This window comes from Cypionkella psychrotolerans (assembly GCF_001294535.1).
GTDB classification, from domain to species: Bacteria; Pseudomonadota; Alphaproteobacteria; order Rhodobacterales; family Rhodobacteraceae; genus Cypionkella; species Cypionkella psychrotolerans.
This window is the reverse complement of record NZ_LGIC01000007.1, coordinates 1-109,232: the sequence shown is the minus strand read 5'-3', so window position 1 is coordinate 109,232 and position 109,232 is coordinate 1. Positions and strand designations below refer to the sequence as shown.

General features: G+C 60.3%; 116 protein-coding genes, 2 tRNA genes and 4 pseudogenes (1 of these 122 running past the window's edge). 58 read left to right on the top strand and 64 right to left on the bottom strand.

Going from position 1 to position 109,232, the window contains the following annotated elements; all coding sequences use genetic code 11:
• A protein-coding gene (locus AKV04_RS02125) for a DUF4142 domain-containing protein (RefSeq protein ID WP_054004832.1) crosses the window boundary here: on the bottom strand, positions 1-70 show its beginning. It extends 458 nt beyond the left edge of the window; 70 of the gene's 528 nt are visible here — the first part of the coding sequence; it begins with the start codon at positions 68-70; the stop codon falls past the left edge of the window.
• Positions 71-239: 169 nt separating this feature from the next.
• On the opposite strand from AKV04_RS02125, the gene AKV04_RS02120 reads away from it, so the two are divergent.
• Entirely contained in the window at positions 240-1,172 is a 933-nt protein-coding gene (locus tag AKV04_RS02120; protein ID WP_054004831.1) for an AraC family transcriptional regulator, read from the top strand.
• A gap of 86 nt (positions 1,173-1,258) precedes the next feature.
• On the opposite strand, the gene AKV04_RS02115 is transcribed toward AKV04_RS02120, so the two are convergent.
• The 3 genes from AKV04_RS02115 to AKV04_RS02105 all read right to left on the bottom strand — a co-directional run bounded on the left by AKV04_RS02115 (position 1,259) and on the right by AKV04_RS02105 (position 6,020).
• On the bottom strand, positions 1,259-2,221 hold the full coding sequence (locus AKV04_RS02115; RefSeq protein ID WP_054004830.1) for an XdhC family protein: 963 nt from the start codon (positions 2,219-2,221) through the stop codon (positions 1,259-1,261).
• A gap of 107 nt (positions 2,222-2,328) precedes the next feature.
• A complete protein-coding gene (locus tag AKV04_RS02110; RefSeq protein WP_156317309.1) occupies positions 2,329-4,884 on the bottom strand; it encodes an OmpA family protein in 2,556 nt (851 codons plus the stop codon).
• A 266-nt stretch (positions 4,885-5,150) separates the two neighbouring features.
• A complete protein-coding gene (locus tag AKV04_RS02105) occupies positions 5,151-6,020 on the bottom strand; it encodes an MBL fold metallo-hydrolase (protein WP_054004828.1) in 870 nt (289 codons plus the stop codon).
• Positions 6,021-6,182: 162 nt separating this feature from the next.
• Here AKV04_RS02105 and AKV04_RS02100 point away from each other — a divergent pair, with 162 nt between their 5' ends.
• The gene (locus AKV04_RS02100) at positions 6,183-7,232 is read left to right on the top strand and encodes a glycosyltransferase family 2 protein (RefSeq protein ID WP_054004827.1); all 1,050 of its coding nucleotides are present in this window, start codon (positions 6,183-6,185) and stop codon (positions 7,230-7,232) included.
• A gap of 119 nt (positions 7,233-7,351) precedes the next feature.
• Positions 7,352-8,296 (top strand): hypothetical protein, encoded by a 945-nt coding sequence (locus tag AKV04_RS02095; RefSeq protein ID WP_054004826.1) that lies wholly within the window; start codon positions 7,352-7,354, stop codon positions 8,294-8,296.
• 33 nt (positions 8,297-8,329) lie between these two features.
• Here AKV04_RS02095 and AKV04_RS02090 read toward each other — a convergent pair whose 3' ends face one another.
• Positions 8,330-8,725, bottom strand: a complete 396-nt coding sequence (locus AKV04_RS02090) for a lysozyme inhibitor LprI family protein (protein WP_162232816.1) — start codon at positions 8,723-8,725, stop codon at positions 8,330-8,332.
• 26 nt (positions 8,726-8,751) lie between these two features.
• A complete protein-coding gene (locus AKV04_RS02085; protein ID WP_054004824.1) occupies positions 8,752-9,060 on the bottom strand; it encodes a hypothetical protein in 309 nt (102 codons plus the stop codon).
• A 193-nt stretch (positions 9,061-9,253) separates the two neighbouring features.
• Between AKV04_RS02085 and pyrC the strand changes: the two genes are divergently transcribed.
• The 3 genes from pyrC to AKV04_RS02070 all read left to right on the top strand — a co-directional run bounded on the left by pyrC (position 9,254) and on the right by AKV04_RS02070 (position 12,836).
• A complete protein-coding gene (gene pyrC / locus AKV04_RS02080; RefSeq protein ID WP_054004823.1) occupies positions 9,254-10,297 on the top strand; it encodes a dihydroorotase in 1,044 nt (347 codons plus the stop codon).
• Positions 10,298-10,411: 114 nt separating this feature from the next.
• Positions 10,412-11,092, top strand: a complete 681-nt coding sequence (locus AKV04_RS02075) for an orotate phosphoribosyltransferase (RefSeq protein ID WP_054004925.1) — start codon at positions 10,412-10,414, stop codon at positions 11,090-11,092.
• A gap of 232 nt (positions 11,093-11,324) precedes the next feature.
• Complete coding sequence (locus tag AKV04_RS02070) at positions 11,325-12,836, top strand: replicative DNA helicase (RefSeq protein WP_054004822.1); 1,512 nt, start codon at positions 11,325-11,327, stop codon at positions 12,834-12,836.
• On the opposite strand, the gene AKV04_RS02065 is transcribed toward AKV04_RS02070, so the two are convergent.
• The 3 genes and pseudogenes from AKV04_RS02065 to tnpC form a co-directional block, all read right to left on the bottom strand.
• Positions 12,833-13,114, bottom strand: a complete 282-nt coding sequence (locus tag AKV04_RS02065; protein WP_156317308.1) for a hypothetical protein — start codon at positions 13,112-13,114, stop codon at positions 12,833-12,835. The two genes, AKV04_RS02070 and AKV04_RS02065, sit on opposite strands and share 4 nt — an antisense overlap.
• Positions 13,066-13,233, bottom strand: a complete 168-nt coding sequence (locus AKV04_RS26460) for a hypothetical protein (protein WP_162232814.1) — start codon at positions 13,231-13,233, stop codon at positions 13,066-13,068. The genes AKV04_RS02065 and AKV04_RS26460 overlap by 49 nt, the downstream gene beginning before the upstream one ends.
• Positions 13,234-13,429: 196 nt before the next feature.
• Positions 13,430-14,235 (bottom strand): annotated as a pseudogene (gene tnpC / locus AKV04_RS02060) (IS66 family transposase); the annotation flags it as partial.
• Between the two features lie 309 nt (positions 14,236-14,544).
• Between tnpC and AKV04_RS02055 the strand changes: the two are divergent.
• The 15 genes from AKV04_RS02055 to AKV04_RS01990 all read left to right on the top strand — a co-directional run bounded on the left by AKV04_RS02055 (position 14,545) and on the right by AKV04_RS01990 (position 25,560).
• Positions 14,545-15,324, top strand: coding sequence for an L-fucose dehydrogenase (locus AKV04_RS02055; RefSeq protein WP_054004820.1), 780 nt, complete (start codon positions 14,545-14,547; stop codon positions 15,322-15,324).
• A 205-nt stretch (positions 15,325-15,529) separates the two neighbouring features.
• Complete coding sequence (gene alr, locus AKV04_RS02050) at positions 15,530-16,579, top strand: alanine racemase (protein ID WP_054004819.1); 1,050 nt, start codon at positions 15,530-15,532, stop codon at positions 16,577-16,579.
• Positions 16,576-17,370, top strand: a complete 795-nt coding sequence (locus AKV04_RS02045) for an MlaE family ABC transporter permease (protein WP_082351487.1) — start codon at positions 16,576-16,578, stop codon at positions 17,368-17,370. The genes alr and AKV04_RS02045 overlap by 4 nt, the downstream gene beginning before the upstream one ends.
• The gene (locus AKV04_RS02040; protein ID WP_054004818.1) at positions 17,367-18,113 is read left to right on the top strand and encodes an ABC transporter ATP-binding protein; all 747 of its coding nucleotides are present in this window, start codon (positions 17,367-17,369) and stop codon (positions 18,111-18,113) included. Before AKV04_RS02045 ends, AKV04_RS02040 begins: the two co-directional genes overlap by 4 nt.
• A complete protein-coding gene (locus AKV04_RS02035) occupies positions 18,110-18,499 on the top strand; it encodes a hypothetical protein (protein ID WP_054004817.1) in 390 nt (129 codons plus the stop codon). Before AKV04_RS02040 ends, AKV04_RS02035 begins: the two co-directional genes overlap by 4 nt.
• 193 nt (positions 18,500-18,692) lie before the next feature.
• Entirely contained in the window at positions 18,693-18,827 is a 135-nt protein-coding gene (locus AKV04_RS27480; protein WP_268871769.1) for a hypothetical protein, read from the top strand.
• A gap of 12 nt (positions 18,828-18,839) precedes the next feature.
• Entirely contained in the window at positions 18,840-19,079 is a 240-nt protein-coding gene (locus AKV04_RS02030; protein WP_054004816.1) for a hypothetical protein, read from the top strand.
• Positions 19,080-19,130: 51 nt separating this feature from the next.
• The gene (locus tag AKV04_RS02025; RefSeq protein ID WP_054004815.1) at positions 19,131-19,439 is read left to right on the top strand and encodes a hypothetical protein; all 309 of its coding nucleotides are present in this window, start codon (positions 19,131-19,133) and stop codon (positions 19,437-19,439) included.
• 119 nt (positions 19,440-19,558) lie between these two features.
• On the top strand, positions 19,559-20,257 hold the full coding sequence (locus AKV04_RS02020; protein WP_054004814.1) for a YoaK family protein: 699 nt from the start codon (positions 19,559-19,561) through the stop codon (positions 20,255-20,257).
• Entirely contained in the window at positions 20,254-20,676 is a 423-nt protein-coding gene (locus AKV04_RS02015; RefSeq protein ID WP_054004813.1) for a paraquat-inducible protein A, read from the top strand. Before AKV04_RS02020 ends, AKV04_RS02015 begins: the two co-directional genes overlap by 4 nt.
• Before the next feature lie 31 nt (positions 20,677-20,707).
• A complete protein-coding gene (gene radA, locus AKV04_RS02010; protein ID WP_054004812.1) occupies positions 20,708-22,066 on the top strand; it encodes a DNA repair protein RadA in 1,359 nt (452 codons plus the stop codon).
• 17 nt (positions 22,067-22,083) lie between these two features.
• Positions 22,084-22,680, top strand: a complete 597-nt coding sequence (locus AKV04_RS02005) for a CvpA family protein (protein WP_054004811.1) — start codon at positions 22,084-22,086, stop codon at positions 22,678-22,680.
• A 111-nt stretch (positions 22,681-22,791) separates the two neighbouring features.
• Positions 22,792-24,255 (top strand): amidophosphoribosyltransferase, encoded by a 1,464-nt coding sequence (gene purF / locus AKV04_RS02000; RefSeq protein ID WP_054004810.1) that lies wholly within the window; start codon positions 22,792-22,794, stop codon positions 24,253-24,255.
• A 49-nt stretch (positions 24,256-24,304) separates the two neighbouring features.
• Complete coding sequence (locus AKV04_RS01995; protein ID WP_054004809.1) at positions 24,305-24,538, top strand: hypothetical protein; 234 nt, start codon at positions 24,305-24,307, stop codon at positions 24,536-24,538.
• 365 nt (positions 24,539-24,903) lie between these two features.
• Positions 24,904-25,560, top strand: coding sequence for an SDR family NAD(P)-dependent oxidoreductase (locus AKV04_RS01990; protein ID WP_054004808.1), 657 nt, complete (start codon positions 24,904-24,906; stop codon positions 25,558-25,560).
• Between the two features lie 71 nt (positions 25,561-25,631).
• Here the strand turns inward: AKV04_RS01990 and AKV04_RS01985 are convergent, their stop codons facing one another.
• The 6 genes from AKV04_RS01985 to AKV04_RS01960 form a co-directional block, all read right to left on the bottom strand.
• Positions 25,632-26,738, bottom strand: a complete 1,107-nt coding sequence (locus AKV04_RS01985) for a cystathionine gamma-lyase (RefSeq protein WP_054004807.1) — start codon at positions 26,736-26,738, stop codon at positions 25,632-25,634.
• 119 nt (positions 26,739-26,857) lie between these two features.
• The gene (locus tag AKV04_RS01980; protein WP_054004806.1) at positions 26,858-27,757 is read right to left on the bottom strand and encodes an NAD(P)-dependent oxidoreductase; all 900 of its coding nucleotides are present in this window, start codon (positions 27,755-27,757) and stop codon (positions 26,858-26,860) included.
• A gap of 51 nt (positions 27,758-27,808) precedes the next feature.
• On the bottom strand, positions 27,809-29,239 hold the full coding sequence (locus AKV04_RS01975) for an aldehyde dehydrogenase family protein (protein ID WP_054004805.1): 1,431 nt from the start codon (positions 29,237-29,239) through the stop codon (positions 27,809-27,811).
• Positions 29,240-29,246: 7 nt separating this feature from the next.
• The gene (locus AKV04_RS01970) at positions 29,247-30,809 is read right to left on the bottom strand and encodes a trimethylamine methyltransferase family protein (RefSeq protein ID WP_156317307.1); all 1,563 of its coding nucleotides are present in this window, start codon (positions 30,807-30,809) and stop codon (positions 29,247-29,249) included.
• Positions 30,810-30,878: 69 nt separating this feature from the next.
• Positions 30,879-33,326, bottom strand: a complete 2,448-nt coding sequence (locus tag AKV04_RS01965) for a GcvT family protein (RefSeq protein WP_054004804.1) — start codon at positions 33,324-33,326, stop codon at positions 30,879-30,881.
• Positions 33,327-33,392: 66 nt separating this feature from the next.
• Entirely contained in the window at positions 33,393-35,825 is a 2,433-nt protein-coding gene (locus AKV04_RS01960; RefSeq protein ID WP_054004803.1) for a GcvT family protein, read from the bottom strand.
• Between the two features lie 131 nt (positions 35,826-35,956).
• Here AKV04_RS01960 and AKV04_RS01955 point away from each other — a divergent pair, with 131 nt between their 5' ends.
• Entirely contained in the window at positions 35,957-36,826 is an 870-nt protein-coding gene (locus AKV04_RS01955; protein WP_054004802.1) for a LysR family transcriptional regulator, read from the top strand.
• Positions 36,827-36,920: 94 nt separating this feature from the next.
• On the opposite strand, the gene AKV04_RS01950 is transcribed toward AKV04_RS01955, so the two are convergent.
• Positions 36,921-37,883 (bottom strand): CehA/McbA family metallohydrolase, encoded by a 963-nt coding sequence (locus AKV04_RS01950; protein ID WP_054004801.1) that lies wholly within the window; start codon positions 37,881-37,883, stop codon positions 36,921-36,923.
• A 141-nt stretch (positions 37,884-38,024) separates the two neighbouring features.
• Here AKV04_RS01950 and AKV04_RS01945 point away from each other — a divergent pair, with 141 nt between their 5' ends.
• Positions 38,025-38,345, top strand: coding sequence for an ArsR/SmtB family transcription factor (locus AKV04_RS01945; RefSeq protein ID WP_054004800.1), 321 nt, complete (start codon positions 38,025-38,027; stop codon positions 38,343-38,345).
• Between the two features lie 7 nt (positions 38,346-38,352).
• Here AKV04_RS01945 and AKV04_RS01940 read toward each other — a convergent pair whose 3' ends face one another.
• From AKV04_RS01940 to AKV04_RS01920, 5 genes are all read right to left on the bottom strand, one after another.
• Positions 38,353-39,246: a hypothetical protein gene (locus AKV04_RS01940; protein ID WP_054004799.1), complete on the bottom strand. Its 894-nt coding sequence runs from the start codon at positions 39,244-39,246 to the stop codon at positions 38,353-38,355.
• Complete coding sequence (locus tag AKV04_RS01935; RefSeq protein WP_054004798.1) at positions 39,243-39,833, bottom strand: acyltransferase; 591 nt, start codon at positions 39,831-39,833, stop codon at positions 39,243-39,245. Before AKV04_RS01935 ends, AKV04_RS01940 begins: the two co-directional genes overlap by 4 nt.
• Positions 39,821-40,975 (bottom strand): dTDP-4-amino-4,6-dideoxygalactose transaminase, encoded by a 1,155-nt coding sequence (rffA, locus tag AKV04_RS01930; protein WP_156317319.1) that lies wholly within the window; start codon positions 40,973-40,975, stop codon positions 39,821-39,823. Before rffA ends, AKV04_RS01935 begins: the two co-directional genes overlap by 13 nt.
• Positions 40,976-41,094: 119 nt before the next feature.
• On the bottom strand, positions 41,095-41,823 hold the full coding sequence (locus AKV04_RS01925; RefSeq protein ID WP_054004796.1) for an SDR family oxidoreductase: 729 nt from the start codon (positions 41,821-41,823) through the stop codon (positions 41,095-41,097).
• A 42-nt stretch (positions 41,824-41,865) separates the two neighbouring features.
• Entirely contained in the window at positions 41,866-42,228 is a 363-nt protein-coding gene (locus AKV04_RS01920; RefSeq protein WP_054004795.1) for a diacylglycerol kinase, read from the bottom strand.
• Positions 42,229-42,460: 232 nt separating this feature from the next.
• On the opposite strand from AKV04_RS01920, the gene AKV04_RS01915 reads away from it, so the two are divergent.
• From AKV04_RS01915 to AKV04_RS01910, 3 genes are all read left to right on the top strand, one after another.
• Positions 42,461-43,747 carry a tyrosine-type recombinase/integrase gene (locus AKV04_RS01915; protein WP_054004922.1) on the top strand — a complete coding sequence of 429 codons (1,287 nt, stop codon included), beginning with the start codon at positions 42,461-42,463 and terminating at the stop codon, positions 43,745-43,747.
• Between the two features lie 288 nt (positions 43,748-44,035).
• On the top strand, positions 44,036-44,284 hold the full coding sequence (locus AKV04_RS25970; protein ID WP_156317306.1) for a helix-turn-helix transcriptional regulator: 249 nt from the start codon (positions 44,036-44,038) through the stop codon (positions 44,282-44,284).
• Positions 44,285-44,447: 163 nt separating this feature from the next.
• Complete coding sequence (locus tag AKV04_RS01910; protein ID WP_156317305.1) at positions 44,448-46,685, top strand: phage NrS-1 polymerase family protein; 2,238 nt, start codon at positions 44,448-44,450, stop codon at positions 46,683-46,685.
• Between the two features lie 385 nt (positions 46,686-47,070).
• Here AKV04_RS01910 and AKV04_RS01905 read toward each other — a convergent pair whose 3' ends face one another.
• Together AKV04_RS01905 and AKV04_RS01900 are read right to left on the bottom strand one after the other, a co-directional pair.
• Positions 47,071-48,018, bottom strand: coding sequence for a hypothetical protein (locus tag AKV04_RS01905; protein WP_054004793.1), 948 nt, complete (start codon positions 48,016-48,018; stop codon positions 47,071-47,073).
• Positions 48,011-48,601, bottom strand: a complete 591-nt coding sequence (locus AKV04_RS01900) for a DUF6932 family protein (protein ID WP_054004792.1) — start codon at positions 48,599-48,601, stop codon at positions 48,011-48,013. Before AKV04_RS01900 ends, AKV04_RS01905 begins: the two co-directional genes overlap by 8 nt.
• A gap of 377 nt (positions 48,602-48,978) precedes the next feature.
• On the opposite strand from AKV04_RS01900, the gene AKV04_RS01890 reads away from it, so the two are divergent.
• The 6 genes from AKV04_RS01890 to AKV04_RS01870 are packed head-to-tail and all read left to right on the top strand — an operon-like array spanning position 48,979 to position 51,370.
• Positions 48,979-49,701 (top strand): hypothetical protein, encoded by a 723-nt coding sequence (locus tag AKV04_RS01890; protein WP_054004790.1) that lies wholly within the window; start codon positions 48,979-48,981, stop codon positions 49,699-49,701.
• Positions 49,702-49,743: 42 nt separating this feature from the next.
• Positions 49,744-50,223 (top strand): hypothetical protein, encoded by a 480-nt coding sequence (locus AKV04_RS01885; protein ID WP_202905544.1) that lies wholly within the window; start codon positions 49,744-49,746, stop codon positions 50,221-50,223.
• 38 nt (positions 50,224-50,261) lie between these two features.
• Positions 50,262-50,618, top strand: coding sequence for a hypothetical protein (locus AKV04_RS01880; RefSeq protein ID WP_156317304.1), 357 nt, complete (start codon positions 50,262-50,264; stop codon positions 50,616-50,618).
• Complete coding sequence (locus AKV04_RS01875) at positions 50,615-50,959, top strand: hypothetical protein (RefSeq protein WP_054004788.1); 345 nt, start codon at positions 50,615-50,617, stop codon at positions 50,957-50,959. The genes AKV04_RS01880 and AKV04_RS01875 overlap by 4 nt, the downstream gene beginning before the upstream one ends.
• A gap of 4 nt (positions 50,960-50,963) precedes the next feature.
• Entirely contained in the window at positions 50,964-51,116 is a 153-nt protein-coding gene (locus tag AKV04_RS25965; protein WP_156317303.1) for a hypothetical protein, read from the top strand.
• A gap of 5 nt (positions 51,117-51,121) precedes the next feature.
• A complete protein-coding gene (locus tag AKV04_RS01870) occupies positions 51,122-51,370 on the top strand; it encodes a hypothetical protein (RefSeq protein WP_156317302.1) in 249 nt (82 codons plus the stop codon).
• Between the two features lie 75 nt (positions 51,371-51,445).
• Here the strand turns inward: AKV04_RS01870 and AKV04_RS27475 are convergent, their stop codons facing one another.
• The 3 genes from AKV04_RS27475 to AKV04_RS01860 all read right to left on the bottom strand — a co-directional run bounded on the left by AKV04_RS27475 (position 51,446) and on the right by AKV04_RS01860 (position 53,726).
• Positions 51,446-51,568, bottom strand: coding sequence for a hypothetical protein (locus tag AKV04_RS27475; RefSeq protein ID WP_268871768.1), 123 nt, complete (start codon positions 51,566-51,568; stop codon positions 51,446-51,448).
• 471 nt (positions 51,569-52,039) lie between these two features.
• Positions 52,040-52,115: transfer RNA gene (locus tag AKV04_RS01865), tRNA-Thr, on the bottom strand.
• A gap of 57 nt (positions 52,116-52,172) precedes the next feature.
• On the bottom strand, positions 52,173-53,726 hold the full coding sequence (locus AKV04_RS01860) for an ABC transporter permease (protein WP_407638394.1): 1,554 nt from the start codon (positions 53,724-53,726) through the stop codon (positions 52,173-52,175).
• 210 nt (positions 53,727-53,936) lie between these two features.
• Between AKV04_RS01860 and AKV04_RS01855 the strand changes: the two genes are divergently transcribed.
• Positions 53,937-54,809: a hypothetical protein gene (locus AKV04_RS01855; protein ID WP_054004786.1), complete on the top strand. Its 873-nt coding sequence runs from the start codon at positions 53,937-53,939 to the stop codon at positions 54,807-54,809.
• Positions 54,810-54,989: 180 nt separating this feature from the next.
• On the opposite strand, the gene AKV04_RS01850 is transcribed toward AKV04_RS01855, so the two are convergent.
• Positions 54,990-55,244, bottom strand: coding sequence for a DUF2312 domain-containing protein (locus AKV04_RS01850; RefSeq protein ID WP_054004785.1), 255 nt, complete (start codon positions 55,242-55,244; stop codon positions 54,990-54,992).
• 131 nt (positions 55,245-55,375) lie between these two features.
• On the opposite strand from AKV04_RS01850, the gene AKV04_RS01845 reads away from it, so the two are divergent.
• Both AKV04_RS01845 and AKV04_RS01840 read left to right on the top strand, forming a co-directional pair.
• Positions 55,376-55,591: a hypothetical protein gene (locus tag AKV04_RS01845; protein ID WP_054004784.1), complete on the top strand. Its 216-nt coding sequence runs from the start codon at positions 55,376-55,378 to the stop codon at positions 55,589-55,591.
• A 79-nt stretch (positions 55,592-55,670) separates the two neighbouring features.
• A pseudogene (locus tag AKV04_RS01840) lies at positions 55,671-56,840 on the top strand (IS5 family transposase).
• 115 nt (positions 56,841-56,955) lie between these two features.
• Here AKV04_RS01840 and AKV04_RS01835 read toward each other — a convergent pair.
• From AKV04_RS01835 to AKV04_RS01825, 3 genes are all read right to left on the bottom strand, one after another.
• Complete coding sequence (locus tag AKV04_RS01835) at positions 56,956-58,779, bottom strand: enoyl-CoA hydratase-related protein (protein WP_054004783.1); 1,824 nt, start codon at positions 58,777-58,779, stop codon at positions 56,956-56,958.
• Positions 58,780-58,872: 93 nt separating this feature from the next.
• The gene (locus AKV04_RS01830) at positions 58,873-59,076 is read right to left on the bottom strand and encodes a hypothetical protein (RefSeq protein ID WP_054004782.1); all 204 of its coding nucleotides are present in this window, start codon (positions 59,074-59,076) and stop codon (positions 58,873-58,875) included.
• An 11-nt stretch (positions 59,077-59,087) separates the two neighbouring features.
• Positions 59,088-59,405: a TraR/DksA family transcriptional regulator gene (locus tag AKV04_RS01825; RefSeq protein ID WP_054004781.1), complete on the bottom strand. Its 318-nt coding sequence runs from the start codon at positions 59,403-59,405 to the stop codon at positions 59,088-59,090.
• 150 nt (positions 59,406-59,555) lie between these two features.
• Here AKV04_RS01825 and AKV04_RS01820 point away from each other — a divergent pair, with 150 nt between their 5' ends.
• From AKV04_RS01820 to AKV04_RS25290, 4 genes and pseudogenes are all read left to right on the top strand, one after another.
• A complete protein-coding gene (locus AKV04_RS01820; RefSeq protein ID WP_054004780.1) occupies positions 59,556-60,419 on the top strand; it encodes an MBL fold metallo-hydrolase in 864 nt (287 codons plus the stop codon).
• Between the two features lie 18 nt (positions 60,420-60,437).
• Entirely contained in the window at positions 60,438-60,860 is a 423-nt protein-coding gene (locus tag AKV04_RS01815; protein ID WP_156317301.1) for a YeeE/YedE family protein, read from the top strand.
• A pseudogene (locus AKV04_RS01810) lies at positions 60,857-61,240 on the top strand (DUF6691 family protein); the annotation flags it as partial. The gene AKV04_RS01815 and the pseudogene AKV04_RS01810, both read left to right, overlap by 4 nt.
• A 69-nt stretch (positions 61,241-61,309) precedes the next feature.
• Complete coding sequence (locus AKV04_RS25290; protein ID WP_082351491.1) at positions 61,310-61,753, top strand: TIGR01244 family sulfur transferase; 444 nt, start codon at positions 61,310-61,312, stop codon at positions 61,751-61,753.
• 164 nt (positions 61,754-61,917) lie between these two features.
• On the opposite strand, the gene AKV04_RS01805 is transcribed toward AKV04_RS25290, so the two are convergent.
• From AKV04_RS01805 to AKV04_RS01740, 14 genes are all read right to left on the bottom strand, one after another.
• Positions 61,918-62,877 (bottom strand): FliM/FliN family flagellar motor switch protein, encoded by a 960-nt coding sequence (locus tag AKV04_RS01805; protein ID WP_054004778.1) that lies wholly within the window; start codon positions 62,875-62,877, stop codon positions 61,918-61,920.
• Between the two features lie 66 nt (positions 62,878-62,943).
• Complete coding sequence (locus AKV04_RS01800) at positions 62,944-65,631, bottom strand: ATP-binding protein (protein WP_054004777.1); 2,688 nt, start codon at positions 65,629-65,631, stop codon at positions 62,944-62,946.
• Positions 65,631-65,885, bottom strand: coding sequence for a hypothetical protein (locus AKV04_RS01795; RefSeq protein ID WP_054004776.1), 255 nt, complete (start codon positions 65,883-65,885; stop codon positions 65,631-65,633). Before AKV04_RS01795 ends, AKV04_RS01800 begins: the two co-directional genes overlap by 1 nt.
• A complete protein-coding gene (locus AKV04_RS01790; RefSeq protein ID WP_054004775.1) occupies positions 65,885-66,250 on the bottom strand; it encodes a response regulator transcription factor in 366 nt (121 codons plus the stop codon). The genes AKV04_RS01795 and AKV04_RS01790 overlap by 1 nt, the downstream gene beginning before the upstream one ends.
• Before the next feature lie 145 nt (positions 66,251-66,395).
• Entirely contained in the window at positions 66,396-67,631 is a 1,236-nt protein-coding gene (locus AKV04_RS01785) for an XRE family transcriptional regulator (protein WP_054004774.1), read from the bottom strand.
• Positions 67,632-67,785: 154 nt separating this feature from the next.
• Positions 67,786-68,781, bottom strand: a complete 996-nt coding sequence (locus tag AKV04_RS01780; protein WP_054004773.1) for an ABC transporter substrate-binding protein — start codon at positions 68,779-68,781, stop codon at positions 67,786-67,788.
• A gap of 45 nt (positions 68,782-68,826) precedes the next feature.
• Entirely contained in the window at positions 68,827-69,675 is an 849-nt protein-coding gene (locus tag AKV04_RS01775; RefSeq protein WP_235815509.1) for an ABC transporter permease, read from the bottom strand.
• Positions 69,672-70,532, bottom strand: a complete 861-nt coding sequence (locus AKV04_RS01770) for an ABC transporter permease (RefSeq protein ID WP_054004919.1) — start codon at positions 70,530-70,532, stop codon at positions 69,672-69,674. The genes AKV04_RS01775 and AKV04_RS01770 overlap by 4 nt, the downstream gene beginning before the upstream one ends.
• Positions 70,529-70,861 (bottom strand): DMT family transporter, encoded by a 333-nt coding sequence (locus AKV04_RS01765; protein WP_156317300.1) that lies wholly within the window; start codon positions 70,859-70,861, stop codon positions 70,529-70,531. The genes AKV04_RS01770 and AKV04_RS01765 overlap by 4 nt, the downstream gene beginning before the upstream one ends.
• 60 nt (positions 70,862-70,921) lie before the next feature.
• Complete coding sequence (locus AKV04_RS01760; protein WP_054004770.1) at positions 70,922-71,716, bottom strand: ABC transporter ATP-binding protein; 795 nt, start codon at positions 71,714-71,716, stop codon at positions 70,922-70,924.
• Positions 71,713-72,186: a hypothetical protein gene (locus AKV04_RS01755; RefSeq protein ID WP_054004769.1), complete on the bottom strand. Its 474-nt coding sequence runs from the start codon at positions 72,184-72,186 to the stop codon at positions 71,713-71,715. The genes AKV04_RS01760 and AKV04_RS01755 overlap by 4 nt, the downstream gene beginning before the upstream one ends.
• Positions 72,186-73,637 (bottom strand): dihydropyrimidinase, encoded by a 1,452-nt coding sequence (gene hydA, locus AKV04_RS01750; protein ID WP_054004768.1) that lies wholly within the window; start codon positions 73,635-73,637, stop codon positions 72,186-72,188. Before hydA ends, AKV04_RS01755 begins: the two co-directional genes overlap by 1 nt.
• 4 nt (positions 73,638-73,641) lie before the next feature.
• Positions 73,642-74,115, bottom strand: coding sequence for an invasion associated locus B family protein (locus tag AKV04_RS01745; protein WP_156317299.1), 474 nt, complete (start codon positions 74,113-74,115; stop codon positions 73,642-73,644).
• A 2-nt stretch (positions 74,116-74,117) separates the two neighbouring features.
• A complete protein-coding gene (locus AKV04_RS01740) occupies positions 74,118-75,368 on the bottom strand; it encodes a Zn-dependent hydrolase (RefSeq protein ID WP_054004766.1) in 1,251 nt (416 codons plus the stop codon).
• Positions 75,369-75,496: 128 nt separating this feature from the next.
• Between AKV04_RS01740 and AKV04_RS01735 the strand changes: the two genes are divergently transcribed.
• The 4 genes from AKV04_RS01735 to AKV04_RS01720 all read left to right on the top strand — a co-directional run bounded on the left by AKV04_RS01735 (position 75,497) and on the right by AKV04_RS01720 (position 78,465).
• Positions 75,497-76,126 carry a TetR/AcrR family transcriptional regulator gene (locus AKV04_RS01735; RefSeq protein WP_054004765.1) on the top strand — a complete coding sequence of 210 codons (630 nt, stop codon included), beginning with the start codon at positions 75,497-75,499 and terminating at the stop codon, positions 76,124-76,126.
• 76 nt (positions 76,127-76,202) lie between these two features.
• Positions 76,203-77,099 (top strand): FkbM family methyltransferase, encoded by an 897-nt coding sequence (locus tag AKV04_RS01730; RefSeq protein WP_054004764.1) that lies wholly within the window; start codon positions 76,203-76,205, stop codon positions 77,097-77,099.
• Entirely contained in the window at positions 77,086-77,997 is a 912-nt protein-coding gene (locus AKV04_RS01725) for a hypothetical protein (RefSeq protein WP_054004763.1), read from the top strand. Before AKV04_RS01730 ends, AKV04_RS01725 begins: the two co-directional genes overlap by 14 nt.
• A gap of 12 nt (positions 77,998-78,009) precedes the next feature.
• Positions 78,010-78,465 carry a heme-degrading domain-containing protein gene (locus AKV04_RS01720; RefSeq protein WP_054004762.1) on the top strand — a complete coding sequence of 152 codons (456 nt, stop codon included), beginning with the start codon at positions 78,010-78,012 and terminating at the stop codon, positions 78,463-78,465.
• Positions 78,466-78,471: 6 nt separating this feature from the next.
• Here AKV04_RS01720 and AKV04_RS01715 read toward each other — a convergent pair whose 3' ends face one another.
• On the bottom strand, positions 78,472-78,756 hold the full coding sequence (locus AKV04_RS01715; protein ID WP_054004761.1) for a cupin domain-containing protein: 285 nt from the start codon (positions 78,754-78,756) through the stop codon (positions 78,472-78,474).
• 144 nt (positions 78,757-78,900) lie between these two features.
• Here AKV04_RS01715 and AKV04_RS01710 point away from each other — a divergent pair, with 144 nt between their 5' ends.
• Positions 78,901-79,527 carry a TetR family transcriptional regulator C-terminal domain-containing protein gene (locus AKV04_RS01710; RefSeq protein ID WP_054004918.1) on the top strand — a complete coding sequence of 209 codons (627 nt, stop codon included), beginning with the start codon at positions 78,901-78,903 and terminating at the stop codon, positions 79,525-79,527.
• Positions 79,528-79,604: 77 nt separating this feature from the next.
• On the top strand, positions 79,605-81,530 hold the full coding sequence (locus tag AKV04_RS01705) for a potassium transporter Kup (protein WP_082351485.1): 1,926 nt from the start codon (positions 79,605-79,607) through the stop codon (positions 81,528-81,530).
• An 18-nt stretch (positions 81,531-81,548) separates the two neighbouring features.
• On the opposite strand, the gene AKV04_RS01700 is transcribed toward AKV04_RS01705, so the two are convergent.
• A complete protein-coding gene (locus AKV04_RS01700) occupies positions 81,549-82,529 on the bottom strand; it encodes an LLM class flavin-dependent oxidoreductase (RefSeq protein ID WP_054004759.1) in 981 nt (326 codons plus the stop codon).
• Positions 82,530-82,781: 252 nt separating this feature from the next.
• Here AKV04_RS01700 and AKV04_RS01695 point away from each other — a divergent pair, with 252 nt between their 5' ends.
• Complete coding sequence (locus AKV04_RS01695; protein ID WP_054004758.1) at positions 82,782-83,396, top strand: hypothetical protein; 615 nt, start codon at positions 82,782-82,784, stop codon at positions 83,394-83,396.
• A gap of 10 nt (positions 83,397-83,406) precedes the next feature.
• Here AKV04_RS01695 and preA read toward each other — a convergent pair whose 3' ends face one another.
• Positions 83,407-84,708: an NAD-dependent dihydropyrimidine dehydrogenase subunit PreA gene (preA, locus tag AKV04_RS01690; protein WP_054004757.1), complete on the bottom strand. Its 1,302-nt coding sequence runs from the start codon at positions 84,706-84,708 to the stop codon at positions 83,407-83,409.
• Between the two features lie 9 nt (positions 84,709-84,717).
• Positions 84,718-86,022: an NAD(P)-dependent oxidoreductase gene (locus AKV04_RS01685; protein WP_054004756.1), complete on the bottom strand. Its 1,305-nt coding sequence runs from the start codon at positions 86,020-86,022 to the stop codon at positions 84,718-84,720.
• 226 nt (positions 86,023-86,248) lie between these two features.
• Between AKV04_RS01685 and accB the strand changes: the two genes are divergently transcribed.
• The 3 genes from accB (at position 86,249) to aat (ending at position 89,053) form a co-directional block, all read left to right on the top strand.
• A complete protein-coding gene (gene accB, locus AKV04_RS01680; RefSeq protein ID WP_054004917.1) occupies positions 86,249-86,737 on the top strand; it encodes an acetyl-CoA carboxylase biotin carboxyl carrier protein in 489 nt (162 codons plus the stop codon).
• Between the two features lie 4 nt (positions 86,738-86,741).
• Entirely contained in the window at positions 86,742-88,091 is a 1,350-nt protein-coding gene (gene accC / locus AKV04_RS01675) for an acetyl-CoA carboxylase biotin carboxylase subunit (RefSeq protein WP_054004755.1), read from the top strand.
• 320 nt (positions 88,092-88,411) lie between these two features.
• The gene (aat, locus tag AKV04_RS01670; protein ID WP_054004754.1) at positions 88,412-89,053 is read left to right on the top strand and encodes a leucyl/phenylalanyl-tRNA--protein transferase; all 642 of its coding nucleotides are present in this window, start codon (positions 88,412-88,414) and stop codon (positions 89,051-89,053) included.
• Here aat and AKV04_RS01665 read toward each other — a convergent pair.
• From AKV04_RS01665 to AKV04_RS01640, 6 genes are all read right to left on the bottom strand, one after another.
• Positions 89,005-89,457 carry a DUF2155 domain-containing protein gene (locus tag AKV04_RS01665; protein WP_054004753.1) on the bottom strand — a complete coding sequence of 151 codons (453 nt, stop codon included), beginning with the start codon at positions 89,455-89,457 and terminating at the stop codon, positions 89,005-89,007. The genes aat and AKV04_RS01665 overlap by 49 nt on opposite strands.
• Positions 89,454-89,954 (bottom strand): outer membrane lipid asymmetry maintenance protein MlaD, encoded by a 501-nt coding sequence (gene mlaD / locus AKV04_RS01660; RefSeq protein ID WP_054004752.1) that lies wholly within the window; start codon positions 89,952-89,954, stop codon positions 89,454-89,456. The genes AKV04_RS01665 and mlaD overlap by 4 nt, the downstream gene beginning before the upstream one ends.
• A gap of 31 nt (positions 89,955-89,985) precedes the next feature.
• On the bottom strand, positions 89,986-90,360 hold the full coding sequence (locus AKV04_RS01655) for an NADH:ubiquinone oxidoreductase subunit NDUFA12 (protein WP_054004751.1): 375 nt from the start codon (positions 90,358-90,360) through the stop codon (positions 89,986-89,988).
• 158 nt (positions 90,361-90,518) lie between these two features.
• The gene (gene clpX, locus AKV04_RS01650; RefSeq protein ID WP_054004750.1) at positions 90,519-91,784 is read right to left on the bottom strand and encodes an ATP-dependent Clp protease ATP-binding subunit ClpX; all 1,266 of its coding nucleotides are present in this window, start codon (positions 91,782-91,784) and stop codon (positions 90,519-90,521) included.
• Positions 91,785-91,893: 109 nt separating this feature from the next.
• Positions 91,894-92,523: an ATP-dependent Clp protease proteolytic subunit gene (locus tag AKV04_RS01645; protein WP_054004749.1), complete on the bottom strand. Its 630-nt coding sequence runs from the start codon at positions 92,521-92,523 to the stop codon at positions 91,894-91,896.
• 399 nt (positions 92,524-92,922) lie between these two features.
• Entirely contained in the window at positions 92,923-94,248 is a 1,326-nt protein-coding gene (locus AKV04_RS01640) for an ATP-binding protein (RefSeq protein WP_054004748.1), read from the bottom strand.
• A gap of 42 nt (positions 94,249-94,290) precedes the next feature.
• Here AKV04_RS01640 and AKV04_RS01635 point away from each other — a divergent pair, with 42 nt between their 5' ends.
• The 4 genes from AKV04_RS01635 to AKV04_RS26845 all read left to right on the top strand — a co-directional run bounded on the left by AKV04_RS01635 (position 94,291) and on the right by AKV04_RS26845 (position 96,934).
• A complete protein-coding gene (locus AKV04_RS01635; RefSeq protein WP_054004747.1) occupies positions 94,291-95,160 on the top strand; it encodes an MBL fold metallo-hydrolase in 870 nt (289 codons plus the stop codon).
• Positions 95,161-95,229: 69 nt separating this feature from the next.
• Positions 95,230-95,304, top strand: a tRNA-Asn gene (locus AKV04_RS01630).
• 122 nt (positions 95,305-95,426) lie between these two features.
• Positions 95,427-96,569 carry a DUF6538 domain-containing protein gene (locus AKV04_RS25285; protein ID WP_235815508.1) on the top strand — a complete coding sequence of 381 codons (1,143 nt, stop codon included), beginning with the start codon at positions 95,427-95,429 and terminating at the stop codon, positions 96,567-96,569.
• 59 nt (positions 96,570-96,628) lie between these two features.
• Positions 96,629-96,934: a site-specific integrase gene (locus tag AKV04_RS26845; RefSeq protein WP_235815507.1), complete on the top strand. Its 306-nt coding sequence runs from the start codon at positions 96,629-96,631 to the stop codon at positions 96,932-96,934.
• A 602-nt stretch (positions 96,935-97,536) separates the two neighbouring features.
• Here the strand turns inward: AKV04_RS26845 and AKV04_RS01615 are convergent.
• From AKV04_RS01615 to AKV04_RS01605, 3 genes are all read right to left on the bottom strand, one after another.
• Complete coding sequence (locus tag AKV04_RS01615; protein ID WP_054004744.1) at positions 97,537-98,289, bottom strand: molybdopterin-binding protein; 753 nt, start codon at positions 98,287-98,289, stop codon at positions 97,537-97,539.
• Entirely contained in the window at positions 98,289-99,140 is an 852-nt protein-coding gene (locus AKV04_RS01610) for a cytochrome b/b6 domain-containing protein (RefSeq protein WP_202905543.1), read from the bottom strand. Before AKV04_RS01610 ends, AKV04_RS01615 begins: the two co-directional genes overlap by 1 nt.
• 77 nt (positions 99,141-99,217) lie before the next feature.
• A complete protein-coding gene (locus tag AKV04_RS01605) occupies positions 99,218-99,529 on the bottom strand; it encodes a hypothetical protein (RefSeq protein WP_054004743.1) in 312 nt (103 codons plus the stop codon).
• A 241-nt stretch (positions 99,530-99,770) separates the two neighbouring features.
• Between AKV04_RS01605 and AKV04_RS01600 the strand changes: the two genes are divergently transcribed.
• A complete protein-coding gene (locus AKV04_RS01600; protein ID WP_162232815.1) occupies positions 99,771-100,424 on the top strand; it encodes a peroxiredoxin-like family protein in 654 nt (217 codons plus the stop codon).
• On the opposite strand, the gene AKV04_RS01595 is transcribed toward AKV04_RS01600, so the two are convergent.
• The 4 genes from AKV04_RS01595 to msrB all read right to left on the bottom strand — a co-directional run bounded on the left by AKV04_RS01595 (position 100,364) and on the right by msrB (position 104,030).
• On the bottom strand, positions 100,364-101,314 hold the full coding sequence (locus AKV04_RS01595; RefSeq protein ID WP_054004741.1) for a LysR family transcriptional regulator: 951 nt from the start codon (positions 101,312-101,314) through the stop codon (positions 100,364-100,366). The genes AKV04_RS01600 and AKV04_RS01595 overlap by 61 nt on opposite strands.
• A 114-nt stretch (positions 101,315-101,428) precedes the next feature.
• Entirely contained in the window at positions 101,429-102,160 is a 732-nt protein-coding gene (gene msrA / locus AKV04_RS01590; RefSeq protein ID WP_082351483.1) for a peptide-methionine (S)-S-oxide reductase MsrA, read from the bottom strand.
• 52 nt (positions 102,161-102,212) lie between these two features.
• Positions 102,213-103,520, bottom strand: a complete 1,308-nt coding sequence (locus AKV04_RS01585; RefSeq protein WP_082351482.1) for a cytochrome c biogenesis protein DipZ — start codon at positions 103,518-103,520, stop codon at positions 102,213-102,215.
• Between the two features lie 24 nt (positions 103,521-103,544).
• Positions 103,545-104,030 carry a peptide-methionine (R)-S-oxide reductase MsrB gene (gene msrB, locus AKV04_RS01580; protein WP_054004738.1) on the bottom strand — a complete coding sequence of 162 codons (486 nt, stop codon included), beginning with the start codon at positions 104,028-104,030 and terminating at the stop codon, positions 103,545-103,547.
• 211 nt (positions 104,031-104,241) lie between these two features.
• On the opposite strand from msrB, the gene AKV04_RS01575 reads away from it, so the two are divergent.
• Positions 104,242-104,799 (top strand): sigma-70 family RNA polymerase sigma factor, encoded by a 558-nt coding sequence (locus tag AKV04_RS01575; protein ID WP_054004737.1) that lies wholly within the window; start codon positions 104,242-104,244, stop codon positions 104,797-104,799.
• Positions 104,796-105,434 (top strand): NrsF family protein, encoded by a 639-nt coding sequence (locus AKV04_RS01570; protein ID WP_054004736.1) that lies wholly within the window; start codon positions 104,796-104,798, stop codon positions 105,432-105,434. The genes AKV04_RS01575 and AKV04_RS01570 overlap by 4 nt, the downstream gene beginning before the upstream one ends.
• Here AKV04_RS01570 and AKV04_RS01565 read toward each other — a convergent pair.
• Genes AKV04_RS01565 through AKV04_RS01555 form a run of 3 tightly spaced genes read right to left on the bottom strand, consistent with a single transcriptional unit; the run spans position 105,423 to position 107,120 of the window.
• Positions 105,423-106,043 carry a pyridoxamine 5'-phosphate oxidase family protein gene (locus AKV04_RS01565; RefSeq protein WP_054004735.1) on the bottom strand — a complete coding sequence of 207 codons (621 nt, stop codon included), beginning with the start codon at positions 106,041-106,043 and terminating at the stop codon, positions 105,423-105,425. The two genes, AKV04_RS01570 and AKV04_RS01565, sit on opposite strands and share 12 nt — an antisense overlap.
• A gap of 11 nt (positions 106,044-106,054) precedes the next feature.
• Positions 106,055-106,516, bottom strand: coding sequence for a nuclear transport factor 2 family protein (locus AKV04_RS01560; protein WP_054004734.1), 462 nt, complete (start codon positions 106,514-106,516; stop codon positions 106,055-106,057).
• A 55-nt stretch (positions 106,517-106,571) separates the two neighbouring features.
• On the bottom strand, positions 106,572-107,120 hold the full coding sequence (locus tag AKV04_RS01555) for a carboxymuconolactone decarboxylase family protein (RefSeq protein WP_054004915.1): 549 nt from the start codon (positions 107,118-107,120) through the stop codon (positions 106,572-106,574).
• A gap of 142 nt (positions 107,121-107,262) precedes the next feature.
• On the opposite strand from AKV04_RS01555, the gene AKV04_RS01550 reads away from it, so the two are divergent.
• Together AKV04_RS01550 and AKV04_RS26840 are read left to right on the top strand one after the other, a co-directional pair.
• Entirely contained in the window at positions 107,263-108,150 is an 888-nt protein-coding gene (locus AKV04_RS01550; protein ID WP_235815506.1) for a LysR family transcriptional regulator, read from the top strand.
• A 527-nt stretch (positions 108,151-108,677) separates the two neighbouring features.
• A pseudogene (locus AKV04_RS26840) lies at positions 108,678-109,232 on the top strand (transposase); the annotation flags it as partial.

Sequence of the window (109,232 nt, the reverse complement as noted above, 5' to 3'; positions counted from 1 at the left end):
TCTGCGCCGCAGCGATGCTGCTCTGTAGAGTGACAATGCCAAGCGCCAACAGCGCGTTCTTGATAAACATGTGCAGTCTCCTTGTTCATATCCGTGTTGGCTCAAACGCCGCCACACCACAGTCATACGATAAGTTATTTGCACGATTAATGATCCATACTCCGCATTTTATGATCTATCGTACAATAATCTAGCTATCCTGCGGCGTTATGGTAAATTGCCGAAAATCGGAGGCCCGCATGGATCTGCTCAGTGATATTCTGTCCCGCCTGAAGCTGCGCGGAACGCTGTATTTTCGCACCTCGTTCACTTCCCCGTGGAGCATCAAAGTGCCGGCCTACGCCGATGTCGCGCGGTTCCACTTTGCCCATAAGGGCCGCTGCTTTGTGCGCATCGCCGCCCAAGCCGAGCCGATTTTGCTGGAACAGGGCGATTTGCTGATCATCACCAAAGGGGCCAGCCATGTCTTATTTTGTGATCCCAGTACCGAGGATACGGCGATCCTTGTCGAGCAGGTGGTGGCCGACTCGGGCTTTGATGGCAGCGGCGCTCTGGTGATCGGTGAAGTCGGCACCAATCACGAAACCCAACTGGTCTGCGGGCACTTTTCCTTTGCCCGCGATATCGCGCACCCGTTGATCGACGCCCTGCCCAGCTGTCTTCACATCCGCAACTACGGCGAGTCCTCTGGCAGTTGGATGGAAAGCACCCTGCGCCTGATCGGCACCGAGGCCGGGAAGAACCAGCTGGGCGGCGATTTGATTGCTTTCAAAATGTCCGAAATCATTTTTGCCCAGGCCCTGCGGACCTATCTCAACACCACCGAGGCCGAGCAGCCGATTCTGTCCGCTTTCCGCGATGCCAAAATCGCCCGCGTACTGCACAGCCTGCACAAAGCCCCGGCGACCAACTGGACGGTGCAGAGTTTGGCAAATTTGGCGGGCCTGTCGCGCACCTCGTTTGCCGCGCGCTTTCTCAAGCTGATGGGGATGACCCCGATGGCATATTTCGCCTATTGGCGAATGCAAATCGCAGCCGATCAGTTGCGCACCACCAATGACCCGATCATCAAGATCGCAGAATCCGTCGGCTATGGCTCTGAGGCGGCTTTCGGGCGGATTTTCAAAAAACACCTCAAGGTCGCCCCCGCCACCTTCCGCCGCAGCGCCTGAGCCGCCAAAGGTTAATAATTTCTTAATCGAGACCTATAACCATTTGATTAAAAACCAATAAAATATGGTCCCGAGTTGGGACCACCCTATACCCCCCGCAAAACCGCCGTCACCTCAGCCAGAATAGACACCGCAATCTCCCCCGGCCCCTGCGCCCCAATCGCCAGCCCCACCGGGGCATGTATCCGCCCAATCTCGCTTTCCGAAAACCCCGCCGCGATCAACCTTTCCACCCGCGCCGCATGAGTCTTTCTCGATCCCAAACACCCCAGATAAAAACACCCCGACCGCAACGCCACCATGATCGCCGGATCGTCCAGCTTCGGATCATGGGTCAGCGTCACCACCGCCGTCCGCGCGTCCAGCCCCAACCCCTGCAGCGCCTCATCCGGCCAGGCATCCAGAATCACCTCGCCCGGAAACCGTGCCGCAGCCGCGAAACTCTCACGCGGGTCGACCAAGATCGGATCATACCCCGCCGACCGCGCCATCGCGACCAGAGCTTGGGCCACATGCACCGCCCCCACCACGATCAGCCGCAGCGGCGGGTTGCACGGCAGAATGAACCGCGCGTCTTCCACCCCTGCCTTATCAGCCCGCAACCGCGCATCCACGGCTTCATCCTGCCCCAGTTCAACCAGCCCGCGGCTCCAATCCCCCAAATCCACCACATAGCCCACCGCCCGCCGCGCCGCCCGTGCCGCCACCACCTCTTCCAGCAGACCCAACATCGGCGCGACAGGCTCCACCAGCACCCGGATCGTCCCGCCACAGGCCAGCCCTGCCGAGAACGCAGTCTCATCCGCCACGCCGTAGCTCAGCAGTCGCGGCACCCCGGCAGCAATCGCCTCCATCGCTTCCAGCACCACCGCACCCTCGACACAGCCGCCCGAGACCGAGCCCGCCATCTCACCCAACGCTGACACCGCCATCTGACTGCCCGCCCGGCGCGGCGCCGAGCCCCAGGTTTCCACCACCGTCGCCAAGGCGGCAGCTTTGCCCGCACGCACCCAAGCGAGGGCGGCTTCGGGGATCAGATCATGGCTCATGCTGGGGCTCCTTTTCCGCCAACTTGCCGCAAACTCCGCAGCACCACCACCGCCAAAACGAAAAAGGCCCCGAGGTTTCCCCCGGGGCCTTCCGCACCATTTGATGCTTACTTGCCGACCTTCAGCAGCGGCGTGATGATCCGCACCGCCACGCGACGGTTGCGCTTTTCATCGCTCTGCGTGTCGATCCGAAGTTCCGTCTCACCGTAACCTTGGATGACCATGTTTTCCGGCGGGATGTCGAAATACTCGCTCAGGGCCAGCGCCACCGATTCTGCACGACGATCAGACAAAGCAAGGTTCATCGCAGCCTTGCCCGTCGCATCGGTATGGCCTTCGATCAGAAAAATCTCGCCGGGGTTTTTATCCAGCATTTCCTGCATCAGGCTGCCGAGATCCGCCAGATCCGAGGCTTCATCCTCCGTGATCGCCGAAGATCCCGACTCGAAGTTGACGTTATCAACATCAATCGTCGCGGCCAGCCAACGCACCTGCGGGATCTCACGGATCTGACGCAGGCTGAAGGTGCGCCCGATCTTCTCGATATCCTTCGCCGCCAGCGCCGCCTTCAGCGCATAGTCATTGTCCGACGTCGAGATCACCACCCGATTTTCGCGCGGCTTCGGCAGATCGCGCACGATCACCACTTGTTCCGGCTCAAGATCGTCGATCAGCACCAATTCGCGACCGCGCTCGTCATATTGCGCACGGCGCAGCACCCGGCCCGAGGCATCGCGGATCGTCACGATCTGGGTGCCGTCAGCGCGCTCGACGATAGAGCGGGTCGAGCCATCGCGGTAGGTCTCGGTCCGCACGTTCGAGCCCGGCTGACGCAGCACGGCATCATCGTCTTTGTAGACCTGATAGGTGCCATCGGGCTTCAGCACGACAACGCGGTCACCGGTATTCGAGACCACTTGCGAGCCTTCACGCCCACGGCGATCCTTGTTGTTGTCCTTGATGATCGCGCCAACCACCAAAGCGCCCAACGCCACCAGACCGACTTTTTCCAGATCCGACAGGCCGCTCTTTTTCTTCTTGTCGCTGCCCAACATCACTGGGGCCGCCGCAAATTCCTGCGTCGAGGAGCGCACGCTGTCATTGGTCAGCATTTCGGTCACGGTCGCGACCGCATCTGCTGAAGGCGCCTGATCGGCGGGCTTTTCACCCTCCACGGCAGGTGTAGCCGTTGCCAAAGCCGCAGCGGCCCCCAACGTGGCCGGATCAATGCCTTCTGGCTGCGCCAAGAGGTTGGTCAGGGTCTGCACCTCTGCTTCAGACGCAACCGGCACGTCAACGGGAGGCGTGTCAGGGTTCATCACCGGTGGCGAGGTTTTCAGGCCAGCCGAGGGATCAACCACGCTGCCGTCCGCCTCAACCGCGATTTCCTTTTGCGCTTCGGCGAGGGATTTTTCCTGTGCGGCGGCTTGGGCTGCGGCTTCTTCTTCGGTCAGTGCGGCACCAGTGGCGGGATCAACCACAAGGGTTTCCCCGGTTGCCGGATCGGTCACAGTGGCAGGAAGCAAGACGGGCGCATCCGTTGCGGTTGCATCAACTGCAGCAGGGTCCGCACCCTCGGCCGGAGTGGCTTCGGTGGTGGCATCCGCAGGTGCCGCTTCGTCGGTCGCTGGGTCAGCAGGCGCTGCTTCGGTCGTCGTATCCATCGGCACGGCGTTGGGGTCATCAGCGGGTGCCGCTTCAGTTGCTTGATCCGCCGGGGCGGTTTCGGCAGCCGCTTCAGCGTCAGCTTTTTCTTTCGCCTTCTTGGCTTTCACTTTGGCTTTTATTTTGGCTTTCAATTCGGCCTTTGCAGCGGCATCCGCCGCCACGGAAGGATCTGCATCCGTGGCAGCTTTTGCATCTACGTCAGCTTGAGCGGCTGCATCCGCATCGGTGGCGGCTTTCGCATCAGCCTCGGTCTGGGCAGCCACAGCGGCATCAGCAGCGGCTTTGGCATCGGCATCAGCTTGTGCTGCGGCTTCTGCATCGGCTGCAGCTTTCGCGTCTGCTTCGGCGGCGGCAGCGTCAACAGCGGCTTTCGCATCCGCATCAGTCTGAGCCGCAGCGTCCGCGTCGACGGCGGCTTTCGCTTCAGCCTCGGCTTGTGCGGCAGCATCAGCGGCAGCTTTCGCATCAGCATCAGTCTGCGCCGCAGCGTCCGCATCGGCAGCGGCTTTCGCATCAGCCTCGGCTTGTGCGGCGGCATCAGCGGCAGCCTTTGCATCGGCGTCAGCCTGTGCGGCCGCATCGGCCTGAGCCGCAGCCTCTGCATCAGCTTGCGCTTTTGCGTCAGCATCGGCCTGCGCAGCAGCTTCTGCGTCGGCAGTGGCTTTCGCGTCGGCCTCGGCCTTTGCGGCGGCGTCTGCTTGGGCTTTCGCGGCAGCGTCTGCCTCGGCCTGCGCAGCGGCGGCAGCTTCAGCTTCGGCCTGAGCCGCTGCCGCAGCTTTGGCCGCATCTTCCGCAATCCGCGCCGCGATCGCATTGGCTTGATCGACAAATGCCGCAGGATCGCAAGCCGCATCTGCGGTCGGTTCGCACAAAACCGTGCCATCCACCGCCACCACAGCGCCGCTGTCGGTCAGCGTTTGCGCCATCAAGGGCCAAGGCTGTACGTTGAACATCGCCATCGACAGCGCCGTGGTGGTTCCAAGCATTCTTCTCATCGGTCGTCCTTTCAAAATCGCGTGGCGGCCAAGGCTCAAAACTGATTCCGAACCGGGTCGCCGCTGTGGCATCAAAGCACAGGATGGGCGGTGATATGCGATAACAGCGGCTAAACCACAGGCCAAATTGGCAGGGTTTCAACGTGTTATCTGCTAGCAGTCCTCCCAGATCGCTCTCCTGTGCCAACTGTCGCACCTGCCTCGTTTAGCACGGCATTGGCAGTCTTACTTGCGGTAACGCCGCGTGGCGGCTTTGGTTCCCCAGATCAAGCCTTGGCCATCGCCCGGACCCGCGCACGGTTTTGGTCGTGCACCACCTCATAGGGTTCAAAGTAGCGCAGCGTGCCATTGTGGAGCCAAGGGGCGATGATCTCCGCCATCGGGCGCGGATCATCGTTCTGCAGATGCCGGATATAATCCGACGTGGCCGCCAGTAGCCCCGGCCCATAGCCGCCTGCCGCGATCACCTCCGCCGCGCCATGATTGGGCAGCACCCAGTCTGCACCAAGTGCCTGCAACCGGGCCAAATCGGCAAGGTGAATGTCGAAATCCTCGGGCGCGCCAACATAGGTCACGCAATCCTCGACCGTATCGCCTGCGAACAATATCCGCCGCTCTGGCAACCAAAGCACCGTCGCATCATCCGAGTGGATATTGACCTCGATCAACTCCACCCGCTCGCCACCCAGATCAAGCGTCATCCGCCCCTCAAACACCAGATCCGGCAGGATCAGCGGATTGATTGCGGGCAGGCCATGATCGGTGCCCGCCTCGATCGCCGCCTTCCTCTCCGTCAGATGTGCCAGAGTGCGGGCATTGGCAATCACCTGACAATCCGCAAATGCTTCGGTGCCCGCGACATGATCCAGATGGTAATGCGACAGCACCACCCGGATATCCGTCACCTCGCGATCAGCCAAGGCCTGCCGGATAAACCGCCCATGCGGCACCGAGACATGGCTGTCATAGACAATCGCCTGCGCCCCCGCGATCAACGCGTAAGAGGCGATGCCCAGTGACAACGCGCCATCGTCCACCCAGTTCGGCGCGTCCGCAAAGCGCTGCCCCGCCACCCGGCCATCGTAAAACGCCAATATTCCCGGATGCGGCTCAAATATCCGCAGGTGTGACAGCATCGAAATCCCCCCAAATCTGCGCCATGCTTGCCGCCGCCACGCACGAGCGTCAAGTTGCCCCTTTCCTTTGGTCATCCTCTGCGCTCAAATATCCAGACCGCAATGCATTGGCATTGCGGTTAGCCGGAGGCACCTGCCTCCCCGCTGCCCCAAAGGATCAGAATGCGCGCCACCGCCCTGCTTGGAGTGAAAAACGAAGGCGCGTTCCTGATCGAATGGCTGGCGCATCACCGCGTCTGCGGCTTTACGGATTTTCTCGTCTATTCCAATGATTGCGCCGATGGCACCGATGTGATGCTCGACCGTCTCTCAGCCATGGGCTGGCTCACTCATATCCGCAATGACGGCCCCCACGCCGAAGGCCCGCAATGGGCGATGCTGAAGGCGGCGGACAAACATCCGCTGGTTGCAAAATCCGATTGGCTGCTGTTTTGCGACATTGATGAGTTTGTGAATATCCATGTTGGCGACCGCAGCCTGTCGGCGCTACTGGCCGCCCTGCCCGAGGCCACTGCCATTCCGCTGACATGGCGGATGTTTGGCAATGCGGGGGTGATCGAGATCACCGATCAGCCAATCACCGAAACCTTCACCCATGCCGCCCCCGCCAGCTTTGCATGGCCATGGCGCGCGCAGTTGTTCAAAACCCTGTTTCGCAATGACGGCACCTATCGCAAACTCGGCGTGCATCGCCCGCGCAGCCCCGACCCGGCCCGCACAGGTCAGGCCCGCTGGTTTGACGGCTCGGGCCGCCCGCTGCCCGCAGACTTTCCGCAGGCGCGGATCTTCTCGGACTACACACGCGACAACTACCATCTGGTGCAGTTGAACCATTACGCGCTGGGGTCGATGCAGAACTATCTGGTCAAGGCCGACCGCGGACGCGCCAACCGCGACGCCTCGGGGTTTGACATGAGCTATTGGGTTGAGCGCAATTTCAGTGCAGTTGAAGACCGCTCGATCCTGAATCTGAACACTGCCCCGTTGCGGGCCGAGCTTTTGGCCGACCGAGTCCTCGGCCCGCTGCATCGCCAAGCCCTGCTTTGGCGGCAGTCGCGTTTCGCTGCCTTGATGCAGCAAGAGCCGTGGCGGGCGCTGTTTGGCCGCCTCCTAATGACACCGCCATCGCAGGTTTTGCAACCAGAACGAGCGCACCACGTTCTGCTGCACGCACAAGCCGTCATGAAGCGTGCCGCAGTGAAACAGTCTTAACTCAGTGTTCACGAAGCCTATGCTAACTTGGCTTGATCTTTACTTGACCTAATGCACCATTAGGAAGATTATGTTCAAATGCCTTATGTTCCCCTGTAAAGCGTTCGACTGGATGTAAAATGACCGATTTTGCCGAAATTGCCGAATTGCCACAGCCCACCGACACCCTGCCCGACCGCGACGCATGGGAGCAGCGGATGGAAAAGGCGACCGAGGAGTCGGGCTATTTTCACAGTGTGGGCGATGCGCATTGGGCCTATTTCGCCGATGAAGGCACCACCCTGCTGGTCAGCTTTGAGACGATTGACGCCGTATTGGCCCGCCCAGATCAGATGCCCTTGGCCGATGCTCTGGCGCGCGCGCATGGCTGGTCAGTGCTGACGATCATCTCGGATGGCGACACTTGGTTTCGCGATCCGGCGGTCTATGGCTTCTTTGACCGTCAGGTCGATGACGCGTTTTTTGAAGATTTCGATCAGGTGCTGTTCTACGGCGCGGGCATGGCAGGCTATGCCGCCTGCGCCTTTGCGGTGACGGCACCCGGCGCGCAAGTGCTGGCGCTGAACCCGCGTGCCACACTGGAACCGGCGCAGTCGCGCTGGGACCGGCGCGATCTTGCCGCCCGCAGGCTCGATTTCACCTCGCGCTATGGCTATGCGCCCGACATGTTGGAAGGTGCGGGAACAGCCGTGGTGATCCACGACCCCACCATTGCCGCCGAGGCGATGCACGCCAGCCTGTTCCGCGCACCCTATATCACCCGACTGTCGGCGCGGCACATGGGCGATACGCTGGAACCCGCACTGATCGGAAGCGGCATTCTGCCCGCCTTGGTTGATCAGGCGATGGCAGGCACCCTGACCGTGCAAAGCTTCGCGGTTCTGTGGCGGGCGCGGCGACACTACTCGCCGTATCTGCGCGCTATCCTAGCGAAAACTGAAAGCGTAGGACGCACCAAACTGGCGATCATGGTCTGCCGCTCAGTCACGCACCGCCTGCGCGCGCCCAGTTTCGCACGGCGTCTGGCAAAACTGACGGAAAGGATGTCGGGGACTGAGGCTTAAGCGCGACGAGACAGACGTGCAGCAAACGGGCGCTCAGTATTCCTCAGCCATCGCCTCAAGATCAGCGGTGCGTTGTTCGGTCAGACGCGCGCGGCAGACATAGATTACCATCGGCTCCGCCGAACCGCCGTGCATGGTGTAGCCCTCAGCGGCACAGGTGGCATCGCGGAATGTCACCCAAGCCCGCTGCCCATCGCGCAGATAATCCGCCGCCCCGCGCTGCGAGGCTTCAAGGTCTGCATCGATCGACTGCATCAGTTTGCGCGCAACGCCATAAGCGGCGTTCAGATCAGCATCAGCGGCCAGCCAGTCTTGTTCAGCGCAAAAGGTCAGCTCCATTTGCACTTCCGCATTGGCACAATCGACATCTTGCGCCGCTGCAGGCGAAGCCGTCAGAGCCGCCAAAAATCCCAACCATGCTAACCGCATCGACATCTCCCTTCGCGGATTTGGCCTTATCCGCCCGTCACATTGCGCTGCAACCGCTTAGCATTGGCGCGGGTTTTTGCCCGCACCGGCTTCATCGCCGCCATCGCCATGTCTGAGAGGTTACCGCCCGCCATGCCCGTGCGCAACGCGGCATGCGCCGAATCCATTCCAGCCGACAGCTTTTCGGCCAGCATCCGGTCGGTTTCAGATTTGGCCATGGGCCAGAGCCCCGCCATGCCCGCCAGCCGCATCCCGATCACCATCTGCGATTCCGCCATGATCTGGCTCGCCTCCAGCGCCGGGGCCATGAAATCAAACGGAGTCATCAGCTTCATCGTGTTCTCCTGAACAGGTTGACTAAGCATGTAGCCCTATGCTGCGCCGCAGCAAGGGCATTTGCGCAGTGCCTCCATGCGCATGCGGCATAGCACCGAACGAACCTCGGCCGAATGTCGCAATCCTGCGCCACTCGCCGCCAAGAAGCGCACCCCCTAGAGAATCACTGAGGCCTAGGCTATCTGAGTCGCCATGACACAAAGCCTCACCCTCCGCCGCCCCGATGACTGGCACCTGCATCTGCGCGATGGCGCGATGCTGAAAGGCGTGCTGCCCGAAACCGCGCGGCATTTCGCCCGCGCTTTGATCATGCCCAATCTGGTGCCGCCGGTTGTGACGGGCGCGCAAGCACAGGCCTACCGCGCGCGGATCATGGCGGCGCTTCCGACGGGTTCGCAGTTCCGACCCCTGATGACGCTGTATCTCACCGAATCGACCGATCCCGCCGATGTGGCCGCCGCCGCTGCTTCGGGCCTGGTGAAAGCCGTCAAACTCTATCCCGCCGGGGCCACCACCAATTCACATTCCGGCGTGGCTGATTTCAGCAAAGTCCAAGCCGTGTTAGAGAAAATGGCTGAGATTGGCCTGCCCTTGTGCCTACACGGCGAAGTCACCGACCCCTCCGTCGATATCTTCGACCGCGAGGCTGTGTTCATCGACACCATCCTCGATCCCCTGCGCCGCCGCATCCCCGGCCTGCGCGTGGTGATGGAGCATATCACCACCGAAGAAGGCGTCGCTTACGCACGCAGCGGAGGCGAAGATCTGGCCGCCACCATCACCACGCATCACCTGATCATCAACCGCAACCACATCCTCGCAGGCGGCATCAAACCGCATTACTACTGCCTGCCCGTTGCCAAACGCGAAAAACACCGCCTCGCCTTGCGCGCAGCCGCCACCTCGGGTGAAGCCCGCTTCCTCTTGGGCACCGATAGCGCCCCCCATGTCGATGCGCTGAAAGAACACGCCTGCGGCTGCGCGGGCTGCTTCACCGCCACCAACACCATGCCGCTGCTGGCGCATGTGTTCGAGGAAGAATCCGCCCTGCACCACCTCGAATCCTTCGCAAGCCTCAACGGCCCCGCCTTCTACCACCTACCCGTCAATGAGACGAAACTTACCCTCGTCAAACATGAACAGCCGCAAAGCTTCCCCGAGAAAATCCTCACCGAAGCTGGCCCCGTCACCGTCTTCAACCCCGGATTCCCCGTGCATTGGCACGTCGAGGCCTGAAGTCTGCCCAATTTCACATTGGTCTAAATACTCCCGCCGGAGGCTCCCGCTGCCGCCGCAGAACGCTCAGCGGGGAGTATTTTCGCCAAGATGAAAGCACATAAAGGAACCGCCATGATCCCGACCAGCTTCCCCCCTGCGTCCGAAATCGCCCGCCTCACCGCCCGCGCATTGCTGGAAATCAAAGCGGTGCATTTCAACGCCGAAACCCCGTTCACTCTGGCGAGCGGTCTGCCCAGCCCGACCTATATCGATTGTCGCAAGCTGATCTCTTACCCTCGCATCCGCGCCACCTTGATGGATTTCCTGACCGTCACCGTGATGCGCGACGCAGGCTTTGAGGCCTTCGACAACATCGCAGGCGGTGAAACCGCAGGCATCCCATTCGGCGCTTGGGTCGCCGAACGCCTTGCCCTGCCGATGACCTATGTCCGCAAAAAGCCCAAAGGCTACGGTCGCAACGCCCGCATCGAAGGGGTGATGACCGAGGGCCAGCGCGTGCTGCTGGTGGAAGATCTGACCACAGACGGCGGCTCTAAGCTGTCCTTCGTCGATGCCATCCGCGAAACCGGTGCCACCTGCGCCCATACGGCGGTGATTTTCTACTACGGCATTTTTCCGGAAACCACCCAGCGCCTCGCCGATCACGGCGTAGCCCTGCACCACCTCTGCACTTGGTGGGACGTGCTCACTGAAGCCCGCGCTCAAGGCAGTTTCGACGCCAAGACCTTGGCAGAAGTCGAGAGCTTCCTGCACGATCCCCGCGCTTGGCAAGCCGCCCGCACCGCAAAATAGCGCCCAGATTTTCCGGGGGCGACTCTGTGGGCGTATTGTGAATAACTCCGCCCAAAGCTGCGGTTCTTGGTGGATTGCACCCCCATCCCCCGCAAGATGTGGTAGCATCCCGCTGATGGCCACGACTCAACGCTGACTTATCTACAGAGATATGCCTGCTATCGCGGCGGGCCAATTTGGGGCAATAACGCCCCCTTGCCCGGTACGTCTGGGTCAGAACACGAGGCAGCCTATGAACGAACTTGCCACCCTCCGCCCGATGCCACCCGCCCTTGCCGCCGCCCCGGAAACCGAGGCGCTGCCGCATAACATCGAGGCCGAGCAGCAACTGCTGGGCGCGATCCTGACAAATAACGATGTCTATGACCGCATTGCTTCCCTCGTGAAGCCCGAGCATTTCTTTGACCCGGTGCATCAGCGCATCTTTGAACGCAGCGCTGCCCGCATCCAGAAAAACGCGCTGGTGTCCCCCGTCACCCTGAAAATCTATTTCGAGGACGACGAAGGCCTGAAAGAACTCGGCGGTCCGTCCTACCTCGTCCGCCTCGCAGGTGCGGCGATTTCCTCCTACGCCGCCCGCGATTATGCCCAAATGATCTACGATCTCGCCGTGCGCCGTGAACTGATGGCCTTGGGCCGCGATCTGACCGCCAAAGCCGCCAAGGTTGAAATCGACTCCGAACCGAAAGACCAGATCATCGAGGCCGAGCAGCGGCTTTATAAACTCGGCGAGCAAGGTGTCGCCGAGCGTGGCTTCCAATCCTTCCTGAAAGCCGTGACCGAAGCCGTCAACGTCGCCAACGCCGCCTATCAGCGCGGCGGCGGTCTGGCCGGGATTTCCACCGGCCTGATTGACCTCGATAAAAAACTCGGTGGTCTGCACGCCTCTGACCTGCTGATCCTCGCAGGACGCCCGTCGATGGGCAAAACCTCGCTCGCCACCAACATCGCCTTCAACATCGCCAAAGCCTACAAACGCGGCCGCACCCATGACGGCCACGAGGGCGCGGTTGAGGGCGGCGTCGTCGGCTTCTTCAGCCTTGAGATGAGTTCGGAGCAACTCGCCGCCCGTATCCTGTCCGAAGCCTCCGAAGTCCCCTCCGAGCAAATCCGCCGCGGCGACATGCAAGAACATGAATTCCGTAAATTCGTCGAAGCCGCGAAATCCTTGGAATCCTGCCCGCTCTACATCGACGACACCCCCGCTTTGCCGATCAGCCAAGTCGCCGCCCGCGCCCGCCGCCTGAAACGCACGCATGGCCTAGATGTGCTGATCATCGACTATTTGCAGCTGCTGAAAGGCACCGGCAAAGGCGACAATCGGGTGCAGGAAGTCTCGGAAATCACCCAAGGCCTGAAGGCTATCGCCAAAGAACTCAACATCCCGGTGATCGCGTTGTCGCAGCTCTCCCGTCAGGTGGAATCCCGCGAAGACAAGCGCCCGCAACTGTCCGATCTGCGCGAATCCGGCTCGATTGAGCAAGACGCCGATGTGGTGATGTTCGTCTACCGCGATGAATATTATAAAGAACGCGAAAAGCCCGGCGATCACGAGCTGGAAAAAATGGCGCAATGGCAGGTCACCATGGAAAGCGTACGTGGCAAGGCTGAAGTGATCATCGGCAAGCAACGTCACGGCCCGATCGGCCATGTCGAGTTGTCGTTTGAGGGCCGCTTCACCCGCTTTGGCAACCTCGCCAAACAATGGCAAGGCTCCGGCCCCGGCGACGACGTGGGATTCTAGGGCCGCCAGCCCACCGCACAGCCTGACACAGTGCCGAGCCCCTGCCATTCACATTGGCGCAAATATCCCCGCCGGAGGCGCAGGCCAGCCCCATCCGCCCCGCTCAACACCCCATCCCCCGGCAGCGCGGTCGAGCGCCCCCTCGATGGGGGCCGAGACCGCCCCCGGTTCAAGATCGCCCCACCCGGATCGGATCGCGCAGCAAGCGCCAAGCCAAGGCTCTGCTTGATCACCCGCGCCAGCGCCAGCCGTGCCACATCGGCGGACGACAATGCCACCTCATTGCCCGCAGCCCCATCGCAATGCCGACATCCGCCCGCACTAGCGCCGCCCCCGCAACCTCCAATTGGCTGTCATCCTCGCGCAACCGCAGCGCCGTATCGGGGCGCAGCACCATCAACGCCGCGCCCGCCCCAGAGCGCGATGCTTCCCCCTCGACAGCGAAAACAGCGTCAGCAAGACCGCGCCTTCCGGCGATGCCCCAACATCAATTGATCAATGACGAGCCGACCTTCGTGAAACAGCTCCCGCAATGCCGCCAACCCCGCCGGAACATCTCCGACAAAATAGGCCAACAGTAAGCGGTGTCCCGATCACACCGTGACGGGGAAGTTCCACGGGAGCAGGTCTTTGAAATGGCTCTGTTTGTGGCCCTGCACGATGGCGATGCGCCTTGCCGCCAGCCAAGCGTGAGGATCGACGTTGTTCATTTTGCTGGTCTCGATCAACGAGGCGATGACGGCCCAGTTTTCGGCGCCGGCATCATGACCCGCGAAGATGGCGTTCTTCCGGTTGAGGGCAATGGGGCGGATGGTGTGTTCGACGGTGTTGTTGTCAATCTCGACGCGGCCATCTGTCAAGAAGCGACCAAGACCGCCGCAGTATTTGGCGATGTAAGTGAGCGCCTCGCCGAGGGACGATTTCGCAGAGGTGCGGGCGCAGTGGTGGATCAACCAGTCATCGATGTGGGCGAGGATCGGCGTAAAGCGTTGCTCCCGTATGGCCAGTCTGGCGGCGGGGTCGCTGCCGCGGATGTCGGCCTCGATGGCATAGAGATCACGGATGAGCGCCACACCTTCTTCTGCAATCGGCGCGGGCCCGGTGCGGGTGATCTCGATCAGCTTGCGGCGCGCCTGCACCCAGCAATGGGCGCGTTGGATGCCGGGACCGGTCCTGTCGGGCGCGATCAGGCTTTGTAGGCGGCATAGCCATCAACCTGCAGGATGCCGCCGAAGCCCTGCAATATCCGTTCGGCGTGCTGCCCGCCCCGCCCCGGGACATAGATAAAGACCACGCCCGGCGGTGCCGTGCCACCCCAAGGTCGGCCATCGCGGGCCAAGGCCCCGAAGTATCCGGTTTTGGTCTTTCTCGCCCCCGGGTCGAGAACCGGGGCGCGGCTCCCCGTCGCGGCCTTCCACAGCACCCCGCACCGCACAGGCGTTTTCGCCCAGTGCATCGACAGGCGCGGGGACAACGCTCTGACCTTGTTCCCGCACATCCAGTGCCGCCGCCGCGTCAGCCATATCTCGCCGCAGCAACACTCCCTGCCCCTGCTCGCTATCGCCACGCGGTCAGGCTTGCGGTGTCATAGGCAGTTTCCTGTTGCCCAAGCCTGACCAAGTCCAAAACCCAAACGAACAGCGTTGCCCCTTGGCAAGCCAGCTTGCAACCGTCAGCATGTCGCAACACATCAGTCAACGAGGCAGCAATGGATCTGGGGCTCAAAGACAAAGTGGTGATCGTCACCGGCGGTGGGGCAGGCATCGGCGCCGCTATCAGCCAGACCCTCGCCGAAGAAGGCGCCATCCCAGTCATCTTCGCCCGACGTGCCCCGCCCGAAGCCTTCCTGAACCAACTCAAAGCCCTCAGCCCCAAATCTGGCTGGCTGCAAGCTGACCTCTCTCGCGATGAAGATTGTCGCCGCGCCGTGGCTGAAGCGCAAAACCAATGGGGCCAGATCTACGGCTTGGTGAACAACGCGGGCACCAACGACAATCTTGATCTTGACACCCCACCCGCGGCCTTCCGCGCCTCGCTCGACCAAAACCTGTTGCACTACTACACCCTCGCCCATCTGCTGCAATCCGACCTCAAGGCCAGCTGCGGGGCGATCGTCAACATCGCCTCCAAAACGGCGGTGACAGGTCAAGGCAGCACCTCGGCCTATGTCGCCGCCAAAGCCGCACAACTGGGTCTGACCCGCGAATGGGCCGCAGCCTTGGCCCCTTGGGGCGTGCGCGTGAACGCGGTGATCCCCGCCGAAGTGCTGACCCCGATGTATGAGGCATGGTTGCAAAGCTTCCCCGACCCCGCCGCGCAAAAAGCCAGCATCACCGCGCGCATTCCGTTGGGCCAACGCATGACCGAGGCGCGCGAGATCGCCGCCACCACCGTCTTCGCCCTCTCGCCCCGCTCCGCCCATACCACCGGGCAATGGTTGTTCGTCGACGGCGGCTACACCCATCTCGACCGCGCCATCGGCACCTGACCCAAACACACCTTCCTCCCAAGTTGCTCTTTCTGAAATACTCCCGCCGGAGGCTCCGAAACCTTCTACAGATGCCAGCTATCCAGAAAATCCCAGCGGCAGCAGCGGTCGAGCGGGGGCTCGATGCCCCCCGAGGCCGCCCCCCTATCACGCTCACCCGCGAATTCCCCCTTGACCCCGCGCGCGGCCCTGTCAAAACCACGATATGTCTACAGCAACCCTCTCCATCGACCTCGACGCCATCGCCGCCAACTGGCGCGCCTTGGATAAAGCCTCCGCTTCGGGGGTGCAGACCGCTGCCGTGGTCAAAGCCGATGCCTACGGGCTTGGCATCACACGGGTCGCCCGTGCCCTAGCCCAAGCCGGTGCGCGCCGCTTTTTCGTGGCCGTCACTGAAGAAGGTGCCACCCTAAGGCAAGTCCTCGGCCCAGGTCCGCAAATCTGCATCCTGTCGGGTCATATGGGCGGCGACACCGATATGATCGGCGATCTCGACCTGACGCCGATGCTCAACAGCCTCGATCAAGTCACCCGCCATCTCGAATCGCTGCCCGGCCATGCCTTTGGCGTGCAGCTGGATACCGGGATGAACCGCCTCGGCATGGAGGAACCCGAATGGGAGGCGATTGCCCCCTTCGTGCTCGAAGCTGGCCCGGAACTGTTGATGTCGCATCTCGCCTGCGCCGATGATCCCGACCATGGACTGAATGAAACCCAACTCGCCACCTTCCTCGCGATGACCAACGGTACCGGCGTGCCACGCTCCCTCGCGGCCACAGGCGGCATCCTCTTGGGTGCAAAATACCACTTCGACCTGACCCGCCCCGGCATCGGCCTGTATGGCGGCCGCCCCTATGAGGCCGCCCGCCCCGCCGTGACCCTGTCGCTGCCGATCATCCAGACCCGCGACGTCGCTCCCGGCGAGGCCGTCGGCTATTCCTGCGCTTGGGTCGCCGAAGCGCCCTCGGTGGTGGCCACACTTTCGGCGGGCTATGCTGACGGTCTGCCACGCACGCTGTCGAACAATGCCGTGCTCTGGGATGGCGACACGCCCTGCCCGCTGATTGGCCGGGTTTCGATGGATCTGATCACCGTCGATATCAGCCACCTGCAGCAAATCCCCCGCTCTCTCGACATCATCGGCCCCAATCAATCGGTTGATGAGCTTGCCGATATCGCTGGCACCATTGGCTATGAAATCCTGACCAGCCTCAGCCCGCGCTACATCCGGCGCTATTACGAGGGCACCGCGTGAGCGTTCTAGCCCTGCCCGCCTCGGCACTGGCAAGCCTAGGCCGCGCCACCTTCAACGCCCTTGCCGCAATCGGCCGCATCGCGATCTACGCGGCCCTGACCCTATGGCATATCGTCCGCCCCCCCTTCTACCGCCGTGAATTTTTCACAGCCCTGATGCAGGTCGGCTGGCTTTCCCTGCCCGTCGTTGGTCTGACCGCGATCTTCACCGGCGGCGCGCTTGCCCTGCAAATCTACGCCGGCGGCCAACGCTTTTCCGCCGAGGCCGTGGTGCCGCAAATCGTCGCCATCGGCATGGTGCGCGAACTTGGCCCGGTGCTGGTGGGCCTGATGATCGCCGCCCGTGTCACCTCCTCCATCGCGGCTGAGATTGCCACGATGAAGGTGACCGAGCAGATCGACGCCCTCACCACCCTGTCCACCAACCCAATGAAATACCTTACCGTTCCCCGCGTGCTGGCAGGCTTTCTGACCGTGCCGCTGCTGGTTGGTGTCGGTGACATCATCGGCATCATGGGTGGCTTTCTGGTCTCGACCGAGCAGTTGGGCTTCAACCGCGCCAGCTACATCAAGAACACCGTCGATTTCCTGCAAACCCCCGATGTGGTCTCCTCATTGATCAAGGGTGCTGTCTTCGGCTTCATCGCCACCCTGATCGGCTGCTATTACGGCATGAACTCCGGTCGCGGCGCGCAGGGCGTGGGCTCGGCCACCAAGAACGCCGTCGCCACCGCCTCGATCCTGATCCTCGCCGCCAACTTCGTACTGACCTCGGTGATGTTCGGATCATGATAGAGCTTTCGCGCGTCGCCAAATCCTTCGGCAAAAACCACGTGTTGCGTGGGGTCAATCTGACCATCCCGCGCGGGCAAAGCATGGTGGTCATCGGCGGTTCCGGCACTGGAAAATCCGTGCTGCTGAAGTCGATCCTCGGCCTTGTCACCCCCGACTCGGGCCGCATCACGCTGGACGGCGCCGATGTGCGCGAGGCAAATCGCGATGCCTTCCTTGCCCGCTTTGGTATGTTGTTCCAAGGCGGTGCCCTCTTTGACTCGCTACGGGTCTGGGAAAACGTCGCTTTCCGCCTGATGCGGGGGGCCACCAAACTGCCAAAAGACCAAGCCCGCGCCATTGCCATCGAAAAACTCCGCCGCGTTGGCCTGAAACCCGAAACCGCTGACCTGTTCCCCGGCGAACTCTCCGGCGGCATGCAAAAACGCGTCGGCCTCGCCCGCGCCATTGCCGCTGAACCTGAGATCATTTTCTTTGATGAGCCCACCACCGGGCTGGACCCGATCATGTCCGGCGTGATCAACGCGCTGATCCGCGAGATTGTCACCGAAATGGGTGCTACCGCGATGACGATCACCCATGACATGTCCTCGGTCCGCGCCATCGCCGACCGCGTGGCGATGCTGCATGATGGGCTGATCCGCTGGACAGGTCCGGTGGCAGACATGGACCAAGCCGACGACCCCTACCTTCAGCAATTCATACATGGCCGCGCCGACGGACCCATCGAATCTGTAAGATGACCGAACCGCTGACCCTTGCCGCGCAGCTGATCGCACTGGTCGAGCACCCCTTGCCCGCTCTTGCCATTACCCTGCTGCCCGCCACCATCGCCATCGCGGGTATCGCCAGCCTGAACGCGCGCTCGGATGATCGGATTCTGGCTTGGGTGCAAGTGATCACCAGCATTGCTTTGACGCTCTGGATGCTCGCGCCATGGCATCCCACCGACGCGGACCTTCTCGGCATGAACCGGTCGATGACTTTGTTCACCTACGGCTATGTACTGCAAGATTGGCTGCGCGAAGCGTGGCGATCGGGCCTGCATCCCCGCTGGGCGCATATGTTGGTGATTCTCTGCGCTGCACTGGTGATCGCAGCGCTCGCGTATACCGGACTTTCTACGTGAGCTGCGCCGATTTCCCGCACAGATTGCAACACTGTTTCCGATCCAGACACAACCATGCTTATGCCCGAAGCTTTGATCGCTAACAACCTGCGATTTAAGCAAAATGTTTGCAAAAATTGCGATAATTCGGAAAGGTATTGACCAGAGGCGCGCGGGACAAAACCCAACCGCTGTGCGGATGTGTGGGGTAATCATGTCAGTGAATTGGAGCGAGACGGCGCAGGCGGCGCGCGTCGTGGTGCAAACTGAGGCGCAGGGCCTGATCGTCGTGCTGGCTTTGGTGCTGATCGGGGCCAGCCTCGCCGCCGCCTTTGGCCTGCTGCCTTGACCGCAATTCGCTTTGTTCTTCGGCGGCACGGCTCTGCCCAATGCGGGCATATGGCTGCAACTCGGCCTGACCCTACTGCTGATCCTTATGACCTTTTACCCGCCCGCTGCGCAATGCCGCCGCAGCTTTGCCATCGGCATGGATGATGTGGCGCAGGCCTACCGCCAAGCCCATGCCGCCGACCGCGCCGGGGTCTTTGCCCTGTCCGCCGAGTTCGAATCAATGCGCACCCGGATGGAGCATCTGCGCTAGCACCCCGATTTCCAGCATCTTGAACCCGAACTGCTGCAACTCGCAGCCCAAATGAGCCTTGAGACCCGCGATCTGGCGCAAGTCTATTCCGACATCAAAGTCGCCCGCGCCAAAAGCTTCCTGCAACAGCGGCAGGAAGAAGTGCAGCACCTGACCGACCGTCTGGCCATCGCGCGGCGCACCTGTGACGAACTCCGCCGCTGGATGGACGATGTGCAGGCCGAAGAAATGCAGGCACAAAAACAGTTGAAAAGGCTGGAGGCCGATCTGAAAGAAATCCTGCCAACTCTGGGTTATGATTTCGATCTGGAAGATCACCGCGACGCCAATGTGGTCACCTTGCCGAAGCCCGGCAAATAGCGCCCTTGCACCGCGCGCGCCACGGCGTAACACTGCCCCGACCTTAACCCCGAGCCGCAATGTCCCCCGCGCCGAAGCCCCAATCCGAAAAGCCAAACCGCGCAACCGGGCCAAAATCCATGGCCCTGCGCCGAGTTCGGCTGATCGCAGCGCATCACCGCGCCGCCGCCTCTGACCGCGCTTTGGCGCTGATCCTCGCGGGCATCGCAGGCGCTGCCAATGCCGGGGGCTTTATCCTGCTCGGCAGCTATACCTCACACATGACCGGCTATCTCTCGGCCCTCGCCGATAACCTCGTGCTGCAAAATCTTGCGCTGGTCGGCCAAAGCCTGTTCGCGATCAGCCTGTTTGTCTGCGGTGCCGCCACCAGCGCCATCGTGATCAACTGGGGCCGCGCCCATAAACCCAGCCGACAATATTCCCTCCCCATTGGCCTGCAAGGCGCGCTGCTTGCAGCCCTCGCCGCGTTGGGCGCAAGCCCACTGCCCGATAGCCTCGCCCATCCGATTGGCCTTGGCCTGTTGTGCTTCATCATGGGCCTGCAAAACGCCACCATCACCAAAATCTCCTACGCCCGCATCCGCACCACCCATGCCACCGGTATGATCACCGATGTCGGGATTGAGCTGGGCCGCGCCGTCTACGGCCGCGCCTTCCACAGCCCGATCTCAGCCGACCGCGCCAAACTCAGCATCCTGCTACAGCTGCTCGGCACCTTCCTGCTTGGCGGCATTGTCGGCGCCTTGGGCTACGGCCTGATCGGTTTTGCCTTCTCGCTCCCCCTCGCCGCCATCCTGCTGACCTTGGCGCTGCTGTGAAATACGCCAATCTTGTCCTGCTGATCCTATTCCCGATCGCATGGTTCGCCCCCCTGCTGCGCGCCGCCTTGCTGCCGATCTTCGGCATGGATGAAATATCCGTCATAACCGGCCTGCAATCTTTGTGGGGCACCGCCCCCGCACTCGCCCTGCTGGTCACGGCGCTGGCAATCTTCGCCCCCTTCGCCAAAACCCTCGGCCTCGCGCTGATCCATTTCGGCCTGCTCTCGCCCCAAACCCTCCCCGCCCTGCACGCCTTGGGCAAACTCGCCATGGCCGAGGTGTTCCTGATCGCGCTTTACATCGTCATCGCCAAGGGCGCGGGTTATGTCACGATTGAGACCGCATGGGGCCTCTATCTGTTCACCGCCTGCATCCTCGCCTCGCTGTTCATCTCGCACAAAACGGAAACATCTTGAGGCCTCGGCGATTTCCGGGCATTGAAACCCCATGAGCAAAAACTCCCCCAATTTCACCTGCACCACCTGCGGGGCCGCGCATCGCAAATGGATCGGCAAATGCGAAGGTTGCGGCGGCTGGAACACTTTGGTCGAGGAAGCCCCCCTCTCGGCAGGCCCAAAAGCCTTGGGCGGCAAAGGCCGCGCCATCCACCTGACCGACCTTGCCACTGTCGGCGAAGCCCCGCCGCGCGCCTCGTCGGGCATAGATGAGCTAGACCGCGTGCTGGGTGGCGGCCTCGTGCCCGCCTCGGCGATCCTCGTCGGCGGCGACCCCGGCATCGGCAAATCCACCCTGCTGCTGCAAGCCGCCGCGTCCTTCTCGCGCCACGGCGTCAAATGCCTGTATATCTCGGGCGAGGAAGCCACCGCCCAAGTGCAAATGCGCGCGCAACGCTTAGGCCTCACCGAATCCCCCGTCGCCCTCGGCGCAGAAACCAACCTGCGCGATATTCTGACAACGTTGGACACCGAGCGCCCCGGCCTCGCCATCATCGACTCGATCCAAACCATGTGGCTCGATACCGTCGACTCAGCCCCCGGTTCGGTCAGCCAAGTCCGCGCTGCGTGCCACGAACTCGTCACCTTCGCCAAACGTCGCGGTGTCGCCGTCATCCTCGTCGGCCATGTCACCAAAGACGGCCAGATCGCAGGCCCGCGCGTGGTTGAACACATGGTCGATACCGTGCTCTATTTCGAAGGCGAGCGCGGCCACCAATTCCGCATCCTGCGCGCCGTGAAAAACCGCTTCGGCCCGGCCGATGAAATCGGCGTGTTTGAGATGACGGGCAACGGCTTGCAGCAGGTGCTGAACCCCTCCGCCCTGTTCCTGTCCGAGCGCGGTCAGCCTTCTCCGGGATCAGCCGTTTTCGCAGGCATCGAAGGCACAAGGCCCGTCCTCACAGAAATCCAAGCCCTCGTCGCTCCCTCTCCCCTCGGCACCCCCCGCCGCACCGTGGTTGGCCTCGACTCAGGCCGCCTCTCCACCATCCTCGCCGTGTTAGAAGCCCGCTGTGGCATCCCGTTTGCGGGCCTTGATGTCTTCCTCAACGTCGCGGGCGGCATGCGCGTGACCGAGCCTGCCGCCGATCTCGCCGTCGCCGCGGCGCTGATTTCGGCCCGCGAAGATGTCAGCATCCCCCCCGAAACTGTATTATTCGGAGAAATCAGCCTCTCCGGGGCCCTGCGCCCGGTCAGTCAGACCGAAAACAGGTTGAAAGAAGCCGCAAAACTTGGTTTCTCACAGGCAATCGCGCCCAAGGGTTCTAAACTTGGGCAGGTCGAGGGCATGAACGTGCGGCAGATGCCGGATCTCACCGCTTTCGTCGGGGAAATGTTTGGGGCGGGCTAAGCCTTAAGGAGCGGAAGATGGAAGGTTTTACCCTTGTTGATGCGGGCGTTGCTGGCATCATCGTGCTGTCGGCGGTGCTCGCCTATTCGCGCGGCTTCGTGCGTGAGGCGATGGCGATTGTCGGCTGGGTCGGCGCCGCTGTGCTCGCCTATATGTTCGCCGCCCAAGCGCAGCCTTTGGTCAAGGAAATCCCTGCCGTCGGCTCCTTCCTTGAAAACTGCGAACTCTCGCTGATCGCAGGCTTCGCCGCCGTGTTTGCCGTTGGCCTGATCGTCGCCGCATTGTTCACCCCGCTGTTCTCCTCGGTGGTGCAACGCTCGGTCCTGGGCGGCCTTGACCAAGGTGTAGGCTTCCTGTTTGGCGTCGTGCGCGGCGTGCTGCTGGTGGGCATCGCGTTTCTGGTCTACGACCGCGCCGTTGCCGCCAACACCGTGCCGATGGTAGACAATTCACGCTCGGCCAAGATTTTCGCCTCGTTCCAAGGCGATATTAACGCAGCCGTCCCCACCGATGCGCCAAACTGGGTGGTCGCGCGCTATAACGAGCTGACCGCCACCTGTGCGAAAGAAACCAGCACGCTGCCGCAGGTTGCCCCAGCTGCCCCCTCTAATTAACGCACAGCGGCTATGCCGCATTGCAGCAACTTGAAGGGTTTTCAGGGGGTGACACCGCCCCCGGTTGGGCCTAAAGGGAAGGCGCAGAACGAACCCGGATTCGGAGGCTCCATGCAACCCTTCTATGCCCATCCTTTTGACGATGATAAGCTGAAGGAGGAATGCGGCATTTTTGGCGTGATCGGCGTGTCCGATGCGTCAAACTTTGTGGCACTTGGCCTCCATGCCCTGCAACACCGCGGCCAAGAAGCTGGTGGCATCGTGTCCTACGATCCGCAAACTGGCTTCAACTCGGCCCGCCGCTTTGGCTATGTCCGCGACAACTTCACCAAGCCCGATGTGATGGAAACCCTGCCGGGTTCGCTGGCCATCGGCCATGTCCGCTATTCCACCGCTGGATCAAAAGGTGCGACCGCCATCCGCGATGTACAGCCGTTCTTCGGTGAATTCTCGATGGGCGGTGCCGCCATCGCCCATAACGGCAACCTGACCAACGCCGCTGCTTTGCGCCGCGAGTTGATCGAGCGTGGCAGCATCTTCCAATCCTCGTCGGATTCCGAGTGCATCATCCACCTGATGGCCCGCTCGATCCAAAAGAATATTTCCGAACGCATCAAAGACGCCCTGCGCCGCGTCGAAGGTGCATTTTCCGTCGTCGCGATGACCCGCACCAAACTGATCGGCGTCCGCGACCCCTTGGGCGTCCGCCCGTTGGTTCTGGGCCGCATCGGTGATTCCGCTTGGGCACTCTCCTCCGAGACCTGCGGTCTGGACATCATCGGCGCTGATTTCGTCCGCGAAATCGAACCCGGCGAAATGGTCGTGATTGAGGACGGCAAAGTAAACTCCACCCGCCCCTTCGCCCCCGCCAAATCCCGCTTCTGCATCTTTGAACACGTCTACTTCTCCCGGCCCGACTCTATCCTCGGTGGCCGCTCGGTCTATGAGACCCGCCACGCCATCGGCGTAGAACTCGCCAAAGAAGCCCCCGTTGACGCCGATCTGGTCTGCCCCGTTCCCGACAGTGGCACCCCCGCCGCTATTGGATATTCCCAACAATCCGGCATCCCCTATGCAATGGGCATCATCCGCAACCAATACATGGGCCGCACCTTCATCGAGCCCAGCGAGTCCATCCGCAATATGGGCGTGCGCCTGAAGCTGAACGTCAACCGCGCCCTGATCAAAGGCAAACGCGTGATCCTCGTCGACGATAGCGTCGTGCGCGGCACCACATCCCGCAAAATCAAAGACATGATCCTTGAGGCCGGTGCCGCCGAAGTCCACTTCCGCATCGCATCCCCCCCCACCGCTTGGCCGTGCTTCTACGGCGTCGACACCCCCGAACGCAGCAAACTCCTCGCCGCCACCATGACCGAGGATGAAATGCGCGACTGGATCGGCGTCAACAGCCTCAAATTCATCACTCTCGACGGCCTCTACCGTGCCGCAGGCGAAGCCAAAGGCCGCGATGCCAAATCCCCGCAATACTGCGACGCCTGCTTTTCCGGCCAATACCCCATCGCCCCGTCGGACAAAATCGAAGAAGGCTTCCAGATGAAAGCGGCGGAATAAGCCGCAATGGCCTATTCCGACTTGCCGCAACTTGTGTAAAGCGTGCCAAATGAGCCAAGTTTTCGTGCTCGGTACCGACCGCTGCGGCTCCAAAACCTTCACCGTCGCCTCAGAGCACATGACCAATTTCACCGCCGAACACGACTCGCGCACCCATATCTTGAGCCCTAACCGCTTCGCTTACCCCGACAACCACCTTGCCTGGTGGACGGGCAAGCTCGTAGCCGCTTTCGGTGACACCCCGCTTTACGTCCACCTCAGCCGCGACCGCGATGCGTGGTGAAATCCTCCATGGCGCGCAAAAACTACGGCCTTGTCAAAGCCTGCCGCTAGACCCTGCTGTGCAACCTCGTGCTGCGCAAACCCAAGACCGAGATTGCCGAGGATCTCGGTCGACAGCATCACCAGCTATTTCCCGCGCAACAAAACCCGCGTCATGCAGATGGGTATCGAGACGATAGAGCGGGATTTCCCCAAATTCTGCGATTGGATCGGCGCAAAAGGCGATCGAATGCCGCGATACATGAAGGGGCCGTGCGCCACAACGCCACCGAATAGCCGCAGCCTCTTGCCCTTTCACATTGGCTCAAATATCCCCGCCGGAGGCTCCCCGAGGGCTGCATAAACCCGCCGTCAAAGGACAAAACCATGACCGAACGCCTCGCCCTGATCACCGGAGCCTCGCGCGGACTTGGCGCGGCCCTCGCCGAGCAACTGACGGCGCGCGGCTGGCATGTTGTCGCCGTCGCCCGCACCGTCGGCGGTTTGGAAGAACTCGATGATCGCGTCAAAACTCTGAAATTGCCCGGCGCGGGCGGGCTGACCCTCGCCCCGATGGATGTGACCAATGATGATGCGATGCGGCATCTCTGCCTGTCCATCCATCAACGCTGGGGCCAGCTCAATCTCTGGGTCCACACGGCGATCCACGCAGCCCCCCTTGCCCCCGCAGGCTCGCTGGATGTGAAAGACTGGGACAAAAGCATTGCCACCAATGTCCGCGCCACCGGCACGCTGATCCCGATGATCGAGCCTTTGCTCCGTGCCGGAGACGGAACCGGGATGTTTTTCGACGATCCCCGCGCGGGCGAGAAATTCTTCGGCGCTTACGGCGCCACCAAAGCCGCGCAAATCGCCCTTGCCCGCAGTTGGGCCGCCGAAAATGTCAAGATCGGCCCGCAAGTGCGCATTGAAACACCCGCCCCGATGCCCACCGCCACCCGCGCGCGGTTCTTCCCCGGCGAAGACCGCAGCCCGCTGATCCACCCGAGGGATGAGGCCGCACGGTTGATCAATCTGCTGTAACATCGCCACGCATCCACCGGAATTTTAAGAAAAATTCCGTTCACGATTTCCGCTTCGGAAATCGCCCTGGCTCAGCTGTTCAGTGCGACTTCCATCGCCGCCCACAACGGCTCCAAGGGCTCAATCCCCACCGACAACCGGATAAACCCCGGCGCTACCTTATCGCCCCAGCGTGCCCGCCGCTCGCCCGATGTATGGGTGCCGCCAAAGCTGGTCGATTGCACGATATACGGACACTCGCTCAAAAACCGCTCCGCCCGCGCCTCATCCAACAATTCAAAGCCGATCAGAAAGCCAAACCCCGCCATCTGGGCTTTGGAAATTGCGTAAGAAGCGTCACTCGCAAGCCCCGGATAGCGCAAATTTGCCACCGCCCGATGCGCCGCCAACCGGGTCGCTATCACTCCAGCACTGGCGCACATCCGCTCCAACCGCACTTCCAGCGTCTCGATGCCGCGATGCACCTGCCAAGCCTCAAATGGCCCCGGCACCGCTCCCGACAGCCTGCGCCAATCCCGCACCCGCGCCATCAGGCCGGCGTCTCGTCCCGCGACATGGCCAAACAACACATCGGAATGCCCCGCAGGCGCTTTGGTATCCGCCGCCACTACCAGATCAGCGCCCAAATCCAAGGGTCGCTGCAACAGCGGAGTCATCGTGGTGTTATCGACAATCACCAGGGCCCCGGCAGCATGGGCCCGAGTCGATACCGCAGCAATATCAACTACATCGAGGCCGGGGTTAGAAGGCGTCTCAAGATAGACCACCGCAGCACCACTGAAATCGTAAGCGGCATACTCCGCCGTGCCAATCTGCACCACCTCAACACCGAATGGGGCCAAAAAAACCTCCGACAGCACCCGCGTCACATAATAGCCATCAGCTGGGATGATCAGCTTGGCACCCACTTTCAACGTCGCCATCAAAGCCGCCGAAATCGCCGCCATCCCCGATGGAAAACTGACGCAAGGCGCATTTTCCAGCAGCGCAAGTTGCTCCTCAACCGCCTCCCAAGTCGTTATGCCGTTGCGGCCATAAATATGGCTCGCCCCGGCCACCTCTGGCAGGTGAAACGTCGCCGCAGGCACGATGGGCAGGCTGATCGGATCGCCTTTTTTCAGCCCCGCGCTGCGGTGATGCAGCAGTTGGGCAGCGCGGGTTTGAGAGGCTTTATCCATCGCTTCTTTCCATGGTCCCAACTCGGGACCAAATAACCCGCCCTGATTTCAATGGGTTAGGGCGGTGACTTTAAGAGATTGTTAACAGTTTCGCCCAAAGCCCCCACCAGTGCAAGCCGCTATTCCAGCCGGCACGGGAAGCCTTCGGCGCGCAGATCGGTGCCCAGCAGATCCTCGAGCAGCTTGGCGATCATCGGCGACTGCGCCTCACCGCCATAGGCCGCTTTGGCGGCGATATAGGTCTGGTTGGTCATCGAAGCCAGATCAAGCGGCACGCCGAATTCCTTGCCAAAACCCAAGGCAAAGCCAAGGTCTTTCAGCGCCAGATCAATGTTGAAGGCAATGTCATACGATCCGTTCAGGATCAAAGCACCTTCGGTTTCATGCACAAAGCTGTTGCCGGACGAGGCCGCAATCGCGTGCCAAGACTGCGCCAGATCAAGCCCGCCGCGTTTGGCCAACATCAGCGCCTCAGAAGTGGCCTTCAGGTGAATGAAGGCCAACATATTGGTGATCACCTTGATGATGCAGGATGATCCCAGCGGCCCCATGTGAAAAATTTTGTCGCCCATCGCCTGCATCGCGCCATGGTGCAGATCGAACAGGTCGCGGTCGCCACCCGCCAGCATGGTGATCTTGCCCTGATAGGCCAGATGCACGCCACCTGTCACCGGCAGTTCCATCATGCGGACGCCAGACTCGGCAGCGACAGCGGCGAGTTTCAGCACCTCGTCGCGGCCCAAGGTTGACATCTCTAGCCAAGACGCACCGTTTTTCATATGCGGCAGGATGTTGCGCAGCACCCGCTCCGATACGGCGGGCGACGGCAGGCAGGTGATCACATGATCGACCGATGCAGCCAGTGTCTCGGCACTGGGGGCCAGAACTGCGCCTTGAGCGATCAGCGGCGCCGCCAAGGCTGGGTTCAGATCGTAAACGGTGACCTGAAAGCCCGCCTTCAGCAAACAGCCCGCACAGGCGGCCCCGAGGTTTCCAAGGCCGATATATCCGTAATGCATGGTAAGTCCTATGGAATGGGGGCGGCAGCACCCGCCCCCGGTTTAAGCCAGTCAGTCGCCGTAGCCGACGATGCCCTTGATTTCACAGAAGTCGTGGATACCCCAATCGGCATATTCACGCCCATTGCCCGATTGTTTGTAGCCGCCGAACGGCGCGGAGGTATCCCAATCGGGGTAGTTCAGATTGACCGTGCCTGCGCGCAGACGACGTGCAACGGGTTTGGCATCCTCTACCGGGCCCGCGATATAGGCGGCCAATCCGTAGACGGTATCATTGGCCATGCGCACGGCATCGTCCACCGTGTCATAGGGCAGGATCGCCAGCACAGGACCGAAGATTTCTTCCTTTGAGATCGTCATTTCATTCCGCACATCGCCGAAGATGGTCGGCTTGGCGAACCAACCCCGGTTCAGTCCAGCCGGACGGCCCAAGCCCCCGGTCACCAAGGTCGCGCCCTCGTCGATCCCGGCTTGGATCAGGCGCTGGACCTTCTCATACTGGGTTTTTGAGATTAGCGGCCCCATCGTCGTTGTCTCAAGCGTCGGGTCGCCGGGGATCAAAGCCTCTGCAGTCTCTTTCGCGACCGCCAAAGCCGCAGCCTGTTGGTCGCGCTGCACGAACATCCGGGTCGGGGCGTCGCAAGATTGGCCGGTGTTCGACATAATCGCATTGACGCCAGCCGCCACAGCCGCCGCCAGATCAGCGTTGGGCAGGATGATGTTGGGAGACTTGCCGCCCAATTCCTGCGCCACGCGTTTCACCGTCGGGGCCGCCGCAGCCGCCACCGCCGTGCCCGCGCGGGTCGAGCCGGTGAAAGAGACCATATCCACCTCAGGATGCGACGACATCCGCGCGCCGACTTCCGGGCCGGTGCCGTTCACCAAGTTGAACACGCCCGGCGGAACGCCCGCCTCATGGCAGACCTCGGCGAACAAAACACCCGAAAGCGGAGCAATTTCCGAAGGCTTCAGCACCATCGTGCAGCCCGCGATCAGCGCAGGTGCCACTTTGCAAGCGATCTGGTTCATCGGCCAGTTCCATGGCGTGATCAACGCACAGACCCCGATGCCTTCATGCACGATCCGGGTGGTGCCGCGCGAATATTCCCACGCCATTTCTTCGGCAGCCTTGATGGTGGCCTCGATATGCACCTGCCCCGCCCAAGCCTGTGCGCCGCGCGCCCATTCAATCGGCGCACCCATCTCGGTGCTTATCGCCTGCGCGAAATCTTCGTAGCGGGAGTTGTAAACCTCAAGAATCCGCTTCACGAGGTCGATGCGTTTTTGCACGGGCCAGATGGTATAGGAGTCAAAGGCCGCCCGCGCCGCTGCAATCGCCGCATCAATATCGGCTTGGTTGCCCAAGGCCACCTCGGCCACGATTTCCTCGGTCGCCGGGTTTTCAACGCCCATCCGGGCCGCCGAGTTCGGCTGAACCCAAGCGCCGTTGATGTAGAATTTGGTCATGTTGACAGAAATCATGGCGTCCTCACTGGAAGTAGATTTTATATTTGGCGCGGATGATCGCGTCGATCTCGGGATCAATCACGTTTCCGGCCTTTGCGAGGATACTATTCTTGCGCGCGATGGCGGCGTCAAGCAGCAGCGGCTTGCCCGCCTCATTCCACTCCTTCGGCGACATCCTATTCGCCGACGCGGGGTAGATATATTCGGTTTGCATCAGTTTCAGGGTCTGATCCGAGCCGAGATAATGGCCGGGGCCACCAAGGCAGACCTGTTTCATTGCCTCAATCGAGGTGGTGTCCGGCGTCACATCAATACCGCGCACAAGGCGCATGGCTTGTCCGAGAAGATCATCGCCCAAGACGAGAGATTCTAGGCAGAACCCCAACAGGCTGGCGTGCATGCCCACTGCCTCATAACACATGTTCAGGCCTGCGAGGCCCGCCAGAGAGTTGGTAATGCCCTGCTCCCATCCTGCCTGCATATCGGGCAATTTGCTGTCGGAAATCCCCGAAGCAGCCCCGCCCGGCAGATCGTAGAAATGGTGCATCTGCGCACAACCCGCCGTCAGCAAAGCCTGCTCCGCTGAGCCGCCCGACATCGCCCCGGTGCGCAGATCGGACACAAACGGCCAAGTGCCAAAGATACAGGGCGCGCCTTTTTTAATCGCATTGGCATAGACCACACCCGCAAGGCATTCCGCCATCGCCTGCACAATGGTCAGCGCAATCGGTGCCGGAGCCGTTGCCCCGGCCTGCCCCGCCGACAGCAGCAGCATCGGCATGCCACGCCGGATGCAATCCTCCATGGTGATGCAGGATTCTTCGGCGAATTTCATCGGCGGGACGACGAAGCAGTTGGAATTGCTGACAAAGGGCCGCTCCAGCCATTTCTCCTCGCCACCTGCCACAGTGTAGATCATATCGAAACAGGCGGCGACATGCGACGGGTCAGAAAAGCTGGTGCCAACATGTTTCGTGGTGCCAGCAAGGCAGCCATAGAGCGTATTGAGGTCCATATCCTGATTGTCGATGACATCGCGGCAGACCATCGTGCGTTGGTAAAAGTGGATATTGTCGAGATTGTCGACCAGTCGCGCCGCATCATAAAGGTCTTGCGCGGTGCTTTCGCGGTAGTTCAAGCTGATCGGATCCACGATATGCACTGCCGCCCCGGCTGTGCCAAAATGCACCTTGTTGCCCGACAAATGCAGATCATGTTTGGGGTCGCGCGCGTGCAAAGTGATATTGCGCGCGGCCACCGCCAGCATATCTTCGACCAAAGCGCGCGGGAAACGGATGCGGCCATCATCGCCTTGTATAGCCCCGGCCTCGGTCAGCAGTTTCACCCCCGAGGGCGGGGCTTGGCTAAGCCCAATCTGCTCCAACGCCTGCAAAGCGCTTTCGTGAATCTGCGCGATACCGGCATCGCTCAGCGGCTTATACTGCCCTCCCGACATGCCGGGCCGCACCGGGCGCACGTCGTCGGCCAAAGGCGCCGCGCGCAGCGCCACCCGTGCGGTGCGCCCACCAGACCGCCGCGCCCGTGAGGGTTCACACACTTCACCAATTTCGCTCAGATCGCTCATCTTCGTCATCCTCTGTGCTCACATATCCGCGGGAGGGTCCGGGAGGGCCGATGGCTCTCCCGGCGCTTATCAGGCGCGCACCCGTTCGGATTTTGGATCATACATTGCCACAAGGCTGGCCACGGCCTCATGCCGCACCCCCGCCACTTCGATTTCATAGTGCGAGCCCAGAATGGCCGCGTCGGACTGCCCTTTGCAGGGCACATAGCCCATACCAATCGCGCCACCGAGGAAATGCCCGTAGTTGCCAGAGGTTACTGGGCCGACAATCACGCCGTCGCGCACCACCGCCTCATTATGGAACAACAGCGGTTCGGGGTTGGTTAGGCGGAACTGTACCAGCTTGCGATCCAGCCCTGTCTCTTGTTTACGCAGGACCGCATCGCGACCAATGTAGTCAGGCTTTTTCTTCGACACCGCAAAGCCCAAACCCGCCTCAAGCACATGATCTTCATCGGTAATATCATGGCCGAAGTGACGATAGGCTTTCTCGATCCGGCAAGAATCCAGCGTGTGCAACCCGCAGAGCTTCAGGCCCAGACCAGCGCCAGCTTCCTCCAAAGCCTCAAACACATGCGCGGTTTGATCGGACGAGACGTACAATTCCCAGCCGAGTTCGCCCACATAGGTCACCCGATGCGCCCGCGCAACGCCCATGCCAACCTCGATCTGCCGCATGGTGCCGAACGGATGCGCCGCATTTGAGAAGTCATTCGGGCTCAGCTTTTGCATCAACTCCCGCGCCTTCGGACCCATCACGCAGAGCACCGATTCAGCCGCCGTCATATCGGTGATCACCGCAAACGCCTCGCCCAGGTGCCGCCGCAGCCAAGCCAAATCGCGCTGCAAGGTCGCCCCCGGCACCACGGCCAAATACGCCGTCTCGGACAGCCGCGTCACCGTCAGATCGCTTTCAATGCCGCCCTTCCGGTTCAGCATCTGCGTGTAGACGATCCGACCAACCGCCACATCCATCTCGGCGGCGCATACCTTGTTCAGGAAGGCGCAAGCATCGCGACCCTCGATGCGGATTTTGCCGAACGAGGTCATGTCGAAGAAACCGACACCATTTCGAACTGCCAGATGCTCGGCCTTCTGGTTCTCAAACCAGTTCTGCCGTTTCCAAGAATAGCGATACTCGCGCTCTTGCCCCGCATTGGCGAACCAGTTCGCGCGCTCCCAGCCCGCTACTTCGCCAAACACCGCACCACGGGCTTTCAGATGCTCGTGCAGCGGAGTCCGCCGCACCCCGCGTGCGGTTTCCACCTGACGGTAAGGGAAGTGATCGGCGTAAAGCAGACCCAAAGTCTCGGTCACCCGCTCTTTCAGATATTTGCGGTTCTTCTGGAACGGCTGGGCGCGGCGGATATCGACCTCCCACAGATCGAAGGGTGCCTCGCCCTCGACAATCCAATGCGCCAAGGCCATACCCGCGCCACCCGATCCGGCGATGCCAACCGAGTTATAGCCCGCCGCCACCCAGTAGCCGCCGAGCTCCGGCGCTTCGCCCAAGTAATAGCGGTCATCGGGCGTAAACGATTCCGGCCCGTTGAAAAATGTATGAATCCCCGCCGTCTGAAACAGCGGCATCCGGTTCATCGCATCTTCAAGGATGGGTTGGAAATGGTCCCAATCTTCCGGCAAAGTGTCGAACATGAAATCTTCGCGGATGCCCCCCATGCCCCAAGGTTTGGCTTTCGGCTCAAACGCGCCAATCATCATCTTGCCCGCATCAGACTTATAGTAAGCACATTCATCCGGCACCCGCAGCACGGGCAGATGTCCAAGCCCCTGAACCGGCTCGGTAATCAGATAGAAATGCTCGCAAGCGTGCAAAGGCAAGGTGACAGCCGAGGCTTCCGCCAAATCGCGCCCCCACATGCCGCCGCAGTTCACCACCACATCGGTTGCAATATGGCCGGGCTCGCCATCCGCGCCAATGTAATCGACGCCGGTGACTTTGCCCGACGCTTTAGTGACCCCGACAACCTTGGTATGCTCGAATATCTTCGCGCCCCGCATCCGTGCACCTTTGGCCAAAGCCATCGCGATGTTGGCGGGATCGCATTGACCATCCAGCGGCAGATGCACCGCCCCCACCACATCCGCGACGTTCAGATGCGGATACATCGCTTTCACCTCAGACGGCGAAATCTCCGACACGTCGACATCGAAAATCCGCGCCACGGTGGCTTGGCGCAGTAATTCCTCATGCCGCGCTTCGGTCAGCGCCACCGAGATGCTGCCCACCTGTCGCATCCCGGTCTCAACCCCGGTTTCCGCTGCGAGTTTCACATACAAATCCGCTGAATATTTGGCCAACCGGGTCATGTTCGCCGAGCCGCGCAACTGCCCGATCAACCCCGCCGCATGCCAAGTCGTGCCAGAGGTCAGTTGTTTGCGCTCTAGCAGAACCACATCGGTCCAGCCCATTTTGGCCAGATGATAGGCGACAGAGCAGCCGGAAACCCCGCCGCCAATCACCACCGCCCGCGCTTTGTTTGGAATCTGAGCCATCGCTTTGCTTTCATACTGGTAGAAATACTTTGGGGTGCGAGGGCTTAGCCCCCGCTTCGCCCGATCTTACGCGCGGATACGTTCGTTTTTCGCATCCCACAGCGGCGCATCTGCCTGCACCATCGCCGGATAGCGCTGCCCGAAAATCTCCACCTCAACGGCCTGCCCCGGCTGGTTCAGATCAGCGCGCAACATGCCAAGCCCGATGCAAGCGCCGACGCGGTGACCGTAATAGCCAGAGGTCACTTCGCCCACCACCGTATCGCCCGCCCAGATTGTGGACATATAGGGCGGATCCTGATCGCCTGCCTCGATCACTAAAGTGCAGAAGCGCTTGCCCACGCCGCGCTGTTTTTGCGCCAGAAGCGCCGCCTTGCCGGGGAAATCCTGTGGTTTGTCAAACTTGATGAAGCGGTCGAGGCCGCCTTCGAGCAGTGTGTAATCGGTGGAAAGATCGCCCTTCCACGCGCGATAGCCCTTTTCCACCCGCAAGGAGTTCAGCGCGAACATGCCAAAGGGTGTCGCGCCCGCCGCTAGGATCGCATCATAAATCGCCGGCATCCGCGCGGGGGTGGCATGAACCTCCCAGCCCAATTCTCCGGCAAAGCTGACGCGGAATAAGGCGCAATCCTGCCCTGCCACCGCTGCGGGCTGCACAGACAGCCAAGGGGCGCTGAGGTCAGCCTCGGTCAACCCCGCCAGCAGATCGCGCGACTTTGGCCCGGTGACAATCAGGCAGGTGAAATCATTGGTGCGGTCGCGGAAAGTCAACCCCGCAGGCATATCGCGACGCAGCCAGTCGGCGTCATGGCTTTGCGCCACGGCGGCCGTGATCAGGGTGAAAGCCTCTTCCTCGCGCCGCACCACCGACATTTCGGTCACGATCCGGCCCTGATCATCGGGGAAATACGCCAGCCCCATTCGCCCGATCTTCGGCAAAGCACCCGAAATACGCCCCGCCAGCCACTCCGCCGCCCCCTGCCCTTCAACCTCAAACCGAGAGAATCCGGGCAGGTCCAGCACGCCCACGCCATCGCGCACCGCCTCACATTCGGCCTTCACTGCACCGAACCACGGGCCTTCGCGGTTCCATGTGCGCTGTGCATCCTCGGACGTATCATCGCCCGGACGGGCATACCACAAAGGCCGTTCCCAGCCGTTGAACGGACCAAACTGCGCGCCTAATGCTGCCGTGCGGTCGTGCAGCGGTGACAGTTTCTTGCCGCGCCCCTCGCCCCAGACGTGATGCGGGAAGTGGATGGCGTATTCGTGGCCGTAAACCTCCATGCCTTTCTTCACACAGTAATCCTGATCCTCGAACCCGGTGAAACGGCGTGGATCACACGACCACATGTCCCATTCGGTGGTGCCTTGGGTGATCCATTCGGCAAGCACCTTACCCGCGCCCCCGGCCTGGCAAATGCCGAAGGTGAACACGCAGGCCTCAAACGCGTTCGGCACGCCGGGCATCGGGCCGATCAGCGGGTTGCCATCGGGCGTATAGGGGATCGGGCCGTTGATCACTTTGGTCAGCGGAGCTGTTTCCAGCAATGGCACGCGGGCCATAGCGTCGGTGATATACCATTCCAACCGCTCCAAATCGTCGGGGAACAGTTGGAAGCTGAAATCTTCCGGGAACGGGTCATCCTTGGTCACCCAATGCGCCTTGCAGTTCTTCTCATAGGGGCCAAGGTTGAAGCCGTTTTTCTCTTGCCGCAGGTAGTAGCTACTATCAACATCACGCAGCAAAGGCAGCTTATGCCCCACCGCTTTGGTGCGGGCCTCGACCTCGGGGATGGTGTCGAACAGCATATACTGATGGCTCATCACCATCATCGGCACCTCGCGGCCAAACCATTTGCCGACCTCGCGGGCGTAATAACCTGCCGCATTCACCACGATCTCACAGCGAATATCGCCCTTGTGGGTTTCAACCACCCATTCGTCGCCCTCACGCCGCACGCCTGATGCGGGGCAGAACCGTTCAATCCGCGCGCCCATCTGGCGGGCACCCTTCGCCAAAGCCTGCGTCAATTGCGCCGGGTCAATGTCGCCATCGTAGGGGTCATACAAGGCCCCAGCCAGATCGTGGGTGGCGATAAAGGGGTAAACTTCGGCAATTTGATCGGGAGTCAGGATCTTCAGGTCCATGCCCTGATAGCGACCCATGCCAACAACCCGTTGAAACTCCTGCAAACGTTCCGGCGTGTGCGCCAACCGGATTGATCCGGTGACGTTGTAATTCATCGGGTAATCAACCGCTTCACCCAAGCCGCGATAGAGTTCCGCAGAATAGCGCTGCATGTTCATGATCGACCACGACGATGAAAATGTCGGCACATTGCCCGCCGCGTGCCAAGTTGAGCCTGCGGTCAGCTCGTTCTTCTCCAGCAAAACGCAATCGGTCCAGCCCGCCTTGCATAGATGGTACAGGCTGGACGCACCGACAGCACCGCCGCCAATGATGACAACGCGCGCGGTTTTGGGAAAATCAGACATGTCTTGCTCCGGGTCTTTACCCCCTCCTTATCAGGCGGCGGCTTTCGGCTTTCAATTCCCCCAAACCCGCGCTATTGATCGAGTGAACCGATCAGGCGCAAAACATCGGACGCACAGCAGCGGAGCAGACCATGCAAATCGAACTTCTTGATACGTTCCTTGACCTTGTGGAAACCCGCAGCTTTCACCGGACTGCTGAGCGGTTGAGTGTCACCCAATCCACCGTCTCGGCCCGCGTGCAGACGCTAGAGGCCGCCGTGGGTGCGCGGTTGTTCACCCGCTCACGCGCGGGCACGGATCTGACCACCGAGGGCCTGCGGTTTGAAACTCATGCCCGGATGCTGCGCAGGGATTGGAATGAGGCCAAGCGTGCCGTGGCCCCCACAGGCGAGTCCGCTGTTATCATGCGTTTGGGCATCCAGAATGATCTGGCCGATGCGTTTATCGGTGATCTGTTGGCAGATTTCCGTCGGATGTTCCCGCAAATGGCGTTTTATATCGAGCCGGATTATTCCGCCCAGATGTGTGCCGATATCGTCGCCGGCGTGCATGATTTTGCGGTACTGTTCACGCCGAAGCCGCATCCAGATCTGCATTTCGTCACCCTCGCCGACCTACCCTATCGCCTGATCAGTTCGGATGCTGCGACGCGGGCCGAGATCAAGCTGGAGACCTATATTTCGGGGCATTTCTCTGCGGCTTTTGAGCAGGCCCACCGCACCGCCCTGCCCGAGCTGATTGGCGCGCCGTTGTCGGTTGGCCAAAGCTCGACCATCGCCTCACTGCTGCTGGCCACTGGCGGATCGGGGTTTGTTATGGCGGAAAAGGCGGCAGAAATGGTGGCAACTGGGCGGTTCAAATATGTGGCTGATGTCGAGGCCATCGACCAGCCGGTGTTTGCCGCGATGCATTTGCGCCAGCGGGTGTCAAAAGCCCATCGCAAGCTGACGAGGATGCTGGCCAAACGCTTCGTGCGCAGCAGCGATCCTGCACGCGGTTAAGGGTTTCATCGCATTTCACCTGAGCCACAAATCCCACGCCGCCCCGGACCAAGTCCGGGGCGGCGCGGTGTTAAATCCAGACCGACTGCATGTCTTATGGTGCAACGCGCGGGTTTTTCGCCAAAGCACCCTCCACCCAAATCGGGTTCGACCACGCCCGCTTGCCTGCGGCATCAATCACCGCCACACGCAGCCAAGGCGAGTTGTTCAGCCGCGCCAGTGGCACCTCGGCGCGGGTCAGCGAATGGCCATGCACGGCCTTTGCGCCAGTGCCATGCCCAATCGCCACCACCGAGACCGCAGCCGAACATTCGACCACAACGTGATCGCCCTCAATGCGCACATCGCGCAGTTCCGGGCCTTGACTGGAATAGAAATGCCCCGCCTTCAACGCTGCCAGCAAAGCCTCGGGCGTGTTGGCTTCCGATTTCACCATCACCCAGCCGCCGAAATGATCCGGCTCCGAGAAATGCGCGTCATCGGTGGCGATCATGCTCAGACGACGCCCCTCGGTCAGCAAAAGATCAGCGATGGCAAAGCCGTCCGGGCGATCACAGCCCGTATCGCAACCCGTGTTGTAGACCTCGACCGCATGGGCGGCGGTGATGCTGCGGGCATCGGCCAAGGTCAGCCCGGACCATTGCGGATGCGCAATCGCCACGAATGCCCCGGCCGCTACAGCCCGTGCTGCAATCTCTGGCCCGGTTTCCTGGCCCTTGACCGGGATGAAGCTGGGGCTGTTCGAGGGCGCGAAATCACTGGGCAGACCCACCGCCAGAATGTGCCACAACTCACCATTCGCCATAGCGCCAGAATGAAGTTCTGCGCCCAAAATCGTCGTAAAGCCCGCGTCGCGCATAGGCTTGGTGTCAACAATCGGATAGCCATAAACGCCTACGAAATGGTCGGTCAACGCAATGAAATCGTAGCCCTCGGCCTTATAGCGCCGACACACTTCCTCGGGGGCCAGCACACCATCCGAGCGCGTCGAATGGGTGTGCAGGTTACCACGCCAAAAACGGCCGTGGGCGGTGAAAGCGGGATCGCGTTGCATCATAGGCTCCTTACCGAATTTTGCCGCAGAGTAGCCAAGCGCGCGTGACAGTCCAGTGACGGCGCGCGTCGGGTGGACATATTCCTGTTAATCCATATGTTACCAACAACAGCGGGGAGATCGGGAGTGAGTGTGAACAAGCGCATGGACATCGAGCCAGCCCTCGCGGCGGACGACATGGCCACGCGTGCCGCCGAGGCCGCAAACTTTCTGAAAGCGCTGTCGCACGAAGGCCGTCTGATGATCCTGTGCCATCTGTCAGCGGGCGAGAAATCGGTCACAGCGCTGGAAGATCTGCTGAGTGCCCGGCAAGCCGCCGTCAGCCAGCACCTTGCCCGCTTGCGCAACGAGGGGTTGGTGGCCGCGCGGCGCGATGGCAAGGTGATTTACTACTCGATCAAAGACCCCAAAGTGCGCGCCATGATCGCCTTGGTCTATGAGATGTTTTGCGGTGCAGAGGCGTAAGCGTGCGTCAGCCAAAACGGCTTTGGGTCAGACGTACAAAGTTCTGCACGCTTTGCATGCCCTTAGCTTCTTGCGCCTGTAACACCCCCAACGTCAGATGCCGGGTGGCGCGCGCATGGGCCAAATCATCAAGACCATAAGCCACGCCATAACGCGCCAATTCATGCGACTGCACCCAATCTTCGCGTGAAGCATAGAAGCCCGGCACCACCACGCTGTCGCAGCCACAAATGGCCGCGAATTGCGAGTAAAGCGTGGCCTCGTCGTAAGAATAGAATGTCTCGCAGCGGTTGAAGACTTCGGCAATCTCGGCGTGCGACATCCCATCAATCTGGATAGCGTTGGCGGTCTCAGCGATGCGAGGCTTTGCCTCACCTTTGCGCACAATGAAGCAGCTGCCTTTGCGATCACTGCGGTTTTCGTTGCGATAAATCGGATTGATCCGCCAGACAAACAACTCTGGTGCGCCGCCCGTCACTTCGGGGAGATCAGACATTTCGCCCGCACGAAAGAACATCTCATCAGGACCAAAGTCGTAAGGATTGCGGATGCCGGGCCTGTAAAGCAGCCAGCGGGCGACATTCTTGGCGCGCAGCGGATTACCCAAAGTCACCTCGGGATATACTACGATACTGCGCTTTGTCAGATCTTGGGGCCGCGCAATCGGCGTATTCAGCATTGCATCGCGTTCGAACGGTTGCGGCTTCCACAACAGACTTGGTCGCTTCAATATCGTATATAAGCGCTGACGCTGTATTGTGAGTGGGGTTTGCCAGTGCCACAGGAACGCTTTCTCGCCGGACTGGTTCAAAGCATGGACCAACTGGTGCAGAAAGATCGACCCGCCACTGTCTGGATCGTATCCCGGCGCAAAGACGATGTAATTCAAGCGCTTGCTCATTTGGCGCCCCGCATGTCCGCCTTTGCATCGGCGACACAGCAAAGATAGTCCTGCTCTAGCGTCAACAGATCACGACTGCGGACCTTCAGATTTCGCGCGGGGCTGCCGGCCCAGATCGTCCACGGCTCCGTTGAGCGCAGCACTAAGGCCGCAGCCCCCACCGCGGTGCCTTCGGCCAAAACCACACCCGGCGCAATGATCGCCCCTGCCCCGACGATGCAATGTCGCCCGATCCGCACAGCCGCGTGTCGCTCGGCTTTGTAGCGCGCAGGCACGGTCGGGTTGGTCATTGTCGCTCCCGAATAATCATCCGACTGGGCAAAGACACAGACGCGGTAGGCCAAACCTGCAAAATCCGCCAACACGATGCCAGGGACACCCCCCGCCAGCAGACAAAACGGCGCGATATGCACATTTCGTCCGATTTCAACCCGACCAGACACGACGCAGAAATCGTCGATCCGGCTGTGATCGCCAACATGCATCTGCTCTGCTTGGTAAATCGAGGCCTTATCACTGATTTTGACGTTCTGCCCCAAGCTGGCAAAACCCATAGCCCGCAGTTGGCTTTCGTTCAGATATGCCATGCCGCCACCGCCGTTTTCGCCAGCAGATACTCCCGTGCCACGTCGATCACCCGCTCAATATCCCCCGCCAATCCGAAATACACCGGCAGGCGCACCAACCGCGCCGAAACCGCGTCAGTGACCGGCAAAGCGCCAGCGCTGCGCCCATATCGCAGACCTGCAGGGGCAGAATGCAGCGGCACATAATGGAACGGCGTGATGATCTCGGCCTGCCGCATATGGGCGATGAAGCCATCGCGGTCGTCAACGTCGCGCATCATCAGATAAAACATATGGCCGTTTCCGGTCGTATCGGCGGGTGCATGGGGCAAGCCAACCCGCCCCGATTGCTCAAGATCCGCAAAAGCCTCGGCGTAGCGGTCAAACAGCGCCAAGCGGCGGCTTTGGATGATCTGCGCCTGATCCAACTGGCCATAAAGGAAAGCCGCGATCAACTCCCCCGGCAGGAAGGACGAGCCAATATCCACCCAAGTATATTTATCAACCTGTCCACGCAGGAAGCGCGAGCGGTTGGTGCCTTTCTCGCGGATGATTTCGGCCCGCTCGATCAGATCGGCGCGGTTCAAGGTCAGCGCACCGCCTTCACCGCTGATGATATTCTTGGTCTCATGAAAGCTGAACGCCGCCAGATCACCCAATGACCCGGCCAAGCGCCCCTTATAGGTAGAGCCCAAAGCCTGCGCCGCATCCTCGACCAACAGCAGATCATGCGCCCGCGCGATGTCAGCCAGCCGATCCATATCGGCGGGAAAGCCTGCGTAATGCACCGCAAAAATCGCGCGGGTTTTGGCGGTGACGGCGACGGCGGTCTTCTCAGGGTCCATGTTCAGGCTGGCCGGATCAATATCGACAAACACCGGAACCGCCCCGCGCAACACCACCGCATTGGCGGTGGACACGAAGGTGAACGACGGCATAATCACCTCGTCGCCCGGCCTGAGATTGGCAAGAATCGCAGCCATCTCAAGCGCTGCGGTGCATGAATGGGTCAAAAGTGCCGCGCGCGCGCCTGTCATTGCGACAATCCGCTCGGAACAACGCTGGGTGAATGCGCCGTCACCCGAAAGCTGCCCCCTATCGACGGCCTCTTGCAAGAAACTGAACTCTTGCCCGACGACCGCAGGTTTGTTGAACGGAATCATAACCTTCACCATATCCTCACTGCCACCCCGCCAAGCGGCTTGGCTCGAAAAACCACATCAAGCCCTAGCGGCTTTTGCCTTGTACGACAATGCAGCCTTAGGCAAAACCTGTAGGTTGTTTACCCACGCCCGATATAGGGCATGTCGCGCGCCATGATCGTCATGAACGGCACATTTACCGCCAGGGGCAAGCTGGCCATATGCAGCACCGCATCCGCCACATGCGCCACATCCATCACCGGCTCGACTGCGACCTGACCATTGGCCTGCGTCACGCCTCTGGTGAAAACCGCCGCCATATCGGTCAGCGCGTTGCCGATGTCAATCTGCCCAGCGGCGATATCAAACGCGCGCCCATCCAGACCCAGCGTACGGGTAAGGCCAGTCACGGCATGTTTCGACATGGTGTAAGGCGCAGAGCCAGGGCGCGGCACATGTGCCGAGATCGAGCCGTTGTTGATGATCCGCCCGCCACGCGGGTTCTGATGTCGCATCAACCGAAACGCCGCTCGGGCGCACAGGAACATGCCGGTAATGTTGGTATTTGACACTGCCAGCCATTGCTCGACCGAGATTTCGTCAATCGTCGCCGCAGGGGCAGAAATGCCCGCGTTGTTGAAGAGAACATCCAGCCGAGGCAGCTTGGCAAAGGCGGCATCGACCTCTGCCGGGTTGCTCACGTCAGCGGCCAACAGCAATGCGGGCTGGCCATCTGCCGTTTCGGCCAAAGCCTCAGCGCGGCGTCCCATCAATGCGACGTTCCAGCCCGCCGACAGAAAGCTCCGCGCCGTCGCCCGGCCAATCCCCGAACCCGCCCCGGTGATCAGAATGGTTTTGCTGTCGCTCATCTTAGCTCTCCCGTAGCGGATCGGCTGAACACTAACCGGGCATCAGAAAAGGGCAAGCAAAGCAAACATCCAAGTCGCGATATAGCCCAGCCCGATCACCGCCACCGCGGCCGAACCGGTATCTTTCGCAGCCTTGGCAAGCGGGTGTTTTTCGGTTGAGATATAGTCGATCGTCGCCTCAATCGCCGAATTCACCAGCTCCAGAGCCAACAGCAGCAGCCCCTGCGCCACGATCAGCGCACAGGCCCACAGTGGCGGGCGCAAGATCACCAGCGCCACCCAAGCCGCCAGATTGACCCCCACCCATTGCCGCAGACTTTTCTCTTCGCGCCAGCCATGCCGCCAGCCGTCCAAAGAATACCCCGCGGTGCGCACAATCCGTCGGATTTCCTCGGCAAGACTCATCGCAAGGCTCCGGTCTGGTAAAGCTGGAAAATGGTGCCCCCATCAGGATTCGAACCCGAGACCCCCTGATTACAAATGTTATTCTACCTCGCCTGATCTAGCAAGCTTAAGCTAGTATAAGCATATTTTTATCGTTAAATCAGTGGCTTGATGTCCTTGCAACCTTGTGGCAGATTGCCCAAGCTAGCCCCAGCTTGCTAGTATGGTGCTAGCATGGGATTGGAGGCAGCACATGCCGAAGCTATCAAAGACCTTCGTTGATGGGGTTGAAGCGCCCGCCGCAGGTTATCAGATTCACTGGGATTCAAAGCTGCCCGGCTACGGATTGCGCGTCACTTCGGGCGGTATCAAAGCCTACGTCGCACAGGGTCGTGTTCTAGGCAAAGCGCTCATCGTCACCATCGGCAGGACGACCCTTTACGCTGAGGACCAAGCACGGCGCAAAGCGCAGAGTATCCTTCAGCAAATGCGCGATAACGTAGATCCCCGTGATGTGCGGCGGCAAGACGAGGCGATGGCGAAGACTTTGCGGGAGACTGCTGATGCTTACTTCGCTCGTGGGATGCTGAAAGAGGCCACGCGCCTTGAAATGGACCGCCACATCAAGACTATGTTTGAGAAATGGGAAAACCGCGCTATCGCGTCCATCACCCCTGCAGAATGCCGCAAGCGGTATGAGGAAATTGCGACGAAGGGTTTGAGGGGTAAGAAAGCTGCACCGGGCAGCGCAGCGGCTGGAATGGTGACGCTGCGCACCCTTTGCAATTTTGCTAGTTCCGAGTTTCGCAAGATGGACGGCACGCCCATCATTACGACCAATCCAGTGACTATCCTCAAAAAAGAGTTGAAGCCCGCAGCACCCCGAACCCGCCATATCGACCGCAGGCAGATTGGGCAATTCTGGAATTGGTTGACAGCAGCACGCGAGGCACCGGGCGCAAATGCTGACGCGCAATCTGCGATAGATTTGGTAAAGTTTCTTGCCCTCACAGGCTGTAGGAGAAATGAGGGCGCGAAACTCGAATGGTCCTGCGTCAACCTTGATGACTCCGACCCAACGAATTGCTGGTTTTTCTTGAGTGACACAAAAAACGGGCGTGATATTCACCTGCCCCTTAGCACCGCCGCTGTCGCTGTCTTAAAAGCGAGGAAAGCGGAAGCGTCGGCCTCCCCTTACGTCTTCCCCTCACGTTCGAAAACCGGGCATATCATGGATACGAGAGGCCCGCTTGAACAGTTCGCCAAAATCATTGGATTTGAAAGACTTAGCGCACATGATTTGCGGCGCACCATGATTACACTGGGCGTAAAGGCTTGCAGGCTTGATGTTGTAAAACTCGAATTGTTGACAAATCATGTGCCAATGGGCGTCACGGCACGTCATTATCTCGAAACCAATGACATGCGCGATTATCACGGAGAAGTTCAGGCCATTTCTGACTTTATTGAATCTGAGGCGCTGGTGGCAGCAGCCAAGGCGGATGGCAGTAACGTGGTTTCATTGCCTGCCCGCGCGTAGTTGCGCTGCTATCCCCGGCAAATTTCGCGCGCTTCGGGGCGGCCTTGGGTTGCGGGTGTGCAAGGTGCGGTAAACGGTGCCGGGGCTGTGCGGGCATTTTTCGGGGGGTATCTTCGGGTTGCGAATCAATACAGCTTTTTCGTATCCGGGTGTATTTTGTGCTTGCCTGAGCTAACCGGCCCAAGCTATTGCTAACTTGCTTCAACAGGTTGCAGCCGTTCTACGCAACTGGACACCCCACAAACCGCTATGGGTTCACGCGGTCAAATGTGGTCTGGAGCATTCAGTATGACAGAACAAACTTTTGAGCAGCTTTGCGAAACGCTTGGCTATACTCCGCGTAACCGCCCCCTCACATCGAAAGAAGTTAGTGATTTTCTGGGCGTCCATTTTTCGACGGTTGAGGGTTGGCGGGTGACGGGGAATGGTCCGCGCTACTTTAATCCTCCCGGTTCTCGCATTGTTCGGTATGCAGAACGCGACATTCTAAATTGGGTGGCAGCAGGCGCTAAACACAGCACCTCCGAAGCCGCGTAGGCCGACCCTCCAACCATCAATATGGCGCGGGGCTGGCTGAATTTGGAATGCGTCTGCGGGGTTAGCTTCCTCGTTGGGCGCATCATCTAGCCCCATACAAGCGCTGTCAGGAAAAAGCGGCAGGGTGTGCCACCACCCCGCCGCCTGATAGGAAGATAACAACTTGCAGAATACCACTGTAACAGAAGGCGGCGTAGGTCCGCAAACGAGTCAGTTTCATCGCCTACCCGCAGAAATGCGGGCGCTCCCGCAATGGTGCGTCACTCCGGCAACATCAGAGGACAAAGCACCTCGGGATGCGAAAGGTGCGCCGCAAATTCATGCCAGCTCGACTAACCCCGCCACATGGGCAGATTTTGAAACTGCTTGCCGTGTGGCGGTTGAACGGAAATGGTTGATCGGTTTTGTATTTACTGCCAGTGACCCGTTTGCTTGCATTGACCTTGACGTAAAGGACGATACGACGACCGAACAGCTTGAGAGATACAGGAGTATTCTGGAAACATTTGACAGTTACACCGAAGGGTCACGTTCGGGCAAAGGAGCACACGTTTTGCTCAAAGCAAACATCGGGAAGGGTTTCAAGCGGGACGGTGTAGAGGTCTATTCGCAGGAACGTTTCCTGATTTGCACAGGCAATGTTTGGCGCGACAGGCCCATCGCGGACCGACAGGAACTGCTCGCCAATATGGTCTCGCAGTTGCGCCCCGAGGGATACAGTGCTCTGCCCTTGCCAGACCAGCCACAAAAGGAAGATGACAACGCGATTATTGAACGCGCGATGAATGCTGCTAACGGCGAGAAATTTGCCTCGTTGTCACGTGGTGAGTGGAAGGAACGGTATGGGTCACAGTCTGAAGCGGACTTGGCATTCATGTCGATGCTGGCGTTTTACAGCCCATCTAATGAGCAGTGCAGGCGTATCTTCCGCATGACTGAATTGGCCAAGCGTGAGAAGGCAATGAAAGATGACCGCTACCTGAACCTTACGCTCGACAAGATTCGTAGTCGGCAAGCTGACGAAAATCGGAACGTAGAGGCACAGAGGGCCAGCTTCAAAGCCTTTGGTGAGGGACTAACGACAGCAGTTGCAGCACTTCCGCCCAGCATGGACGCGAAGGAAATGCACCGGGCGCTTGTGTATATCGCCGCGGAGAAGCCAATGGTTGTTCTCCGCGAAAACCTTGCTGTTCAGTTGCCCCCTGCCGGGATGGGGGCGCTGCTAAAGCACAACACAACGACCATCTTGAGCGAAGATGGAGAGTCTGAAGCCTCAACCTTCGGCCTCTGGCAAAGCAGCGAGCGCCGCATGGTGGCATATACTCTAACCTTCGACCCGAGCGCGGGGGAGTTCTGCAATTCCGAAGATGGGCGGTGGGCGTTGAACCTATGGAAACCGCGCCCGCACAGCGCCCCTGCCAACTGGCAACAGCAAATCCAGCTTTTCATTGAACATGTAACCTATCTGATCCCCGACGAGGCGGAGCGGAATAGGTTTCTCGATTGGCTTGCCCATATTGAACAGCAACCCGGTGTCTTGCCACACAACCATTATCTGATGATCGCCACGCAACAGGGAGTTGGGCGGAACTGGTTGGCGGCGCTGTTGGCGCATATCTGGTCTGGGCATGTGGCAATGGATTTCGATCTCAAGTCCAGCCTGTCGAATGGCTTCAACGGACAGCTTTCCCGCAAGCTGCTTGCAGTGGTAGATGAAATTAACGAAGGCGGCGCAGGGGAGCGGTGGCAGCATAGCGAAAAGCTCAAGTCGATGGTGACCGCCTCCCACAGGTTCATCAACGTGAAGTATGGCTTGCAGCACACCGAAAAAAACTGTTGTCGCTGGCTACTATTTTCAAACTATGAAACTGCACTGCCCCTCACCGCAGATGATCGCCGCTGGAATGTGATCCGCAATCCAAGCGAACCGAAGGGTGACGATGGATACTACCGCCGCCTTTACGGCAAGCTCTATCCAGTGCCTGACGCGATGTTCATTGCCTCGGTGCGCCAATTCCTGCACTCCCGCCCTATCGCAGGATTTAACCCCGGGGCCCGAGCCACGATGAACATGGCTAAAGAGGCGGTCGTTGCAAACAGCATGACACCGGAAGACGAAAATGCGACGGCGCTGGTGGACACCTGCCCCCGCGACCTGATCACCGCCGAACACCTGTTTGAGGTTGTCTTTGGTGTTGACCCAAGCAGCATGATTTCTGACGCCAGCCGTCGCTGGAAGCTGCTAGGACCTATTGCTCGGAAGGCAGGCATTGAGCCGATGCCGAAACCTTTTAACATGTTCGGAAGACCGAAGGTAAAGGTTTGGGTGCTTAGGAACCCACAGCGGTGGCGGGGTGCCAATGCCCAAGCTGTTGAGCAGGAGCTTTGCAGGCCGAACTGATGCCCAGCCCCCTTAGCCCCCTTTAGCCCCCTTACTACAAAAGTGCTGCTTCCATGAAAAAGGATAGGTCATTGGCACTGCCCTTTACGGTAAAGGGGGCGCAAGGGGGCATAAGGGGGCTGCCGTCATAAATGCCGGGCATCATACTTGCAGTATGACCGCCCTACCGACCAAGCGGCTGGAATGGTTTAGGTTAGGCGTGTGGGTCTGTTGATGAACCAGCCCAGTGCTAGCCGCAGCTATACCCTTAGGGCGCGTTTGATGGCTGCGCTGCGCTGTGGTGCAGACGCGCAGTGTTGCGCGGCAACGGTGGCGGCAGGTGGTGGCGTGCGCTGTGCGGGCTATGCGTGGCTTGGGAAAGGCAAGCAATCCATATTGGGGTGATTTACTCGGAAATTTCCACAAGATCAGTGACCGTATAAGATACACTTGTCGAGCCATCAGGTTTCCGAATAGTGCCAATCTCTATCGCCGCAACAAACCGATGCCCAAGCGTAATCCCATCAGCATTCTCAATTCTTTCAAGATAGTCTTGGCTGACTTGGTGGCTGAATTTTCCAGTCACAATCGCCTCACCGCCATCGCGCTTAAAGTCGAACGAGCGTTTTATGGGTGAAAGCCCCACTAGCCGACCCGTCCACGATACAGGCTCAATCTTTACATGCGTATTTGAAATCCGCTTATATGCTCTCTCAATATCCGCGCGACCGAATGAATACAGCTTATCAGGCAAATTGGTCTTTAATGTCGCATCGTTCAACTCTAGATGCCTAAAGAACTTAGAAAGCGCAATGAAGACACGGGGGTCTATTTCATCTACGTCAATAAGAAAATTATCATCGTCCTCCTGCGCGAATTCTGATAGCAGAGCGGTCGCTGCCTCTAGAGTTTCACGAATAGGGGTCTTAATCATGCTCGCTTGCCTCGGCTCGCTTTCTTCAAGAATGAACCCAAACGATCCCGTCGCAACCGCACGAATATTCAGCCCTGCCAGCCGAGATCCCCTGATCTTGCCCCGAGCATTCAACTGCCCGCCAAGACTTGCTGAATATAGACGCGTAACAATTCCTTGAAAATACGTGAGCGCAAGCGCCGCGAACGAAGCGTCGATTGCTCTGGTGCCCGTGACGGGTGGTCCGTCAAACAGAATCGCTATTTCTCCGACCAATGTGTCTTTCAGTAAAAGCGCATCAAGTTCTTCGGTCACAACCTCAAGTCTAGTTGCGTAATTTAGTCTACCGACCGTATTTCCCGACAACGCAGCTTCGTCTATAAGAATTTCCAGTTCAGAAATCTGTCCTTTTAGAAATGAAAGCCGTTGGAGGTCAGACATTATATTTGCCCCCTATTGCCTGCGCAACAGCGCTAAACTCCATCGGATCTGACGCAAGTGGAATCTCAACAATTCCTTTCTTGTTAAAAGAGCCGCGAATGTCGGTAAATAACCCCATCCAGTAGGTAGTATCTCGAATCAGGGACATTTGCCCAACATCCAAATCAATCCCATATGTGTCGCAAAGGTATATTGGCTTCATGCGCTTTGTATGGAAGTAAGCACCGTGCAGATGAGTTTCATAGTCGCTGTCCCATTTAGTGGGCTGCACTTGGTATTTGATAGGACGATTGAACAAGGTTATAATGTCAATATCCTTCGGATCACGTTTCAAAGTTAACTCGACATTTTTTACAAAGCTACCGTCGACCCACTGGGTGCCTGAGATGAACCCGCCTTGATGGAGATGCTTTCGATACTCATTCAAGCCAGTCAGAAGCTTGGCCCTGTGTGGCGACGTGCAGAAGCGTTCAACAACCTCAAATATGCTGGCCGAATACGGAGAACGAGCGCGGCGACTAGTAGGATTTCCATCGACATAAGGAGGCAGGGCACCATGTGGGGCAAACTCTGGAATGGCCATGACATCTCTCAATAAATTTTTCATAGCCTAACGTAGCGATGCCGCTCCTGTCCAAGGCAAACTGGCGTAACTCACCCTTCCGACAAGTTATGTTTCTGACGGCATGGTCATCCGTTCACGTCACCACTGACGCCTCATCGGCGGTTGCGGCGGTGATTGCACCCGCCATGCAAGCCTTCTTCGTGCAACACCATGCTAACAGACGCGTCCGGCGCATCATAGGCGTAAAGCCCGACCCACACATACTTGATATGAAAGCCAGCGCCTCATTTTTAGACCTAAGATATTGATAACAAAAGAAATCGCTAGCTGAACTACAGCGATAGCAGCTACCCTAACAGCACAATACAAGCCGTATCAGGTGTTAGGGGGCCAAAATGGCGGATAAAGAACTTGTAATCGACACGCGCGTAACTTCGACACTGCACCCGCAAATCGTGCGGTCGCTGCCGGAATACGCTGACGAAACCAATCGGCACCTGCTCGCAAATACCGAGCAAGCACTCGAATTGGCCTACCGCACCATTGCGCAGATTCACGATGCACGGGAGCAGGCGGAAAAAGACCCGACCATGAATGAGGCAGCGCGTGCAATCGCGGTGGCTGACTTTGCCGACAAGCTGCAAGAGCGCGCAACGAAGGCGGTGGACAGCGCGTATGGCGTGCTGACCAAGCAAATCGCGCAGATTGAAGGCGAGTTGTCGCAACCCGTTCAAAGCCATGCAGCCAACAGCTCAATCTCCAAAGAAATTCGGGATCATGTGCGCGGGCTGAAAGCCACAGGCAGTTCGCCAATGAGCTTTGTGCGACAATGCTTGAATGAAGGTGACTTGTCTTCTGCATCCGCCGTGTTGGGCGCACCTGCATATTTGAGCGGCTTGACCAATGAGCAACAAGTGGCGCTCTTGCGGATGTATCACGAAAAGGCATCGCCGCAAAAGACCAAGCAACTCGCTGCACTGAAAGCCGGGGTTGGCGTATTGGAGCGCGGTGGCGGTCTTATTCTCGGTCAAGTGCAAAAGGCGATTGGCGCGGACTACCGCAAAATCAAAATGCTGCGCGAAGCCAACAATGCTTCCAAGCGCGCCTTTAACGTCTGACCGCGAAGTTTGTTCAAACCCTGATTAAAGCAAGGCAATCGGATGAATGAGATAATTCAACCTGAATGGATGCAGGGGTATGTCCCGTCGCATGGACCGGGGGACGGTAGCCCCGGCAACCCATCGTGGAAGCGTGGCGGCCCTTCCCCAAACCCCGCTGGGCGTCCAAAGGGTATCATCGACAAGCGGCAGAAGCTGCACAACGCCTTCGCGGACGAAGCTGTGTCCATCGCAAAGGTTGTCATCGACAAGGCGCTGGAAGGCGACATGCAAGCGGCGAACATTGCGCTTGCCCGGATTGCCCCGCCGCTGCGGGCGCAGGCAGAGCGGGTGCAGTTTGAGTTGAGCGATGATGTGCCGCTGTCAGCGCAAGCGCGCCAAATCCTACAGGCGGTCGCAGACGGTAAGCTGGACGCTGATACAGCGAAAATGCTGGTCGGTTGCATCCAGTCGGTTGCGGGCATCCGTGCTGTTGAGGATTTGGAGTCCCGCTTGGCGATATTGGAGGCAAAGGCAGTCTGATGAACATTTGGTGTCAGAACGGGAATTGCGTGTCCACCATGTCACCAGCACCCGACGATCTGTTTGTGGTGACCACGCTCTTTGGCAAGCGCGTCTTTGTGCAGCCCATTGCCGATTACGAGGCGGCGCTGACCGTGGCCCAGGCCTTTGCAAACTATGTGCAGCACCCGCGACCTATCGTCGTGAAGCTGCTGTGCCTGACACATAACGAAATGACCGATGCGATGGGCGTTGACCCGGCAACGCTGTTTGAGGGTCAGACCCCGGAGCATGAAGCGGAATGGCGTCATGCCGTGGTCACTGCCTGCAAGACCGCACTGGTCAAAAGCCCGCTGGTGGCGGTGCGGGCTGACGCGATGCAACTTTTGATGAACATGGGAGACATGACACGATGACGGACCAAAACACGAACCCCGACGATGTTGAGCCTGCTGGCGGCGTTGCGCTCGGTGCTTGGCTGCAAGATCGGCAAGCCCGCAATCAGCAGCAGGTCAACGAGCGCCATGTGCGGCAGCGTGCCGAAGCGCGGGTGCTTAACCCCACGAAGGTTGCTGACGCTGGCGAGCATTTGCGCGGGCAGGTGACGCAAGCTGATCTTGACGCGGTTCACCAGCACCGGGCAGAACGCACCGACTTGCTGGCGCTTCGCGGTCAGATGGCTGTTGCCCATGCCATTGGTGCAGCGCCGGGGTTGATGGCTGAAATGCAAAAGCTCGACAATCGGAGCCGGGGATAACCACATGCCCGACCAGCCCAAACCGCAGCCCAGCACCCGCCAAGTTGTTGCCGCGTATGACCGGATTGAGCAAGCGTTGAAAGCGCGGCAGGCGAATGCGGCATACGCCAAAGCCATTTCTGACGTGCTGACCGCAACGCGGCAACCGTTCGAATGACAAGCGTGCGCTCCCTCCTGACCCGCGTTGCAAAGCTGGAAGCCGCGCGGGTTGCACCCAAGTCGCCCTTCGAGGTGGCATACGGCAGCTTTGGCGCGTTTGAGGAAAAGGTGAGTGCTGACATTGCGGCGCGTAAGCTGGATGGCACGGATGCGCCGTTGGTGCTGAACGCTGTGCGGAACTGGCATCGAGACATGTTGTGGAGCGGGTTCCGTTACCACAACAACGGCCAGCCACAGTATGCCGCCCGATGAACCTGCATGGCTTAGCGCGTGGCGGGGTAAAGATGCACCCGGACAGCCAGCACAGCCGGGGCAGCAGCACCCGACTCAGCAAGCGCGGCGGGGTAGTGGCACCGCCAGCCGCACTACAGCGCAGCACAGCACGGGTTTCAGCGAACCAGAGCCTTGGGCATTGGACGGTGGCGCGAGGCGCGAAGCTGTTTTGGACATGGACCGACACCCGCCGCGCGTGGTCAGGCAAGTCGGGTGGCGGGTCTGTATGCGGTGCCAGCGCCCCTTCTGGAGCGAGGACGTTGTGCGGTTGCGAATCTGCACACCCTGCAAGATGCGGATCGAATAGGAATACCCCTGCGACTTTGGATTGCCGGTCGTTGGGGTTCGGGGAGTAGTGCCCCCGCCGTCGTAAGGGAACCGTCGGACGATAAACGAACGGACTCAACAACTGGTCCCTATCTCTGGGATTGGGTTGAGGTTGCGCATCTTTTGGGGAACCCATGCCACTTGGGCGCGCAACCGACGCTGTAGCACCCTCTGCCGAAAGGCAGGGGGTGTTTTCACGAAATGCAGGAGGACCGGGAATCGGTGAAAAACTTGACTGCTAGTATAGCGCTAGTATGAAGAAATTTACGCGGTGAGAACGCTGCGCGCCAGCTTGTAAGCTATTGTAATTGCGTGGTAATTTGGTGCCCCCATCAGGATTCGAACCCGAGACCCCCTGATTACAAATCAGGTGCTCTACCAGCTGAGCTATAAGGGCAGTCCCCCTCAAATATCGGCAGGCGCGGTCCGGTGCAAGGGGGTTGCTTGCAATAGCCTATCTTGTAGCGCGGACCAGCAGGGCCACGGCGGCAAGGCCCATGGCAGTGACGATCAGGGCGGCGGGGGCGGCTTCGCCAATGCGCTCTAGGCTGGCGAGTTCATAGACTCGCGTGGCTAAGGTGTTGAAATTGAACGGCCGCAGCAGCAAAGTCGCGGGCAGTTCCTTGACACATTCGACAAAGACCAACAGCAGGGCAGTCAACACCGAGCCCCGCATCAGCGGCAGATAGACATCGCGCAAAGTGCCCCCGACGCCGCGCCCCAAACTGCGCGCGGCCATTGGCAGTGACGGTGAAATCCGCCCAAAGGCCGAATCCACCGCGCCCTGCGCGATGCCGAAAAACCGCACCAGATAGGCCAGCACAATCGCCGCCGCCGTTCCGGTCAGCATCAGGCCGGGATCATGGCCAGTAACCGCCAGCACCAGATCGGCCACACGGTGATCCAGCGCTGCCAGCGGCACCAGTAAACCTACGGCCAGCACGGCTCCGGGCATGGCATAGCCCAAAGTGGTCAGCGGCAGCACGGTGCGCGCAAGGCTGCGCCCCGCCATCCGCACTCCGTAGACCAAAAACAACGCCGCAGAGACGGTCAGCAGCGCCGCAATGCCGCCCACGATCACCGTGTTCAGCGCCGCCTGAAGAAGCCCCGGTGCCAGCCACATCTGCGGCTTCGCCAAGGCATGGCCCAGCATCACCGCCGTCGGCAGCACAAAGCCCAACAAAAACGGCACCAGACACAAAGCCGCCGCAGCCCAAGCTTTCGGTCCGCCCAACTGGATCGGCGTCACCGGACGAGTCGCCCGCGATGGACGGTGAAAGCGGGCGTTGCGACGACTGACATATTCGATACCCAACAGCACCAGCACCAGCGACAGAATCACCCCCGCGATCTGCGCCGCCCCCCCGGCATTGCCGCCGTTCAGCCAGGTTGAGAACACCCCGGTGGTCAGCGTCTGCACGCCAAAGGTCGAGACCGTGCCAAAATCAGCCACCGTCTCCATCATCGTCAAAGCCACACCCGCTGCGATCGCCGGGCGCACCAAGGGCAGGCCCAGCCGCCAGAACATCCCCCAAGGCCCCAAGCCTAAGGAGCGCGCCACTTCGTAACTCGCGCCCGATTGCTCGCGCAGCGCAGCACGAGTCATCAGATAGACATAGGGATACAGCGCTGCTGACAGCACCAATATTGCGGCAGGCTCGGAGTTGATCTCGGGAAACCAGTAATCTCGGGCGTTGCGCCAGCCAAAACTCAGCCGCAACGCGGTCTGCAACGGCCCGGCATAATCCAGAAAATCCACCAGCGCGTAGGCCCCGACATAGGCCGGGATCGCCATCGGAAACAGCAGCGCATAATCCAAGATGCGGCTGCCGGGAAAGCGGTACATCACCACCAGCCAAGCCGCCCCCGCCCCCATTGCCGCCGACAGCACGCCGACACCCAGCATCATCCGCAAAGTGGCGGTGAAATAGCGCGGCAAAACGGTGGACAGCAGATGCGGCCAGATGTTTTCCGTCGGATGAAACGCGATCCAGACCACCGCCAGCATCGGCACCAGCACGATGCCGCCGACCAGCAGCGCGCCCAGCGACCAGATATCAAACCGCAGCGCTTTGATCCGCAGCCAGCGCGGGCGAATGGGCGATTTCTGACTGTTTTGCAAGGGCATCATCCGCGCCAGATAACGGAAAGCTGTTTCCCTGTAAAGAAAACCGACTATAGTTGCGCCAACAAGAACAAGCAGGCAGGCCACCCCCCGATGCGGATCGTCTATCACCTTGGCGCGCACTTCACCGATGAAGAGCGTCTTCTGAAATGTCTTTTGAAAAACCGCGAGGTGTTGGCCGAGCATGGCATCGTGGTGCCCGGCCCCAAACGCTACCGCAACCTGCTACGCGCCACCGCGATTGAACTGAAAGGCAACACCGCCAGCCGTGACACCCAAGCGCTGATCCTTGACAAGATCATGGAAGAAGACATCGCCGACCGGATGGTTTTGTCTTGGGACAGCTTTTTGTCACTGGCCCCTTGGGTGCTAGAGGGCACGCTTTATCCGGTCGCAGGCGACCGTGTGCGCGCTTTCAGCCAGATTTTCCCCGAGATCGAGGCCGAGTTTCACTTGGCCATCCGCAACCCCGCGACCTTCCTGCCAGCACTTTTGCAAAAGCTGCCCGACAAGACCTATGCTCAATTCATCGGCAAGGCCAATATCTACGATCTGCACTGGTCGCAGGTGATCGCGCGGATTCTGGCACAAAATCCCGGCACGCCGCTGACGATCTGGTGCGATGAAGACACCCCGTTGATCTGGCCCGAAGTGTTGCGCGCAGTGTCGGGCCTGCCCGATGATGTGGTGCTGGAGGGCGAGGATGATTTGCTGGCCAGCCTGATGTCGGGCGAAGGCCTGACCCGGCTGCGCAGCTATCTTGAGGGCCATCCGCCCGGATCAGTGATGCAGCGCCGCAAGATCGTCTCGGCTTTTCTGGATAAATTCGCGCTGCCGGATCGCATCGCCACCGAGGTCGAAATGCCCGGCTGGACCGAGGCGACCGTGGCCGAGCTGACCCGGCTTTATGAGGAGGATGTCTATCGCATCACCCATATGCCGGGGGTAGATTTCATCGCGCCTTGAAGTTGGCGGCCCTGCACTATGGCCGATTGGGGTCTCCTCACCCCCAAACCCCCGTGGGATATTTGCGCACAGAGGATGGCAGTTCTAGCTAAGCTTTAGCAGATTATTATCAAACAAAAAAACCAGGCAGCGCCAGCGCACTACCCGTTTTTTTTTCAAGCTGATCGTCAGTGGCAGCGGTTACTGCATCCCCAACGCGGATTTATACATCTCGATGATCGCTTCTTCTTCGGCGATCTCATCGGGCTTGCGTTTGCGCAGAGCGATCACTTTGCGCATGACTTTGGTGTCATAGCCACGACCCTTCGCCTCGGCGAACAGCTCTTTTTCCTGCTCGGCCACGTCCTTTTTCTCGGACGCGAGTTGCTCGGCGCGCTCAATGAACTGGCGCAGCTCGTCGGCGGTCACGGTATAGGCAGCGGTTACATCATTCATCGCGGGACTCTTTTGCTTTGGGTTTGGCTGTTCCTATAGGGCGGGGCTGGCAGGATCAAGCGTGCCGCGCGCGGGGTTGCAAGGCTTTGCCAACACCGTTACCGCAGGCGCAGGTTTTCAGGGAGGCAGAAATGCAAATCGTGATCTGGATCGGGACGGCGCTAACCCTGATGGGCATCGTTGGGTTGGCGTGGTGCATCAAACTGGTGCTGGGCATCAAGCGGCAGGCTTTGGCCGATGATCAGGCGCGCGTGGCAATGCAGCGGGTGGTGGCGTGGAATATGGGCGCGCTGGCGGTGTCGTTTCTGGGGCTGATCATGGTCGTCGTCGGGGTTATTCTGGCTTAGCAGGCTGCTGAATTAGTCGGCCCTCGACGGGGATTGAGGAACAGGATTCACCCTCAGCAGGATAGCGGCGGGGGTGACGATGCGCGGGACGGATCAGAAGAGCGCTTCGCTGTTCAGTTATGTCGATCTTGAAGACCGCATCCCCGCCAAACACCCGCTTCGCAAGATCCGACAGGTGGTGAATGACGCCCTGGCCAGTCTCGATGCCGAGTTCGAGGCGCTGTATGTCGACTTTGGCCGCCCCTCGATCGCGCCGGAGCGGCCGATCCGGGCGAGCTTGGTTCAGATCCTGTTTTCGGTCCGCTCCGAACGGCAATTGATGGAACAGTTGCAGTATAACCTGATGCTCCGCTGGTTTGTGGGGTTGGGCATTGACGACCCGGTCTGGGTTCCCACCGTGTTCACCAAGAACCGCGACCGGCTGCTGACCACGGACATGTCGCACAAGATGATGGCGGCAATCCTGGCGCACCGCGAGGTGGCGCCGCTTCTGTCGGACGATCACTTCTTGGTCGACGGCACTCTGGTCAAGGCATGGGCTTCGATGAAGAGCTTCCAGCCGAAGACAGAGGGTGCGCCCCCGGATGATGAGAAGCCGGGTAATCCGCCTGGACACGACAGGCCCGCCATAGACCAGCCCGAAGATACCCAAACTGAGACCGACCCGATGCCCCGCCCCCCCCCCGTCAGAACCGCAATGCCGAGGTCGACCTCAAGGGCGAGAAACGCTCCAATGCTACCCATGCCTCCACCACCGACCCGGACGCCCGGCTCTACAAGAAGTCGCCCGGCGCTGGGGCGACGCTGTGCTTCATCGGCGATGTGCTGATGGAAAACCGTTCGGGACTGATCGTACAGGGCGACCTGACGCGGGCCGACGACCATACCGAACGCCGCGCCGGACATGATCCATCGCCACTCACCGGGATCGACCCGACGGTTGACGCTCGGGGCCGACAAGGGTTTCGACGCGGCCGAGGTCGCCGCCGACCTGCGTCAGGCTTGTGTCACGCCCCACGTCGCGCAGAAGTCACGACATTCAGCGATCGACGGCCGCACCACCCGGCACGAGGGCTACGCCCTGTCGATCAAGCACCGCAAGCGGATCGAAGAGGCCTTCGGCTGGGCCAAGACCGTTGGCGCCATGGCCCAAACCGTCTATCGCGGCGTTGAGCGGGTGCGCGCCCGCTTCATCCGCACGATGGCCGCAAACACCATCGCCCGACTGCCCCGATTGCTGGCCGCATGACGAACAGCAGCCTGATCAGACACACACCCAAGTCGCCTCAAAGGACGTGAAACGAACCGACGCCGACCGTGATTAAGGAAAACCAGAATGCGTCGCCAACTAATTCAGCAACCTGCTAGACGGCACCGTTGAGCGACGCAAAATCGCAGCCATCGGCAATCAACCGGTCAAACAGCGCATCCGGGGCATAAATCTGCGGTGCCACCTCGGCCCGACGCTTAAGATCGGCGCGCAACACCAACAACCCGCGCTTATCAGCCTGAAACAGCGGACCACCCTGCCAGCGCGGGAACATCCCATGCAGCACCGCCGCCGCATCCACATCCAGCGGCCTGCGTGCGACGCCCTCGCTGATCAACCGGGCGCTCTGATTGGCCAAAGCCGCGAGACAGGCATCGAGCACCCGCTTTGCCTCTGGCGGCGGCTTAGGCAGCGGCCCGCGTGCGGAAACCCCGATCCCGAATGATCCCAATGCCGCCGCAATTGCCGGTCGCGCCAGACCCTCGATTTCCAACTGCGCGATGGCCGCAGACAAAGCCGCGCGCAGGCGGCGATCCATCGGCCCGCCCGGCCCGGTGAACACCAGCTTCCAGCCAAGCCGCCGCCCCAGTGCCAGCCCCAATGCCTGCACCGCCACCGGAGCATCCGCCCCCGCCGCCAGTTCTGCCACCAGACCCGCCGCCAGCGCCACGCTGATGCCAACCCGCGTTCCCGCCCCCCGCGCGGGCAAAGCCCCCAGCGCGATAACCGGAAGGACCGCATCTTCCAGCGGCGGCGGCGCATCGGCGTTGTTCAACACCAGATCAACTCCGCTGATCGTCGCTGATCCTGTGCTCAGCCGCGCCCAATCGGCATCGCGCGCCTCGGGGGTCAACCGCCCCTCTGCAACTGCCACCTCTTGCCGCGACGCGATTTTCTGCAACGCGGCAACCAGCGCCTCGCGTGAGGGGTCGATCAGACTGACCCGCAGCCCAGCCGCCAAAGCTTGCGCCACCAGCACTGCCGCAGGCTCTGCTGCGCCCCAAACCGCAAGGCTGGTCAGCTTGCCTGTCCCGAACTGAACCAATGGTGCAGGTGGAAAAGCCGCCCGCCGCTCGGCAAAAAAAGCATGGCGCAAGCCCAGCGATTCAGGCGTGTGGACCAGAGCATCATAGGCCGCGGCCTCAAAGGCAAGCCCTTGTTCCAATGGCAAAAGTTGTGCTGCCTCGACACAGTCGATCAGCCGCAAAGGTGCTGGCAAAGGCGAACCCGCATAGCGCGCCCGCCCCGTCACAATCGCCGCCTGATAGGCCTTGCCATCGCGCAAGCCGTCGCGCCGATCCGAGGTTTTCAGCGGTGCCGCGCCGTTCAACGCCGCCGCCATGGTTTCGGCAAAAGCGCAGGCCTGCGCCCGCAGATCGCCCTCAACCACCTGATCCACCAAGCCGATTGTCAGCGCCTGCGCGGCCGTCAACGGCGCGGGTTCCAGCATCAGTTTCAACGCCGCCGCAGCCCCGATCAGACGCGGCAAGCGCTGCGTCGCACCGGCCTCGGGCACCAGTCCCAGCCCGATCTCGGGCAGGCCAAGCTGCGCCGCAGGGCTCGCCACCCTGCCATGCGCGGCCAAAGCCAGTTCCAATCCCGGCCCCAACGTGCTGCCGTTCAGAGCCACGATCACCGGCTTGGGGAAATCCTCTATTTGCTGGCAAAGCGTCGACAATCCCGGCGCGGCACTGGTTTTCCCCAACTCGGACAAATCTGCTCCGGCTGAAAACGCCGCCAGATCCGAGCAAATCACCACGGCGCGCAGATCACTCTCGGCGACCGCGCTTAGTGCCGCCGAAAGCGTGGCGCGCAGATGCTGTGACAGCACATTCACCGGACGCTGCGCCAGAATCAGCAGCAAAACGGCTCCCCTGCGCTCGACACGCACCGCCTCCGTCAAGGTCTTGCCGTCCATATCACCCGCTCCACCAAAACCGTTGCAGCATTAAGCGGCGGCGCGGGGGCATTGGCAATCCCAGTCCGCATCAAGCGGCGGGTCTGCGCGATGTCAAACCGGCATATTGTCGAAATCGGCTTCTTCAGCGGCACCGACATGCTCGGGCAGCACGGGCATCTGTACCAAGGCACCCGGCAGCACTTCGCTCAGCGCCCGCATTTCTGCCAGCAACAGGTCCATCCCCACCGCCTGCGCAGACAGCGTAGCCGCCAGCATTTCGGTCGTCATTTCGGCCATTGGATTGTTCTTCGGCATAAGACTTCCCCCTATGTAGCACAGTTGCGGCAGAACGGCGTGTCAGGCAGCACATCCAACCTGCTTGGCTCGATCTCTTGGCCGCAAGTGACGCAAATTCCGTAATCCCCAGCCTCGATCCGCGCCAATGCAGCCTCGATCCGCCGAATTTCCAGCAGCCCGGCGTTGCCCATCCCTTCCAGCACTTCATCGCCCTCGCGTTCGGCGGCAAGGTCTTCCCAATCTGGCGAATGCTCGGCAACAAGTTCCGTCGAGATTCCGCTCAATCGGCTTTTCAGAGCGGCCAAACGCCGCTGCATCTGCGCCTTGTGGTCAGTGGTTGAGATCATGCGCTGTCCTTTCCTGACTGCGCCGATTCTACTATAATCAGAGGGTGCGTCGTTGATGCATATCAATCCAAGTACAGCTGAATACATTCAGACATTGCGATGTGAGCCTTCAACACCTATCTTGCCAACCATCAGCCCAAGGATTCCGCGATGCACCCCGACGTCCACGCCTTTTTCGACGAAGCCACGAACACCATCACTTATCTCTTACGTGAACCCAATGGCCGCAGCTGTGCGGTGATCGATTCCGTGCTGGATTTCGATTATGCGTCAGGCCGCACCGACACGCGGTCCGCCGATGCGGTGATCGCCTATATCCGCGCTGAAGGGCTTGCTCTGCAATGGGTTTTAGAAACCCACGTTCACGCCGACCACCTTTCCGCAGCCCCCTATATTCAAGAGGCATTGGGCGGTCAGATCGGTATTGGCGATCAGATCACCGTGGTGCAGGAAACCTTCGGCAAGGTGTTCAATGAAGGCACCCGGTTTGCCCGCGATGGCAGCCAGTTTGATCGGCTGTTTCGCGATGGCGACAGTCTGATGGTCGGCCAGATGCGAGTCGATGTGATGCACACACCCGGCCATACGCCCGCCTGCCTGACCTATGTGGCGGGCGATGCGGCCTTCGTCGGCGATACGCTGTTTATGCCCGATTTCGGCACCGCGCGCTGCGATTTCCCCGGTGGCTCGGCTGCCGTGATGTACGATTCCGTGCAGCGTATTTTGACTTTGCCCGACGCCACCCGAATTTTCGTCGGTCACGACTACAAGGCGCCGGGGCGTGAAGACTTTGCTTGGGAATCCACCGTTGGCGCACAAAAGGCGCTGAACGTGCATGTCGGCGCGGGCCGAAACCGGGATGACTTCGTCGCCCTGCGTGAAAAACGCGATGCCACCCTCGCGATGCCGCGGCTGATCATCCCCTCGCTGCAAATCAACATGCGCGCAGGCCAGATGCCCGAGCCCGAGGATAATGGTCTGTCCTATCTGAAAGTGCCGCTGAATGGCCTTTGAACATGCGATGAGAGGGCTGTGATGCTGGATTGGGTTTGGGGATTTGTTGGCGGTCTGATGATCGGCGGGGCCGCAGCGGTGTATTTGCTGTTCAATGGTCGGATCATGGGGGCCTCGGGGATCATCGGCGAGTTGGTGGATCGCACCGGCTGGGGCAACTGGGCCGAGCGCTTGGCCTTTCTGGCCGGATTGATCGGCGTGCCGTATCTGCTCTCGCTGCTGATCGGCGGCGAGACTCATCTGACCAGCAACTGGCTGGTGATCGTGCTTGCCGGGCTTTTGGTCGGCATCGGCACAAGGCTTGCCAATGGCTGCACGTCTGGCCACGGCGTTTGCGGGATCTCGCGGCTGTCGCTGCGCGGGATAGTCGCGACGCTGATCTATCTGCTGGCGGGCGGGCTGACCATTGCGCTGCTGCGCCAAGTGATCGGGGTGATATGATGCGGCGTTATGGACTTGCAGTGCTATCGGGTGGGCTGTTCGGCGCGGGTCTGCGAATTTCTGGGATGACAGACACGATCAAAGTGCAGAATTGGCTGGATGTGTTCGGCACATGGGATCCGACGCTCGCCTTTGTGCTGGGCGGCGCAATCCTGCCGATGGCGGTCGCATGGCGGGTGGCCGCGCGGTTGGAGCGTTCGTATCTCGGGCTTGCTTTGCCTGCGGCCCCCAGCCGCGATCTCGACCGGAACCTTATCGCAGGCTCGATCCTGTTTGGCATGGGCTGGGCGCTGGCGGGGCTTTGCCCTGGCCCGGCGCTGGCCTCGATCAGTTTTGGAGGCATCGGCGGTCTGGTCTTCCTATTGGCGATGCTCGGCGGTATGGTCGCGGCACCCGCCCTGCGCGTGCGTCTTGATGGCGCCGCCCCAGCCGCCAGACCGAGGAGCAAAATGGACATTCGCGCCCTGACCCCGACCTATGCCGTCTCGCCGCAGATCGAGCTTTCCGACCTGCCCGCGATCAAGGCGGCAGGCTTCACCACCGTGATCGACAACCGCCCCGACGGCGAAATCCCCGCCCATCTGCACACCCCGCATATGAAAGCGGCGGCGGAGGCTTTGGGGCTGACATTCGTCGCCAACCCGGTGATTGGCGGGGCGTTGACGATGGAAAACGTCCGGCTGCAATCCAAGGTGATGGCCGATGCGACCGGGCCGGTGTTTGCTTATTGTGCCTCGGGAAACCGCTGTTCGGTGGTTTGGGCGCTGATGAATGCGGGGCACAGATCGACCGATGATCTGATCCGCACCCCGGCGAAATATGGCTATAATCTGGAGCCGTTGCGGGGTCAGATTGAGGCTTTTGCGGCGGAATCGGGCGCCGGCATAGACTGAGTTTTGGCCATGTCCACGCGTGGACACAGGGCCGCCGCTTGATAAATCAAGGGCTTGCAGGTGGTCGTTCATAAAGGCTTAACCTTTGTCCCAAGCCGGAATTTTCCAAAAATTCCGATACGATTTCCGCTTCGGAAATCGGTTCGGCGTGGGCTGCTTCGCGCTCAGCCGGTCTGACGCAGCGGTTCTGGGACCACGGCGACCTCAATCCCAACGGCCTTGCGCGCCTGAACATCGCCGCTGGTCAGTCGGATCGCCCGCATGCCGCGATTCTGCCCCAAGCGACCCTCTGCCAGCCTGCGGCCATCCATGCCTTCAAACTGAATCCGGTCAATCGAGGCGCGCGGCAGGGTGATCGTCTCACCCACTTTCAGCCCCAGCACCTGGTTCAGCGGCAGCGACACCCGGCTGACCACCGCATCGAGCACGCAGGCTGTCTGTTCTACCTGTTCCGCCAAAGCCTGCGCAAAGGCCAGTCCGGATTGCGCCGCAGCCTCTGGCCCCGGCACCCGCGCCATAGGCATCACGCCTTTGCCCTCGGCTGGCAGCGCCAGCAGGATCATGCCGTGCCGTGCGCCCAAACCCAAGGACAGCTCTGCGGTCAGCACCCGGTAGTCGATATCCTCAAGCAGCAGCCCCAAGGGGCGCGGATCATCCAGAAAACTTGCGTAGCGAAAGCCGCCCGCCCAGTGCAAATCTGCCTCTTGCGCCAAGGCCTGCTCTAGCCCCTCAAGTGCTGCATCCAGCGTCGGGGCCACCATCGCAGCATCGGTGCGCGTGGGTTTGCGGCTGGCGAGCGGGCTGGTCGAGACTTTGCCCAAGGTCTGCGCCTCGATCATTGCGGCGAGCACCGGGGGCGTCAGGATCAGCAGGCCCATACCTTCCGCCGGGCCTTGCAGCACCGCAATCAGCGCTTGATGCGGCGGCAGTTCCAGCAGTTCTGCCAGCGATTGGCGCTGTATGACCAGCGCCGTCACCTCAACCGACAGGCTGAGCCTGTCGCGTGCGGCACGCGCCAAAGCCAAGCGCCAACCGCGATCTGCCCCCGGCCCGCCTTCAGCCAACGCCGCCTTGGCTGCCGCGATTTTGCGCCGAATGACGCCGTCTTGCTGTGCTTCTGCCACTTGGTTCCCCTGATCGGACCGCCCTATGGCCAGAGTAACCGCGCGCAGGCTAACAAAGCGTTTACATCACAGCGGTTTTTCCATCCGCAGCGGCACGGACACCCGGAATGCAGCCCCGCTCTGCCCCGGCAGATAAGTGACGGTGCCGCCCAAATTCGCCATGATCTCGCGGCAGATCGCAAGACCAAGCCCGGCACCACCCGCCCGTGCCGCATCGGTCAGCCGCGAGAATTTCTCGAAGATCAGCCCACGCGCCTCCTTGGCAATGCCGCCGCCATTGTCGATGAAATCCACCACCACCCGCCCGCCCTTTTGCCGCACCGCGATGCGCAACACCGGATCGACGGCATCGCAATATTTCCGCGCGTTTGAAATCAGATTGATAAACACCTGCACCAGACGATCAGCGTCGGTGCGCAGGAAAATCTCCTCTGACGTATAGTCGCGCTGGATGTCAAAGTTGCGCTCGGGCCGGGTCTGGCTGGCGCTGGCCAAGGCGCGGTCGATCATTTGACCCAGATGCGCAAGCCCGAGATCAAGCTGCACCGCGCCATTTTCCAACACGGAAAGGTCCAGCAGATCATCCAGCAGCCGGGTCAAGCGTTTCGCCTCGGCGTGGATGATCTGGCCGTATTCAGCGACGCGCGGGCCTGGCAGATCGCCCTCGGCGAGAATCTCGGAAAACGCCCGTATCGAGGTCATCGGGGTGCGCAGCTCATGGCTGATCTGTGACAGGAAGGCATCTTTTTGCACCGAAAGCTGGGTCAGCTTTTCGTTGACCTCACGCAGCTGGCGGGCGGTGCGGGAAAGCTCGCCTTGTTGTTCTTCCAGCCGCGCCGAATATTCCATGATCTGTGCGGTTTCATTCGCCACCGCCATCAGATCTTCCACCGTCACCGTGGCGCGGCCAAACAGCTGGCTGATCATCGCATGGGCGGTGGCGGCACCGACCGAGCCTGCAAGATGACGCTCCAGCCCCGCCAGAAAGCGCGGGGTGAGGTCAGGCAGAAAGCCCGCTTTGCCTTGCGCGCGGGCTTCGGCCTCAAAGAAGGAAATCGCGGCTTCGTCGCCCAAGATGCGCTGCGCCATATTCATCAGGGCTTCCGGTTCGGCTTGGCCATGGGTCCAGCCCAAGCGTTCGGCCTGCAACTCATCGTCAAAGGCATTGACGAAGGCAGCGCCTTGAATACGCTCCACCGGATCGGGGAACGACAGCAGAGAGCCTGCGGCATAGCCCGCGATATTGAGGGCCAAGGACCAGAAGATCGCATGGTTCAGCGGGTCCATGCCCTCGGTGCCAAACAACGCTTGCGGGCGTAACCACGACAGGTCGAACAGCCCGTGTTGCAAGACATCCGCCGAGATCGCAGCACCCGCGCCAAACGACGGCAGGAACAGGGTAAAGCCCCAAGTGGCAAAGCCGATGCTCAGGCCCAAACTCGCGCCCAGTTTGGTGCCGCCGCGCCAGAAAATCCCGCCCAGCAGCGCGGGCAGCACCTGCGCCATGCCGGCAAAGGCAATCTGGCCGATGGCTGCCAGCGCTGCAGAACCGCCCGAGAGGCGGAAATACTCCAACCCCAGCGCCAGCACGCCGATGATCGAGAACCGCCGTGCGAGCAGGATCGCGCCGCGCAGATCGCCCGAATGGGCGGCTTGCGGGCGCAGCCACAGCCACGCGGGCATCAGGATATGGTTTGAGACCATGGTTGCGAGGGCAATGGTTTCGACAATCACCATCGAGGTGGCCGAGGAAAACCCGCCAAGGAACGCCAGCAGTGCGAGGCCGCCTTGGCCTTCGTGCAGCGGCAGGGTTAGCACCATCATATCGGGGTTTGAGCCTGCGGGCATCCGCTCCAGCCCGATCATGGCGATGGGCAGGATGAACAGGCTGATCAGAAACAGATAGGTCGGAAACGCCCAGGAGGCGCGGGCAAGATGGCCCTCCTCGACGTTTTCGACCACCAGCACCTGGAACATCCGCGGCAGGGTGATCACGGCGGCGGCGGAGAGAAAGATCAAGCCGCCCCAGCGACCGGGCTGGATCGCCCAGTTCGGATCGGCGTAAGTCTCAATCCGGCTGATCATCGCGACGGGGCCGCCGCCCAGACCCCAGACCACGAAGATGCCCACCGCCAGCAGGGCCACCAGTTTGACCACCGCCTCAACCGCGATGGCCATGACGATGCCGTGGTGCTGCTCTTTGGCGTCGAGATTACGGGTGCCGAACAGGATGGTGAACAACGCAAGCCCCGCCGCCACCCAGATCGCGGTGGCATCACGGTCGGGCATCGCCCAGGTCGCGGGTGAGCTTTGAGCGAAAACGCTGAACGACAGCGTCACCGATTGCAGTTGCAGCGCGATATAGGGGGTGGCGGCGACCACCGCGATCACCGTGACGATCACGCCCAACAGGTTCGACTTGCCATAGCGGCTGGAAATCAAATCGGCGATCGAGGTCACGCGCTGCCTGCGCCCGATCCGCAGAAGCTTGCGCAGCACCCACCACCAGCCGACGAAGACCAAGGTTGGGCCGAGGTAGATCGTCAGAAACTCCAGCCCGGTGCGGGCCGCCGAGCCCACCGCGCCGTAGAAGGTCCAAGCGGTGCAATAGATCGAAAGCGACAGCGTATAGACCAAAGGCGAGCGCAGAAATCGCATCTCGCCACGCGAGGCGCGACGTTCGACGACGAAGGCGACAAGAAACAGGAACGCCACATAGGCCAGACAGGTCAGCACCAGCACATTGAATGGCATCAGACGTCCTCGGGCGGCGTATCGGCTTCGGGCTGCGCCAATCCGGGGGCGACATAGGCGGCAAGGCCAATCAGCAGCGCCCAGACGCCGAACACATAGACCGCAGTGTGGCCTGCCCCGGCCGTATCGCTCCACATCAACGGCAGCATCAGCAGGAAGAACCCGACCAGCGGCAGCAACCGAGCTGCATCGCGCAGGCGGCGCTGGCGGTAGACCGCGCGGGCGAGAAACAAGGGCGCGCGCGGGCGGCGCATCAGAGCCCCAGCAATTCCCGCACCTTGGCGCGAATCTCCGAGTTATCGAATGGCTTGCTCATGAAGGCCGTCACACCTGCCCGCTCGGCGGCCTCACGGTCGCGCAACTGACCCTTGGCGGTCAGCATCAGGATCGGCAGCGCCGCGTTGGCCGGATCGCCGCGCAGGGCGAGCAGAATCTCCAACCCGCTCATCCCCGGCAGCATCGAGTCCAAAATCACCAGATCGGGCCGCAAGCGCCCGACTTCCGCCAAGGCCAGCGCGCCATCCGACACGACGGACACCGCCCAACCATCGCGCGACAGAATAAAGCGCAACGCCTCGGCGATGTTGGCCTCATCCTCAATCAGCAAAACCTGACGCATAAATTCCCCCCGGAAGCCGACTATCGTGGCAAAGCTGCCCCGTGTCAAAGGAAGCCACTGCCCTCGCCGTTTCATCCTGGCCTAAATATCCAGACCGGAATTCTAGAATTCCGGTTAGCCGGAGGCTCCACTCCACCGCCAAACCTTACGCCGACAAAATCGAAGGCTCCCGCCGCGCAGGGCAGGCCGTGCGCTGGCAAATCCGGCAGGTCGAGCCAATCGCCAAGGCCTCGCCTCCGCGCGCCAACTCTGGCAAGATCAGCATCGCCGCCTCGCGCAGTTCCGGTCCGCGAAACCCCTGCGGAAAGCGCGGCTGACAAAACGCCCGCACCCGAAAGCGCAGGGGCTGCGGCCCGGCGGTTTCGATCACCATTTCAATCGGTGTCATCGGTCGCGACAGCGCCGCGAACAACGGCCAAAGCGGGCAAGCCGCGCCAAAACGCGGCAAAGCAAAGCCCGAGATCGGCTTGCGGAATATGAGAGTCCCCGAGGCATCACAGACCACCAATCCCGCCTGCATTCCCGGCTGTAAGGCAATCCGTCGGAATGCCGCCAGCACATCGCCGCCGAAGCGCGCCGCCAGCGCCGCCGGATCAGGCCCCAATTCTGTCAAAGCCTGCGCAAATCCCGCGGCCGGATAGGCCGCCAGATCGCGCGCGGCTTGCGCCAACCATGCGTCAGCCATCTGCCGCGCAGCCCCCGAGGCCAGCCCGCGCGCATCCGCCGCCTGCCAGTCATTGGCGGCCAACCACGCCTCTAACTCCTCTTGCGGCGAGGCCAGCCCCTGCTCCTGGTCTTGCCCTGCCGTATCGAGATAGCGCACCAAAGCCTCTGCCCCCAAGGCCAGCCGCTTGCTGTCATCTCGCAGGTTGCCCAGGAACCGCGCCTGCCATTCAGGCTCAATATCCTCGGTATCGGCGAGAATCGCGGCAGTGGAGCGCACCGAGGCCACCGCCGAAAGGACCTCATGCAAGCTGGCTGACAGATGCGGATCGTGGCTCATCCGGTCGTTCATTGCCTCTAACGCCCGCTCCAGCCCGGCCACGCGCTGATGCAGACCGATCACCGTCGCGGCCCAGCCGGGAAACCTGCCCGCGAAATCCTCGCTGCGATCAATTTCCGCCGCCGGCAGCCGCGCCGCCGCCGCGCGCAGATCGTCCAGCACGGTGCCGCCTACGCCTTCGTGAAAGCTTTGCGGCGGCTGACCCAAAGCTTCTGCCAGCCGCGCCAACAAGGGCTCGGCAATGCGGCGGCGGTTGTGTTCGATCAGGTTGAGATAGGATGCTGAAATGCCGACGGTTTCGGCCAGATCGGCCTGCCGCAGGCCCAAAGCCACACGCCGCTCGCGCAGACGGGTTCCGGTCAGGGCAGAGATTGGCATGGCATAACTCCCGCTTCTTCCATGAAATTTACAAGAAATTGAAAACTTTACAATGCGCAGGATGGCCCCGATTAATGTCTTTGATAAATCGTCTTGCGCAAACAAAGCGGGCGCGAGGTTGCCCCCGCGCCCGCTTCATCGCTAAGCCTTGCGCTTATTGCAGGGCTTTATCGGTCACAGCGTGGGTCCAAGCGCCAACCGGCTCTTTGGTGATCACCGGGTCCGAACCACCCGACATCAGCGCGGCCACGGTGCGCTTGTAGTCCGCCTCATCCAACGCACCGTTCGAGCCTGCGGTCAGCTTGGCAATCTCAGCCATCATGCGTTTTTGATGCTCGATGGTTTGCGCACCCGTTGCGTCATTGTCCAATACGATCTGTGCGGCCTCATCGGTGTTGCCTTCGGCGTATTTCCAGCCTTTCATCGAGGCGCGCACGAAGCGCACCATTTTGTCTTCAAAGGCCGGGTCGGCCAGCTTGTCTTCCATGACGTAAAGCCCGTCTTCCAGCGTGGCGACGCCTTCATCTTCATATTTGAAGGTCACCAGATCTTCCGGCTTCACGCCGGCGTCGATCACCTGCCAATATTCGTTATAAGTCATCGTCGAGATGCAAGCCGCCTGCTTTTGCAGCAACGGATCGACGTTGAAGCCCTGCTTCAGCACGGTGACGCCACCCGCCGAGCCATCGGTCTTCAGGCCAAGTTTGTTCATCCAGTTCAGGAACGGATATTCGTTGCCGCCAAACCAGACGCCCAGGGTCTTGTCGGCGAAGTCAGCCGGGGTTGCGACGCCGGACTCTTTGAGACAGGTCAGCATCATGCCCGAAGATTTGAATGGCTGCGCGATGTTGACCAGTGCCAGCCCCTTTTCGCGGGCAGCCAGTGCCGAGGGCATCCAGTCGACCACTACATCCGCACCACCGCCTGCGATGACTTGCGTTGGGGCCACATCCGGGCCACCGGGCAGAATGGTGACGTTCAGGCCTTCTTCGGTGTAATAACCTTTCGCCGCCGCCACATAATAGCCGGCGAACTGGGCTTGGGTGACCCATTTCAACTGCAGCGTCACGTCATCGGCTGCCTGTGCCGCCGAAGTCAGACCGCCCGCCGCCAGTGCGGTGAACAGCGCCGCTGTGAGTAACTTTTTCATTCTCAACCTCCAAGTTGAAGCCCGGTTTTGGGCCAGTTTCGTGCCTCAGTTTCTTTGTGACGGATGCCAGAACGTCACCCGCTTCTCGATCAGCGCGACCAGCCCATAGAACGCCGATCCCGCCAATGCCGCCACCGCAATCTCGGCCCAAACCATGTCGGGATTAGAGCGCCCAACCTCAGCCACGATGCGAAATCCCATGCCCACGATAGGGCTGCCGAAAAATTCAGCAACAATCGCGCCGATCAGCGCCAAAGTTGTCGCGATTTTCAGCCCGTTGAAGATGAACGGCATCGCCGCGGGCAGCCGCAGCTTGAACAGCGTCTGCCAGTAACTCGCCGAATAGGTCGCCATCAGATCACGCTGCATCACCTCGGACGCCGCCAACCCGGCAATGGTGTTGACCAGCACCGGGAAGAACACCATCACGACAACCACGGCGGCCTTCGACTGCCAGTCAAAGCCAAACCACATCACCAGAATCGGGGCGATCCCCACAATCGGCAAAGCGGCGACGAAATTGCCCACCGGCAGTAACCCCGCTTGCAGGAACGGCGAGCGGTCAATCGCAATCGCCGTCAGGATCGCCGCTGTGCAGCCAATCGCATAGCCGCTCAACGCACCCTTGAAGAAGGTCTGCACCAGATCGGCCCAGAGGGTCGGCACACTGCGTGCCATGCGTGCGGCCACATCACTCGGCGGCGGCAGGATGATCTTGTTGACGCCATACGCCGTCACCCCCGCCTGCCACAGCACCAGCACCGTCAGCCCGAACACCAGCGGCACCGCATAGCGCACCCAAGCCGTACGGCCCTTCGACAGTTCCGAATTGAGCAACCAAGTCCCGGCCCAAAACGCCAGCAAGCACCACAACCGCGGGTCCAGCACCATCATCGCGCCATCCCCATCCGCTTAAGCACCCGCCCCTCAATCCGCCCCGCCAGCATCACCAACACCGCAGCAAGGATCGCCGACAGAAACAAAGCCGCCCAAATCTGCGTGGTCTGCCCGTAATACGACCCCTGCAACAGCCGTGCGCCAAGGCCCGCCTGCTGGTTCAACTCGGCCACAATCGCGCCCACGAGGCTCGCCGCGATCCCCACCTTCACGCTTGCGAAGAAATACGGCATCGATGATGGCAACCGCAGCTTCCAGAACACCGCCCCACCGGGGGCCGCATAGGTTTGCAACAAATCCAACTGCATCACCTCCGGGCTGCGCAAGCCTTTCACCATCCCTACCACCACCGGGAAGAAACTGAGATAAGCCGAGATCACCGCTTTGGTCATCAAAGGCGTCGCCCCCACCGCATGCATCACCACCGCCAGCATCGGCGCGAGGGCGATGATCGGCACCATTTGGCTCGCAATCGCCCAAGGCAAAACGCTCATCTCCATCGACCGCGAATAGACAATCCCGACCGCCAGCAAGACCCCCAACGTCGTGCCCATCGCAAAGCCCATAAGCGTGCCCGAGATCGTCACCCAAGCATGATAGACCAGCGATCTTTTTGAGCTCGGCGGCAACCCAAACGTCGAGCGCGCCAACTCAGCGATCACCTGATGCGGGCTTGGCAACACCGGGCGATCTTGGTTCAACGTCAGCCCCGGCAGTTCTGCCCAAGTAGGTGCCGCAGCCTCCGCCCGCGCCGCCTGATCATAGGCCCAAGTCGCGTTCATCCAGATGGCCGCCGCATACCAGACGGCTATGATGATCAACAGAACGGTCAGGATGGGTGCCACCCGCTTCATGCCTGCCCCCCCGGCCATGCAATCATCAGCACCGCGACCACGCCCAAGGCCATGCCCGCCAGTTGCAGCGGGCTTGGCCTTTCGCCAAACACCACCACCGCCATCGCGGTGATCGCCACCAGTTGGAACACCACCGACAGCGCAATCGCCACGCCAAGGCCATTGCCGCGCATCACCTGCACCATCAGCGTGTTGCCAAGGCAGAACAGTGCCAGTGCGCCCGCCAGCACCCAAATGCCGCCCTGCTGCGCATAGGTTTTCAGCACGCCATTGGCTGCAACAAACACGGCGGTTGAGGCGGCGAGCCACGCGAGGGTGACAAGATTCATCGCGTACCCCTTGCGCATGCAGTGATGAAGCGCGGGGTAAGCGCGGGTTGCATTGAGCGTTTATTCATCGGAATGCCCCGCCCGAAGTCCCTCACGCACCCGATGCGAAATCTCGATGAACTCCTTGGAGTCGCGAATATCCAAGGGGCGTTCCTTCGGCAAAGGGCTGTCGATCACATCGGTAATCCGCCCCGGACGGGGCGACATCACCACGATCTTGGTCGAAAGATACACCGCCTCGGGGATGGAATGGGTCACAAAACCAATGGTTTTGCCGGTGCGCGCCCAGAGTTTGAGAACCTCCTCATTCAGGCGATCCCGCACAATCTCATCCAGCGCGCCGAAGGGTTCGTCCATCAGCAGGATATCGGCATCAAAGGCGAGCGCGCGGGCGATGCTGGCGCGCTGCTGCATACCGCCGGAAAGCTGCCACGGGAATTTCTTGCCGAAGCCGGAAAGCTCCACCAATTCCAGCACTTGCTCAACCCGCTGGTTCTGCTCCGCCTTGGAAAACCCCATGATTTCAAGCGGAAGCCGGATATTCCCCGCGATCGTGCGCCAAGGATAAAGCCCTGCCGCCTGAAATACATAGCCATAGGCGCGCTTGCGGCGGGCCTCGTCAGGGCTGAGACCGTTGACGGTTAAGCTGCCGCCCGTCGGCTTTTCCAAAGCCGCAATCGCACGCAGGAATGTGGTTTTACCACAACCACTTGGCCCAATGAACGAGACGAAATCACCCTTGTTGATGGTCAGGTTCACATCCTTCAGCGCCTGCACCGGGCCGTCATTGGTGGTGAACACCAGTTGCAGGTTTTTGGCTTCGATGACGGCAGAGGGGTTTAGCGTGTCTTTCATTCCCAAACGGCTCCGCTTCGGACAAAGGAAAAATATCTGGCAAGGAAGACTGCGATTATCACAGGCACAGAGACGAATGGCCAGCCGACGAGCGGCAGCGGCCTTTCCATCCATTCAAATGACACTAAAATGCCAAGTGTTGCCAAAAATGAAAGCACACCTGCTGATGCCATCGCCGCCTGAGGAAGCGCGTAACCCCTTCGACGAAATAGAATAAAAACAGGATCCCACAGCAGCAACATCGGTGCAACCAGCACCACGCAAATGCCCGATGCAATCATCCCCCCGACTATTGCGTAGAGCAATAACCCGCGCAGCAGATCATCCAGTGTCGTGTCCGGGTCAACCGGCCAAACAACGGCCTCTCCCAGCATCGCCAGCAAAATAACCCCCAAAGTGCCAAAAACTGTGCCAACCCCAACCAGCACAACGTTTCGATATGGCATGTGGGAGAATTCGGAATCCTTCATCACACCCCCGTCACAGGCACGCCCGACCGGGCCACCGGGCGCGGGGAGGTCAGGTCTTTCCATGCACTCAGCGCGCGGTTCACGGCGGGGCGGGGGTCGCGGGCGATGAATTGGCCATGGCCTTCGCGGGTTTTGATCTCGCCGTCCTCGACCGAGACCACGCCGCGCGACAGGGTGTAGCGGGGCAGGCCCTTGACAGCTTTGCCCTCGAACACGTTGTAATCAATCGCGGATTGCTGGGTGCTGGCGGCTATGGTTTTCGACTTTTCAGGGTCCCACACCACCAGATCGGCATCGGCGCCGACCAGAACCGCGCCTTTTTGCGGGTAGCAGTTCAGGATTTTGGCGATGTTGGTGGAGGTGACGGCGACGAATTCATTCGGCGTGAGGCGGCCCGTGGCAACACCATAGGTCCACAGCATCGGCATCCGATCCTCTAGCCCGCCGGTTCCATTCGGGATTTTGGAGAAATTGCCGACACCATAGCGCTTCTGTTCGGTGGTAAAGGCGCAATGGTCGGTGGCCACAACGCTCAAAGACCCCGATTGCAGACCGGCCCATAGGCTGTCTTGATGCGATTTGTTGCGGAAGGGGGGGCTCATCACGCGGCGGGCGGCGTGGTCCCAGTCGGGGTTGAAGTATTCGGACTCGTCCAGCGTCAGGTGCTGGATCAGCGGCTCGCCCCAGACCCGTTTGCCCTGCATCCGGGCGCGGCGGATGGCTTCGTGGCTGTCCTCGCAGGACGTATGTACGACATACAGCGGCACCCCGGCCATATCGGCGATCATGATGGCGCGGTTGGTGGCCTCACCTTCCACCTGCGGCGGGCGGGAATAGGCGTGGGCTTCGGGGCCAGTGTTACCCTCGGCCAGCAGTTTGGCGGTCAGTTCGGCCACCACATCGCCGTTCTCGGCATGGACCATCGCAAGGCCACCCAGATCGCCAACCCGTTTGAAAGATTGATACATTTCATCATCGTTGACCATCAACGCGCCCTTGTAGGCCATGAAATGCTTGAAGGAGGTCATGCCTGCCTTGACGGATAGCTCCATATCCTCCCAAACCTTCTGGCCCCACCAGGTGATCGCCATATGGTAGGAATAGTCGCAATTCGCGCGGGTGGATTTGTTGTGCCACATCTGGGCTGCATCCATCAGCCCCTGCCCCTGCCCCGGTAGGACGAAATCCACCACCATCGTGGTGCCGCCCGCGAGCGCTGCCCGCGTGCCGGATTCGAAATCATCCGCCGAATAGGTGCCCATAAACGGCATCTCCAGATGCGTATGCGGATCAATCCCGCCGGGCATCACATAGCACCCCGTGGCGTCGAGGGTGCGGTCGCCTGTCAGGTTCGGGCCAATCTCGATGATCTTGCCTTGGTCGATAAGGACATCGGCTTTGTAGGTCAGATCAGCGGTGACGATGGTGCCGTTTTTGATGACTGTGGTCATGGTGCTACCTTTTGAAGCATTCAATTTGGTCGAAGGCCTCCACGAAGCCTTGCAGACTGAACTCGAAAGACAAATTCTTGCTAGGCGCTGAGATAGTTAGCGAAGCATGGTTTCGAAATTTCTCTACCAACTCAATATTATACGGTGCCAAGTAAGCACCTCCAGCATATCCGAATTGTCCCAACGCGACAGGTTCGCCGCCGTCAAACGTGGCAACAAAAGCAATCTCACTCCCCAAGAAAGGATCACCGTTGGCTAGACGTATCCGGTCGCAACTCATGCCAAGCATTAAGCCGCCGCCAGTGCCAAGAAAAGCATCGCCGCCCGATTGATCAACATAAGCATCCGTTTGCTGGCTTTCTGAAGGTTCAACCCCTATGAGGTGGCTGCCGCCTGTGTCGGCAAGATACATGTTCTTCCACGCGTCCGCGCTTGCTGGCTGGGCGGCTGCGAAAAATGACATGATCAGCGCAGCCAACCTCACCCCACCACCCCCGCCACTTCCAGCACGGCGTGCAGTAGAACATCGGTGCCTGCGGCTGCCCATTCCGGGGAAATCTTCTCGGCCTCGTTGTGCGACAATCCCCCCTCACAGGGGCACATCACCATGACGGTGGGGGCGACGCGGTTGATCCAGCAGGCGTCGTGGCCTGCGCCCGAGATGATGTCCATATGGGAATAGCCTAGCTTTTCAGCACTTTGGCGGACGATGTTCACGAGGTTTGCATCGAAGGTTACGGGGTCGAAATGGCCGACGGGTTCGATGGAGCAGCCAAGGCCCAACTCGGCGGCGACAGCGTGGGCGGCGCGTTCGACTTCGCCGCGCATCAAATCCAGCTTGGTTTGATCGGGGGAGCGGATATCGACGGTGAAGATGACTTTACCGGGGATCACGTTGCGGGAGTTCGGGAACACCTTGACCTGCCCCACCGCGCCCACAGCGCCCGGCTGGTGACCCATGGCGATCTGATGCACGCGCTCGGTGATCCGGGCCATACCGAGGCCTGCGTTCACCCGCATTGCCATCGGCGTAGAACCGGTATGGGCATCGCGCCCGGTCAGAGTGATTTCCAGCCACCACAGGCCTTGGCCATGGGTGACGACGCCGATTTCTTTGCCCTCAGCCTCCAGAATCGGCCCCTGCTCGATGTGCAACTCTAACATGGCGTGCATTTTGCGCGCGCCTACCACTTCGTCGCCGACCCAGCCGATGCGGGCCAACTCGTCGCCAAAGCGCAGGCCGTCCATATCGGTGCGGTTGTAGGCGTAATCTTGGGTATGCAGGCCTGCGAAGACGCCAGAAGCCAGCATGGCCGGGGCGAACCGCGCGCCTTCCTCATTCGTCCAGTTCGTCACCACGATCGGGTGCTTGGTCTGTATGTTCATATCGTTCAGAGAGCGCACCACCTCCAACGCACCCAGAACACCCAGAACGCCGTCGTAGCGGCCTCCGGTGGGTTGGGTATCCAGATGCGAACCCATGTAGACCGGCAGCGCATCCGGGTCGGTGCCTGCGCGGGTGGCGAACATGTTACCCATGGTGTCGACTCCCATCGCCATGCCGGCGGCCTTACACCAATCGGCGAACAAATGACGGCCCGCGCTATCGGCGTCGGTCAGGGTTTGGCGGTTGTTGCCGCCCGCGATGCCGGGGCCGATTTGTGCCATCTGATCAAGGCTGTCCCAAAGACGGGCGGAATTGATTCGCAGATTTGCACCGATCGTCGTCATCACCAAAACTCCCTGCGGGGACGTTGCCCCAGATCTCGCTTGCTGCGAATCTTTTCCTGACCGTATGGTCAACTCCAACGCTATAGAACCTGACCAAGCGATCAACTAAAATCTGAAGGCTTAAGCACATGTCCGAGGCCCTTCGCCCCGCGCGGCGCAATGAGATACGGCAACAGAACGAGGCGCTGATTTTACAGGCAGCCGAGAAAGTCTTTGCCGAGGCGGGCTTTGGTGGTGCTACCATGCAGTTGATCGCCGATGTGGCAGGGCTGCCGAAGGCGAATTTGCATTACTACTTCACCAGCAAAGAGGAACTTTACCGCAAAGTTGTCTCGAATATTTTCGACATCTGGCTGCACGCGGCTGAGTCGATGGACAATGCGCCCGGCCCGGTAGAGGGCATCGGCGCCTATATCGACGCCAAGATGGAAATCTCACGCCGCCATCCCGATGGATCTAAGGTCTGGGCCTCGGAGGTGATGCATGGCGCCCCGGTCATTCAGGATTATCTGGAGACGACGCTGCGGGACTGGACGGCGGGGCGGGCGGCGCTGATCCAAGGCTGGATTGATGACGGGCAGATGGTGGCGGTGAACCCGGATCACCTTTTGTATATGCTCTGGGCGGCCACCCAGCATTACGCGGATTTTGGCCATCAGATTGAGACGTTGAATGGGGGGCCGCTGACAGAGTTGCAGTGGCGCGAGGCGAAAGACAGCGTCAAGGCGATGATCCTGCGCGGGATTGGCGCTGTTTGACGAGTTTTTCTTGCCGTCTTACCAAATCTCGCAGATATCGGAGTGATTGTATCCCTATTGGAAACGGTGTGGCGTGATGGACGGTGAAGACAGCGAAACCCCGGTGGACACTCTGACTTGGCTGCTCGGCGCGCTGGCCCCTGCCCGCAAGACGACCATTGTCGATGTTGGCGCGAACCCGATCTATGCGCCGGATTATGCTGAACTGTTGCGGGTGGGGGGCTGCAAGGTGGTGGGGTTTGAGCCGCAGGCGGCAGCCTTTGCTGAGTTGCAAAAGAACAAGGGGCCGGATGAGACCTATTATCCCTTCGCGGTCGGCACCGGGGAAACGCTGAGCCTGCAGATTTACAAATCATCCGGCATGACCTCGATCTTTGATCCCTATGTGCCAACGATGGCGATGGTGAATGAGATGGGCATGGCGCGGGTGCGCGAAACCGTTTCGATGGACACGGTGGCGCTGGATCAGACCGAGGATCTGCCGGAGTTTGATCTGCTGAAGATCGACATTCAGGGCGCGGAAACTCTGGTGTTTCAGGGCGCCGAACGGGTGCTGAAGGGCTGCATCGCGGTGATGGTCGAGTTGCGCTATATGCGGCTTTACCATGGTGAGCCGATGCTGGGCGGGGTGGATACAGAGCTGCGCCGTCAGGGGTTTTATCTGCATAAGTTCATGTTCAACAAAGGCTATATGCTGAGCAATTCGCAGGCGCGGCGGTTGAAGGCGAAGAAGCTGCAGGATCAGTTGATTGATGGCGATGGGGTTTATTTGCGCAACATTGCCGAGTTGGATGCCTACAGCGATGAGCAGTTGAAGCATCAGGCGATCTTGGCGGCGGGGGTGTTTCACAGCCATTCGCTGGTGCTGTATTGTCTGGATACTTTGGTGGCGCGCCAGGTGATCGCTGCGGAATTGCCGGGGCAATATGTCGACCGGATGCCAGAGGCGTTGCGGACGGATGGCAGGCGATAGAGCGATGGAACCCGCGCCAAGCGATTTTGCTTTTGCGACCATGGTCGGCGACGAGCCGGTGTTCCTGCCGATCTGGATCAATTACTATGCGCGCTTCGTTCCGAAAGCGCAGTTGTTCATTCTGGTGGACGGCTTGCACCGCGTGATCCCGCCCGATGCCGAGGGCTGTCAGATCATTTGGTTGCCCAGTGTCACGCCGGGGCCGGGTTGGGATCTGGCGCGCTGGCGGATGATCTCGCTGTTCACGCAGACCTTGCTGCTGCGCTTTGGCGTCGTTGTGTTCAACGATGTTGATGAGATTTTGCTGGCCGACCCGGCGCAGGGCGGTGATCTGCTGGGCCGTATCGGGCGGGCTCGGGACGTGGGGGTGATCTCACCCTTTGCCATTGAGATGCTGCACCGGATTGATCTGGAACCAGAGCCGCTGGACGCCACCCGCTCTGTGCTGGCGCAGCGGCGGTTTGGTCGGATCAACGCCAGCTATTGCAAGCCTTGCATCACCTCCAGACCGCTGAACTGGAGCATTGGCGGGCATTATTCAGATTATCCGACCCTGCATCTCGACCCGGCCTTGTTCCTGTTCCATCTGCGCTTTGTCGATCACGACATGCTGCGCGCGCGGCAGACCAGCCGTCAGGCGATGATGCAGCCGGGGGCCGCCAAAGGGGCCGAAGTGGCGGGGGCGGGTTGGTTGAAGGGCGCGCAGGAGATGACGGATTTCCTGCAAAGCTTTGTCGATGCCGGGCCACCCTTGGACAGTGATTTCAGCTTTGGCTGGCAACGCAAGCGTATCGTTGACAGTTGGGCCTATGATGCAGAGGCTGGCATCTGGCGGCACGACCGCTTGCACAACCGCAAGACCTATCGGTTGCCCGACGGTATGCGCGATCAATTCTGACCGGAGCCTGAGATGACAGCCGCCACCACAGCAAGCCTTGAAACCGAATACGCCGATCTGCACTTTCCGCGCTTTGCCGAGGCCGAGGCTTGGGCTTTGGGGCAAAAACTGGTGGAACTGGCGGGGGCGGCCCCGGTGGTGATCAATATTCGCAGCGCCGAGCGGGTGTTCTTTCATGCGGCCTTGCCGGGATCGGCCCCGCTGAACGATCTTTGGGCAAGGCGCAAAAGCAATACCGCGCTGCTGTTTCAACTGCCGTCGTTTCTGGTGGGATTGCGACACAAGGCCAATGGTGGCTCGCTGGCGGGCAATGGCTTGTCTGAGACCGACTATGCCGATCACGGTGGGGCTGTGCCGATCCGGGTGACGGGCGTGGGGGTCGTGGCCTGCGCGACCGTTTCGGGCCTGCCGCAAGCCGAGGATCATGCGCTGGTGGTGGCTGCGATACAGGCGATGCTTGCCGGGTGATCGTGGCTATTTCAGCTCCACCTCGACAAAGCTCATCACCTGATCGCCATCGTTGATCACATTATGCTCGACGCCTTCGGCGCGGCGGTAGGCGGTGCCAGCAGGCACCAGCACTTGCCGGGTGCTGCCGTCGGGGTCTTCCAGCAGCATATGGCAATCGGTGACGGCGGTGATCACATAATCCATGCTGTGGCGGTGCCATCCGGTCTCTGCCCCCGGCGCGAAGTCAAAACGGGTGACGCGGACGCGGTCGTCATCAACCAGTTGGGTGGCGATGCAGGTTTCGCGCATGGGCAGGCTCCTTTTTTTTGTCAGGCTACCCGGTGCAAGCTCCACGTCAAGCCTGCGCCGATTGGGGTTTACATCCTGCCCAACTATGCGTCACTTTAGCCCTCCTAGGCGCAGATGGCGGCGAAGCAAATGGCGGCGAGTGCAATGACCAAACCCCGAACCCGGATACAGGCGCGCAACTCAAACACGATTCTGGATGCGGCTTTGGACGTGTTCTCACAACAGGGGTTTCGCGGCGCGACTCTGGATCAGATTGCCGATGTGGCGGGCCTGTCCAAGCCGAACCTGCTGTATTACTTCCCCTCGAAAGAAGCCGTCCACACGGCGCTTTTGAACCAACTGCTGCGCACTTGGCTGGACCCGTTGCGCGCGATGAACCCCGAGGGCGATCCGGTGGCCGAAATCATGGCCTATGTGCATCGCAAGTTGGAGTTGTCGCGCGATTTCCCCCGCGAAAGCCGGTTGTTCGCCAATGAGATGCTGCAAGGCGCGCCGCGGATGCGCGACGTGATCGAGGGCGATCTGAAAACCCTCGTCGATGAAAAGGCCGCCGTGTTGCAGGCGTGGATGGATCAGGGCCGGATCGCAAAACTGCCCCCGGTGCATCTGATCTTCTCGATTTGGGCGATGACGCAGCATTATGCCGATTTCGACGTGCAGGTGCGCGCAGTCTTAGGGCCGGGTCACGATCCATTCGCAGAAGCCGGGGATTTTCTGCAAATCCTGTTCACAAAACTGCTCTCCCCATCGAGCGACGCTGCGGCAACCTGACGTCATGCGTGTAGTGCTGGACCTTTGATCGTCGGCAGTATAACCAGCACCCCTGCAAGAGTTTCCGGTCGAAGGTTATGAACCCACCAAACGAAACCCCCGATCGGGCTGCCAACCCGACGCCAGTTCCCCCGCACCCCGAGCATCACACCCCGCAAAACATGGGGAAATTGGTGCTGGGCTGTATCGGCGTCGTCTATGGCGATATAGGCACGTCGCCGCTTTATGCTATGCGGGAATCGCTGCACGCCGCCAGCTATGACGGGCTGTCTCGCGATGATGTGATTGGGGTGATTTCGCTGCTGATCTGGACACTGATCCTGATTGTCACTGTGAAATATGTCGCCTTGATCATGCGGGCCGACAACAAGGGCGAAGGTGGCACCCTGTCGCTGGTGGCCTTGGTGCAGCGCGCGCTGAACAAGCGCCCCGGTTGGTTGCTGGCAATCGGGGTGATCGGGATTTCGCTGTTTTTCGGCGATGCGATGATCACGCCGGCGATGTCGGTGCTGTCTGCGGTGGAAGGGCTTGATCTGGTCGCCCCCTCAATGGGCCCCTTCGTGTTGCCGCTGACGCTGGCGATCATTCTGGGGCTGTTTTTGTTCCAAAGCCAAGGCACCGAGCGGGTGGCGATCCTGTTTGGCCCGATCATGGTGGCGTGGTTTCTGGTGATGGCGGCTTTGGGGATTTACCATCTGAGCGATGACTTAAGCATCCTGACCGCTTTCAACCCTGCCCATGCTTTGGGATTTCTTGTCACCAACGGTAAAGCGTCATTCTTCGTGCTGGGCTCGGTGTTTCTGGCGGTGACTGGGGGCGAGGCGCTTTATGCCGATATGGGGCATTTTGGCCGCCGTCCGATCCGGCTGGCTTGGGCGCTTTTGGTGTTCCCGGCGCTGACGCTGTCTTACCTTGGCCAAGGGGCTTTGGTGCTGGCGCACCCCGAGACATTCCACAACCCATTCTTCCTGATGGCGCCGGATTTTCTGCTGCTGCCCTTGGTGCTGCTGTCAGTCTGCGCCACCATCATCGCCAGCCAAGCGGTGATTTCGGGGGCGTTCTCGATGATGCATCAGGCGGTGCAAATGGGCCTGCTGCCGCGTTTTGAGATCCGTCATACCTCCGAGACCACGCTGGGTCAGATCTATCTGCCCAAGGTCAACCTGATCCTGATGGTGGGGGTATTGTGTCTGGTGGTCGCGTTTGGCTCATCCTCCAACCTAGCCTCGGCTTATGGCATTGCGGTGACCGGCGATATGGTGATCACCACCATCCTTGCCTCGATCCTGTTCCGCAAGGCGTGGAAATGGCCGCTATGGGGCGTGATCGCCGTGCTGCTGCCGATCTTCATCATCGAGTTGATGTTCCTGTCGGCCAACCTGATTAAGCTGCCAGATGGTGGTTATGTGCCAGTGCTGATGGCGGCCACCTCGTGCTTCCTGATCTGGACATGGGTGCGTGGCACCGCACACGTTCAACGCAAGGCGCATGATTCTGCGGTCGAATTGCCTAAGCTGATCAAGATGCTGGAAAAATCCCACCCCATTGAAGTACCGGGCACCGCCGTGTTCCTGACGCAAGACTCCGAGACGGCCCCCTCGGCTTTGCTGCATAACCTCAAACACAACCGGGTTTTGCACAGCCAGAACTTTATTGTGACTGTTGGGGTGGCGACCACGCCGAAGGTCAATGACGAGAACCGCATCACGATTGAGCGGTTGTCGGAGAACTTCGTGCGGGTGCGGCTGCTGTTTGGCTATATGGAAACCCCGAACGTGCCACGCGCCTTGGCTTTGGCACGCAGGCGCGGCGAGAAGTTCGACATCATGACCACGTCGTTCTTCCTGAACCGCCGCACCTTCCGCTCGGCCCGCAATCACGGCCTGCCGTTCTGGCAGGAGCGCGTGTTCATCTCGATGACCAAATCGGCCTCGGATGCGACGGCGTTCTACTGCCTGCCCTCGAACCGGGTGGTGGAACTGGGGCAACAACTGGCGATCTGATCGCCAGTTGTTGCTGGCTTACAAGCCTCGCATCACCTCTGCCGCGATCTCAAACGAGCGCAACCGCGCTTGGTGATCGTGGATCATGCCGGTCAGCATAATCTCATCCGGGGCGTAAGTTTCAATCAGCTTGGCCAGTTGACCGCGCAGGGTCGCGGGCGAGCCGACGGCCGCACAGGACAACGCGCGTTCCACCTCGGCCCGCATCTGCGGCGAAACTTCCGACAGATCATGCACCGGTCGCGGCAGTTTGCCGGGCTGACCCGAGCGCAGCCGCGAAAACGCCAGCACTTGCGACGAGCGCAGATATTCCGCCTCGGCATCGGTCTCCGCCGCTGCCATCCCGGCGAGCAGCATGAAATAGGGCTTGTCGTGCCATTGCGAGGGCCGAAAGGTGGCACGATAGGTCTCAATCGCCTGCTCCAGCATAGCGGGCGCGAAATGGCTGGCAAAGGCATAGGGCAGCCCAAGATAGGCCGCCAGTTGCGCGCCATAGAGGCTTGATCCAAGTATCCACACCGGCACCTCGGTGCCCTCCCCCGGCACCGCGCGGATGCGGGCGTCGGGGTGCGGGGCATCGAGATAGTTGATCAGCTCCAACACATCTTCGGGGAACTGATCCGAGGCTTGCATGTTGCGCCGCAAAGCCCGTGCGGTGCCCTGATCAGTGCCCGGCGCGCGGCCAAGGCCCAGATCAATCCGGTCGGGGAACAAGGTGGCAAGGGTGCCGAACTGCTCGGCAATCACCAAGGGCGCGTGGTTGGGCAGCATGATGCCGCCAGCGCCCACCCGAATGGTCTTGGTGCCGCCTGCCACATGCCCGATCACGATAGAGGTCGCAGCCGACGCGATCCCCGGCATATTGTGATGTTCGGCCAGCCAAAAGCGATGGTAACCCCAAGCCTCGGCATGACGGGCAAGGTCCAGCGTGTTGGCGAGGGCGTCAGTAGCGGTTTGACCCTCGGCCACCGGAGACAGATCAAGTAGCGAATATTGCATGGGATTTCTTTTGTTGTTGCGGCACCGGATGCGAAGCCATCGCGGGCTTTCTATACAGTTGGGTTTAGTTTGCCGAATTGGAAGATGCACGCAGGGATTTATCTGTGGATTGGGGCGTTGGACGGGTGAAATCCCATGCCGGATCATGGCGAAAGCATGGCAAGTGCTTATAAAGTTTGGCAGTTTGTCCCAGCGAAGGCGGTTAATTTCTGCTAAGGTCAGGCTTGGGTTCGTTGTAAAAGAGGTGCAAGGATGGGACAGATCTCGTCGCTTGCGGCGCCGTCCGCGCCGCAGTTTCAATCGCTGATCGTGAAACCTGTGGCCCGCGCTGCGGCGGCGCTAATGACGCCCAGCCCAGACGGCCATGCCGCTGCGCAGAACTTGAGGGCGGAACTGCCGACGGAAACGGCCCCGCGCCCGATCTTGCCGCCCGCCAACAGCGAGGCGATCTTCAAGGGTCTGCTGCCGATGCAACCCGCACTGGTGCAGGTGGCGGAGGCGACGGACAGCGGACAGATCGAAATGCTGACCGAGGTGGATGGCATCAGCCTGGACGGCATCCCCTATCTGCGCGACGGCGCGGTGCTTTTGGACGATCTGCCGCAAGCCGAGCCCCCGCCTGCGCCAAAAGCCAAACCACCTGAGACGGCGGCATTGGCCTTTGTGACGCCTGCCGCTCTGCATCCCGAAACCGAGGCGCAGGACGAACCCGCGCAAGTGCAATCCGACCACGCCGAACGCGCCTACCTCGACGAGCGCGAGATTTCAGCGATGCGGGCAGAGCCTGCGGCCACCACTGAGCCGCCAGACCCGGATCAGGTCATGCCAGATCCCGAGGCGGCCCCAAGCGTCGACAAGCGCGCTTGAGGCCATTTGGCTATTCCGCCGCTTTGGCCATCGGGTTGTTCGGATGTGTAGTCCAGTTGGCATAATCGCTAACCGGGCGGCCCGTGCGTTCGTCCATAGCCCCTTTCGGCAGCTCGATCATGGTGATGCAGTTTTCCACCGGGCAGACGTTGACGCAGAGGTTGCAGGCGACGCATTCGTCGTCCTTGACGGTGAAGGTGCGGTCCGCCGACATCGCAATCGCTTGGTGGCTGGTATCCTCGCAGGCCGCATAGCAGCGGCCGCATTTGATGCAATCGTCCTGACTGATATGGGCTTTGGTGACATAATTCAGGTTCAGGAACTGCCAATCGGTGACATTCGGCACCGCCCGCCCGACCAACTCCGACGTATTAGTCATGCCCTTTTCGTCCATATATTCCGACAGACCCGAGATCATTTCCTGCACGATCTTGAAGCCATAGGTCATCGCCGCCGTGCAAACCTGCACATTGCCCGCACCAAGCGCCATGAATTCCGCCGCATCGCGCCAGGTGGTGATGCCACCGATGCCAGAAATCGGCATGCCGTGGGTTTCGCGGCTTCGGGCAATTTCCGCCACCATATTCAGCGCAATCGGCTTCACAGCCGGGCCGCAATAGCCGCCATGGGTGCCCTTGCCGTCAATCGTCGGTTCGGGTGCAAAGCTGTCGAGGTTTACCGAGGTGATTGAGTTGATCGTGTTGATCAGGCTGACCGCATCCGCGCCGCCACGCTTGGCGGCCTCGGCAGGTTTGCGGATGTCGGTGATGTTTGGCGTCAGCTTGACGATCACCGGCATGCGGGTGTGCTTTTTGCACCAACGCGTCACCATCTCGATATATTCCGGCACCTGCCCCACCGCGCCGCCCATGCCGCGCTCGGCCATGCCATGCGGGCAGCCGAAGTTCAGTTCAACCCCATCGGCCTCGGTATCTTCCAGATGACCCAGAATATCGCGCCACGAATCCTCATCACAGGGCACCATCAGGCTGATGATCATGGCGCGGTCTTTGTAATCGCGCTTCACCGCTTTGATTTCGCGCAGGTTCACTTCCAACGGGCGATCGGTGATCAACTCGATGTTGTTCAGCCCCAGAAGCCTGCGGTCTGCGCCCCAGATCGCGCCATAACGCGGGCCGTTGACGTTGACGACCGGAGGGCCTTCCGAGCCAAGCGTCTTCCAAACCACCCCACCCCAGCCCGCCTCAAACGCGCGGCGCACGTTGACCTCTTTGTCGGTCGGCGGCGCAGAGGCCAGCCAGAACGGATTGGGGGATTTGATGCCAATGAAGTCGGTTGTCAGATTTGCCATGATGTTCCCCTATGCCATCAGCGCCAGATGCATCGCTTCCGCCGCATCGCGCCCCTCGGCCACCGCTGTGACCGTCAAATCCTCGCCGCCCGCCGCACAATCGCCGCCGGCCCAGATTTTGCCCTGCTGTTTCACAAGCTTGGCCCCCTCTTGGCCAATCGGTGCCGCGCCAAGCGTCTGACCAATCGCCTTGAACACCTGATCGGCCTTCAGCGTAAAGGTTTCGCCCATCTCAAGCCCGTTCGGGCCATCATGGGTATAGGCAAATTCTACACCCTCCACCGCGGCTCCGCCAAGCACCTTAACCGGAGCAGCACCATAAATAATCCGCACCCCGCTTTGCGTCGCGTGGTCTTGCTCATATTCCGAGGCGCTCATCTTATCCTTGCCGCGCCGATACACCATCGTCACCGAATTTGCGCCCAAAAGCTTGGATTGCACAGCCGCATCCACCGCCGTCATGCCGCCGCCGATCACCACCACATCGCGGCCTACCGCGACCGTAGGCTTGTCAGACTGCCGCAATTCCGCAATGAAATCAACGGCATTTCGCACGCCGTTTAAATCTTCCCCCGCCGCACGCAAAGCATTCACGCCCGCCAGACCGATGCCCAGAAATACCGCGTCATACTCGGCCTGCAACTGATCCAACGTCACATCGCGGCCCAGCTCCACCCCGGTTTTCACCGTGATCCCGCCGATTTTCAACAACCACTCCACCTCACGCGCGGCGAAATTCTCGGGGGTTTTATAGGTGGCGATGCCGTATTCGTTCAACCCACCCGGCTTGGCGCGGCGTTCAAACACCGTGACCTCATGCCCCTTCAACGCCAAGCGATGCGCGCAGGCCAGACCCGCAGGCCCTGCCCCGACCACCGCCACTTTTTTGCCCGTCACAGCCGCCCGCGTGAACGGATGCACGCCCTTAGACATCAGCGTATCGGTCGCAAAACGCTGCAACCGCCCAATTTCCACCGGCTTGCCCTCGGCGACCTCACGCACGCAAACCTCCTCGCAGAGCTGCTCGGTCGGACAGACCCGCGCGCACATCCCCCCCAGAATATTCTGCGCAAAGATCGTCTTGGCCGCCGCATCCGGCGTGCCAGTGGCGATCTGGCGGATGAACAGGGGAATGTCGATTGAGGTCGGGCACGCCGTCATGCAGGGCGCATCAAAGCAGAAGTAACAGCGATCCGCCGCCACCCGCGCCTCGTGGCGATCAAACACCGGCTGCACATCGGAAAAGTTCTCGGCATAGGCGGCGGGCGACAAGCGTTCTGCCACGACGCCGGGGGTCAACGGGCTATTGGACAAGGCGGGGCCTCCCTTGGCTATGTTGTTTTATTGAGGCTGGCACAGCTTTATTTTTTTATCAAATGGTAAATTTTATGCGAGGCGGTTTGCGGGCAGTTTTTTTGGCTCTGGCCAGCCGCAACCGATCTTCGGCCTTTTTTCTAGGCGCTGGCTTATGTATATGTGTGCGATCAAGGCGCGGATATGGCCCATCCAGCGCGCAGCAATGACGCCAAAAGAGGACGGCATGAGCAAACAATCTTCCGACGCAGACGTTGCGTTTATCTCGGCTCTTGCAGAGCTTTTGAATAAGAATGACCTGACCGAACTGTCGGTTAAACGTGAGTACGGCGAGGATGACAGCCTCGAAGTGCGCGTGGTCAAGCAATCCAATATCGTGCAGATGGCCGCAGCGCCCGCAGTGCAATACGCGCCTGCGCCCGTTGCAGGGGCTGCTCCTGCCCCAGCCGCCGCTTTGGCAAATGAAGACCCCGCGCAGCATCCGGGCGCTTTGACATCACCGATGGTTGGCACCGCGTATCTCTCGGCAGAACCGGGGGCTGCGGCTTTTGTCAGCGTAGGGTCGGTTGTGACCGAAGGCCAGACCGTGCTGATCATCGAAGCGATGAAAACCATGAACCACATCCCGGCGCAGCGCGCGGGCACCGTGAAGCGCATTCTGGTCGCCGACGGCAATTCTGTCGAATACGGCGCGCCGCTAATGATCATCGAGTAAGCCGATGTTTGAAAAAATCCTGATCGCCAACCGGGGCGAGATCGCCCTCCGCGTGATCCGCGCCTGCCAGGAGATGGGGATCAAATCGGTCGCCGTACATTCCACCGCCGACGCCGATGCGATGCATGTCCGGATGGCGGACGAGTCGGTCTGTATCGGCCCGGCCTCGTCCACCGACAGCTATCTGTCGAAGGCCGCGATCATCTCGGCCTGCGAGATCACTGGGGCGCAGGCGGTGCATCCAGGCTATGGCTTCCTGTCTGAAAATGCCGCGTTCGCGCAGGCGTTGGAAGATCACGGCATCACCTTTATCGGCCCCAAGGCCGAGCATATCCGCATCATGGGCGACAAGATCACCGCCAAGATCACCGCGAAAGATCTGGGGATTCCGGTGGTGCCGGGCTCGGATGGCGGTGTCGCTGATTTTGAAACGGCGATTGGTGTGGCGGCAGGCATTGGCTTTCCGGTGATCATCAAAGCCACCGCTGGTGGCGGTGGCCGCGGCATGAAGGTCGCCAAGAACGCGGAAGAGTTGGAGATCGCCTTCCGCACCGCGCGGTCGGAGTCCAAGGCCGCGTTTGGCAACGATGAAGTTTACATCGAGAAATACCTGCAAAAGCCGCGCCATATCGAAATTCAGGTGTTCGGTGATGGCAAAGGCCGCGCTGTGCATCTGGGTGAGCGGGATTGTTCCTTGCAGCGCCGCCACCAGAAGGTGTTTGAGGAAGCCCCCGGCCCCTGCATCACCCCGGAAATGCGGGCGCGGATTGGTAAGACCTGCGCGGATGCGGTCGCCAAGATCAACTATATCGGCGCGGGCACGATTGAGTTTCTGTATGAGGATGGCGAGTTCTTCTTTATCGAGATGAACACCCGGTTGCAGGTCGAACATCCTGTCACCGAGGCGATCTTCGGTGTGGACCTCGTGCGTGAACAGATCCGGGTTGCGGCGGGGATGGATATGTCCTTCACGCAGGATGAGCTGGAAATCAACGGCCACGCGATTGAGGTGCGGATCAACGCGGAACGGCTGCCCGATTTCGCGCCGCGCCCCGGCAAGGTCAAGGTGTTCCACGCGCCCGGTGGATTGGGCGTTCGGATGGATTCGGCGCTCTATGGCGGCTATTCGATCCCGCCTTATTATGACAGCCTGATCGGCAAACTGATCGTGCATGGTCGGGATCGACCTGAGGCCCTCGCACGCCTGAAACGGGCACTGGGAGAGCTGATCATCGACGGGATTGAGACCACGGTGCCGCTGTTTGATATGCTGCTGGCCGAGCCGGATATTCAGAACGGGGAATATGGCATTCACTGGCTGGAGAAATGGCTGGAAGCGACCTTCGGGCAATGAGAGTGAGGGGCGCTTTCGGGCGCCCTTTGCTATGGCCCCAACTCGGGACCTTTTTTATGGTTTCGAATCAATGGCTTGACTATAAGCCGTTAACGGATTTTTAACAGTTTGACACCATCAGAGGGTGGCGGCTGACCGCCGGGTGGGCGCGGCAACGGTTGTTCTAGGCGGTTTATGGTTCAGCCAATCCCCCAGTGGTTCTAAGCGAGACAGCGCAGAAGCGCCCGCCCGAGGGGGCGGTCGGGCGCTGCCCGGCGGCGCTAAAGCGCCTTGATTCCGGGCGGGTTGTTTGCTTGAAGTGCGCGTAACAAAGGTGCCTGATGACCCAAATCCTCACTCCAGAAATCCTGTTGCGCGCCTATGGCATCGGGATTTTTCCGATGGCGGAAAGCCGGGACAATCCTGAAATTCACTGGGTCGACCCGAAACGACGCGGGGTTTTTCCGCTGGACGGGTTTCATATCTCGCGATCTCTGGCCAAGCATATCCTGACGGCGGATTACCGCATCAGCGTGAATGAGGCCTTCGCAGAGGTGGTCGCAGGCTGCGCGGACCGGCCCGAGACGTGGATCAATACCGAGATCACCGAGCTTTACACCGCCCTGCACCAGATGGGCTTTGCGCATAGCCTAGAGGTTTGGCGGGGCGAAGCGCTGATTGGCGGGGTGTATGGCGTGACTTTGGGGGCGGCCTTTTTCGGTGAAAGCATGTTTTCGCGGCAGACCAATGCTTCCAAGACCGCCCTCGCTTATCTGACCCATCGGCTACGGGCGGGTGGATTTCAGCTGTTTGACACGCAGTTTCTGACGCCGCATCTGGCGTCGCTAGGTGCTGTGGAAATTCCGCGTGCGGAGTATCAGCGTCGCCTCACGGCAGCCGTGCAAGGCCAAGCAAGCTTTACCCCAGCTGGCTATCAGCCGTTGCCGCCATCAGTGGTGGCGGGGTCAGCGTTGGGGTCCTGACCCTCGCCGGGGGTATCCTCGGGCGGGTCTTCGACATCGGGCAGCACCACATCGGGCACATCGCAGCGCAGCACCCAGACATCGTAGCGGGCGTTGTCCAGCGCCGACAATGCGGGACTGGAGGCGGTCATCCAGCCGTTGAACACCGGGTCGGGCACTTGGGCATCGAGAATGGTCAGATGCGCAAAGGCCTCGGCGGCGGGGCTGTCGGGGTAATAACGGCAACCGTCCATCTGCACGGTCAGCCGACCCACAGTTTGCGATTGGCCGTTGGACAGATCAAGGTCGGTGACCTTGCCGGTCAGCTTATCGAGCAGGCGCAGTTTCGCGCCGGGGGCGTCGGCGACGTCCTGCGCTGTGGCCATGCTGGCCAGCAGACTAAGGCAAATCGCCAAGCGTTTCATGGTGTTGAAGCATCCGGCGCGGTCGCGACCGGATCAGCCGGTTTGTCGCCGCTGGAGGAGCCGCTAGAGACGAATTTCATCAACAGTGAGATCAGGCTGACCGAGCCTTGGGTGTCTTCGATCTCATCACCGGGGGCGAGAATATCGGGCGCGCCACCGGGCACCAGTTCGACAAAATTGCCGCCGAGCAGGCCTTCGGAAGAGATCAGAATCGCGGTGTCGGTCGGCAGTTGGATTTTGCTGTCGATGGCGATGCTGGCGTCGGCAAAGAAGGTTTCGGGGTTCAACGTCAGCGCAGTGATGCTGCCGACCTTGACGCCTGCCAGCCGCACATCTGACCCGGGCGTGATACCATCAACCGAGCGGAACGAGGCTTTCAACGGATAGGTGCCCGCCGCAGCGGTCAAGCCCTGCCCGCCGGTGGCATAGACCAGAAAGCCGATGGCGGCGGCGAGCACGGCGGCCCCTGCCAAGATTTCTGCGCGATTTTCACTCATGTTTGGGTCTCAGGCCTTATTCGGGCTGCCATTATTTCGGCTGCCACGCCTCGTAATCGCTGCGCAAGGCGGGGGCATGTGCGCGGATCGAGCCGGGAGGGGCGTAGGCGGCGGGCGTGCCCGTCAGGTTTTCCTGATGCGGCTGCTCCCATGCCTTGTGCTTCAACGGGGTTTTGGTCGGCGGATCATTCCAAGTGAAATGCAGCCAGCCGTGCCAATCGGGCGAAACGCGAGAGGCCTCGGATTCGCCGTTGTAGATCACCCAGCGGCGCTTGGTGTCGGCGGTTTGGTAGTAGATATTGCCTTGCTCATCCTCGCCGACCCTTTGACCCTTACGGGCGGTATAGATCTGGGTGCCCAAAGTTTGGCTGTTCCACCAGGTCAGCATTCGCTTGAGGAAATACATAGAGGCCTCCGCAGGGGTTTCGTCTTGATATGGCCGAAAGGGGTGGAAAGGTCTAGGGGGCACGCGGGTGGGCGGTGGATTTGCGCCCGGTTTTTCAGGCGTTATAAGAAAAACGGCGAGCCAATGGCCCGCCGCTGCTTGTCTTATATGCAAACGCCTTAGCTGGCAGTTGCGGGTTCTTTTTTCTTCGTCTCGGTGTGGACCAGCAACGGCGCTGCACCGTTATTCACCGCTTCTTCATTGACCACGACTTCTTCGACGTCATCCATGCCGGGCAGCTCAAACATAGTGTTCAGCAGGATGCTTTCCATGATCGACCGCAACCCACGCGCGCCGGTTTTGCGCTTGATGGCGCGTTTGGCGATGGCGATCAGCGCATCGGGGGTGAAGCTTAGCTTGGTGCCTTCGATGTCGAACAGACGCTGGTATTGCTTGACCAAAGCGTTCTTCGGCTCGGTCAAAATCGTGATCAGCGCAGCTTCGTCGAGATCGGTCAGGGTGGCGATCACGGGAAGGCGACCGACGAATTCCGGGATCAGACCGAATTTCAACAGATCTTCCGGCTCCAGTTCCTGGAACAACTCGCCCGCTCCACGATCTTCCGGGCCCTTCACCGCCGCGCCAAAGCCGATGGCCGAGCCTTTGCCGCGTTGTGCGATGATTTTCTCAAGCCCCGAGAACGCCCCACCGCAGATGAACAGGATGTTGGTGGTGTCGACTTGCAGGAATTCCTGCTGCGGATGCTTGCGCCCGCCTTGCGGCGGAACGGAAGCGACAGTGCCTTCCATGATCTTCAACAGGGCCTGCTGCACGCCTTCGCCCGAAACATCGCGGGTGATCGAGGGGTTGTCCGACTTGCGGGTGATCTTATCAACTTCGTCGATATAGACGATGCCGCGTTGGGCGCGTTCAACGTTATACTCCGAGGCTTGCAGCAGTTTCAGGATGATGTTTTCGACATCTTCGCCGACATAGCCCGCCTCAGTGAGGGTCGTCGCATCCGCCATGGTGAACGGCACATCCAAGATGCGGGCCAAGGTCTGCGCCAGCAAGGTCTTGCCGCAACCGGTCGGCCCGATCAGCAGGATATTGGATTTCGACAGTTCGATGTCGGTCTTTGATGCGTGATTCAGCCGCTTGTAGTGGTTATGCACCGCGACCGAGAGCACGCGCTTGGCATGGACCTGACCGATGACATAATCATCCAGAACCTTGCAGATATCACGCGGCGTTGGCACGCCATCGGTGGTTTTCAGCCCCGTGGTCTTGGTTTCCTCGCGGATGATGTCCATACACAGCTCGACACATTCATCGCAGATGAAAACCGTCGGGCCGGCGATCAGCTTGCGCACCTCATGCTGGCTTTTGCCGCAGAAGGAGCAATAGAGCGTATTCTTGCTGTCGCTGCCGGAATTGTTCGCCATGGGTATCCTCTAGCCCTGCGCCCGTGAGGGGCGTTTGAAGGAAGTGTAGGCCAAGGCCCAAACCTCTACAATCCGAAAGTGCCCCCAGCATGAACCGGGGGCACCGGGGTTACTTCACCTCGTCAACCTTGCCACGGCTTTCGAGAATCTCGTCAATCAGTCCCCAAGCCTTGGCATCTTCAGCGGACATGAAATTGTCGCGCTCAAGCGCCGCTTCGACCGTCTCATAATCGTTGCCGGTGTGGCGGACGTAGATCTCATTAAGGCGGCGTTTCAGCTTTTCGGTTTCCCGCGCGTGAATCATGATGTCAGTCGCTTGGCCCTGGTAGCCGCCCGAGGGCTGGTGGACCATGACACGGCTGTTCGGCAGGCTGAAGCGCATGCCCTTTTCGCCCGCTTGCAGCAAAAGCGAACCCATTGAGGCCGCTTGGCCGATCACCAAGGTAGACACTTTGGGGCGGATGTATTGCATGGTGTCGTAGATTGACAGACCGGAGGTCACAACGCCGCCGGGGCTGTTGATATACATCGCAATTTCCTTCGACGGGTTTTCCGCCTCAAGGAACAAAAGCTGGGCGCAGATCAGTGACGACATGCCGTCATGCACCGGGCCTGCGAGGAAAATGATGCGCTCTTTCAGCATACGGCTGAAAATGTCGTAAGCGCGTTCGCCGCGGCTGGTCTGTTCGACCACCATCGGCACGAGGGTGTTCATATAGTGGTCAACTGGATCGCGCATGAAAACCTGCCTGTTTAGGTCCGTGGAACTGTTTTAATCGCCGGATGCTTTGCAGAGTCTTAGTGGCGCGCGCGGGGGGGTGCAAGGGCGGGCGGGCGCATTGCTGCAATCGGCGATGGGTTGCGTTTGGGTTTAGCGGGGATGTGCTGAAAATTTGGTTAATGCGAAAGTTTCAACCTGCGTGACGTAGGGTGGCGAGAGCCATGTTTCAACGGGTGGCGCATTAACTGCGGGCGCAAGGGGCTAGGGACTGGCGGTGGTGATCGAACCGAATGGAAACGCTCCAGTGGAGCGTTTCTCGGTGAGTTGCTCGTAAGGCTGGAAGCCGTTGAGCAAGGAGGTTTGTCCCGCAAACCGTCGCTTGGCTAATCTGGCAAAACCAAAGATCGTCGTGCCAGCTTAGCGCGCCACGCTGATCTCTGCTCGCAAGCCCCCCAGCCGCTCGCTGTCGCCCAAGCGCAACGCGCCGCCATGGCTGCGGGCGATATCCGAGGCAATCGACAGGCCAAGCCCTACCCCGCCGCCCTTGTTGGGGTTGCGCGCCGGATCAAGGCGTTTGAACGGCTCTAATGCCTCATCGCGGCGGTCTTTGGCGATGCCGGGTCCGTCATCTTCGACGATAAAGCGCAAGACGCGGTCACTGACTTGCAGGCTGACCTCGACACGTTTGGCATGGCGCACCGCATTGCCGATCAGATTCTCCAACGCGCGGGTGATGGCCTGCGGGCGCAGTTTGGCGAAATCCAGCGCATCTCCGGGGCCAAGCGTGACTGGCTGGCCCATACGGATGGCATTGTCGACGATGTGATGCAGCAAAGCGGTGGGGTCGACAGGCTCGGCTTCCTCCATCGCATCGCCGCGTGCGAAGGACAGGAATTCATCGACCAGCCGCTCCATATCCGCCACGTCCTGCTGCAGCGCGCGCGTGTCGTCGTCTTCGGGCAGGAACGACAGGCCGAGTTTCAACCGCGTCAGCGGCGTGCGCAGATCATGGCTGACGCCGGATAGCATCTGGGTGCGGCTTTCGATCTGCCGCTCAATCCGGGCGCGCATGTTCAGAAACGCATTGCCCGCAGCACGAACTTCGGTGGCACCGCGCGGCGTGTAGGGCACGGTTTGACCCTTGCCGAACGCATCGGCGGCGCGGGCCAGTCTTGTGACCGGGCTGAGTTGGTTGCGCAGGAAAATATAGGCGATGAAGGTCATCAGCGCCGAGGTGAACACCATCCAAACCAGCAGCTGATGCGGGTTGCTGGCCGAGATGCGCGAGCGTTTTATCTCAAACCGGATCGGACCTTTGTTGGTGTCCATATAGACCTGCACCGCCAAGGGATTGCTGGTCAGATCCACCGCGCGCACGCCGGACAGCCGCTCATACAGCGTCAGGGCGACGGCACGACCGGCATAGTCGAACCACGCACGGCTGTCGGTTTGCGGGATTTCGGCGGCGTCCAGCGGGAATTTCAGGCCAAGATCCAGCCCGCGGGTCAGATCATAGGCGAGGGCTTGCGCTTGGGCTTGCGTCTCGACCGCATCGACGCGGGCACGGATGTAGCGGATTTCAATACTGACCCCGCCGGTCATCTGCCGGGTGACGCCATCAAAATGCCGCTGGATGAAGGCGATCGAGACGATCAACTGCACCACCACCACCGGCAGCACCAGAATAAGCGCTGCACGCCCAAACAGGCTGCGGGGCAGAAAGGGCTTGAGACGGCTTGCCATAGCGGCAAGGTTAGCGAGGATGCAGCAAGATGGGAAGCTGGGATGGACATAGCGACAGGTGTGCGCCGGATCAGGGCCGCGAACCCCAGCCCGATGACCGGGACTGGCACCAACACTTATGTGCTGCACGGGGCTGATGGCGCGGTGGTGATCGACCCCGGCCCCGCCCTGCCCGATCATCTGGCGGCGGTGCTGGCGGCTGTGCAGGGCGCGCCAGTGCGGGCGATCTTGGTGACGCATCCGCATCTGGACCATTCCGGGCTGGTGCCTGAATTGCAGGCGGCGACCGGGGCGCAGGTCTATGGCTTTGGCGGGGCTTTGGCGGGGCGCTCTGCGCTGATGCAGCGGCTGGCAGCGGCTGGGTTGCAGGGCGGCGGCGAAGGGGTGGATGCGGGCTTTGTGCCGGACGTTCTGGTGGCGGATGGCGCGGTGCTGGCACTGGCGGGCTTGCAGATTGAGGCGTTGCACACCCCCGGCCATATGGGTGGGCATCTGTGCTTCGCACTGGGCGATGCTCTGTTCAGCGGCGATCACGTGATGGGCTGGGCCAGCACGCTGATCTCGCCGCCCGATGGCGATATGAGCGCCTATATGGCGTCACTGCGGCGGTTGCAGGCACAGCACTGGCGGCGCTTCTGGCCCGGCCATGGCGAGACAATCGCCGATCCGACTCTGCGTCTGGCCGAGCTTGCCGCCCACCGCCACGCCCGCGAAACCGCAATTTGTGCGGCGTTGCAGGCAGGACCCGCCCGCCCCGCCGATTTGGCGGCCCAGCTTTACACCGACACCCCACCCGCCCTGTTGCCCGCCGCCGCCCGCAACATTCTTGCGCATCTTATTGATCTGCATGACAGAAATGTCGTCTTTTCCACCGAACCGCTTGGCGCCGGGGCACAGTTCAAAATCATCTGAGCCGCAATGCATTTTTATGCGCTCCCCCCCTTGCCGCCCCCAAACACCCTTGCTATAGACCCCTCGTGTTCCGGCGTAGCTCAGCGGTAGAGCAGTTGACTGTTAATCAATTGGTCGTAGGTTCGATCCCTACCGCCGGAGCCAATTTCAACGCAAGCCGTTGAAATAATAGACAAAGCCAAAATTTGGCTTCGTCTATGTGGCATAAGGATATTCCATCCTGCACAGCTGATTTATCTGTCCGTCCAACTAGGAACGGATATTAGATGAACGGCCAACCCCACCTCTTCCGACGCGGACAAGTGTTCCATTGGTGCCGTCGCATAAGGCGACAATCCACAAGAATCGTCGAAATCAAGCTCTCTTTGCGCACCACCGACCCGCGCATTGCGGTTATCTTATCTCGGAAGCTTAGCGCGGAGAGTGATATCGCTATGGAATGCGCCGTCAGAAATCAGATCACAGAAACCGAGGCACGTAGCTGGCTTGCGGAGGTTGCGAAGCGCGAGCGCGCCACAATTGCCATGTTCAGCCGTGTCGACAGTTGCGATCCGGCTGATGATCGCCGCCATGACGAGGCGATGCGGGCCGCTTGGGCACATATCGCCAACAATGACGTCCATGCGCCAACCCCCGACGGTAACAGCCTCTTCGCCCGCGATGTCGATCTTTTGCGGAGCGACCTGACCAGCGATACGCGCCGACGGATCATTCTACGGGAACTCAAGGCGTTGACCGGGCGCGAAACGGTTTCAGCCCAAGGAACGATTGAGGCGATGGACCTCTACATCCGTGGCAAGCACTTAGCCTGGGATGAAGCGATCCCGCGGGAGCCGGAAGCTCCTAATCAGCTACCCATTGAAGCCCAAGAAACTCATGAACCAGACCATCCCCCAAATCAAGGAGCATCAGATCCCAAAATCCTTGATCCGAGCCTCACCGTGATCGTTCAGGGAATGAACGCGCTTAAGCGGGCAGTAGGAATCGAAGAAAAAACTCTGCGCGAGTATGAAAACTTTGTGACGCTGTTCTCTACCTTGACCGGGATTGCTGACCTCCGCAGGATCCGGCAAAGCCATGTCACATCTTTTCGCACGGATCTTCACAAGCTGCCGAAAATCTGGGACAAAAGCCAAAGAGATGCGGGGGCCAGCCGTGAGGAAATCGTGGCGCGGGCCGAGCAGTTACCAGCGGAAAAATTGAACCTGAGTGTCGCCACGGTGAACCGCCATCTTGAACATCTGACCCAGATCGTGACCTGGGCGGATGACGAAGGGATTGCGATTGATCAAACGCTGAAACTCGGCAAGCTGCGCCGCAAAGAGAATGTGCGCGACCGCGACAAACGTCAGGCGTTCACCGCCGAACAGCTAAAGACCCTTTTCCAAAGCCCTGTTTGGCAGGGCTAGAAGTCCGAGGCCCGGCAATGGGAGCCCGGCGGCCGGATCATCCGCAACGGCCTCTATTGGTGCCTCTGATTGCCGCCTATACAGGCGCGCGGCGCGAAGAAATTGCTGGTCTGATGCCAAAGGATATCATTAAGGTGGAGTGCACCCTTTGCTTCGACATTGATGGCAATGATCTGCGGCGCATCAAGAACCTGCCCTCGCAGCGCAAGGTGCCAATCCACAGCCACCTGATCGAGTTAGGTTTCATGGACTATGTCGAGGCCCTCCGCACCAAGGGCTCCCCCTTCCTTGTTCCCCGATTTGGGCGACGCTTCGGGAAGCTACGGCAAGAAGCTAGAGCGGCAAATGCGGGAGGTTATCGATAGAAGCCTCGGCGCTGAGGGCGCGGGTCTCACGCTACATAGCTGTCGCCACTACGTCCAAAACGCATTCGACAACCTTATCGCTGACGATAAAGTCGTGCGCGATATAGACTGGCACGATGGGAAAGACACACACGAGAAAACTTACTGAAAGGCAACCCCAATGCCCATCCTGAAGGACGCTGTCGAGAGGCTGCCTAAGGTTGGATGAGACGGGTTTCTGTCATGCGAATGCCACCCGATGAAGCGGGGACAGGATTTACGAACCGTTTCGCACCGTCGCGGGCAATCATCCCACCCCGCGCTGCGCGAGCAGCCTGAACCCGATAGTATCTATTGGTATTGGCTGCGGGGACAGGATTTCAGAAATTCTGGCCTTTGCATCAGGCGGCGTGGCCGGGGCCAAAGTCTTTCGCAGCTTAAAAACATCTTAGATCAAAGTGATCAACTTTGAACGGTCACAGCGACAATAAGGGCGGAAAGCAGCCACTTGCAAAACAGATCCATCGACGCGGTCATTGGCGATAGCGGTCGCTCCATTGGATCGGGCCTATAGCCTTTAGGTGCTGATCCCAATAACATGTCCGATGCACCCGTTTCACGGCCTATATACCTGCATACCAGTCATAGCCGATCTGGTCTTCCCAGAAGCCGCCTTTGCCAAGACCCGTCGCAGCGAGGGTCGCAGTCGCCTCTATCCGCATAATATATTTCGCCTGCTTGTAGCCCAGTTGCCGCTCGACCCGCAGCCGCAGCGGCGCGCCGTGGCCGACGGACAGCGGTTGATCGTTCATGGTATGGGCGAGGATAGTTTGCGGATGGAAAGCGTCAACAAGATCAATGCTTTCGTAGTATGCGTCGCCGCTGAAATCATCGGCGCAATGTAGCACCAGATAGCGCGCAGAGGGCAGCAGGGTGACCTGAGACAGCAACGCGCTGAGCGGCACTCCAGTCCATTTGCCAATCGCGCTCCACCCCTCGACACAGTCGTGACGGGTGATCTGGGTGCGGGCGGGCATGGCTTTCAGTGCCGCCAGTGAGAAGGCTTTTGGGGTGCTGACAAGGCCATCGACCTGCAACTGCCAGTTGGCGAAATCGGTTTCCATATGGCGCTGGTAGTCTGATGACTTGGGCATGGTGTTACCGTTGGTGCGGAAGTCTGGCGACATATCGGCTTCGGTAAACTCTGGCGCTAAAGCGTTACGACCGATCAGGCGGTGGGTCTGGTAGGCCAGTTTCTCACCGCTGCCAAGCGCTAGGTCGCGGAAGCTCGGGCTTAACACAAGGCCAGCCGTGGTGCCGATGATGGTGGAAAAGCCAAGTCCGGTCAGCACGGATCTGCGGGTCAAAAGTGCCATCAGTTTTTCTCCTTCGGCAAGCGGTAGCGGCCTGTGATCATCGAGCGCACCTCGTTGATTGGTCCAGCGAGGACAACCATCAACAAATGGACCACAATGAACGCCATGATCCCCATCGCGAAGATAAAGTGCAAAGATCGGGCCGATTGCCGGCCGCCGAACAGATCGAGCAGCCATGGCAAAGAGGCGTTCAGGCCGGGAGACATGGTGAACCCGGTCAGGATCATGCCGGGGATAAGGGCGATCAACACCGACAGATATGCGAATTTCTGCAAGATATTATAGCGTTGCGCGGCCTCACCCGTCGGGAACTGCAACTTGGCGTGGTGCTTGATGTCGCTCCAGATTTGCGACGGGCGGATTTCCTCGGCTGTTGGCAGCAGGTCGCGTTGCAGATGGCGGTTGAGCAGACTGCGGATCAGATAGGCGGCGAGGCCAACGGCAAACACCCAAGCGAAGGTCAGATGCCAACGCCGAGCCAATGCCAGATTGTAGCTTTGCGGCAGCGTCGCCCAAGACGGGAAGGCGCGGTTGCGCACTTGGCCGTCACTGTCAGTCCAGCGGCCCAGAACACCGGTGGTGTCGGCGGTCACGCTGCCCACGCGCACAAAGCCGGTATTGGCCTCGGTCGCGCCGATCTGAAGCCAAGCATAGTCCGGGTTGGCACCATAAGCGCCCCAATACAGTCGGGGATGCGCGTTGAAGATCATCAGCCCGCTCATCAGCATGATCACGATGGTTATGGCATTGGTCCAGTGCCACAGCCGGGTGGACAAGCGGTGCCGATCCACAACATCGCCGCCTTTGGCTGCAGTTTGCGTCGGCATGGTCATCGGTTCGGTGATGCTCATCTGCTGTCCTGATCGGGTGAGAGGGTGCGGGAGAGAGTGGGGTCGGGCACCGGGAGTATCCCAGTGCCCGCAGCAGATCACATCTTGGGATGCATCGCATCCATAAGCATCATATCGGGATGTTCTTTGCAGGTCTTGACCACAGCGGCCATCTCATCTTCGGGGCTCATCGCCATCGCATCACCCGAGGCCATTGCATCGCCGGATGCCATTGCGTCACCGGAAGCCATCGCGTCGCCTGCCATTTTGGCGTCTTTCATCGTCGCCATCATGCCATCAGAATCCATTGCCGAGAAGGCGCTGCACGCCATATCCTTGGCCATGCTGCCGGCAAATGCCGGAGCGGTGAATGCGGTCGAGAGTGCCAGGGCGATCAGAAAACGGTTCATCGGGAGTCTCCAATTTGGTGCGGGCATCGCCGGTATTGGCAGCAGGCCCGACAGGTTAGAACCGATCCGTCAGGGACCGATTGAAATTAGGGTGCCCCAGCGCGTGTAAAATAGAAAATGCCACTTACCTATGCTTTCAATGCCCGTAGGCTATCAAGCGGCGCTGTCCATGCTTTGCGTGCATGAAACCCATGCGAGCAAGGCTCTTTATATAGCGCGGGAATTGCACAATGATGGCGGGATGAAAAACCCTGTACCCCTTGCGTCGCGCCTTGCTGCCTGCCGAAGCCTTCCCGGCACTTGGCTGGAAAGTTATGATGCGCTGATTGAGCGGCTGCGGGCGTCTGATGCCATGGCGGGCGCGCCGCGTGTGGGGGCGGTTGCGCCTGACTTTGCACTGCCCGATGCCAGTGGTCGCTTGCGCAGGTTGAGTGATCTGCTGGCCGACGGACCCGTGGTGTTAAGTTTCAATCGCGGCAGCTGGTGCCCGTATTGTGAGGAAGAAATCGGCGCTTGGGCGGAGAATCGCGATGCGTTGATTGCGGCGGGTGGGCGGTTGATCATCGTAACACCGGAAACCGGCGGGCGGTTGGCGGGTTTGGCGCAGATTGCGGGTGACGGCGCTGTGGTGCTGTGCGATCCCGATCTGGGTGTGGCCCTACGCTATGGTCTGGCGTTTCCGGTGGGGCCCGTGGTGTTGCAGCAGTTTCGCGACGGCGGCTTTGATCTGGCCGAGGCTTACGGCACAGCCAATGGTTTGCTGCCCGCGCCCGCAACTTTCCTGCTAGATCGCGCGCGGCAGGTGCATTTTACTTTTGTCGATCCTGACTTTCATCACCGGGCAGAACCAGCTGAGGTGCTTTGCGCATTGTCGAGCCTGACCAGACCCGCCTGATCGGCTGTTCCCGACGCACTTTCCTGCCAATCACGCGCCCGCGCCGCGCGCATGAACGCATCGGCGGCACGGCCTCTACGGCGACCTGCCACGGCAGCCAGAACAATGTTTTGATATAACTCGCAATCACTTAAGCTGACCGCTGCTGTGCCGCAAGCGGATGTGCCCGCAGGCATGATCGCATGGCCAAGCCCAAGCGCCACCAGACGCAGGGCTTGGCTGCGGCTTTCAACGCGGTGGCGAAAGCTGGGAGCCAGACCCATCGCGGTGGCCGCGCTGCGCCACAAAGTCGTGCCATCGTCGCCGCCGTCGATCCAAGCCTCAGCCGCCACTTCTGCCATGCAAAGCGGCGGGCCATTGGCAAGCCGATGCCCCGCGCAGATCGCCATTTTGTAGCGTTGCACATACAGCGGCCAAGTCTCTAGCCGATCCGGCGCTTGCTCTGGCTGGGCGATGATCAGCAGATCAATGCCGCCTTTCAGCGCGGTATCGAGCAACTGTTCAGACGTGCCGCTGCGCAGATCAATCGCAAGCGCGGGCAATGTGCTGGCCAAAGCGGCCAATATCTCATCCAGCACGGGCAAATTTAGGCCATGCGCCACCCCGATTACCAGCGGAGCAACCTCGGCCCGACCAATGCTGCTGGCAAGCGAGGTCGCGGCTTCGGCAGCTTCATAGGTCTGTTCCAGATGCGGCAGCACCATGCGGCCCAACTCGGTCAGATGGGTCAGCGCGCGTTCACGGTTGAACAAGATGCCGCCGAATTCATCCTCTAGTTTCTGGATCGCGCGGGTCAGCGACGGCTGGGTGACGTTGCATTGATCCGCCGCTCGGGTAAAGTTCAGCGTCCGCGTCACCGCCAGAAAGTATTTGATCTGGTGCATTTCCATGGGATTTACGGGCTACCTGATTGTGTGGCGGAGTTATGTTGTCAAATAGCCCACGGCATCTCTTACGCCTGATGCCGTGAGGTTAAATCTTTTAAACCCAGAGAGATTAAATTCTTATTTCATCACCAAAACGGGGTTGGTTTTATAATCGCCGGGGAACAGCTGTTTCAGATCGGCCACTTTCGGCAAATCATTGACGACGATATAGGGATAGGTCGGGTTTAAGGTCAGAAAGTCCTGATGATAATCCTCAGCCGGGAAGAATTTTGCCTGCGGCTCAATCGTCGTCACGATGGCAGCGCCAAACACCTTGGCCGCACCAAGCTCGGTGATATAGGCCTTGGCGATTTTGGATTGCGCCGCATTGGTCGGGAAAATCGCCGAGCGGTATTGTGTGCCATGATCCGGGCCTTGGTAATTCAGTGTGGTCGGATCAGCCACCACCGAGAAGAAGATGTGCAGCAGATGACCGTAGGTGACTTTTGACGGATCATAGACGATCTCCACCGCCTCGGCATGGCCGGTGGTGCCCGTGCTGACCATATCATAGCTGGGGTTCGCGCCTTCGCCGCCAGTATAGCCCGAGGTGGCGCTGATCACGCCACCGACATGCTGGAACACGCCCTGCACGCCCCAAAAGCAGCCGCCAGCGAAGATCGCCGTTTCGGTGCCAGCATTGGCAGCCTCGTCAAGACTCGGAGCAGGGATCGCAATGCCTTCGCCTGCGAAGCTGGCATTGCCGGGCAGCATCAGCGCACCGCCCATCAGCGCCGCCAGTACCAGCGCTGTACACAGAACCATACGCCGCGGAGTGGATTTCCGTTGTTCAGTCAGGGACTTGGTCATGGTGTTTCCTTTCAGAGATCGCAGGGAAATGGGTTGGATTGCAGCGGTGCTTTTACGGGGCCGCCTTGTCACGTTCGGCAATCAGCCGCCGGATCGCTTGTTCAGACTGATCGTAGCTGCCTTCGCCAAAGTGGTGGAACCGCACCTGACCATCGGCATCAATGAGGTATTGCGCGGGCCAGTAGCGGTTGTTGAACTGCCGCCAGATCGCGAAATCATTGTCGAGCGCCACCGGAAAGCTGATGCCAAGATCGGCCACAGCATTCTTGACGTTCTCGCGGTCTTTCTCGAAGGCGAATTCAGGCGAATGCACGCCGATCACCACAAAGCCCTGATCGGCGTATTTGGCCGCCCATTCTTTGACATAAGGCAGGGTGTGCAGGCAGTTGATGCAGCCGAAGGTCCAGAAGTTGACCAGCACGACCTTGCCTTTCAGTTGCGCCATGCTCAGAGGTTCCGAGTTCAGCCATTGCACAGCGCCGTTCAGGTCCGGGGTGGTCGACTCAACCGGCAGGGTCAGTTTGACCTTTTGCGCCTTGATCTGGGTGACATCGCTTTTGGTCCAGTCCTCGGTCGCAGAGGCGGGGGCATTTTGCAGCAACTCGTCTTCGGTTGCGGGCGCAGCGTGCGGTTGCAACACACTATCAAGCAGGCGCTGTTCCAGAATGGCCGTGCTGGCATAAGATGCCTGCGCCAGAAACTTGGTATCGACGCCCAGCCCAATCGCAAACGCCGCGAGAATGACCGCCACGCCAAAGCCCCGGCGCAGCCATTCTGTGGCGAGAAGCGAGCGTTTCATCGCCTGAAATACCCGACCGCCTACCAAAAGCGCCAAGGCGAGCGAGGTGGCCGCCCCCAACGCATAGGCCAGCAGCAACAGGCTGGTGGCAAGGTTGGCGCCGTTCAGCGCCGCCCCAGTCAGGATCAGCCCCAGCATTGGTCCAGCGCAGGGTGCCCAGAGCAGACCGGTGGCCGTGCCCAGCACCAGCGAAGCCGCGACAACTGATCCGCCAGCACGGCGATGGCGATCCGCGCTGTCGGACAGCCGCGCGCCAAGGGCGACCACGGGCCGGGCCACCTTGTCAGCCATCGCCGGAAACAGCAGGATCATCCCGAAGCCCGCCATCACAACCAGCGCCACGCTGCGGCCATATTGGTTCGCCGTCACTGCCCAATCACCGCCAATCGCGGCGAGCGAGGCGACAGCGGCGAAGGTCGCAGCCATGCCTGCCAGCATCGGCAAGGTGCTTTTCAGAAATGGCTGCCCGGCCCGTGCGAATACAAACGGCAACACGGGCAGGATGCAGGGGCTGGCGATGGTCAGCATACCGCCGAGATACGCGAGGAGAAGCAGAAGCATGTTGCGATCCTTCTGGTTGCTGGGTCAGGCGGCGTGGAAGGTCATAGCGACACCGTCCATGCAGTAGCGCAGGCCAGTCGGTTGCGGGCCATCGTTGAACACATGACCCAGATGACCACCGCAACGGCTGCAATGCACCTCGGTGCGTGCCTCAGAAAGTGCTGTATCAGAAGATGTGCCAACCGCGCCTTTCAGTGGCTGCCAAAAGCTGGGCCAGCCGGTGCCGCTGTCAAACTTGGTTTCCGAAGAATACAGCGGAAAATCGCAGCCCACGCAGGAAAAGGTGCCCTTGCGGTGTTCGTCCAGCAGCGGGCTGCTAAAGGCGCGCTCGGTGCCTTGCTGGCGCAGCACCTCATATTGCGCGGGCGTCAGCATGGCGCGCCATTCGGCATCGGTATGGGTGACAGCAAAGCTTTCGCCCGCCCGCGCTGCCTTGCCGATAAAGCCGAACCGGACGGCGGCGGTGCCTAGGATAAGGCTGGTCAGAACGGAACGGCGCGATAACTGCATGGGTATTCTCCTCCAAGTTAAGGGCTGACTGCGCAACTGCGCGCGCCTGCCGAATCATCATCTGGCTCTCGGGCATTCCATTCGCGCAAAATCCCAGGCTGTTACGCGGCTCACGCTTTGGTGTTCAAACAAAGCGGGATGGTGGAGTAATTCAGAATAATCGCCTATCGCTTGTAACGAACCGCCTGCTCAGCGCGAAGGGACCAAGGGAATGCAGCTGACCGAAGATCCTTTGGCCACACTGCTGAAGGCGGCGAACGCAGATGACAGGCAAGCATACGCCCGGTTTCTGCACGCCGTCACACCCATCGTCCGGGGAATTGTGCGCGCGCGCAGCCGCAGCCTTCCCCCCGATCAACACGAGGATATTGTGCAGGACGTTTTGCTTGGCATCCATCTGAAGCGCCACACTTGGGACGCGGCGCATCCGCTGCGGCCATGGCTGTATGCGATCACCCGCTACAAGATCATCGACGCGTATCGCAAGCGCGGTGTGGCGGTGCATCTGCCGATTGAGGATTACAGCGAGCTGTTGCCCGCCGAGGATATAGCCAGCCCGCTGACCGCCCGCGATGACCGGGCAGAAGTCGATCACCTGCTGGGCCAGCTTGACCCGCGCTCGGCAGAGGTGGTGCGGGCTTTGGCGCTGCGCGATGAGACACAAGCCGAGGTCAGCGCGCGCTTGCAGATCAGCCCGGCCAATCTGCGCGTCACCTTGCACCGCGCGATGAAGCGAATGGCCGCACTGGGTCGCAGGGATCAGCCATGATGCAGACCGATGATCTGATCGCCCGGCTATCCACCGAAGCCGTGCAGACAGCCCTTCGCCCCGCACGGCTTGGCATGGTGATGGCTTTGTCGATCCTTGTCCCCGTCGCGCTGTTTCTGGCGGTGCTGGGCACCCGTCATGGCTTGATGCTTGCATGGTCTAACCCCGTTGTCCCGTTCAAAACCGTTCTGCCGTTGATCACCTGTGCTTTGTCCATCCTACTGGTGCTGCGCCTGATCCGACCCGAGGCGCGGGCTGGGGCCACCCTCTGGGTCTATGCAGTGCCCCTGCTGGCAGCCCTTGCGCTGTGGATCGGGGCGTTCGTGCTGCGCGAACCGTCTGCCCGCTTTGCCGAAGTTAGTGCCTTTTCGCTGGATGAGTGTCTGGGCTCGATCTTGCTGCTGTCGATCGTTCCGGTGGGGGTGATGCTGCGACTGGTGCGAGAGGGTGCCGCCACCTCCCCAACTTTGTCCGGCGCCCTTGTCGGGCTGAGCGCCGCCAGTGGCGTCACCGCCGGTTATTCGCTGTTTTGCACCCGCGATAATCCGCTGTTCTTTGTGACTTGGTATGGCGCGGCTATCCTGATCGTCACCCTGATCAGCGCAGCGCTAGGGCGTCGGATGCTACGCTGGTAGTCCTGCATTCTGAAGTCTAAGATCGGCAAGCTCTGCCTCCAGTGCCTCGATCTTCGCATCGCGGTCGGCCACTATGTGCGCCACATCCCCTGCATCAAAGCGCTGCGGGATATGCTGCGGGCAGTTGGCATCCCAAGCTGTGACCGTAAACAAGATCACCTGCTCGGGGCGGGCTTTGTAGCCTCCGGGCATCAGACTTGCGACCAGATCGGCATCGCCCTCAATGACCTGCGCGGTACCCCAGACCTTGATGCGGCGGCGCTGGGTGTAGTCGATCAGGAATAGCTGAGCCTTGGGGTTTTCCGCCAGATTGCCCGTGCTGATATACTGGCGATTGCCGCTGAAATCGACAAAGCCCAAGGTCTTGTCGTTGATCACCCGCAAAAAACCCGGCGGTCCGCCGCGATGCTGCATATAGGGCTGGCCGTCAGCACTCGCCGTCGCCAGAAACACGCTGGTCTGCTCGGCGATGAAGCCACGCAATTCATCAGTGATTTCGGTTTGCCAACTGCCTGCGTCCTCCTGCTGCGCGTAAGCCCGACGCGAGCCTTTGCGGCTCTGCACCGACTTCACTGCGTCCGAGAATGCGACGTCACTGGAATAGCCCATCTGCCGACCTTTCAAAGCCCAAGCGCGCTGAGGCCGGGGTGATCATCCGGCCTGCGCCCCAGCGGCCAGTGAAACTTGCGCTCGGCCTCGCTGATCGCCAGATCGTTGATGCTGGCGTGGCGTTGCTCCATCAAACCATCCGCATCGAACTGCCAGTTTTCATTGCCATAGCTGCGAAACCACTGACCCGCCGGATTGCGCCATTCATAGGCAAAGCGCACCGCGATCCGGTTGCCCAAAGTGCCCCAAATCTCTTTGATTAGACGGTAATCCAACTCGCGCTCCCATTTACGGGTCAGAAACGCCACGATCTCGGCGCGGCTTGTCAGAAACTCAGTGCGATTGCGCCAGCGGCTGTCTTCCGTATAGGCCAGCGCGACGCGGGCGGGGTCGCGCGAATTCCACGCATCTTCGGCCATGCGGGCCTTTTGGGCGGCGGTTTCCAAGGTAAAGGGCGGCAGAGGAGGTGACATTGGTTTGCTCCGGTTGGTGTGCCGCCCGCATCCAGGCAGCACTGTATTGCAAGGATTAGGCGGCAAGAGCCTCGGCCACAGGGAAGTCGATCACGGTCTGTGCGACCTCGTTGATGTAGTTCGTCCAAGTGTTCAGCGCGACATGCAGCACGATTTCAACCACTTGCGCGTCGTCATACCCTGCCAGCTTCACCGCCCGCAGATCATCGTCGCTGACATGGCCGCGCGCCTTGGTCACAAGCGTTGCGAAATGCACCGCCGCAGCGGCCTTGGGATCGTTGGAATGCCCCATCCGGTTGGCAAGGATTTCGGCCGCATCCAGCTTGGCGAGGTTCTTGCCAAGATAGCTGTGCGCTGAAAGGCAATAGCTGCAGCCATTGATCTCAGCCACCGCCAGCGCGATGCGTTCGCGGGTTGGGGCAGGCAGCGTGCCTTTGCCCAACGCGCCCGACAGACCAAGGTAGCCTTCTAGGGCCGCGGGGCTGTTAGAGACGACGCGGAACAGGTTCGGCACGATGCCAAGCTGCTTTTTCACCGCCTCCAGCAACGGTTGTGCTGCGAGCGGTGCGTCGGCGATGGTAACAGGTGTGGCGATGCGGGTCATTTTAGTCTCCGGGTTGATCGGGCCGTTGTGACCCGCTGTAACCAAACTTATCACTTTCATAATCGCGGAATATCCGGCAATAATGGCTGATATGCTTCCACTTATCGGAATGAAGGCCCAAACTGTGGATCGTTTTGACGCCATGAATGTTCTGTTGCAGGTCGTCGAACAGGGCAACCTTTCGGCGGCAGGTCGCAAATTGGGGGTGCCACTGACCACGATCAGCCGCAAAATCTCGGATCTCGAAAAACATCTTGGCGCGCGCCTGCTGCAACGCTCCAACCGCCGCGTTACATTGACCGAGGCGGGGCTGTCCTACCTCGCCGCTTGTAAACGTATTCTGCACGATGTGGCCGAGGCAGAGCTTGCCGCATCCGGTGCGTTCACTACCGCGCGCGGCGAATTGACCCTGACCGCGCCCGTGGTGTTTGGCCGACTGCACGTTCTGCCCGTCGTCACCGCGTTCTTGCAGGCCTACCCTGAGATTGACATCAGGTTGACGCTGGCAGACCGCCTGTTGCATCTGCAGGATGATCACGTCGATGTTGCGGTGCGTATTGGGGCGCTGCCCGACAGCCGTTTAAGGGCGACACGACTGGGTGAGGTGCGGCGGGTGGTTTGCGCCAGCCCGCAGTATCTTGCCGCCAATGGTCTGCCGCTTGAACCAGCAGAGATATCCCGTCACCACTGCATCACGTTCATCGGCCTTGATCACACAGATCGCTGGAGCTTTCAGACGAATGGCGTCGAAAGTGCCATGCCGATCCGCTCGCGTCTGGCCGTCAACACCGCAGAAGCCGCGATCGATGCGGCCGTGTCGGGTGTGGGGCTGACCCGCGTGCTGTCCTATCAGATTACAGCCGCCCGCGGTGCCGGACACCTGATGACGGTGTTGGAAGCTTACGAGCCGCCGCCTGTGCCCATCAGTCTGGTTTTCGATGGCCAAGGCGCTTTGCCACTGAAACTGCGGGCTTTTCTGGACTTCGCTGGCCCGCGCATCAGAGAGCGAATGGTGGCGCAGACAGGCTGATGGTGATTTGGCAAAACCAGGCTTCAGCGGAGGGTGGGCAGAGGCAACAATTCTATGAAACATGCCATAAGTGATCATTGGAGTTCACTCTCTGACCGATGCAGGCGACTCGATCTATCTACAACGCAAACCTGCTATCATGTGCTGTATTTCCGCTGGAAGTGTTCTGGTCGCAGCGCAATGCTTGGTCTAGACCATCAGAAAGCCAACCAGATGTTGGACGGTTGGTCGTTCACCGATCGACCACTTTTGCGGAACTTTCCACCTCGACCTTGCCCACTGTATACGTTTCAGGCGTATCAGCCGTGCTGAATGTTACGCGGAAAAGCGGCGGCGACAGGTTCCCACATTCAATTCGGCTCCCTTGCGCTCAAAATAACCTGTTCTGCCTAGGTGTTCAGTCCCGGCATTTGATGGATCGGGTTTAGGGTGAACCTTTCAGGCTCGATTGTCCATTGTTTGCAGATTGAATAGCCCCTAGATTTGTAGACGCCTTGCTTGGTAATTTTGGAAGCAAGGAGGACGATATGTCCACGAACAAATTCACAGATGAGTTCAAGCGCGATGCGGTCGCACAGGTCGAGGATCGGGGCTACCCGGTGCGCGAGGTGGCCGAGCGATTGGGGGTCAGCACCAAGTCGATCTACACATGGCAGAAGCAGTTTTCGCGGCCCGCAAAGGTGATCCAAGAGGTCGATGCGCAAGCTGATGAGATCCGCCGGTTGAAGCGAGATCTGCTGCGGGTCACGGAGGAACGGGACATCCTAAAAAAGGCGACCGCATACTGCGCCAGGGAATCCCGGTGAGGTATGCGTTTATCGCCGAACACCGGCCAATCTTTGCCGTCAGGGCTATGTGCCGGATGCTGGCCGTTCATCCGAGCGGCTTCTATGCATGGCTGCGTGAACCTTTTTGTCAGCGTGCGCTGGAGGATCAGCGCCAAACGGTGCTGTTGAAGCAGGCTTGGGATGACAGCGGCGAGGTCTATGGATACCGCAAGTTGCATGATGATCTGTGCGACATGGGCGAAGACATCAGCCCCAACAGGGCTTGGCGTTTGGCGCGTCTAGCAGGGATAAGGG

What these genes read in the sequence shown, in the direction of transcription:
- AKV04_RS02120 (WP_054004831.1), top strand. Translation starts at nt 240, where the DNA reads ATGGATCTGCTCAGTGATATTCTGTCCCGCCTGAAGCTGCGCGGAACG.
- AKV04_RS02115 (WP_054004830.1), bottom strand. Translation starts at nt 2,221, where the DNA reads ATGAGCCATGATCTGATCCCCGAAGCCGCCCTCGCTTGGGTGCGTGCG.
- AKV04_RS02110 (WP_156317309.1), bottom strand. Translation starts at nt 4,884, where the DNA reads ATGAGAAGAATGCTTGGAACCACCACGGCGCTGTCGATGGCGATGTTC.
- AKV04_RS02105 (WP_054004828.1), bottom strand. Translation starts at nt 6,020, where the DNA reads ATGCTGTCACACCTGCGGATATTTGAGCCGCATCCGGGAATATTGGCG.
- AKV04_RS02100 (WP_054004827.1), top strand. Translation starts at nt 6,183, where the DNA reads ATGCGCGCCACCGCCCTGCTTGGAGTGAAAAACGAAGGCGCGTTCCTG.
- AKV04_RS02095 (WP_054004826.1), top strand. Translation starts at nt 7,352, where the DNA reads ATGACCGATTTTGCCGAAATTGCCGAATTGCCACAGCCCACCGACACC.
- AKV04_RS02090 (WP_162232816.1), bottom strand. Translation starts at nt 8,725, where the DNA reads ATGCGGTTAGCATGGTTGGGATTTTTGGCGGCTCTGACGGCTTCGCCT.
- AKV04_RS02085 (WP_054004824.1), bottom strand. Translation starts at nt 9,060, where the DNA reads ATGAAGCTGATGACTCCGTTTGATTTCATGGCCCCGGCGCTGGAGGCG.
- pyrC (WP_054004823.1), top strand. Translation starts at nt 9,254, where the DNA reads ATGACACAAAGCCTCACCCTCCGCCGCCCCGATGACTGGCACCTGCAT.
- AKV04_RS02075 (WP_054004925.1), top strand. Translation starts at nt 10,412, where the DNA reads ATGATCCCGACCAGCTTCCCCCCTGCGTCCGAAATCGCCCGCCTCACC.
- AKV04_RS02070 (WP_054004822.1), top strand. Translation starts at nt 11,325, where the DNA reads ATGAACGAACTTGCCACCCTCCGCCCGATGCCACCCGCCCTTGCCGCC.
- AKV04_RS26460 (WP_162232814.1), bottom strand. Translation starts at nt 13,233, where the DNA reads ATGGTGCTGCGCCCCGATACGGCGCTGCGGTTGCGCGAGGATGACAGC.
- AKV04_RS02055 (WP_054004820.1), top strand. Translation starts at nt 14,545, where the DNA reads ATGGATCTGGGGCTCAAAGACAAAGTGGTGATCGTCACCGGCGGTGGG.
- alr (WP_054004819.1), top strand. Translation starts at nt 15,530, where the DNA reads ATGTCTACAGCAACCCTCTCCATCGACCTCGACGCCATCGCCGCCAAC.
- AKV04_RS02040 (WP_054004818.1), top strand. Translation starts at nt 17,367, where the DNA reads ATGATAGAGCTTTCGCGCGTCGCCAAATCCTTCGGCAAAAACCACGTG.
- AKV04_RS02035 (WP_054004817.1), top strand. Translation starts at nt 18,110, where the DNA reads ATGACCGAACCGCTGACCCTTGCCGCGCAGCTGATCGCACTGGTCGAG.
- AKV04_RS27480 (WP_268871769.1), top strand. Translation starts at nt 18,693, where the DNA reads ATGTCAGTGAATTGGAGCGAGACGGCGCAGGCGGCGCGCGTCGTGGTG.
- AKV04_RS02025 (WP_054004815.1), top strand. Translation starts at nt 19,131, where the DNA reads ATGAGCCTTGAGACCCGCGATCTGGCGCAAGTCTATTCCGACATCAAA.
- AKV04_RS02020 (WP_054004814.1), top strand. Translation starts at nt 19,559, where the DNA reads ATGGCCCTGCGCCGAGTTCGGCTGATCGCAGCGCATCACCGCGCCGCC.
- radA (WP_054004812.1), top strand. Translation starts at nt 20,708, where the DNA reads ATGAGCAAAAACTCCCCCAATTTCACCTGCACCACCTGCGGGGCCGCG.
- AKV04_RS02005 (WP_054004811.1), top strand. Translation starts at nt 22,084, where the DNA reads ATGGAAGGTTTTACCCTTGTTGATGCGGGCGTTGCTGGCATCATCGTG.
- purF (WP_054004810.1), top strand. Translation starts at nt 22,792, where the DNA reads ATGCAACCCTTCTATGCCCATCCTTTTGACGATGATAAGCTGAAGGAG.
- AKV04_RS01995 (WP_054004809.1), top strand. Translation starts at nt 24,305, where the DNA reads ATGAGCCAAGTTTTCGTGCTCGGTACCGACCGCTGCGGCTCCAAAACC.
- AKV04_RS01990 (WP_054004808.1), top strand. Translation starts at nt 24,904, where the DNA reads ATGACCGAACGCCTCGCCCTGATCACCGGAGCCTCGCGCGGACTTGGC.
- AKV04_RS01985 (WP_054004807.1), bottom strand. Translation starts at nt 26,738, where the DNA reads ATGGATAAAGCCTCTCAAACCCGCGCTGCCCAACTGCTGCATCACCGC.
- AKV04_RS01980 (WP_054004806.1), bottom strand. Translation starts at nt 27,757, where the DNA reads ATGCATTACGGATATATCGGCCTTGGAAACCTCGGGGCCGCCTGTGCG.
- AKV04_RS01975 (WP_054004805.1), bottom strand. Translation starts at nt 29,239, where the DNA reads ATGATTTCTGTCAACATGACCAAATTCTACATCAACGGCGCTTGGGTT.
- AKV04_RS01970 (WP_156317307.1), bottom strand. Translation starts at nt 30,809, where the DNA reads ATGAGCGATCTGAGCGAAATTGGTGAAGTGTGTGAACCCTCACGGGCG.
- AKV04_RS01965 (WP_054004804.1), bottom strand. Translation starts at nt 33,326, where the DNA reads ATGGCTCAGATTCCAAACAAAGCGCGGGCGGTGGTGATTGGCGGCGGG.
- AKV04_RS01960 (WP_054004803.1), bottom strand. Translation starts at nt 35,825, where the DNA reads ATGTCTGATTTTCCCAAAACCGCGCGCGTTGTCATCATTGGCGGCGGT.
- AKV04_RS01955 (WP_054004802.1), top strand. Translation starts at nt 35,957, where the DNA reads ATGCAAATCGAACTTCTTGATACGTTCCTTGACCTTGTGGAAACCCGC.
- AKV04_RS01950 (WP_054004801.1), bottom strand. Translation starts at nt 37,883, where the DNA reads ATGATGCAACGCGATCCCGCTTTCACCGCCCACGGCCGTTTTTGGCGT.
- AKV04_RS01945 (WP_054004800.1), top strand. Translation starts at nt 38,025, where the DNA reads ATGGACATCGAGCCAGCCCTCGCGGCGGACGACATGGCCACGCGTGCC.
- AKV04_RS01940 (WP_054004799.1), bottom strand. Translation starts at nt 39,246, where the DNA reads ATGAGCAAGCGCTTGAATTACATCGTCTTTGCGCCGGGATACGATCCA.
- AKV04_RS01935 (WP_054004798.1), bottom strand. Translation starts at nt 39,833, where the DNA reads ATGGCATATCTGAACGAAAGCCAACTGCGGGCTATGGGTTTTGCCAGC.
- rffA (WP_156317319.1), bottom strand. Translation starts at nt 40,975, where the DNA reads ATGATTCCGTTCAACAAACCTGCGGTCGTCGGGCAAGAGTTCAGTTTC.
- AKV04_RS01925 (WP_054004796.1), bottom strand. Translation starts at nt 41,823, where the DNA reads ATGAGCGACAGCAAAACCATTCTGATCACCGGGGCGGGTTCGGGGATT.
- AKV04_RS01920 (WP_054004795.1), bottom strand. Translation starts at nt 42,228, where the DNA reads ATGAGTCTTGCCGAGGAAATCCGACGGATTGTGCGCACCGCGGGGTAT.
- AKV04_RS01915 (WP_054004922.1), top strand. Translation starts at nt 42,461, where the DNA reads ATGCCGAAGCTATCAAAGACCTTCGTTGATGGGGTTGAAGCGCCCGCC.
- AKV04_RS25970 (WP_156317306.1), top strand. Translation starts at nt 44,036, where the DNA reads ATGACAGAACAAACTTTTGAGCAGCTTTGCGAAACGCTTGGCTATACT.
- AKV04_RS01905 (WP_054004793.1), bottom strand. Translation starts at nt 48,018, where the DNA reads ATGTCTGACCTCCAACGGCTTTCATTTCTAAAAGGACAGATTTCTGAA.
- AKV04_RS01900 (WP_054004792.1), bottom strand. Translation starts at nt 48,601, where the DNA reads ATGGCCATTCCAGAGTTTGCCCCACATGGTGCCCTGCCTCCTTATGTC.
- AKV04_RS01890 (WP_054004790.1), top strand. Translation starts at nt 48,979, where the DNA reads ATGGCGGATAAAGAACTTGTAATCGACACGCGCGTAACTTCGACACTG.
- AKV04_RS01885 (WP_202905544.1), top strand. Translation starts at nt 49,744, where the DNA reads ATGAATGAGATAATTCAACCTGAATGGATGCAGGGGTATGTCCCGTCG.
- AKV04_RS01880 (WP_156317304.1), top strand. Translation starts at nt 50,262, where the DNA reads ATGTCACCAGCACCCGACGATCTGTTTGTGGTGACCACGCTCTTTGGC.
- AKV04_RS01875 (WP_054004788.1), top strand. Translation starts at nt 50,615, where the DNA reads ATGACGGACCAAAACACGAACCCCGACGATGTTGAGCCTGCTGGCGGC.
- AKV04_RS25965 (WP_156317303.1), top strand. Translation starts at nt 50,964, where the DNA reads ATGCCCGACCAGCCCAAACCGCAGCCCAGCACCCGCCAAGTTGTTGCC.
- AKV04_RS27475 (WP_268871768.1), bottom strand. Translation starts at nt 51,568, where the DNA reads ATGTCCAAAACAGCTTCGCGCCTCGCGCCACCGTCCAATGCCCAAGGC.
- AKV04_RS01860 (WP_407638394.1), bottom strand. Translation starts at nt 53,726, where the DNA reads ATGCTGGCGGTGGTCTGGATCGCGTTTCATCCGACGGAAAACATCTGG.
- AKV04_RS01855 (WP_054004786.1), top strand. Translation starts at nt 53,937, where the DNA reads ATGCGGATCGTCTATCACCTTGGCGCGCACTTCACCGATGAAGAGCGT.
- AKV04_RS01850 (WP_054004785.1), bottom strand. Translation starts at nt 55,244, where the DNA reads ATGAATGATGTAACCGCTGCCTATACCGTGACCGCCGACGAGCTGCGC.
- AKV04_RS01845 (WP_054004784.1), top strand. Translation starts at nt 55,376, where the DNA reads ATGCAAATCGTGATCTGGATCGGGACGGCGCTAACCCTGATGGGCATC.
- AKV04_RS01835 (WP_054004783.1), bottom strand. Translation starts at nt 58,779, where the DNA reads ATGGACGGCAAGACCTTGACGGAGGCGGTGCGTGTCGAGCGCAGGGGA.
- AKV04_RS01830 (WP_054004782.1), bottom strand. Translation starts at nt 59,076, where the DNA reads ATGCCGAAGAACAATCCAATGGCCGAAATGACGACCGAAATGCTGGCG.
- AKV04_RS01825 (WP_054004781.1), bottom strand. Translation starts at nt 59,405, where the DNA reads ATGATCTCAACCACTGACCACAAGGCGCAGATGCAGCGGCGTTTGGCC.
- AKV04_RS01820 (WP_054004780.1), top strand. Translation starts at nt 59,556, where the DNA reads ATGCACCCCGACGTCCACGCCTTTTTCGACGAAGCCACGAACACCATC.
- AKV04_RS25290 (WP_082351491.1), top strand. Translation starts at nt 61,310, where the DNA reads ATGGACATTCGCGCCCTGACCCCGACCTATGCCGTCTCGCCGCAGATC.
- AKV04_RS01800 (WP_054004777.1), bottom strand. Translation starts at nt 65,631, where the DNA reads ATGCCATTCAATGTGCTGGTGCTGACCTGTCTGGCCTATGTGGCGTTC.
- AKV04_RS01795 (WP_054004776.1), bottom strand. Translation starts at nt 65,885, where the DNA reads ATGCGCCGCCCGCGCGCGCCCTTGTTTCTCGCCCGCGCGGTCTACCGC.
- AKV04_RS01790 (WP_054004775.1), bottom strand. Translation starts at nt 66,250, where the DNA reads ATGCGTCAGGTTTTGCTGATTGAGGATGAGGCCAACATCGCCGAGGCG.
- AKV04_RS01785 (WP_054004774.1), bottom strand. Translation starts at nt 67,631, where the DNA reads ATGCCAATCTCTGCCCTGACCGGAACCCGTCTGCGCGAGCGGCGTGTG.
- AKV04_RS01780 (WP_054004773.1), bottom strand. Translation starts at nt 68,781, where the DNA reads ATGAAAAAGTTACTCACAGCGGCGCTGTTCACCGCACTGGCGGCGGGC.
- AKV04_RS01775 (WP_235815509.1), bottom strand. Translation starts at nt 69,675, where the DNA reads ATGATGGTGCTGGACCCGCGGTTGTGGTGCTTGCTGGCGTTTTGGGCC.
- AKV04_RS01770 (WP_054004919.1), bottom strand. Translation starts at nt 70,532, where the DNA reads ATGAAGCGGGTGGCACCCATCCTGACCGTTCTGTTGATCATCATAGCC.
- AKV04_RS01765 (WP_156317300.1), bottom strand. Translation starts at nt 70,861, where the DNA reads ATGAATCTTGTCACCCTCGCGTGGCTCGCCGCCTCAACCGCCGTGTTT.
- AKV04_RS01760 (WP_054004770.1), bottom strand. Translation starts at nt 71,716, where the DNA reads ATGAAAGACACGCTAAACCCCTCTGCCGTCATCGAAGCCAAAAACCTG.
- AKV04_RS01755 (WP_054004769.1), bottom strand. Translation starts at nt 72,186, where the DNA reads ATGAAGGATTCCGAATTCTCCCACATGCCATATCGAAACGTTGTGCTG.
- hydA (WP_054004768.1), bottom strand. Translation starts at nt 73,637, where the DNA reads ATGACCACAGTCATCAAAAACGGCACCATCGTCACCGCTGATCTGACC.
- AKV04_RS01740 (WP_054004766.1), bottom strand. Translation starts at nt 75,368, where the DNA reads ATGACGACGATCGGTGCAAATCTGCGAATCAATTCCGCCCGTCTTTGG.
- AKV04_RS01735 (WP_054004765.1), top strand. Translation starts at nt 75,497, where the DNA reads ATGTCCGAGGCCCTTCGCCCCGCGCGGCGCAATGAGATACGGCAACAG.
- AKV04_RS01730 (WP_054004764.1), top strand. Translation starts at nt 76,203, where the DNA reads ATGGACGGTGAAGACAGCGAAACCCCGGTGGACACTCTGACTTGGCTG.
- AKV04_RS01725 (WP_054004763.1), top strand. Translation starts at nt 77,086, where the DNA reads ATGGCAGGCGATAGAGCGATGGAACCCGCGCCAAGCGATTTTGCTTTT.
- AKV04_RS01720 (WP_054004762.1), top strand. Translation starts at nt 78,010, where the DNA reads ATGACAGCCGCCACCACAGCAAGCCTTGAAACCGAATACGCCGATCTG.
- AKV04_RS01715 (WP_054004761.1), bottom strand. Translation starts at nt 78,756, where the DNA reads ATGCGCGAAACCTGCATCGCCACCCAACTGGTTGATGACGACCGCGTC.
- AKV04_RS01710 (WP_054004918.1), top strand. Translation starts at nt 78,901, where the DNA reads ATGACCAAACCCCGAACCCGGATACAGGCGCGCAACTCAAACACGATT.
- AKV04_RS01705 (WP_082351485.1), top strand. Translation starts at nt 79,605, where the DNA reads ATGAACCCACCAAACGAAACCCCCGATCGGGCTGCCAACCCGACGCCA.
- AKV04_RS01700 (WP_054004759.1), bottom strand. Translation starts at nt 82,529, where the DNA reads ATGCAATATTCGCTACTTGATCTGTCTCCGGTGGCCGAGGGTCAAACC.
- AKV04_RS01695 (WP_054004758.1), top strand. Translation starts at nt 82,782, where the DNA reads ATGGGACAGATCTCGTCGCTTGCGGCGCCGTCCGCGCCGCAGTTTCAA.
- preA (WP_054004757.1), bottom strand. Translation starts at nt 84,708, where the DNA reads ATGGCAAATCTGACAACCGACTTCATTGGCATCAAATCCCCCAATCCG.
- accB (WP_054004917.1), top strand. Translation starts at nt 86,249, where the DNA reads ATGAGCAAACAATCTTCCGACGCAGACGTTGCGTTTATCTCGGCTCTT.
- accC (WP_054004755.1), top strand. Translation starts at nt 86,742, where the DNA reads ATGTTTGAAAAAATCCTGATCGCCAACCGGGGCGAGATCGCCCTCCGC.
- aat (WP_054004754.1), top strand. Translation starts at nt 88,412, where the DNA reads ATGACCCAAATCCTCACTCCAGAAATCCTGTTGCGCGCCTATGGCATC.
- AKV04_RS01665 (WP_054004753.1), bottom strand. Translation starts at nt 89,457, where the DNA reads ATGAAACGCTTGGCGATTTGCCTTAGTCTGCTGGCCAGCATGGCCACA.
- mlaD (WP_054004752.1), bottom strand. Translation starts at nt 89,954, where the DNA reads ATGAGTGAAAATCGCGCAGAAATCTTGGCAGGGGCCGCCGTGCTCGCC.
- AKV04_RS01655 (WP_054004751.1), bottom strand. Translation starts at nt 90,360, where the DNA reads ATGTATTTCCTCAAGCGAATGCTGACCTGGTGGAACAGCCAAACTTTG.
- clpX (WP_054004750.1), bottom strand. Translation starts at nt 91,784, where the DNA reads ATGGCGAACAATTCCGGCAGCGACAGCAAGAATACGCTCTATTGCTCC.
- AKV04_RS01645 (WP_054004749.1), bottom strand. Translation starts at nt 92,523, where the DNA reads ATGCGCGATCCAGTTGACCACTATATGAACACCCTCGTGCCGATGGTG.
- AKV04_RS01640 (WP_054004748.1), bottom strand. Translation starts at nt 94,248, where the DNA reads ATGGCAAGCCGTCTCAAGCCCTTTCTGCCCCGCAGCCTGTTTGGGCGT.
- AKV04_RS01635 (WP_054004747.1), top strand. Translation starts at nt 94,291, where the DNA reads ATGGACATAGCGACAGGTGTGCGCCGGATCAGGGCCGCGAACCCCAGC.
- AKV04_RS25285 (WP_235815508.1), top strand. Translation starts at nt 95,427, where the DNA reads ATGAACGGCCAACCCCACCTCTTCCGACGCGGACAAGTGTTCCATTGG.
- AKV04_RS01615 (WP_054004744.1), bottom strand. Translation starts at nt 98,289, where the DNA reads ATGGCACTTTTGACCCGCAGATCCGTGCTGACCGGACTTGGCTTTTCC.
- AKV04_RS01610 (WP_202905543.1), bottom strand. Translation starts at nt 99,140, where the DNA reads ATGAGCATCACCGAACCGATGACCATGCCGACGCAAACTGCAGCCAAA.
- AKV04_RS01605 (WP_054004743.1), bottom strand. Translation starts at nt 99,529, where the DNA reads ATGAACCGTTTTCTGATCGCCCTGGCACTCTCGACCGCATTCACCGCT.
- AKV04_RS01600 (WP_162232815.1), top strand. Translation starts at nt 99,771, where the DNA reads ATGAAAAACCCTGTACCCCTTGCGTCGCGCCTTGCTGCCTGCCGAAGC.
- AKV04_RS01595 (WP_054004741.1), bottom strand. Translation starts at nt 101,314, where the DNA reads ATGGAAATGCACCAGATCAAATACTTTCTGGCGGTGACGCGGACGCTG.
- msrA (WP_082351483.1), bottom strand. Translation starts at nt 102,160, where the DNA reads ATGACCAAGTCCCTGACTGAACAACGGAAATCCACTCCGCGGCGTATG.
- AKV04_RS01585 (WP_082351482.1), bottom strand. Translation starts at nt 103,520, where the DNA reads ATGCTTCTGCTTCTCCTCGCGTATCTCGGCGGTATGCTGACCATCGCC.
- msrB (WP_054004738.1), bottom strand. Translation starts at nt 104,030, where the DNA reads ATGCAGTTATCGCGCCGTTCCGTTCTGACCAGCCTTATCCTAGGCACC.
- AKV04_RS01575 (WP_054004737.1), top strand. Translation starts at nt 104,242, where the DNA reads ATGCAGCTGACCGAAGATCCTTTGGCCACACTGCTGAAGGCGGCGAAC.
- AKV04_RS01570 (WP_054004736.1), top strand. Translation starts at nt 104,796, where the DNA reads ATGATGCAGACCGATGATCTGATCGCCCGGCTATCCACCGAAGCCGTG.
- AKV04_RS01565 (WP_054004735.1), bottom strand. Translation starts at nt 106,043, where the DNA reads ATGGGCTATTCCAGTGACGTCGCATTCTCGGACGCAGTGAAGTCGGTG.
- AKV04_RS01560 (WP_054004734.1), bottom strand. Translation starts at nt 106,516, where the DNA reads ATGTCACCTCCTCTGCCGCCCTTTACCTTGGAAACCGCCGCCCAAAAG.
- AKV04_RS01555 (WP_054004915.1), bottom strand. Translation starts at nt 107,120, where the DNA reads ATGACCCGCATCGCCACACCTGTTACCATCGCCGACGCACCGCTCGCA.
- AKV04_RS01550 (WP_235815506.1), top strand. Translation starts at nt 107,263, where the DNA reads ATGAATGTTCTGTTGCAGGTCGTCGAACAGGGCAACCTTTCGGCGGCA.